This window comes from Streptomyces sp. NBC_01197, from assembly GCF_036010505.1.
GTDB lineage: Bacteria > Actinomycetota > Actinomycetes > Streptomycetales > Streptomycetaceae > Streptomyces.
The window spans coordinates 6,286,825-6,399,959 of record NZ_CP108569.1 but is presented as its reverse complement, the minus strand read 5'-3'; the positions used below and the strand labels follow the sequence as shown (position 1 = coordinate 6,399,959).

The following is a 113,135-nucleotide window of genomic DNA, read 5'->3' as shown; positions in this document are numbered from 1 at the left end:
CATGCCGACGCGCTTGCCCGCATCGGCCTTGGCCTGCGGCGGCAGCGCGCCGATCTCGCGGTTGGCGAGCGCCAGCGGCGAGGTACCGCCGGTGTGGGCCGTCTTGGCGTGCGCGAGCGCGTCGAGATCACCGGCGGCGGCGAAGGCGGCGAGCGCCTCGCTCCGCATCCGCTCGATCTCTTCCGGTTTCAGTGCCTCGACCTCAACAGGGTCGTACGACTTGTTCGGTGCCGACATCTCTTCCCGTACTTCCGATTTCTGGCTGAGGCGACCTGCTCGCCGACAGCGACGTCAAGGACGCAAACGTGCCAAAGGTCGATTCTAGAGGTCGCATGGGTCGAAGAAGCCCGCAGGTCCTCAGGCCCACCCGTCGCCCGTCGCCACCCTTGCACGACGCTTCGCGACATTTCCTATTTCAGGTAAGCCGGAGCCCCTACAGGCAGGATAAATCGGAACTCCGCCCCGCCGCCCGCCCCGCGGCCGACGGTGATCGTCCCGCCATGCGCCTCGACGATGCCCTTGACGATGTACAGGCCGAGCCCGGTACCGCCGCGCTTGCTGCCCCGCCAGAAGCGGGTGAAGACGCGGCTCATCGACTCCTCCGGGATACCGGGGCCCTCGTCGGTCACCGTGACGCCCGTCCCCTTCTCGTCGTTCTTCGCGGCGCCCGCTGCCACCTCGATGGTGACGGTTCCCTCACCGTGGCGCACCGCATTTTCCAGCAGGTTGCCGAGGATCTGGTCGATCTTGTCCGGGTCGGCCCAGAGATCGGGCAGCGGCTGCTGGATCCGGACCAGGAACCGGTCGGGGTCCTGGCCGGACGCGGTGTGGGCCTGGATGTGCCGGCGGACAGCCGCGGCGATGTCGACGGGCTGGCGGCGCAGCTCAAGCCGGCCCGAGTCGATGCGTGAGATGTCGAGGAGCTCGGCGATCAGCCGGGTGACCCGGTTGGCGTCGGCGTCGACGGTCTCCAGCATGAGCCGCTTCTGGGCGTCGGTGAACCGCTCCCATTTGGCGAGCAGGGTCGCGGTGAACCCTTTGACCGAGGTCAGCGGGGAGCGCAGTTCGTGCGCGACGGTCGCTATCAGCTCGGCGTGGCTGCGCTCGGTGCGGCGGCGCGCCTCAGTGCCGCGGAGCGAGACGACCACCCGCCGGACGGGCCCGGTGGGGTGCTCCCGTATGTACCGCGCGGAGACCAGCACCTCGCGCCCGCCGGGGAGCAGCAGATTGCGCTCGGGCTGGCCGTAGCGGATGGCGAGCCCGCCGTACGGGTCGGTCAGGGTCCACCAGCGGCGCCCCTTGAGGTCCTCCAGGGGCAGCGCCTGCTCCAGCGGGCGGCCGAGTGCGTCCGCTCGCGGTACGGCGGTGATCCGTGCGGCGGCGGTGTTGAAGCAGATGATCCGGCCGTGCTCGTCGGCGACGACCAGACCGTCGGGGAGTTCGTCGGGGTCGACCCCGGATCCGGCGGGTCCGCCGGACTCGCCGGTTCCGTTCAGCGGCGGTCCGTGTCCGTGCGATGACGCACTGCCCGATGAGACAGCCATCCCCGTATCCCACCTCTCCGAATAGCGCAGTGGGCCCCCGAACTCGTCACCCTACTAGCTGAAGGTGACGGAGCGGCACCCTCCGGAAGCGCGCTGCGCACGCGCGGACGCGTAGAGGCAGACGGCGGCGGCCGTGGCGAGATTGAGACTTTCGGCCCGGCCGTGGATGGGGACGCGGACCACGGCGTCGGCCAGAGCCCGGGTCTCCTCGGGGAGCCCCCAGGCCTCGTTGCCGAACACCCAGGCGCTCGGACCGCCCATGGTGCCCGCGTCGAGTTCGGCGTCGAGGTCGTCGTCACCCGCGCCGTCGGCGGCGAGGATCCGTACCCCGGCGGCCTTCAGCCCGGCGACGGCCCGCTCGACGGGGACGCCGACCGCGACGGGCAGATGGAAGTGCGAACCGACCGACGCGCGTACGGACTTGGGGTTGTACAGGTCGACGGAGGCGTCGGTGAGGACCACGGCGTCGGCGCCCGCGGCGTCGGCGCAGCGCAGCACCGTCCCGGCGTTTCCGGGGTCGCGGACGTGCGCGAGCACGGCCACCAGCCGGGGCCGCGCCGCGAGGATCTCATCGAAGGGCGAGTCCAGGAAGCGGCAGACTCCGACGAGGCCCTGCGGGGTGATGGTCTGGGAGAGTTCGGCGAGTACGTCGTCGCCCGCGAGATGGATCCGCGCTCCGGTGTCCCGTGCCGCGGCGACGATGGACGCGTACCGCTCGGCGGCCTCCACGGTGGTGAACAGCTCCACGAGCGTCGGCTCGCCGTCGACCCGGTGCTGCACGGCTTCGCGTACGGCCTGCGGCCCCTCGGCGATGAACCGGCGTTCCTTGGTACGGAAGTTGCGCCGCGCGAGCCGCTTGGCGGCGGTGACGCGCGGGGAGCGCGGGGAGATCAGCTCGGCGGGGGTGCCCATGGTCGGCGTTTCACCTTACTCACGTAACTCACGTACGGAACTGCGGCACGTCCGGGCTGCTGGGCACCGGGGGCCGGGTCGTTCTACGGGGGGGATGCGGGGCCCAACCGGTCTGCGGAACACAGCGGACCCGCAGGCGGCTTCCGCCTGCGGGTCCTGCCGACCGGGTTCCCGGCTGAAGTGCGTGCCTGATCAGGCAGCGGTCTTCGGCGCGTTGACGTCGCTCGGGAGCGCCTTCTGCGCGACCTCGACCAGCGCGGCGAACGCGTTGGTGTCGTTGACGGCCAGCTCGGCGAGGATCTTGCGGTCCACCTCGATGTTGGCGGCCTTCAGACCCTGGATGAGGCGGTTGTACGTCATGCCGTTCTCGCGGGCAGCGGCGTTGATGCGCTGGATCCACAGCTGACGGAAGTCGCCCTTGCGCTTCTTGCGGTCGTTGTAGTTGTAGACCAGGGAGTGGGTGACCTGCTCCTTGGCCTTGCGGTACAGGCGCGAACGCTGACCGCGGTAGCCCTTGGCCGCTTCGAGAATTGCCCGGCGCTTCTTGTGGGCGTTGACTGCCCGCTTGACGCGTGCCACTTGTTGACTCCTTGTAGCGGGGCCGTGGGTGAACTCACACGGCCCGGAAACGAATTGGTCCCGGTCCCGACTTCGCGCCCCCGGTGGTCACCGGGGGCCGCGAGGTCACTTGCCGAGAAGCTTCTTGATCTTCTTGGCGTCGGCCGGGGCCACCACGACGGTGCCGGTCAGCGAACGCGTCTTCTTGGACGACTTGTGCTCCAGCAGGTGGCGCTTGCCGGCGCGCTCACGGAGCACCTTGCCGGAGCCGGTGATCTTGAAGCGCTTGCTGGAGCCGCTGTGCGTCTTGTTCTTCGGCATCGCGCCGTACTCTCCTCGTCAGTGGCGCTCCCCCGGTGCGGGCACCGGAGACCGGGAGCGTCAGATCGTTGGTATGTGTTCCGGGCGGAACCCCGGGGCCGCCTGGCTGGTGGCCCGTCCGGTCACGCTTCGGAGGTGGTCTCGGCCGACGATTCGGCCTCTGCCTCGGCGACCTCGTCCGCGGACCCCTCGGTCGCGTAGCCCTGGCGCTCCGCCTTGCGGGCGGCCTGAGCCTCGCGCGCCTCGGCCATGGCCTCGGTCTTCTTCTTGTGCGGGCCAAGCACCATGATCATGTTTCGGCCGTCCTGCTTCGGGTTCGACTCGATGAACCCGAGGTCCTCGACATCCGAAGCGAGACGCTGCAGCAGCCGGAAACCCAGTTCGGGGCGGGACTGCTCGCGACCGCGGAACATGATCGTGATCTTGACCTTGTCGCCCTGCTTGAGGAAGCGCACGACGTGACCCTTTTTGGTGTCGTAGTCGTGCGGGTCGATCTTCGGCCGGAGCTTCATCTCCTTGATGACCGTGTGCGCCTGGTTCTTGCGCGCCTCACGGGCCTTCATGGCCGACTCGTACTTGAACTTCCCGTAATCCATGAGCTTGCACACGGGCGGACGGGCGGTCGCCGCGACCTCGACCAGGTCGAGGTCGTACTCCTGTGCCAGCTCCAGGGCCTTCGCGAGCGGGACAATGCCCACCTGCTCGCCGCTGGGTCCGACAAGTCGCACCTCGGGAACGCGAATCCGGTCGTTGATGCGGGGCTCGGCGCTGATGGATCCTCCTCGGTAGCACCACACGGCTCTCTGGCAGACAGCCGCGTAACGTCTGTTCAGACAGACCAACCGCCCCTGGAACATGAAAAACGCCCCGGACGGGACACAGGCGGGAGCTCCTCACATACCGGAGCACCGCCGCGTCTACCGCGGGGCGCACATCGGGTGGCTTCCATCGTCCGTACGGAACGATGGGCGCCGCCTGACCGGTGACCCGCCGTCCGTGAGGACAGTCAGGTGGGAGATCGGAGCCTCCACTTGTGGGCCGGGCACACACGTGTCCGGCCGGTCGTTACACAAGGTTAGCACCCCGGACCCGGTGCGGCGAACCGGTGCGCGGCAGCCTCCGCGCGGCGGCACCGGGACCACCGCATATCGTGTGCGTCATGAGCGACGCGACCCCCTCCCCCACCCCCGAAGAACCCGAAGAAGCAGCCCCCGGCTTCGACTCCATGACCCGTGACATCGCGGACGTCCCCGCGGTCGAGGTGATCACGACGGTCGCGGTGCATCTGATGAGCTCGGCCGCCGTCAACCTGGGCCTGGCCGAGGACGGCGAGAAGCACAAGGACCTGGACGAGGCCCGGAAGCTGATCCAGGCGCTGGCCGGACTGATCACGGCGAGCGCCACGGAGATCAGCTCCTTCCACGCCGCTCCGCTGCGCGACGGCCTGAAGTCGCTGCAGCTGGCCTTCCGCGAGGCTTCCGCCGTGCCCGACGAGCCGGGCCAGGGGCCCGGCGAGAAGTACACCGGGCCGGTCTACGGCTGAGTCCGGACCGCACAAGGGTGGTCCGGCCGCCGGATCACCGGCGGCCGGACCCGGCCGGGCGCTGAGTGGCGCCTCCGGACGACTCAGAGACGGGCGTCCGCGGTGGCCAGCCCCACCGGGTGCGTGAACAGGTGCGCGTAGGCCGCGAGCGCCCCGCCGATGAGCGGCGCCACGATGAAGAGCCACAGCTGGGAGAGCGCGGCGCCGCCGGCGAAGAGGGCCGGGCCGAGGCTCCGCGCCGGGTTCACCGAGGTACCGGTCAGCGGGATGCCGATCAGGTGGACCGTGGCGAGCGCCAGACCGATGGGCAGGCCGTCGAAGCCCACGACGGCCACCTTGTGGGTCACGGCCAGCACGACGAAGACGTAGACGAAGGTCAGCACCAGCTCCACCAGGAACGCGCCGCCGAGGTTGATGTGCACGGCCGAGCGGCTGTCGTATCCGTTACTGCCGAACAGACCGTCGGTCTTGATTCCCGGCACCTGCTTGGCGAGCAGGAAGAGCAGTGCGGCGCCGACGATGGCGCCGAGGAACTGCGCGATCCAGTACTCCACCGCCCTGCGCAGACCGATGCGCCCGGCCAGCAGCATGCCCAGCGTCACGGCCGGGTTGATGTGGCAGCCCGAGATCGCGCCGAGCGAGTAGGCCAGCGCCAGCATGGTGAAGCCGAATGCGAGCGCGATGCCGAAGGCACCGATGTACTCGCTGGCGAGCACCACGGATCCCACCGCGATGAACACCAGCAGCAGAGTTCCCAGGAACTCCGCGGCAATCCTCCGTGTCTCCGCCGTCTCCATAGCTCACACCTCACGAAGATTGTCGGATTTCTCCGCAATTATTCGTCGGAAGGGCCAGGACTGCCTCTCGGGGCTCCGGTGCCGAGAGTCAGCGTGCGAAGAGCGGCGGGTTCGGAGCCGGTGCCCCGGCGGGCAGCAGGGCCAGGTCGAGCCCCTGTACCAGCCGGGCCCTGAGCACCTCGTGTGCGGCCAGATCCGTGGCGACGGCGGTGGCGGCCGACTGGTCCGCACCGGACGCGAGGACCAGCGCCAGGGTGCCGTCGGCCCGGCCGGGGCCCAGGTGGGCGCGGAGCACCGCCGGGTGCGCGGCCACGACATCGCGTACCGCCTCCACCACGGCCGGATCGTCCAGCGGGTCGGCGCTGGTGCGCCCCTCCGCCAGGGCGAGCAGCGCGGCGCCCCTGAGCTCGTACGGAACCGGGCCCGCCAGATCGAGTACGAGGGTGTCGGCACGCTCATGGGCGGCGGCCCGGAGCGCCTGGTGCAGCGGTACGGCGACCGGGCGGGCCTGCGGGTCCCAGCGGGCCAGCGACGCGGTCGACGTGAAGGCCGGGAGCGCCCTGCGGTCACCGGCCTGGAGCGTCGGGACCGCCATGTCGCTGGACTTCTCGCGGCGCAGCCCGTCCTCGCCCGTCTCGGCCTCCCCCAGCATCGCGACGACCGGCACCAGCAGCCGCGCGTCCTTGAGGGCTTCGAGCACCTTCGGTTCGGCCGCCCTGTCCTGCGACCAGGCGGCGAGCGCCGCGGTCAGCCGGGGGTCGGCGGTGCCGTCGTCGTCGGAGAAGCCGGAGTCAGGAATGTTCTTGAGCGCCACGCCCCGACCCTATCCGCCGCCGGGGCGCGCCCGGCTGCCGGGCCGCCGCCGTCACAACGACCGGCGGAACCGGCTGAAACCGGCGCCTCGCGGGCTTCCTGACGGTGCCCGGCGCCACAGCAGCAGCGCGCCGGCCAGCAGCAGCACCCCCGCGCCGCCCGCGAGCGGGACGATCCAGACACCGGCCTCTCCGCCGCTCGGCTCGGCGTCGGGGCCCGGCCCGAAGTACTTCTTCCCGTACCCGGCGGCCTCCGTACGGATCTGTGCCGGGGCGAGCTTCGCCGCCGCCGCGAGCGCCGCTGCCGGGTCGACCATGCCGTATCCGCGTGAGTCGTCGCGGCCGCCCTGCGGGGCGTCCCGGGCGGTGTCCATGAGCAGCTTCTTGATCTGCGCCGGAGTGAGGCCGGGGTACTCGGCCCGCACCAGCGCGACCGCGCCCGAGACGAAGGCGGACGCCGCGCTGGTGCCCCAGCCCTCGTAGTACTTGCGGTCCGGGTCGGCGATCACGACGTCCACACCGGGGGCGCTGACGGTGGCGTACCAGCGGCGGGTGGAGAAGGAGGCGTGCGTGCCGTACCGGTCGACGGCGGTCACCGCGATCACCCCGGGGTAGGCGGCCGGGTAGGAGATGTGGTCGCCGTCCTCGCCGCCGTTGCCCGCTGACGCGACGACGACCGAGCCCTTGGAGAGTGCGTACTGAACGGCTGCGTCCTGGCCGGGCTCCGGACGGGCGGACGCGCTGTCGTCACCGAGGGAGAGATTGATGACGTCGGCGTGGTGGTCGGCCGCCCAGCGGATGCCGGTGGCCAGGGCGCCGCCCCGTGAGGCACGGGCTTTCTTGATCGCGGGGTCGCTGCCTTCGAGGATCACCCGGACCGGCAGGATGTGCGCCTCGGGTGCGACGCCCAGGATGCCGTCCGCGCGGCCGGGGCCGTGACCGTGTCCGGCGATGATGCCCGCCATCGCGGTGCCGTGCCGGGCCCAGGACCGGTCGCCGCGCTTCGCGCCGAAGCCGATCAGGTCCTTGTCGGGCAGCACCTGTCCTGCGAGATCGGGATTGGTGCTGTCGACTCCGGTGTCGAGCACGGCGACCGTGACGCCCCGGCCCTTGGTCGTCCGCCAGGCCTGCTGGGCGTGCATGGCGTCCAGTTCCCACTGCTGGGCGCGGATGGAGTCGGCGCGGGCGGGCACGGCGGGCAGCACGGTGCAGGCCGCCGCGGCCAGCACGGCCGTGAGTACGGTCGGTCCTCGGCGTCTCATCGGTGCTCCTCCGAGCGGTTCGGGGCTTCGCCGTGCGGTCGGGGCTTCGCGGTGCGGTCGGGGCTCGGGGTGCCGTTCAGGGCTGCCTGTTGATTGCGGTTCAGGGCTTCTCCGTTGCGGCGACGTTCTTGCGCAGCGCCCGCTCGACGCGCTCCTCGATGCCCTTGGCCTCGTGGCCGAGTCCCGCCTGGGCCGCGGCGGTCGTCTGCGACTCCTCCATGGCCACGCCGGCGGGCTGCGGGTCGGTGACCGTCCGCCCGTCGGCGAACCCCGAGACCGCGTACATGACCACGGGTGCGTCCGTCAGGACGCTCACCGTCCAGCTCGCCCGCTGCCGCTCGCCGAAGAAGGCGGCGGCCGTTGACTTCACCGGGTAGGTGCCGGGCATCAGATCGGTGCGCCGGTCGAGCCCCTCGGCCGCGAACCTCTTGTGCAGGGCGGCCATCGCGGCCGGCCCCGCCTCCGTGAAGACCATCCCGACCGTGGTCACGCTGCTGCTGGTGGCATCGGTGTACGTCGCGCGCACCATCCTGGCGCAGCCCACCGGCTGGAGCGCCCGCAGCAGCAGAGGGTCGAGCCGGCCCGTACACGTGCTGTCCGGTGCGACGCCCACCCTGGTCCAGGTGCGGTCGGCGCCGCCTGGGCCCGCGCCGGTGCCTTTGAGCGTCGGGGGGAAGAGGGTGTCGACGGGGGTGCTGTGCCACAGGCCGCGCGATGCGGTGTACGCGTCGCTGGGGCCGGCCGCCGCGCTGTCACCGCTGAGCATGCTCCCGGCGGCCGCGCCGCCGAGCAGTCCGAGCCCGAGGACCACACAGGCGGCGGCGCCCACGGCCCTGGCCGGATGCCGGGCCGGAACGGGCCGCAGCCGGGTGGTGGTCTCCACCGGCGTCTCCTCGGGGACCGCATGCGGCTGCGTACGGATCGCCGGGCTTTCCGCGCCCGGCCGCGGGGTGAGATCGACAGCGCCGACCGGACGGCGGCGGGTGGACGGGGGCGCCGGGGGCGCCGGGGGCCGGGGCGGGAACACGGGCGGCGCGGTGGCGGGCCGGGGCTGGGTGCCGGGCGGCCTACCGGACGCTCCGGCCGGCGAACCGGCGGACGTGCCCTGCGGTTCGGGAGAACCGGGTGATGCGGGTGATGCGGGGCGTGCAGAGGATGCCGCGTATTCAGAGGATGCTGCCGATGCCGGAGGTTCAGGTGAGTCGGCGACGGGGCGCAGCCGGGTGGTCGTCTCGGTGGGGGTCTCGGCCGGGGGCTCCGACTTGCCGGCCCGCGCGGGCGGCAGTTCCTTCGGGTGGGGCGGGAAGGACGGGAAGGGGGCACGTCGCGCCTCAGTACTCATCCGCCCCCCTGTGCGTCTGCCCGAATTCGCCTTCCTGGCTGGTCCGTCGGTCACTCTACGGGCTGGCGCGGGACCTGCGGGAACCCGGACGGTACGCACGGGGTATCTGCCCAGAACATCCCCCTACCCTCCGGTAATCATGTCTGGCAGGCTTCGGCCATGACGCCCCGTGCTGCTGACCGGACCCGGTACGACCGGGCCACCGCCGCTCTCGATGCCCCGCTGGCGATCGTCGACCTCGAAGCCTTCGACGCCAACGCCGACGACCTGGTCCGGCGGGCGGCGGGCAAGCCGGTCCGGGTGGCCAGCAAGTCCGTACGCTGCCGGGCGCTGCTGGAACGGGTGCTGGAGCGGGACGGGTTCGAGGGGCTGATGTCCTTCACGCTGGCGGAGTCGCTGTGGCTGGCGCGTTCGGGCTTCGATGACGTACTCCTCGCGTACCCGTCGGCCGACCGCGGTGGCTACGCCGAGCTGGCGGGCGACCCCAAACTCGCCGCCGCCGTGACCGTCATGGTGGACGATCCGGCCCAGCTGGAGCTGATCGACCGCGCACGCGACGGCGGCCGCGAGGAGATCAGGGTCTGCCTGGAGCTGGACACCTCGCTCCGGATGCTCGCCGGCCGGGTACGGATCGGAGCGCTCAGGTCTCCGCTGCGTGAGCCGGCCCAACTCGCCGAGCTGGCACGGTCGGTGGCGCGCCGCCCCGGGTTCCGGCTGGTGGGTCTCATGGCGTACGAAGGTCACATCGCCGGGGTGGGCGACTCGGTGGCCGGGCGGCCGCTGCGCTCACGGGCGGTGCGGCTGATGCAGTCGGCGGCCCGCAGGGAGCTGGCTGCCCGGCGGGCCGCCGTGGTGCGGGCGGTGCGGGCGGTGGCACCCGGCCTGGAGTTCGTCAACGGCGGTGGGACGGGCAGCGTCCAGCACACGGCGGCCGAGGACGCGGTGACCGAGATCGCGGCGGGTTCCGGCCTCTATGTGCCGCGGCTCTTCGACAACTACACCTCGTTCACCGGGCGTCCGGCGGCCCTCTTCGCCATGCCGGTGGTACGCAGGCCGGGCGTGGGTGTGGTGACCGTGCTCGGCGGCGGTTACCCGGCGTCGGGTGCGGCGGGCCAGGACCGGCTGCCGGTCCCCTACCTTCCGGAGGGGTTGCGCTACGACCCGCAGGAGGGCCCGGGCGAGGTCCAGACACCGCTGCTGGGCTCGCCCGCCGACGATCTGCTCATCGGCGACAAGGTGTGGTTCCGGCACGCGAAGTCGGGTGAGCTGTGTGAGCGGTTCGACGTGCTCCAGCTGGTCGAGGGCGACCGGGTGACCGGAACGGCGCCGACGTACCGCGGCGAGGGACACACCTTCCTGTAGCCCGCGGCGGCATGAAGTGGCATGACGACGTGGAGTCAGTGCCCGATGCTGCTGCCCACGCCGCCGCTGGTGGCATCGCCGATGGGGCGGATCCCGCTGGTGATGGTGTCCATTCCGTCCAGCGGCGGTCCGTCCGGCCCGGCGTCGAAGGCGAAGCGCACCACCACCATCGACTCGGAGCCGACCGACGACGGGAAGGCGACGGTCTGGACGTAACCGCCGGGCCCCGCACCGGTCCTGACCCGCCAGCGCACCAGATAGCCGGTGCGGCCCGCGACGGTCACGGACTGGGACCTGAGCCGGGTGTGCGAGGTGATGCCGTCGTAGTTGAGGTCTCCGACGAGGTCCCTGTCGTACGAGCTGTCGGCGGCGTCCATGATGTCCGCCTTGGCCACGGCCTCCGCCGAGGGGAGTCCGGTCTCGTCGGCGGTGCGTGAGGTCACCCTGCCGTGGTAGCAGAACGAGGCCGAGTCACCCGGGCACTCGTAGGAGTGGCTGGTCTGCATGGTCGTCACGTCGTCGACCGTGCTCGTCGGCTTCTCCCAGCCGTCCGGGACGGGCAGGGTGATGCCGTTCAGCTCGTCGACAAGCAGCGAGGGATCGTCGGTCGGCGGCGCGCTGGTCTTCGAGCCGTGCTCCCCTGCGGCCGTGGCCGGGCGCGAGGCGGGCACGATGGTGGCGGCCGGGGCGTGCGCCGATTTACTGTCACCGCCGCCGTTGACCACGGTGATGACCACCGTCACGGCCAGAGCGAAGGCCGCCACCGCCCCGACGGCGATCGGCACCGCGCGTGGCAGGCCGCCGGGCCCGCGCCGGACCGCGGGCACCGGCGCGGGCGGCGGACCAAAGCCGTGCGGTACGGGGTGCTTCCCCGGCTGCGGCGGACCGAAGCCCCCGGCGCCCGGCAGCGCCGGACCGGACTGCTGCGGTACGGCGTCGAGCGGGCGGGTGTGCGCGGTCCAGGCCGCGCCGTCCCACCACCGCTCGGTGGCGGCCAGGCCGGTGTCCGGGTACCAGCCGGGCGGGGTCGTGTGGGTCATCCGGTCACTCCAGGGTCAGGCGCCCAGCGCCGCGGGCCAGGCGCCGGCCCCAGCAGTCAGCACCGCGGGCTGGCGGTCGCGTCGACGTGCTCGGCAACAGCGACGACGACGATCCGGGTCTCGGGCGCCGTGGCACGCCAGCGGTGCCGCACTCCCCCGGAGAGGAACAGGCTGTCGCCGCGCTCCAGACGGTACGCCCTGCCCTCGGCCTCCACCTCGGCCGCGCCCTCGGCCACGTACAGAACCTCGTCATTGCGGTGCTGGAACTCGCGTCCCGTCTCCTGCTCGCCCGTGAACTCCATGGCGTGCAGCTGGTGGTGTCCGCGGACCAGGTCCCGGATCTGCGGCTCGGGGTCCGCGACGGCTCCGGTGGCGGCCGTCGCGCGGACGACGTCGACCGTGCGTCCCGCCTCGGACGCGGCCAGCAGTTCCACGGCCGTGGTCTCCAGCGCGTCGGCGACCCGCTGGAGCGAGCGCTCGCTCGGCCGGGCCCGCTCGTTCTCGATCTGGCTGAGGAAGGGCACCGAGAGTCCGCTGCGCGCGGAGACCTTGGCGAGGGTGAGTCCCAGCGTGCGGCGGCGCCTGCGGACGGCGGCGCCCACCCGGAACGCCTCCTTCTCGTTAGCGTCCATCGCTGGTTCCCCTCCCCTTGCCCTGTCGCCCGTCGTGTCTGCAAGCACCTTACGCAGCTTCGGGCCACGGGAGGGCCCTCCTGCCACACCCGCGTCGTACAACCTTTCCGCCGTACAGGCGCGCACCCGCCTCCGGCACCGCGCGGTCCGGCCGCCGCCAAGTGCCGGACGGCAGTGCGAAGTTGACGGCATCGGGCGGAACGCCGCGAGGGGCGGGCAACGCCGTTGGCGTTGGCCGCCCCTCGCGGGAGAGCCTTCCGCGGAAGATCCCGCGGGAGAGTGGATCAGCTGCCGACAGGCGCCAGCTTGTCCTCCAGGCCCGGGTTGGAGTCGAGCCACTTGCGAGCGGACTTCTTCTCGTTGCCCGCACCGCCGTTCTGGATCGCGACCTCCAGGGAGTTGAGCTTGTCCTCGCTGAGCTTGAAGTTCTTCAGCCAGCCGTTCAGCTCGGGCAGATCCTTGCCGAAGTCCTTGCGGGCGACGGTGTGGATGGAGTCGCTCTTGCCCCAGGCACCCTTCGGGTCCTTGAGCTTCGTCAGGTCGTACTTGCCGTAGGCCCAGTGCGGCGACCACAGCACCACGACCACCGGCTCCTTCTTCTTGATGGAGCGGGCCAGCTGCGCCAGCATCGACGACGTACTCGACGACACCACCTTGTACTCACCCTGCAGCCCATAGGCCTTCAGGACCTTCTTGTTCAGCAGCCCCATCTCACCGGCACTCGACTCAATACCGATGATCTTGCCGTTGAACTCCTTGCCCTTGCCCTTCAGATCCGCCAGGGACTTCACACCCTTGACATACGAAGGCACGGACAGCTCAAGCGACGTCGGGCCGTACCAGGAGCCGACATCGGTGAGTTGGTTCTTGTATCTGTCCCAGTACTGCTTGTGGGTCGTCGGCAGCCAGGAGTCGAACTGCACATCCTCCTGGCCCTGGGCCAGCGCGGTGTACAGCGGCCCGGGGTCGAGCTGCTTGACGTTGGGCTTGTAGCCGCGGTCCTCCAGGATGTTGTCCCAGAGGTACGTGGAGGCGATGGCCTCGTCCCACGGGAAGAAGCCCAGGTTGACGCTCTTGCCGGCGTCCTTGCCCTTCTGCGGGGCGCCCGCGCCCTTCGCGACGGGCGCGAGCTTGGAGACCATGTCCGGGTTCTTCTTCAGCCAGGCACGCACACCGTCCTGCTCATGGCCCTCGCCGGCGCTCTGGACCGAGTTCTCCAGGCTGGTCAGCTGGCCCTCGGTGAGCTTGAAGTCCTTGAGCCACTTCGCGACCGTCGGGTCCTTCTTGTCGAAGCCCTTGTGCGCGACGGTGTGGATGGAGTCGCTCTTGCCCCAGGCACCCTTCGGGTCCTTGAGCTTCGTCAGGTCGTACTTGCCGTAGGCCCAGTGCGGCGACCACAGCACCACGACCACCGGCTCCTTCTTCTTGATGGAGCGGGCCAGCTGCGCCAGCATCGACGACGTACTCGACGACACCACCTTGTACTCACCCTGCAGCCCATAGGCCTTCAGGACCTTCTTGTTCAGCAGCCCCATCTCACCGGCACTCGACTCAATACCGATGATCTTGCCGTTGAACTCCTTGCCCTTGCCCTTCAGATCCGCCAGGGACTTCACACCCTTGACATACGAAGGCACGGACAGCTCAAGCGACGTCGGGCCGTACCACGTGCCCATGTCCTCAAGTTGGGACTTGTACTTGTCCCAGTAGTCCTTGTGGGTCGTCGGCAGCCAGGAGTCGGTCTGGAAGTCGACGTCGCCACGGGCCACACCGGAGTAGAGCGGGCCGGCGTCGAGCTGCTTGACGTCGGTCGTGTAGCCGCGCTCCTCCAGCAGCTCCTTCCACAGGAACGTGGAGGCGATGCCCTCGTCCCAGGGGATGTACCCCATCTTGATCTGCTTGCCGTGTCCGACGTCCGAGCCCGCCTGCGACGAGCCGCTGCTGTCGGAGGCCGAGCCGAGGTTCATGCCGCCCGCGACGAGCCCCAGGATCACGACGCCGATCATGGCGACGGTGGTGCCCGGGCGGTAGTGCGCGAAGCTCCACTTCTGGGCCACGGAGGCCGCCTTCGCGGCGGCCCGGCGGCCGAGCGGGGAGACGCGCTGGTTGAGTGCGCCGGTCATCCGGTCCAGGTAGATGGCGAGGATGACCACGGCCACACCGCTCTCGGCGGCGAGACCGACCTGGAGCTGGGTGATGGCCGCGTAGACCTTCTCACCGAGACCGCCCGCACCGGCCATACCGCCGATGACGACCATGGAGAGCGCGAGCATGATGACCTGGTTGACACCGGCCATGATCGTCGGCAGCGCGAGGGGCAGCTGGACCCGGCGCAGGATGTTGCCCGGGGTGGTGCCGAACGCCTCGGCGGCCTCGACCAGTTCGCCGTCGACCTGCCGGATGCCGAGCTCGGTCATCCGGACGCCCGGGGGCATCGCGAAGACGATCGTGGCGATCACGCCGGGGGTCACCCCGACGCCGAAGAACATGACGCCCGGGATCAGGTAGACGAAGGCGGGCATCGTCTGCATGACGTCGAGCACCGGGCGGACCACGGCGCCGACCTTCGCCTTGCGCGCGGCCCAGATACCCAGCGGTACCGCGATCACGATCGTGATGACCGCCGCGACGATCACCAGCGACAGCGTCTGCATCCCGTCGTCCCAGAGGGAGAGGGAGTCGATCAGTGCGAAGCCGACGAAGGTCAGAACCGCCGGTACCAGTCCGCGCAGCCAGAACGCGAGGACGGCGAAGATGCCCGCCATCAGCAGCGGTTCACCGCCGCCCAGTACCGCGTCGACGCCGTTGTACATGTGCGTGAGCACGCTGTTGATGGCGTCGAAGAGCCAGCCGACGTTGTCCGTCAGCCATTTGACTATGTTTTCGACCCAGTCGCCGAAATGGAACCTAGGCACTGGCGACCGCCTTGTTCTTGGGGGCTGCGTCGCAGGCCAGCGGGGGCTCGGCGTACTCGCCGAGGAATCCTATGAGACGGGACTGCTGGACGACACCGACGATGTCGCCCTTGGTGTTCTTCACGGTCACGTCGTGCGGGACACGCGCGCTCACGCCGCACAGGTCGGCGAAGGTCGTGTCGGGGGTGACGGTCTCGCAACCGCAGGTGCCCGCGTCGGGGCGGTGGTCGTCGGTCATCATCGCCGCGGCGGTGAGGACGCGCGTGCGGTCCACGTCCTTGGTGAAGGAGGCGACGTAGTCGTTGGCCGGCGTGATGAGGATGTCCTCGGCGGTGCCGAGCTGGACTATCTCACCGTCGCGCATGACCGCGATGCTGTCGCCGAGGCGCATGGCCTCGTTGAGGTCGTGGGTGATGAAGACGATGGTCTTCTTCAGCCGCTTCTGCAGTTCGAGGAGCTGATCCTGCATATCGCGGCGGATCAGCGGGTCGAGCGCGCTGAAGGACTCGTCCATCAGCAGCAGGTCGGCGTCGGTGGCGAGCGCGCGGGCCAGGCCCACCCGCTGCTGCATACCGCCGGACAGCTCGTCGGGCCAGGAGTTCTCCCAGCCCGCGAGACCCGTCATCTCCAGGGCCTCGGCCGCCCGCTTGTCGCGCTCCGCACGGGGCACACCCTGGACCTCCAGGCCGTAGCCGGCGTTCTCCAGGACACTGCGGTGGGGGAAGAGAGCGAAGTGCTGGAAGACCATGCTGATCTTCTTCGAGCGCACCTCGCGCAGCTCGCTGTCGCTGAGGGCGGTCAGGTCCTGTCCGTCGAAGAGCACCCGGCCCGACGTCGGTTCAAGGAGGCCGTTGAGCATGCGCAGCAGCGTGGACTTGCCGGATCCGGAGAGACCCATGACCACGAAGATGTTGCCCGGCTCGACGGTGAAGGATGCGTCGATGACCGCAGCAGTCGTCCCTTCACCGCGCAGCTCATCGCGGCCGGTGCCGTTCTCGAGTTTCCGCACGGCTTCATCGGGTCGTCTGCCGAACACTTTGTACAAGCGGTCGGCTTGCAGCCTGGACACATACACCTCACGCGTTGAAACGAAAACGACCCGTCACCCCCGTGTCGACAGGTCGTGGAGCGGCACGGGATCGGTCCGCTTCACCCTCGCAATACTTGAATCTGCTACTGGTTCCGCTCCGGGGCGGCGCCTTCCCACCTTTATGCGGTCCAAACAGAAGAGTGACCCAGCTCACTCAGGGTGGCTGTCAGTGGCGTACGGCATGATCGGTATGTGACGCGACGCCTGATGCTCCTCGACACCGCTTCCCTCTACTACCGGGCCTACTTCGGGGTGCCGGACACCGTACGCGCCCCGGACGGCACCCCGGTCAACGCCGTGCGCGGGCTGCTCGACTTCATCGCCCGGCTGGTGCAGGACCACCGCCCGGACTCCCTGGTCGCCTGCTGGGACGCCGACTGGCGCCCCCAGTGGCGGGTCGACCTGATCCCCTCGTACAAGGCACACCGGGTGGCGCAGGAGACGGAACAGGGTCCCGACGAGGAGGACACCCCGGACACCCTGGCCCCGCAGGTCCCCATGATCGAGCAGGTGCTCGACGCCCTGGGTATCGCCCGGGTCGGCGTCGAGGGGTACGAGGCGGACGACGTGATCGGCACCCTCGCCGGCCGTGCCACCGGGCCAGTCGACATCGTCACCGGGGACCGCGACCTCTACCAGCTGGTGGACGACGCACGCGGCGTCAGGGTCCTCTATCCGCTGAAGGGGGTCGGAAATCTCCAGCTCACCGATGAGGCGCTGCTGCGCGAGAAGTACGGGGTGACCGGCCAGGGGTATGTGGATCTGGCGCTGCTGCGGGGCGACCCGAGCGACGGACTGCCCGGCGTCCCGGGGATCGGCGAGAAGACCGCGGCGAAGCTGCTCGACGCGTTCGGTGACCTGGCCGGGATCATGGCCGCGGTCGACGACCCGGCGTCCCGGCTCACCCCGTCGCAGCGCAGGAAGCTGAACGAGGCGCGCCCCTATGTCGCGGTGGCGCCGAAGGTGGTGCGGGTGGCTTCGGACGTACCGCTGCCGCCGTTCGACCCGGCCCTGCCCGCCGAGCCGCGCGATCCCGCCACCCTGGAACAGCAGGGCGCCCTGTGGGGCCTGGGCGGATCACTTCAGCGGCTGCTCTCCACTCTCCAGGACTGAGGTGCTAACTTAGGTGAGCCTAACCACAACGATCAGGGGAGCCGTCCGTGGCGGAAGCACCGGCCCGTAAGACACCGAAGGCCCACGAGGCGCAGGTGGTCCGTACCGAGCGGATCACCCCGCACATGGTCCGTCTGGTCCTCGCCGGTGAGGGGCTGGACGCGTTCGACGCATCGGAGTTCACCGACCACTACATCAAGGTGCTCTTCGCGCCCGAGGGCGTGAGCTACTCGGAACCGTTCGACATGGCCCGGATCCGCGAGGAGTTCCCACGCGAGCAGTGGCCGGTCACCCGGACATACACGGTGCGGTCCTGGGATCCGGCGCTGCGCGAGATGGTGGTCGACTTCGTCGTGCACGGCACCGAAGGTCTCGCCGGTCCATGGGCGGCCGCCGCGCGCCCCGGCGACACGATGCGCTTCCTCGGTCCCGGCGGCGGCTACGCCCCGGACCCAGCCGCCGACTGGCACCTGCTGGCCGGCGACGAGAGCGCGCTGCCCGCCATCGCGGCAGCGGTGGAGCGGATGCCGGCGGGCGCCGTGGTGCACGCGTTCGTGGAGGTGTCGGGCCCCGACGAGGAGCAGAAGATCGCGGCGCCGGACGGCGTCGAGGTGCGCTGGCTGCACCGCGGCACCCGCCCGGCGGGCGAGGCGCTGACCGCCGCGGTGCGGGCTCTGGACTTCCCGGCCGGTGAGGTCAGCGCCTTCGTGCACGGCGAGGCGGGCTGCGTGAAGGAGCTGCGGCGCCATCTGCGGCTGGACCGGGGAGTCCCCCGTGAGCAGCTGTCCATCTCGGGCTACTGGCGGCTGGGACAGAACGACGAGACCTGGCGCGCGGCGAAGCGCGAGTGGAACGCCCAGGTGGAGGCGGAACAGGAGCAGGCGGGCTGAGCCGCCTTCCGTACACCACCCCGCACAGCGGGAAGCCCCGGCATCGAGCGCATGCTCGATGCCGGGGCTTCCCGCTGTGCGGGGCAGCGATATTCGGGGCTGCACAGACCGCTGGTACGACCGGAACGTGCGGGTCGACAACTGGACCGCGACGACCGCGAGGACCAGCAGCGCACCCCCGCGGCTGAGCACCAGGGGCCCGGTCCGGGTCGGCCGCCATCGCCGAACGGCCCGCGAGCATGGCCCAGTTGACCGGGTTGAAGTCGGCGATGTACCGCATCCAGGACGGCATCTGGGACGCTGCCATGAAGGCGGAGGAGAGGAAGGTCAGCGGCAGCAGCAGAAACGTGTTGATACCGATGATCGACTCCCGCTGGCGCACCAGCATGCCGAGCGCATTGGAGAGCGCGCCGAAGACCGTACCGAGCAGGATCGACGCGAACACCAGCACGGCGAGTCCGCCCGCGCCGCCGGGATAGTCCGCACCGCCCAGCAGTCCGAGCAGCACGATGATCACGGACTGGACGGCGTTGGAGATGCGCGGCCTCGGCCTCGATCATGTGCAGTTTGTACGGTCCCGAACAGCGGGAACTCGGCTGCCGGGACGGCCAGCAGATCGGGCATCCAGTCGAGCGTCTCCGTACGGCCGCTGTCAGTGAGGCCGTACAGAGTGCGCTCGGGGCGGTTGCCCTGCCGCTGGACGTCGGTGACCTCCACGAAGCCGTGCTTCTCCAGGTTCTGCACGACCGTGTAGTGCCCCGGGAGGACAACCGCGATGTATCGCGGATGCCGGCGACTGCGCCCGCCACGCCTCGCCGCTCGTACTCTTGAGCCACGATGAGACGCAAGACATCCCGGCTTCCGGGTCCCCTGCCCCAGCGCGAGGGTATCGACGCGGTGCGGCTGCGGCTTCCCGTGGAGGGTGCGTGGACCACCGTCGGGGAACACCTGGCCGAGCGGCTGCCGGGCGGCGCCGCCGAGGTCGACGCCATGCTGCGGAAGGGCGCATTCGTCGGGGTGGACGGGCCGGTCCGGGCCGACACCCCTTATCTGCCGGGCGCCTCGGTCTGGTTCCACCGGGACTTCCCCGACGAGGTGCGCGTGCCGTTCCCCATCGAGGTGCGCTACCGCGACGAGCACATTGTCGTCGCCGACAAACCGCACTTCCTGGCCACCACCCCGCGGGGCAGGCACATCACCCAGACCGCGCTGGCGCGGCTCCGCAAGGAGCTCGGGCTGCCCGCGCTGAGTCCGGCCCACCGGCTGGACCGGCTGACCGCTGGGCTGGTGCTGTTCTCCGTGCGGCCCGAGGAGCGCGGGGCGTACCAGACGCTGTTCCGGGACCGGAAAGTACGCAAGGAGTACGAGGGAGTCGCCCCGTACCGGGCCGGTCTCGAACTGCCGCACGTCTCACGCAGCCGCATCGAGAAGGTGCCCGGCATCGTCGCCGCATTCGAGACGCCCGGCGAGCCGAACAGCGAGACCCGGATCGAACCTGCAGGCCGCAAGGGAGATCTCGCCCGCTACCGGCTCACCCCCGTCACCGGCCGTACGCACCAACTGCGCGTCCATATGAACGCGCTGGGCGTCCCGCTGCTGGGCGATCCGTTCTTCCCGGTGGTCACCGACCCGCCGCCGGACGACTTCCGCCGGCCGCTGCAACTCCTCGCCCGCGTACTGGAGTTCACCGACCCGGTCACCGGCGCCGAGCACCACTTCGAGAGCGGCCGTTCGCTCCTGGCCTGGACGGCGTACGACCAGTGGGCGACAGGCCGCTGAGCAGACAGGTACGGCCCCCGCAGGACCTGCTCCCGCGGGGGCCGTACGGCGCGCCGAGCGCGATCAGCCCACCGAGCTGTACGCCACCACGCCCCGCCGCACCGCGTCGACCGCCTTGCGGGCGTTGCGCGAGACCGTGCTCTTCTCGCCGGGGGCCGCCGCCGCGATCTGGCCCAGGACGTCGATGACCTGCTTGCACCAGCGGACGAAGTCACCGGCCGGCATCTCGGCCTCGCGCAGCACCTCGTCGAGGCCCCGGCCGGATGCCCACTGGTAGGCCGCCCAGGCGAACCCGAGGTCGGGTTCGCGCTGGCCCACGCCCTCCGTCTGGTTGATCTTGAAGTCCTCTTCCAGGGCGTCGAGCCTGCCCCAGATCCGGACCATCTCGCCCAGCGCGGTCTTCGCCGCACCGGCGGGGACCTTGGGCGCGACGGCGTCGTCGGCCTGGCGCGCCTCGAAGACCAGCGCCGAGGCGCACGCGGCGAGTTCGGCGGGGCTGAGGCCTTCCCAGACACCGGCGCGCAGACACTCCGACGCCAGCAGGTCCAGCTCGCCGTAGAGCCGGGCGAGGCGCTTGCCGTGCTCGGTCGACTGGTCGCCCCTGAGGTAGTCGAGCTCGGTCAGCAGGGCGTAGATCCGGTCGAAGGTGCGGGCGATGGTGTTGGTCCGCCCCTCGATCCGTCGCTCCAGCTGCCTGGTGTCGCGCTGCAGCCGGTGGTAGCGCTCGGCCCAGCGGGCGTGGTCCTCGCGCTCGTCGCAGCCGTGGCAGGGGTGCGCGCGCAGCTCGGTGCGGAGCCGGGCGATCTCCCGGTCGTCGGCTGCGGCGGCCCGCGGCTTGCGGTGCCGGTCGGGCACGATGTGTCCGGCCTTGGTGCGCAGCGCGGACGCCAGATCGCGCCTGGACTGGGGCGACTTCGCGTTGAACGACTTCGGGATCCGCATCCGGTCCAGGGCTTCGACGGGCACCGGGAAGTCGATCGAGGCGAGCCGCTTGACCTGCCGCTCGGCGGTGAGCACCAGCGGCCGGGGCCCGTCGTACTCCTCGAAGCCGCGGTGTCCGTTGGCCCGGCCGGCCGGCAGCCCCGGGTCCAGAACCAGTGCGAGCCCGGCGAACTTGCCGGTCGGCACATGGATGACGTCGCCCGGCCTGAGCCTCTCCAGGGCGTCGGCGGCGGCGGCCCGCCGCTGCACGGCCCTTTGCTTGGCCAGCTCCGTCTCGCGGTCCTTGAGGTCGCGGCGCAGCCGCGCGTACTCCTCGAAGTCCCCGAGGTGGCAGGTCATCCCCTCGCGGTAGCCGGAGATGCCCTCCTCGTTCTTCTGCACCTGCTTGGAGATCCCGACGACCGACTTGTCGGCCTGGAACTGCGCGAAGGACGTTTCGAGCAGCTCCCGCGAACGGTGCCGGCCGAACTGCTGCACCAGGTTGACGGCCATGTTGTACGAGGGCCGGAAGCTGGAGCGCAGCGGATAGGTGCGGGTCCCGGCGAGGCCCGCGAGCGCGCCGGGGTCCATGGCGCGCTGCCAGAGCACCACGGCGTGGCCCTCGATGTCGATGCCGCGCCGCCCGGCCCGGCCGGTCAGCTGGGTGTACTCGCCGGGGGTGATGTCGGCGTGCTGCTCGCCGTTCCACTTGACGAGCTTCTCCAGGACCACCGTGCGGGCGGGCATGTTGATGCCGAGCGCCAGGGTCTCCGTCGCGAACACGGCCTTCACGAGCCCTCGTACGAAGAGCTCCTCGACGACCTCCTTGAAGGTCGGCAGCATCCCGGCGTGGTGCGCGGCGATGCCCCGCTCCAGGCCTTCCAGCCACTCGTAGTACCCGAGGACGTGGAGATCCTCGCGCGGGATGGAGGCGGTGCGCTCCTCGACGATCTCGCGGACCGTGGAGCGCGCCTCCTCCGAGTTGAGCCGCAGTCCCGCGTAGAGGCACTGCTGGACCGCGGCCTCGCAGCCGGCCCTGCTGAAGATGAAGGTGATGGCGGGCAGCAGCGCCTCGGCGTCGAGCCGGGCGATGACCTCGGCCCTGCTGGGGGTCCAGATCCGGCTGCGGGAGCGCCGCTCGCGCTCGCGGTCCGCCTCGCGCACCATCTTGCCGCGGCGGCGGTCCCGCGGGTTGTACGTGCGCTGGTTCTCCTGCCGGGCCATCCGCAGCAGGTCCGGGTTGACCTCGCGCTTGGCACCGCCCCGGCCGCCGTGGTCCGTCGACTCCTCGAAGAGGTCGTACATCCGGCGCCCGGCGAGCACGTGCTGCCAGAGCGGGACGGGCCGGTGCTCGGAGACGATCACTTCGGTGTGGCCGCGTACGGTGTCCAGCCAGTCGCCGAACTCCTCGGCGTTGGACACGGTGGCGGAGAGCGACACCAGGGTCACCGAATCCGGCAGGTGGATGATCACTTCCTCCCACACGGCGCCGCGGAAGCGGTCGGAGAGGTAGTGCACCTCGTCCATCACCACATAGCCGAGCCCCAGGAGCGCCTGCGAGCCGGCGTACAGCATGTTCCGCAGGACCTCGGTGGTCATGACGACCACCGGGGCGTCGGCGTTCACGCTGTTGTCACCGGTGAGCAGGCCGACCTTGTCCGCCCCGTACCGCCTCGCCAGGTCCGCGTACTTCTGGTTGGACAGGGCCTTGATCGGGGTGGTGTAGAAGCATTTGCGGCCCTGCTCCAGGGCCAGGTGCACGGCGAACTCGCCGACGATCGTCTTGCCCGAGCCGGTGGGTGCCGCGACGAGCACACCCTTGCCCGCCTCCAGGGCCCGGCACGCCTCGATCTGGAACGGATCGAGATCGAAGTCGTACATGCCGCGGAAGGGGGCCAGCGCAGTGGCGTCCTCGACGGCGCGGATGCGGGCGGCTGCATAACGCTCAGCGGGCGAAAGGTCCTCGGTCATCTTGTCAACGAGCCTACCCGCCGCCTCCGACAGTCAGTGATCTTTATTTCAGCATTTCAACAGCCGATGACCCGGACCGCGCGCGGCACGCACTCGGCGGTCAGCGGCAGCGGGCCCAGCGGCTCACCGTCCGCGTACCCCGTGATCCCGGCGGCCCGCAGCTCGATCCTGCGCACCCGGTACGAGGTGACCGCCGGATGGCTCAGGTGGGTGCCCCGGTAGACCTTCGGGAAGACCCTGACCAGGGTGGCGCGGGAGCAGGCACCGACCACCGTGATGTCGAGGAGCCCGTCGTCCAGCTCCGCGCCGGCACAGATCTTCATGCCCCCGCCGTACGACGGTCCGTTGCCGACGGCGACGAGCGTGGCCTCGATCTCGCGCGCGGGTCCCCCGTCGAGCACCAACCGGTACGGGAGCGGCCGGAAGGCGGCCAGTTCGGCGACCATCGCCAGGTCGTACTTCAGCCGGCCCGCGGGCCGGCGCATCCGGTTGCCCCGGTCGTTGACCCGCGAGTCGAATCCGGCGGCGAGCACGCTCCCGAACCAGCGCGCCCCGGCCGGCCGGAGCCCGGTGTCGTCCGCACGGTCACCCGGATCCGCACCGTTCCCCTGACCTGCACCATCGCCCGGACCGGAACCGTCGCTCCGGACGACCCGGCCGAGGTCGATCTCCCTGATGTTCCCGCCCTTGAGGGCCGCGGCCACCGAGCGGCCCGCTGCGGCCGGATCCCGTACCGGCAGCCGGAGCCCGCGGGCGAAGTCGTTGCCGGTTCCGACGGCGACCACGCCCAGCGGGGTGCGGGTGCCCGCCACGGCCTGGAGGGCAAGGCTGATCATGCCGTCCCCGCCGACGGCTATCAGGGCGCCGGTCCCGCCCCGCACCGCCTCCCGCGCCCGGCGCAGCGCGTCGGGCGCGTCGCTGCCGAGCACCGTGCGTACGGAGAAACCTGCGTCCCGCAACGCGGAAGCGGCCGGCTGCGCGGCGTGCGCGCCCCGGCCGCGTCCTGCGGTGGGATTGACGAAGAGGGTGATCTCGCTGGTCACCCGCCGGACCCTACAAGGTCAGGTCACGTCGTCGTAACCGCCCAGACCGCTGGGCTTGGAACCGTCCGTCTCACTGCCGGCCTGCCCCGGTACCCGGGAGGCGGGCACGGTCTCGACCTCTCCTATGTCCGCCGGGGTGAGGTCGAGGTCGGATGCCTCGTCGTCGCCCGGGCCCGCTGCGGCACGCTGCGCCTTGCGGCGGTCATTCAGCAGGGCGATGACGGTGGCGAAGCCGTACAGGACCCAGATGGGCCCGGCGAGCGCCAGCATGCTCAGCGGGTCGGTGCTGGGCGTGGCGACCGCGGCGAAGACCGTGATGCCCATGATCATGCCGCGCCACCAGCCGGCCATCCGCTTGCCGGTGATGATCCCGACGAAGTTCAGCATGACGAGCAGCAGCGGCAGCTCGAAGGAGAGCCCGAAGACGACCACCATGCGGGTGATCAGGTCGAGCAGGTCGTCGAGAGGCAGCTGGTTGTCGAGATGGGCCGGGGAGAGCTGGAGAAGGACCTTCGCCATCGTGGGGAGCGTCTTGTACGCGAAGAAGCCGCCGGCCAGGAAGAGCGGGAAGCCCGCGGCAACGAAGCCGACCGTGTACTTGCGCTCGTGCTTGTGCAGGCCCGGCGCGATGAAGGCCCAGAGCTGATAGAGCCAGATCGGCGATGAGAGCACCACACCCGACATCAAGGAGACCTTGAGGGCGAGCGTGAACGGCGTGAGAAGACCGTTCAGGACGATCCGTGCGCAGGTCCCGTCCCTCTTGTGGGCGAGCTCCGAGAAACTCGTCTCGCAGCCCACCGCGTGCAGCACCGGGTTGGTGAAGAATTCAATGATGTGCCTGTAGAAGAAGGCAGCCGCGATCGTGACGACAACGATCCCCAGCAGGCCCTTGGCCAGCCGGTTGCGCAGCTCACGCAGGTGCTCAACGAGGGGCATGCGCCCCTCGGAGTCCTTCTCCTTATTGCGGGCAGACACGAGCAACCCACGTCCTCATCTGTGCGGCGGGCAGCCGCTCACCGCGGCGCCCGCTCCGGCCCGGTAGTCAGCGCTTGGTCGAGTCCGACGGCTCGGTCACGGGACGGGCGCTGGTCACGTCTCCCGGAGCTGCCTGGATCGTACGCGGGACGTCGGTCTGGGCGTTGGTGTCCTGCGGCGGGTCGGCCGGGGCGGTCTGCTGGCCTTCCGACTTCATCGCCTTGGCCTCGCTCTTGAGGATGCGGGCGGACTTGCCCAGCGAACGGGCCATGTCCGGAAGCTTCTTCGCGCCGAACAGCAGGACGATGACGACGAGGATCAGGATGATCTCGGGGGCGCCGAGCCTTCCGAACATAAGCTGTACCTTCTCACCGAGGCGGCTGGGGTGGGGCTGCCCGACCGATCGGACAGGCGTCCGGTAGTCGTGCTGGCAGCGATCGTAACCCGCGGGGGTAAACGCAGGGCAATCCCTGTGCAGACTCGCGCCGGCGGCCCGCACCTCGCTTCCGGGCCCGCGACCAGCAGCGTACCGCTCGAAACGGCCCGGCAGCAGAGCCGGGCGCCTCTATCACAAACTTTCACCGCTCCGCGCGAGCCCCGTGGCCGCGCGCTCCAGCCCGTAGGCGGCCTGGCTGATCTGCTGTGTGGCGCGCGCCACTTGGCTGCCGAGGCGCCGGGCCTCGACAAAAACCCTGATGGCGAGCACACCGAGCACGGCGATTCCGAGGAACCCCAGAACGATCGCGGTCATCGGCCAGAACATGTGAACACCCTAGACAGTGGAGTGGAGGCGGAGCGTCCGCACGCCTCCGCCGGAGAGGAGTTCGACGATCCGCTCACCGGCCGGCTTGCGCACCGACGACCCGCAGTCGGGACAGGTGAAGGAGTAGAAGGTGGTACGCCGGCTGGCGCCGATCGCCAGCCGGAGCGCGCCCGCGGCCAGTTCGAACCGGTTGCGGCAGTCCGGGCAGGCGGCCCGGAAGATGACCGGGCCCACTTGGGTGGAAAATCCGGGCATAACCGACATATACCTCAACTCCTCTACTCCTGCCCGTCATAGGCTGCGAGCGCCTCACGGGCCGCGAGCTGTGCGCTGGCCGCCAGGTCACCCGGCGAGACGATGCGCCCGTCCCGGCCGAGCCGCAGGGCGAGCCTGCGCAGCGAGGCGGGGTCGGGGGTGCGCAGGGTGATGCGCAGCCCGCCGTCGGCGAGTTCCTCCGCGCTGTCGTGGGGGTAGTACTCGGCGACCCAGCGGCCGCCCGGGCCGGTCTCGACCACGACCTCGGGGTCCTCGGCCGCGGGCTGGACGAGCCCCGCCGACAGATCGCGCAGTTCGAGCTCGGGCGGCGCGGAGGGCTCGTCGAGCAGCCGGATCGCGGCGACCCGGTCCAGCCGGAAGGTGCGCCGGGCCTCGGAGAGGTAGCACCAGGCCTCCATGTACGTATGGCCGACGGCGAAGAGCCTGATCGGGTCGACCTCGCGCTCAGTGAGCTCGTCGCGCGCCGGCGAGTAGTAGCGCAGCCAGAGCCTACGCCGCTCCGAGATGGCCCGGTCGACGTCGGCGAACACCCCGCCCTCGGACTCGAAGGTCACCGAGAGCCGGGAGCTGGCGCCCGCCACCTCGCCGGCCGCGGCCTCCAGCTTCGCGGTGGCCCGCAGCAGCGCCTGCCGGTCGCCCTCACGGAGCCCCGGCAGGGTCGCCACCGCACGCGCGGCCACCAGCAGGGCCGTGGCCTCGTCGGCGGCGAGCCGCAGCGGCGCGGCGACGTCGTCGGCGTTGTGCCACCAGATGGACTCACCGTCGGTGTCGATGTCGAGGAGGTCGCCGCCGCGGAAGCTCGTCCCGCACATGGGCAGCACGTCCAGGTCCGAGATCAGCTCGTCCTCGGTGATGCCGAAGGCCCGCGCGACATCCCCGACACGGGCGCCGGGGCGCTCACGCAGATAGGTCACCAGGGACAGCATCCGGCGGGTCTGGTCGATCGCGTTCGTAGCCACGTGCTCCTCAGTCCTTGGCCACGGCGCGCAGCCGGTCCACCACGTCGGCCCGCAGGTCCGCGGGCTCCAGCACGATCACGTCGGGGCCGAACTCCACCAGCCAGGCGTCCAGACCGTGTCCGTACGGAATCTCCAACTCGTCCCATCCGTCGCCGAGTTCCCGGACGGCGGTGGCGCGTGAGCGCAGCGGGTACCCGGCGCCCGAGCGCAGCCGGATCCGCGCGCTGCGGGTCGCCGTCTCACCCGCCCAGGTCTCCACGGTCTCGCGTACGGTCACCACGTCCGGCACGTCGGCGGTGAACGCACCGGGCCTGGCACGGACTTTGCCGGTGATACGGGAGAGCCGGAACACCCGCTCGGCGCCGCGCTCGCGGTCCCAGCCCGCGAGATACCAGTGGCCGCGCCAGCACTCCAGCGTCCAGGGTTCGACCTGACGGGCCTCGGGGCGGGCCGCGTTGGCCTTGCGGTAGTCGAAGACGACCGGGCGGCGGTCGCGGCAGGCCAGCATCAGCGGCTCGAACGCGGCCTCGTGCACCGGGATGCGCGGCTCCAGCGCGCCGTGCTGCACGGCGTACGGGTCCTCGGCCTCGGGCATTCCGGCGGCCCGGAGTTTCTGCAGGGCGCCGCTGGCGGCGCCGGCCAGCCGCGCCTGCTGCCAGACCTTGGCGGCCAGTCCGAGCGCCGCGGCCTCCTCGGCGTCGAGCGCGACCGGGGGGAGCCTGTTGCTGTCGCGGCGGGCCAGGTATCCGGCGTCCCCGTCCAGACTCTCGACCGTCTCGATGACCAGGCCGAGTTCACGCAGATCGTCCTTGTCCCGTTCGAACATCCGGTTGAACGACTCGTCCGATCCCGCTTCCAGATACGCCTCGATGGACCCCCGCAGTTCACGCTTGCTGAGGGGCCGCCTGGTTCCGAGCAGGCACAGCGCCAGATTCATGAGCCGCTCGGCCTTGGCAATCGCCATCGACGCCCTCTCTGGGGTCCGGGAGTGTCCGCCGGGGCGATTCCCCGGGAAGAACGCAGCACGAAGAACGCAGGACGTTCCACGACCGCCGACCGTACCGCTACGGCGTGCCCGGTCAAAAGCCGAGGGCCCATGCCGGCAGGCATGGACCCTCAGAAACGATCAGTTCCGGTCAGACAGCGACCAGGTCACAGACGAAGATCAGCGTCTCGCCCGGCTTGATACGGCCGCCGGCGCCCTGGTCGCCGTACGCGAGGTGCGCGGGGATGGTCAGCTGACGACGGCCGCCGACCTTCATGCCCTGGACACCCTGGTCCCAGCCGGAGATGACCTGGCCGACGCCGAGCTTGAACTCCAGCGGGGTGCCGCGGTTCCAGCTCGCGTCGAACTCCTCACCGGTGGAGAAGGCCACGCCCACGTAGTGGACCTTGACCTTGTCCCCGGCCTTGGCGACGGCGCCGTCGCCCTCCCAGATCTCCTTGATCTCCAGCTCGGCCGGCGGCTCGCCGCCCGGGAAGTCGACCTCGGGCTTCTCGATGCTCACGTAATTGCTCCTACTTCTTGGTACTGGGCAACCGGGACAGTCTTACACTGCCGCCAGAATGTCGACGACGAAGACCAGCGTCGAGTTGGCCGGCAGGGTCGCGCCCTGAGCCTTGGAGCCGTACGCCAGCGACGGCGGGATCACCAGCATGACCCGGCTGCCGACCTTCTTGCCGACGATGCCCTGGTCCCAGCCCTTGATGACCGCGCCCTCACCGATGGCCGTCTGGAACGGCGTGCCGGTCTTCCAGGACGAGTCGAACAGAGTCGCGGTGGGCTTGCCCTCGTTGGGCTTCCAGGCAGCACCGCTGTACTGCATGTAGACGGTCTGGCCCTTCTTGACGGTGGCGCCCTTGCCCTGGATCAGCTCCTTGTCGACCAGCTTCTTCGGCGGGTCGCTCTTCGGTACGGAGATGGTGGCGGGCGCTTCCTGGTCCGCCTTGATCTGCGGCAGGTCGGACGAGGTGGGGGCCTGGGTGCCCTCGACCTTCTTCGGGATCACCTTCTTGATGTCCAGCGCGAAGACCAGGGTGTCCTTGCCGGTGACACCGAGCTGCTGCTGGCCCTGGCTGCCGAAGGCCGCGCTGGGCGGAGCGACGACCAGGACCCGGCTGCCGATCTTCTGGCCGGTGACGGCGTCGGCGAAGGCCGGGATGATCGTCTTGGAACCGGCGGTGATGAGCTGCGGGGCGCCGCCCTTGTCGAACGAACTGCCGATGTCCTTGCCGCTCTTCCAGACCTTGCCGGTGAAGTCGGCCATCACCAGGTCGTTCTTCTTGACCACGGCGCCACTGCCCTCGGAGACGGTGTGGATGACGAACTTGCCGCTCGGGTCCTTCTTGGGGACCGTGATGGTCGCCTTCTTGCCCGTGCCGCCCGAGACCGTCGGCAGGGGGGACGCCGAATCGACCGGCTTGGGCACGGCCGTGGCCGCGGACTGGTCTGGCGGTGAGGACGAGTCATCCGTCTTCTTGGAGGACCCACCTCCGCAGGCGGTCAGTACCAGGGCCGGCACGATGAGCAAGGCAGCAAAACGGCGTCGCACAGTGGTCCTCGGGGTAGTGGGGGTGTCAGTGGCCGCCACTCTACGACTCCCCGTCCCCCATGTGGGCTCACGGCATGCGCGAGGGCCCCGCGCACTGACTGTGTGCGGAGCCCTCGGGCGATCGGGGTGAGGACGGTCACATCCCGGCGATCAGCTTCTCCACCCGGTCGTCGACCGACCGGAACGGGTCCTTGCAGAGCACGGTGCGCTGCGCCTGGTCGTTGAGCTTGAGATGGACCCAGTCGACGGTGAAGTCCCTGCGCTGCTCCTGGGCCCGGCGGATGAAGTCCCCGCGCAGCCGGGCCCTGGTGGTCTGCGGGGGCACCGACTTGCCCTCGAAGATCTTCAGGTCCTCACAGATGCGCGCGGCCTGTCCGCGCTTCTCCAGGAGGTAGTACAGCCCGCGCCTGCGGTGGATGTCGTGGTAGGCGAGGTCTATCTGAGCGACCCGCGGATTCGACATGGTCATGTTGTGCTTGTCCCGGTACCGCTCGATGAGCTTGTACTTCATCACCCAGTCGATCTCGGTGCCGATCCTGTCGAGGTCCTCCTCCTCGATCGCGTCGAGTGTGCGGCCCCAGAGCTCCAGGACCTGCTCGACCTGGCCCGTACGGATGCCACGGCGGTCCACGAAGTCCACGGCCTTCTCGTAGTACTCACGCTGGACTTCGAGCGCCGAGGCCTCCCGCCCGCTGGCGAGGCGCACCTTGCGCTGGCCCGTGGTGTCGTGGCTGACCTCGCGGATGGCCCTGATCGGGTTCTCCAGGGTCAGATCACGCATCACCGTGCCCGCCTCGATCATGCGCAGGACGAGGTCGGTCGCGCCGACCTTCAGCAGCATGGTCGTCTCGGACATGTTCGAGTCACCGACGATGACGTGCAGCCTGCGGTAGCGCTCGGCGTCCGCGTGCGGTTCGTCGCGGGTGTTGATGATGGGGCGGGAGCGGGTGGTCGCGGAACTGACGCCCTCCCAGATGTGCTCCGCCCGCTGGCTCACGCAGAAAACGGCTCCGCGCGGTGTCTGCAGCACTTTCCCGGCGCCGCAGAGCAATTGGCGGGTGACGAGGAAGGGGATGAGAATGTCCGCGAGCCGCGAGAACTCCCCATGGCGGGCGACGAGATAGTTCTCGTGGCAGCCGTAGGAGTTTCCCGCCGAGTCGGTGTTGTTCTTGAAGAGATAGACGTCGCCCGCGATTCCCTCCTCGTGCAGGCGGCGTTCGGCGTCGACGAGCAGGCCTTCGAGAATGCGCTCGCCCGCCTTGTCGTGTGTGACCAGTTCAGCCACGTTGTCGCATTCGGGAGTTGCGTATTCCGGATGCGATCCCACGTCGAGGTAGAGGCGGGCGCCGTTCCGCAGAAAGACGTTGCTGCTGCGGCCCCATGACACAACACGGCGGAAGAGGTAGCGCGCCACTTCGTCAGGTGACAGTCGGCGCTGTCCCCTGAATGTGCACGTGACGCCGTACTCGTTCTCCAGCCCGAAAATGCGGCGGTCCATGACTGAACATTACGCCTGATGGCCTGTCCTGAAACCGTGTTCGACGGCCCCGTTCCGATCATTTTGGGAACCGGCCACGACAGAGCCGGTACCGCCAGGAGCTGCCAGGACCCGCTGAGTGGCCAGCAGGACGAGCAACGCGGCGATCCCCCCGCCTCCCGCGGCGGCGAACCCGGCGGGCGCCCCGCCCGCCTCGACGGCCGGCCCGGCGACAGCCGTACCCAGTGCGGCGCCGACGCCGAAGGTCGTCACCAGCCAGGAGAACGCCTCGGTGACCGTGCCGCGCGGGGCGTGCCGGTCGACGACGATGAAGGCGCAGGCGATGGCGGGAGCGAGGAAGACACCGGCCACCGTCATCAGCACGGACATCGCGGTCACCCCGGGCACCAGCATCAGTGGCAGGTAGCAGAGCGCCAGCGCGCCGACGATGACGCGCAGCCGCTTCTCCGCTGCGCCCGGCCACTGCCGCGCGCCGTACAGCAGCCCGCCGATGAGCGCGCCGAGTCCGATGGCCGCCATCAGCACGCCGTACGCCGCGTCGCCGCCGTGCCCGTCGGAGTAGGCGATCGCGGCCACCGTGATCGAGCCCAGCGCCAGGCCGACGAAGAAGAAGGCCCCGAGGAGCGCGAGCAGTCCGGGCGAGCGCAGGGCGCCCAGCCAGTGGGCCTCGCGGGGCGCGGAGCGCCAGTTGCGCGAGGGCTCCGAGACGACAACGGAGAGCGCCCCGAGCACCCCGAGGGCGTTGACGGCCACCAGTGCGGTCGCCGCCGACCACAGCGAGACCGCCAGGGTGATCAGCAGCGGGCCGACCGTGAACATCACCTCCTGGGCCACCGCGTCCATCGCGTACGCGGCGTGCACCCGGTCCTCGCGTTTCAGGACGCTGGGCCACAGGGCGCGCAGCCCGCCCTCCAGGGGCGGTGTGAAGAGCCCGGCGATCAGCATCGCGGTGACGGCGAGCGGGAGCTGATCGGTGCCGACGACCGCGAAGAGCACCATGCCGAGCGCCGACACCAGCGCTGACGGCAGCATCACCGGGGGCTGTCCGTACAGGTCGACGGCGCGGCCGAGCAGCGGCTGACCGACGGCGGTGGCCAGCCCGTAGACGGCGGAGAGCGCCCCGGCGAGCGAGTAACTGCCGCCTTCGGCGCGGACGAAGAGCACCACGGCGATGGCCGCTGTCGCGTTCGGCAGCCGGCCGACGAGGGTGCCGGTGAGCAGCCGCGTCACATGTCTGGTGCCGAAGAGTTCCGCGTATCCCGCGGCCATGTCCGCCCCTTGTCTCCCGGCCCCGACCGGGGTGTTACGTATAACCTGTGGCTCATACGTACCATGTGCGCAGACCGCGAGTCCAGATGGCCGCGGTCGGGACCAGGCCGGACGGAGGCCCGAGTGGATGCCCGAGCGATGAGCCCGGAACCGGTGGTTCCGGCCCGCCCCACCAGCCACGACGTGGCCCGCGCCGCAGGTGTCTCACAGGCCACCGTCTCGCTGGTCCTCGGTGACAAGTGGCGGGGGCGGGTCTCCGAGCGCACGGCTGGGCTGGTACGCGACGCGGCCGGGCAGCTCGGCTACCGGCCGAATCTCGCCGCCCGCGATCTGCGTCTGGGCAGCACCCGGACCGTGCTGCTGGTCGTCCCCGCGCTGACCACCGAGTTCTTCGCCCGCGTCTATACGGGCGCCGCGGCGAAAGCGGCCGAGCACGGCTTCGGGGTGGTGCTCTACCCCTCCCCCGAAGGTGTGGGGCCGGCGCGGGACCCCTTCGGCTCGGCGCGGACCGCGCTGGACGGGGTGATCGCCTCGTCGATGGCTGTCGGCGCGCTCGCCGCGATCCAGGAGTCCGGCCTGCCGCTGGTCATGCTGGACAGCGACCCGGACCAGCCGGGGGCGGCGGCCCATGTGAATCTGAACATCGCGGACGGTATGCGCCAGGTGACGGGCCATCTGCTCGCGCTGGGCCACCGCAGATTCGTCCATCTCGCACCGGCGATCGACTCCTGGACCTTCGACGTCAGGGCCGCCGCCCTGCGGTCGGCTCTGCGAGGTTCGGAGGTCCGCACCGTCACCGCCCCACTGGCGGTAGATGCCGCGCGGCAGGCGGCGGAGGGCGCGCTCACCGGCCCCGGCCCCCGACCGACCGCGGTGATCTGCGACGACGACATCCTGGCCGCCGGGGCCTGCAAGGCGGCGCGGCGGCTGGGGCTGCGGGTCCCCGAGGACCTCTCCATCACCGGTTTCGACGATCTGGCGCTCGCGACCGCGATCGAACCGGAGCTGACGACGGTGGCCCTGCCCGCGGAAGACATCGGCCGGCGCGGAATGGCGGCTCTGCTCGCCGTGCTCGACGGCCGCAGGCCCGAGGGCGGCGATCTGCCGGTGGACCTTCTCGTACGCGGCTCGACGGCCCCGGCACCGGTGCGGGGCTGAGGACCGGCCCCGGGAGGCTGGTGGCCGCCGGGGCTCGCGGGTGCTGTTCTGGGTGCCGGTCCGCGGGCGCCTTGCGGAGTACACGTCCGTGCCCCGGACCGCACAGGCGGGCCGGGGCACGGACTGAACCGGACGGCAGGCGGGGCTACTCGTCCTCGTCCGAGGGCGCGTCCGTCTCGGCGGACGCGGCGTCGGCCGCGTCGAGCAGCCTGGCCAGCTGGCGGCCGACGATGCGCTTGAACTTGCGCTGCTGCGGCCGGGTACGGTCCAGCACCGCCACTTCGAGGCGCTCGGCGGGGATCTCCCGCTCGCCTCCGTTGGTGTCACGGGACAGCGCCTGCACGGCCAGCTTGAGCGCCTCGGCGAGCGTCATCCCCTCGCGGTGCTGCTGGTCCAGGAACGTGCTGATCGTCTCGGCGTTGCCGCCGACCGCGACCGAACCGTGCTCGTCCACGATCGATCCGTCGTGCGGCAGCCGGTAGATCTGGTCGCCGTCGGGCACGGACCCGACCTCGGCGACGACCAGCTCCACCTCGTACGGCTTCTCGGCCGCACTGGAGAAGATCGTGCCCAGCGTCTGCGCGTAGACATTCGCCAGCCCGCGGGCCGTCACGTCGTCGCGGTCATAGGTGTACCCCCGCAGATCCGCGTAGCGCACACCGCCGATCCGCAGATTCTCGTACTCGTTGTACTTGCCGGCGGCCGCGAAGCCGATCCGGTCATAGATCTCGCTGAACTTGTGCAGCGCACGGGACGGGTTCTCGCCGACGAAGACGATGCCGTCGGCGTACTGCAGCACGACCAGGCTGCGACCACGGGCGATGCCCTTCCGGGCGTATTCCGCCCGGTCGGCCATGGCCTGCTGAGGTGAGACATAGAACGGCGTCGACACCGGCTATCCGTCCCTTTCTGTCAGTGACGAGTGCATCGGAAGGGGCCTCAGAGCAGCTCGGCGCGCGGGCCGTCGGGCTGTTCGAGACGCCGCGCCAGGATCGAACGGGCGAGCTCGGAGCCCTCCTCATCGGTCAGCCTGCGGCAGCCCTCGTCGGTGATGACCGTGACGATCGGATAGATCCGGCGGGCCACGTCGGGCCCCCCGGTCGCCGAGTCGTCGTCGGCCGCGTCGTACAGCGCCTGTACGACCAGGGTGGTGGCCTGCTGCTCCGTCAGGTCATCGCGGTAGAGCTTCTTCATGGAGCCGCGCGCGAAGATCGAGCCGGAGCCCGTGGAGGCGTAGCCGCGCTCCTCGGAGCGGCCGCCCGTGACGTCGTAGGAGAAGATCCGGCCCTCCTCGCGGTCGACGTCGTACCCGGCGAAGAGCGGGACCACGGCGAGGCCCTGCATCGCCATGGAGAGATTGCCGCGGATCATCGTGGAGAGCCGGTTGGCCTTGCCCTCCAGGGAGAGGGTGGCCCCCTCGACCTTCTCGAAGTGCTCCAGTTCGAGCTGGAACAGCTTGACCATCTCGACGGCGAGACCGGCCGTACCCGCGATCCCGACCGCCGAGTACTCGTCGGCCGGGAAGACCTTTTCGATGTCGCGCTGAGCGATCATGTTCCCCATGGTCGCGCGCCGGTCTCCGGCGAGGACCACCCCGCCGGGGAAGGTCGCGGCGACGATGGTCGTCCCGTGCGGCGCCTCGACCGGCCCCTGGGTGGGCGGCAACGGCCGCCTGCCCGGCAGGATTTCCGGCGAGTGGTCGGACAGGAAGTCCATGAACGAGGAGGACCCCGGCGTCAGGAAAGCGGCCGGCAGACGCCCGGTGCTACGAGGGTTGGCTTCCACGCGTTTCCTTCCGGATGGGCGGCGGCCCGCCTTCTGGAGGCCGGGCCGATCTTGCGGACTTTGAACGGACCTTACCCGTGCCCGCGCCGGTCATCCGCCCCGGTGCGATCGGCTTCCGCCGGCCGCACCGGCTACGGACAACAGGAGCTACTCGCCACCCTTTTGCACAAATGACCGAACGAAGTCCTCGGCGTTCTCCTCGAGCACGTCGTCGATCTCGTCCAGAACGGAGTCGACGTCGTCCGAGAGCTTCTCCTGGCGCTCCTTGAGGTCCTCGGAGCCCTGCGCCTCAGGCGCCTGCTCCTCGGTCTCCTCGGTGGAGCGCGTCGCCTTCTGCTGCCCGCCGCCGGTGTCCTTGGTCGCCATCTACCTCACCCCGCTCGGTTCGATGTTGTTGAAGCTGAAACAGACTGGAGCTGACCGTACTGAATCGGCCCGATCCGGTCAGAAGCATGATCGGATCCGCTTGATCAGACACTACAAGCGGGGTCCGACATTGGCCCCGCACTTTCCTCAACGTCCGGGACCTACCCTGATGATTCCCACCGGCGGGGCTTTTCAGCCGCCCTGCAACACCCGGACCAGGTCCTCGGCCGTCCGGCACCGGTCCAGCAGCTCCTTGACGTGGTTGCGGGTCCCGCGCAACGGCTCCAGCGTGGGTACCCGCTGCAGCGAGTCGCGGCCCGGCAGATCGAAGATCACGGAGTCCCAGGAGGCCGCGGCGACATCGTCCGCGTACTGTTCGAGACAGCGGCCCCGGAAATAGGCCCTGGTGTCCTCCGGCGGGTTCGCAGCGGCCCGTACGACCCTGGGCTCGTCCAGCAGGCGCTTCATCTTCCCGCGGGCCACCAGACGGTTGTACAGCCCCTTCTCGGGCCGTACGTCCGCGTACTGCAGGTCCACCAGATGGAGCCTCGCCGCGTCCCAGTCGACACCGTCCCGGCGGCGGTAGCCCTCCAGGATCTCCTGCTTCGTGATCCAGTCCAGCTCGCCCGACAGGCTCATCGGGTTGTTCTCCAGCCGGTTCAGCACGTCCTCCCAGCGGCCCAGGACGTCCCTGGTCTGCTCGTCGGCGTCCACGCCGTACCGCTCTTCGACGTACTTCCGTGCCAGCTCGAAGTACTCCATCTGGAGCTGTACGGCGGTGAGCGTGCGGCCGCTGCGCAGCGTGATCAGCTGCTGGAGGCCGGGATCGTGCGAGACCTGGTGGAGGGTGCGCACCGGCTGGTCGACGGCGAGGTCCACATTGATGAACCCGTCCTCGATCATCGCGAGCACCAGCGAGGTCGTACCCAGCTTGAGGTAGGTCGAGATCTCCGAGAGGTTCGCGTCGCCGATGATCACGTGGAGGCGGCGGTACTTCTCGGCGTCCGAGTGCGGTTCGTCGCGGGTGTTGATGATCGGCCGCTTGAGGGTGGTCTCCAGGCCGACCTCGACCTCGAAGTAGTCCGCGCGCTGGCTGATCTGGAACCCGTGCTCGTGGCCGTCCTGGCCGATTCCGACGCGGCCGGCCCCGGTCACCACCTGGCGGGAGACGAAGAAGGGGGTCAGGTGGCGCACGATGTCCGAGAAGGGGGTCTCCCGCTTCATCAGGTAGTTCTCGTGCGTCCCGTACGAGGCGCCCTTGTTGTCGGTGTTGTTCTTGTACAGGTGGATCGGCTGCGCACCCGGGATCTCCGCGGCCCGTTCCGCGGCCTCCGCCATGATCCGCTCGCCCGCCTTGTCCCAGAGCACGGCGTCACGCGGATTGGTGATCTCCGGGGAGCTGTACTCCGGGTGGGCGTGGTCGACGTAGAGGCGCGCCCCGTTGGTGAGGATCACATTGGCCAGGCCGATGTCCTCGTCGGTCAGCTGGCTGGTGTCCGCGGTCTCCCGGGCGAGGTCGAAGCCTCGCGCGTCCCGCAGCGGATTCTCCTCCTCGAAGTCCCAGCGGGCGCGGCGCGCCCGGTGCATCGCCGCCGCGTAGGCGTTGACGATCTGGGACGAGGTGAGCATGGCATTGGCGTTCGGGTGGCCCGGAACAGAGATGCCGTACTCCGTCTCGATGCCCATTACCCGCCGTACGGTCATGCGGCCCTCCTTGCCCGGCAGCGCCCCTCGCGGGAACGTCGCTCAAGTACCGCTGCTTCTCCGGTGCGTGTGCGGTTGCCCTTCCCCGCACTGCGCGACTCGGTGATACCGAAGAGCGTAGAACGCCTTTGCGCCGCTGGGGAGATCATTACAGGCATTGGTGTCCTTGCGGCCGAAGGCCGGAAAACACGGCGGCTGCGGGTGCCCGCCGGGGGACCCGCAGCCGCCCTGTCTTTTACAGGTACTGACCGGTGTTCGCCACCGTGTCGATGGAGCGCCCGGTGTCCGCGCCCTGCTTTCCGGTGACAAGGGTGCGGATGAATACGATCCGCTCGCCCTTCTTGCCGGAGATACGGGCCCAGTCGTCGGGGTTGGTGGTGTTCGGCAGGTCCTCGTTCTCCTTGAACTCATCCACGCATGCCTGGAGGAGGTGGGAGACCCGCAGACCCTTCTGTCCCTGGTCGAGGAAGGCCTTGATGGCCATCTTCTTGGCCCGGTCGACGATGTTCTGGATCATCGCGCCGGAGTTGAAGTCCTTGAAGTAGAGGACTTCCTTGTCGCCGTTGGCGTACGTGACTTCGAGGAAGCGGTTCTCCTCGGACTCCGTGTACATCCGCTCCACGACGGACTGGATCATGGCGCTGACCGTGACATCGGGGTTCTCCCGGTGTTCGGCCAGGTCGTCCGTGTGCAGCGGCAGCGACGACCGCAGGTACTTGGCGAAGATGTCCTTCGCCGCCTCCGCGTCCGGGCGCTCGATCTTGATCTTGACGTCGAGGCGGCCGGGCCGCAGGATCGCCGGGTCGATCATGTCCTCGCGGTTGGACGCGCCGATGACGATGACGTTCTCCAGGCCCTCCACACCGTCGATCTCGGCGAGCAGCTGCGGGACGATGGTGTTCTCCACGTCCGAGCTGACGCCTGATCCACGGGTGCGGAAGAGGGATTCCATCTCGTCGAAGAAGACGATGACAGGGGTGCCCTCGCTCGCCTTCTCCCGGGCACGCTGGAAGACCAGGCGGATGTGCCGCTCGGTCTCACCGACGTACTTGTTGAGGAGTTCGGGGCCCTTGATGTTGAGGAAGTAGCTCTTCCCCGCTGGCCGGCCGGTGACCTCGGCGACTTTCTTGGCAAGGGAGTTGGCGACGGCCTTGGCAATGAGAGTCTTGCCGCAGCCGGGCGGGCCGTAGAGCAGGATGCCCTTCGGCGGCCGCAGTTCGTGCTCCTTGAAGAGGTCGGGGTGGAGGTACGGAAGCTCGACCGCGTCGCGGATCAGCTCGATCTGGTCGCCCAGGCCGCCGATCTTGTCGTAGTCGATGTCCGGCACCTCTTCGAGGACGAGCTCCTCGACCTCGCTCTTCGGCACCACTTCATAGACGTAACCGGACCTGGAGTCGAGCAGCAGGGCGTCGCCGGGACGGATGGTGATGTCCAGCAGCGGCTCGGCGAGCCGCACCACCCGTTCCTCGTCGGTGTGCCCGATCACCAGGGCCCGCTCGCCGTCCTCAAGGATCTCCTTGAGGGTGACGATGTCCCCGGCGCGCTCGAACTCCATGGCCTCGACCACGTTGAGTGCCTCGTTGAGCATGACTTCCTGGCCGCGCCTGAGCTCCTCGAGCTCGACGCTGGGACTCACGTTCACCCGGAGCTTGCGGCCCCCGGTGAAGATGTCGCAGGTCCCGTCCTCATTGGCCTGCAGGAAGACACCGAAGCCGGCCGGCGGCTGTGCGAGCCGGTCGACCTCCTCCTTGAGGGCCACGATCTGGTCGCGGGCCTCACGGAGTGTATTGGCGAGCCGCTCGTTCTGCGCGGACACGCCTGCCAGGTTGGTCTGCAGCTCGACGATCCGCTCTTCGAGAATCCTCGTATGACGCGGAGAGTCGGCGAGCTTGCGGCGCAGGACGGCGATTTCCTGCTCGAGATAGGCAACCTGGCCGGCGGGGTCCTCGGACCCTCGCGCGGGCCGGGTGCCGCGGTTGATGTCGTCGTCGTGGGCTGCCACGGTCCTCACCTCCTCCAAGGGGAGCTGGACGCTTCCTGACCCTACCTGGGCGGCTGGTGATTGAAACCCCTAGATCACAAAGACCGTCGGGGTGTGTCTGATCTTCACCCTTGCGTACTCCCTCACGTCTTGGGAATACCCACCCAACAACATCGGAAAGCGGCCGGTTGTATCGTCGAAGTGTTCAACACCCGTCAGGGCTGGCTTCAATTGGTTCAACCGCGCAGGAACGGCAGGAGAAATGACCGTGCAGGACGAGGCTCCCACCAGCGACGGCGCCCAGGCGCTGGAGGTCTGGATCGACCAGGATCTCTGCACCGGGGACGGCATCTGCGCCCAGTACGCGCCCGAGGTGTTCGAGCTGGACATCGACGGGCTGGCCTATGTGAAGAGCGCCGACGACGAGCTGCTCCAGGCGGTCGGCGCCACAACGCCCGTGCCGCTGCCGCTCCTCCAGGACGTGGTGGACTCGGCGAAGGAGTGCCCGGGCGACTGCATCCATGTACGCCGCGTTTCGGACAGCGTCGAGGTCTACGGGCCCGCTGCCGAGTAGGGCGCCCCGCGCGCCGCATCCTCACGTACGTCAGGTACGCGCCGTCGGCCTACGCTCACCGCCGTCATACGCTCCGCGCCTGGGAGGGCACCGAGCGTACGAACTTGCCGCCCTGCCAGCGCCACTTGACCTGCTGGTGCACGTCCGGATTCCAGCGCGGCACGTCGGGTGAGGAGTAGCCGAGGAGCGTCGCGGTCACGGCTCCGTCCCCTATCGCGAGCGCGCCCACGCTCTGCTGGTCCGCCGGGCTGACCAGTGTCGCGACGAGCCGGGGCCGGCCGTCACCGGTCCCCGGCCGGGTGAGCACGTAGATGCCGGTGGGCGGTGTGCCCGATCCGGCGTCGCAGCGCACCGCTGCCACCGTTTCGGGGCTGCCGTCCCCGTCGAGATCGCCGGATGCCTTCCTGGTGACTGTGGTGCCCGCTCCCCCGCACTCCAGCGGGAAGGTGACGGCCGCTGGATCCGGCGCGGCCACGTGCGGGCGGGCCGGTTTCCCGCCGGGCTGGGACGCCGTGGCCGGATCGGGCGCGAGGACGCCCGCCAGGGCGACGACGCCGGCCATCGCGGTGGCCGTGGCCAGCCAGTGGACCGGGCTGGTCCTGTTGTGCGCGAGGTCCGGGAGTACGAGGTCCGGGAGCGCGGAGGGCTGCACGCGAGAGGTCTCCTGTGGGGCAGTGCCGGTGGGGGTGGCCAGAATAGTGCCACACGTCACAGGGGATCGGAACGCCGGGGTCCGTAAGGTCAACGTAAAGAAGCCGCCGCGCAGTTCCCCGGTGTGCTGGGGGAACTGCGCGGCGGCGCTGGTGCGTTGTCGCTGTCAGACGGTGTCGTCGGACCCGGTCGGCTCGCTCCCGGCCGAGTCGCTCCCGGTTCCGGCCTTAGGCTGGGCGGTGCTCTTTCCGGGACCGCTGTAGTCCTCGCCGTACGCGCCCTTGGACGGCCGGCGGCGGCGCAGCGGGGCCTCCACACCGTCTGCGAGGCGGCGGGCGGTGACGAGGAAGCCGGTGTGGCCGATCATCCGGTGGTCCGGGCGGACGGCCAGCCCCTCGACGTGCCAGTTGCGGACCATGGACTCCCAGGGCTGCGGCTCGGCGAAGCAGCCGATCTCCCTGATCGACTCGACGGTGCGTGAGAGCTGGGTGGTGGTGGCCACGTAGCAGCAGAGGATGCCGCCGGGGACCAGCGCCTTGGAGACGGCGTCCAGGCACTCCCAGGGGGCGAGCATGTCCAGCACCACACGGTCGACGTCCGTGTCGGAGAGGTTGTCCTGGAGGTCACCGACGGTGAGCTGCCAGGCGGGGTGCGGCCCGCCGAAGTAGCGCTCCACGTTCTGCGTGGCGATCTCCGCGAAGTCCTCACGGCGCTCGTACGAGTGCAGCATCCCCTGCTCGCCGATGGCACGCAGCAGGAAGCTGCTGAGCGCGCCGGACCCCACACCCGCCTCGACGACCCGTGCGCCGGGGAAGATGTCCCCGAAGGCCAGGATCTGGCCCGCGTCCTTGGGGTAGACCACGGCGGCGCCGCGGGGCATGGACAGGACGAAATCGGGGAGCAGGGGGCGCAGCGCGAGGTAGGCGACGTTTCCCGTGGTACGGACAACACTGCCCTCGGGAGCACCGATCAGCTCGTCGTGCGGGAAGGAACCCTTGTGGGTGTGGAAGTTCTTCCCGGCTTCGAGCGTGAAGGTGTAGTGGCGTCCCTTGGGGTCGGTGAGCTGGACCTGGTCCCCGACTTTGAAGGGCCCACGTCGGCGGGCGGCACCGGTCGGTTCGGACATACGAGCAGACTACCGGCCTCAGGAACCGGGGCGCGCCATCGCCTGGACGAATGCCCGTTCGACATCGGCCGTGGAGAGGACTCCGTAGATCGCGCCGGTCTCCTCGACCACCAGGTACTCGGTGGCCGGACTGGCCCGCAGCTTGTCGAGGAGCGCCTCGCCCGCCAGCTCGGCCGGCACCCGCATCCCCTCGGTGAGGTCCTGGGCGAGTCCGCTGACCGCGACCCAGGGGCGCCGGTGCTCCGGCACTCCGACGATGGCCGCCTCCCGGACCAGGGCGGTCGGGTCGCCCTGGCTGTCCACGACGACCAGCGCCCGGGCACCGGCGTCGTTGGCCCTGCGCAGCGCCTCGGAGAGCGGTGTCGTCGTCTCCACGGGGACGGCGCGCCTGGTGAGCGTACGGGCGCGGAGCTCGGGGAGGTGTTCGCGGAGCCTGGCCATCCGCAGGCTGTTGCCCGCGCCGGTCCAGATGATCGCGGCGAGGATCGCGGCGAGCAGCGCGTCCATGACCGTCTCCATGCCGCCCACGTCGGCGTCGGAGCCGGTGTGGGTGAGCAGCGGGAGGCCGATCAGGACGGAGACGGCGAGCGCCCGGCCGAACCAGGCGGCGGCGATGGTGCCGCTCATCGGCTTGCCGGTGATCTTCCAGACGACCGCGCGGAGCATCCGGCCGCCGTCCAGCGGCAGCCCGGGCAGCAGGTTGAAGGCGGCCACGATGAGGTTGGAGATCATCAGGCCGGCCAGCAGCACTCCGGGGACCGTGCCGGGCTCCACGGCCTTCATCCCGAGGTAGAAGAGGCCGGCGAGGATCATCGAGAGCAGTGGTCCGACGAAGGCCAGGATGAACTCGCGGCCCGGTGTCTCGGACTCCTTCTCGATCTCCGAGACACCGCCGAAAAACTGGAGCTGGATGCGGCGCACCGGGAGGTCGAAGCGCAGTGCGGCGACGGTGTGGGCCAGTTCGTGGACCAGTACGGAGGCGTAGAAGGCGACCGCGAAGAAGAGGGAGACCAGATACCTGGCGTTGCCCAGTTCGGGGAGGATCCGGTCGAGCTGGCCGCCGAAGACCCAGGTGATGAGGGCTGCCACCAGGAACCAGCTGGGGGCGACGTACACCGGAACACCGAAGGGGCGGCCCATCAGGATGCCGCCGCCCGGCGCGTCCCGGCGCCGCGGTTTGCCGCCATCGGGCGCGGGGCCGGGCCCTGCCCCGTCCGCGCCGGGCTGCGGGCGCCCGCTGTCGCCGCTCTCGTTCACGGTATCCCTTCATGTCGTTCCGTGTCGTTCATGCTGTCCGGAATGCGTTCCGCACCACCGCCGGTCCGACACCGCTTTCCACGGTGCCCTGATCATGCAGTGCGAGGAGGTCTGCCGTCGATGGTATGCGGCTCGGTGTCAGTGGCGGGTCGTAGGGTCTGGGACATGACTACCGCCCAGCAGCCCACTTCACTCTCGCCGTCGCGGGCGAGCGACTTCATGCAGTGTCCGCTGCTGTACAGGTTCCGGGTGATCGACAAGCTGCCGGAGAAGCCCAGTCCTGCGGCGACGCGCGGCACTCTGGTGCATGCGGTGCTGGAGCGGATGTTCGACGACCCGGCGGCGGAGCGGACGGTTCCGCGTGCCCGGGGCATGGTCCCCGGCCAGTGGGACCGGCTCCTGTCGGCCAAGCCCGAGCTGGGCGAGCTTTTCGCGGACGACACCGGGGGCGAGCAGCTGGCGAAGTGGCTCGCGGAGGCCGAGTCGCTGGTCGAGCGGTGGTTCACGCTGGAGGACCCGACACAACTCGAACCGGCCGAGCGGGAGCTGTTCATCGAGACGGAGCTGGCGTCGGGGCTGCGGCTGCGCGGGATCATCGACCGGGTCGATGTGGCGCCGACCGGCGAGGTCCGGATCGTCGACTACAAGACGGGCAAGGCGCCGCGCCCGCAGTTCGCGGAGGGCGCGCTGTTCCAGATGAAGTTCTACGCGCTGGTGGTGTGGCGGCTGAAGGGGATCGTGCCGCGCCGGCTCCAGCTGGTGTACCTGGGGAGCGGCGAGGTGGTGACGTACGACCCGGTCGAGGGCGATCTGGAGCGGGTCGAGCGCAAGCTGCTGGCGCTGTGGGAGGCGATCAGGAAGGCCACGGAGAGCGGCGACTGGCAGCCGCGGCCGACGAAGCTCTGCGGCTGGTGCGACCACCAGGCGGTCTGTCCGGAATTCGGCGGCACCCCGCCGGTCTACCCGCTGGAAGTGGTGCGCAAGGCGGAAGAGGTACCCGAGGCCCGGTGAGACCGGGCGGGCTCCGCCCCGCCCTCCCCGCAGCGCCTGATCCGTCCGGGACACCCCCGGTACGCCCCGCGGCGTCCCGGCGGGCCGGTCAGGGCAGAATGGGGCCGGTCTAGCTAAGGAGTTCCCGTGGCGATCCGCGTCCTACTGGTCGACGACCAGCCGCTGCTGCGCACCGGTTTCCGGATGATTCTGGAGGCCGAGCAGGACCTCGCGGTGGTCGGTGAGGCCGGGGACGGCCTCCAGGCTCTCGACCAGGTCCGGGCGCTGCAGCCCGATGTGGTGCTGATGGACATCCGGATGCCCCGGATGGACGGGGTCGAGGCCACCCGCCAGATCACCGGCCCCGGCCGGGACGGTCCGGCGAAGGTCCTGGTGCTGACCACCTTCGACCTGGACGAGTACGTGGTGGAGGCCCTGCGGGCCGGTGCGAGCGGCTTCTTGCTCAAGGACGCGCCCGCCAATGAGCTGGTCCAGGCGATCCGGGTGGTGGCCGGGGGCGAGGCGATGCTCGCACCGAGCATCACCCGCCGGCTGCTCGACAAGTACGCGGACCATCTGCCGTCCGGCGAGGATCCCGTCCCGGACACGCTGCACACCCTGACCGAGCGCGAGGTGGAAGTGCTCAAGCTGGTCGCGCGGGGCCTGTCCAACGCCGAGATCGCCGCCGACCTGTTCGTCAGCGAGACCACGGTCAAGACGCATGTGGGCCATGTACTGACCAAGCTGGGGCTGCGCGACCGGGTCCAGGCCGCGGTCTACGCGTACGAGAGCGGTCTGGTACGCCCGGGGGCTCAGCCGTAGTTCCCGGGCCCCGCCGGTCCTCCGGCGGGGCCCGCGGCGGCTCCGGCAGGCAGGGCACCGGCCGGACGTCCGGCCGGTGCCCTGCCGTCCGCGGGTCAGCTGACGCCGCGGCCGAGCTCCCAGATCTGCAGGGCGGACGAGTTGCTCAGCGCCCACTCCGCCCCGGTCAGGTCGTCCCGGGCGGCCACATACTGCTTGCCCTGCCAGAGCGGCAGCACGGGAACGTCGTCCGCGACGATGTCCTGGATCTTCTGGAGCGGGACCACCGCCGTGGTGCGGTCCGCGGCCCGCCGGGACTCCGGGATGTACTTGTCGCGGATGGTGGGGTTCGCGTAGGGGGTGTTGAGGAAGTTGCCCTTGCTGAGGAACGGCGAGATGAAGTTGTCCGCGTCGGGGAAGTCCGGGAACCAGCCCATGCCGTAGACCGCGTAGTCGCCCTTCACCTCGTCGGGGCGGAACTGCGCCCACTTGTGGCCCTGGGTCTTCACGTCGAAGAGCCCGGAGGCGTTCAGCTGCTGCTTGAGCAGCGCGAACTCCTTCGCCGTACCGGGTCCGTAGTGGTCGCTCGTGTAATCCAGCGTCAGCCGGACCTTGCTGGTGATCCCGGCAGAGTGCAGGATCTGGGCGGCCTCGGACTTGCTCGGATCGCCGTACTTGTTGAAGAACGAATTCGTGTGTCCGCCGATTCCGGTGGGGATCAGCGAGTAGAGCGGGTCCGAGGTGGCACCGTACACCTGGCTGGCGATCTGACCGCGGTCGACGAGCGCGGCCATCGCCTGCCGGACCGCCTTGTTCTTCACCGCCGGGTCGTTCGTGTTGAAGGCCAGGTAGCGGATCTCCAGGCCGGGGCTCTCGACAAAGTTGACGTTCGGCGACGAACCGTCCGAGTACTGCTTGATCTGCTCCGGGGAGAGAGTCCGGCCCATCATGTCGATCTTGCCGGACTTCAGCGCGGCGCCCATGCCCGCGGCATCCGCGAAGGAATCGATCTCGACCTTGTCGTTCTGCAGCTTCAACGCCCCCTTGTAGTGGGGGTTCTTGGTGAAGATGGCCTTCTTCAGGCGGTCGTTGCCGACCTCCGCCTTGAAGGTGTACGGACCGGAGCCGTCGATCACGAAGCCCTTGCGCAGCTTCTTCGGCGCGTACTCCTTCTTCTCCACGATGCCCGCGGCCGGCGTGGCCAGCTTGTACGGGAAGGTGGCGTCGGGCGTCTTCAGGTGGAAGACCAGCTCATGAGAGCTCACGGCCTCGATGGTGTCGATGTTCTCCAGCAGACCGGCCGGGCCGTTCGGGTCGTCGATGTTGGTGACGCGTTCCATCGAGTACTTCACATCGGCGGCCGTGAGGGGGTCGCCGTTGGCGAACTGGAGCCCGCTGCGGAGCTTGCAGCGGTAGCTCTCGTTCTCGGTGTCCGTGAAACGGCAGTCGCTGGCGGCGTCCGGCACCGGCAGGCCGCCACCACGCGGCATCGCCATGAGCGACTGGAGAGTCGGGCGCAGGAAGTTCCAGACGCCGGTGTCATAGGTGTAGGCGGGGTCGAGAGGAGCCGGAGCCTTCTTGCCCGACTCGATGAAGTCCGTCGTACCCACGACGATGGCCTTGCCGCCGTCGCCGCCGCTGCCTGTGCCGCCGCACGCGGCGAGTACCGGAGCGAGCAGGCAAACTATCGCCGGCAGCACCAGAGTCTTGCGGTTCATTCTGGACGTTCTCCTCATCCGGCACTGGGATACAGCGATGTACAGACACTCCGCCGCTACCGCCCGATCGGGGCGGGGCGATCGGGCCGGGTACAGAGCGATCAGTCCAGTGATCCCGGCCGCTTGGTGGGCGCCGGGGGCACAGAAGTGTACGGCGAAGTTCTCGCCATGAGATTAGTGGGGAACGTCAGGAAACCTGGACCGGGGGCGACTTGGGTGGGATCCACACCATCTTCACGAATAGCGGAGCGTCAATATCCGACCACCGAAATGATTCGTACACCGCTTCACCAATCGGGACACATGGGCACGTGCGGAGCGGTGACGCGCCTATCGCAGCACGCGAATGCCTCCGTGTCGACGCTTCGTCAAGTGATGAACGTCACTCCGCACCCGCTTTTCGTAAAGCTTGAAGCCCCTCTCTTCATGCTCACGTAAATACAGGGGGATGACGGGCGCCGATTCCCTTCAGGACTAAAGCGACACGGTCAGTATCCGGCTCGGTGCATTCCGTTGACCAGTGCCCTGAGAAAGCCCAGATCGACTTCTTCCAGAGACCCGACGACTACCCGGCCGGCCGCTGCGGCGATCGGCGCCACTGAGGGCACGGCCACTACACGGCAGCCTGCGGCCTCCGCCGCCGCCACTCCGGTCGCGGTGTCCTCGATGACCGCGCAGCGCGCCGGATCGGCGTCCAGGCCCGCCGCGGCTGCGAGATAGGGCTCCGGGTGCGGTTTCGTCCGGGCCACCTCGTCGCCCGCGACCGTCAAGGTGAAGTTGTCCGGGCCGAGCGACTTGAGGACCCGGTCGATGATCCGCCGGTGCGAGGCGGAGACCAGGGCCGTGGGCACGCCGTGGGCGGCCAGCTCGGTGAGCAGCCGCAGCGCCCCGGGCATCAGCGGCACCCCGCCCGAGATCCGCTCCTCGAACCGGTCGTTGAGCAGCGTGGTCAGCTCGGGAAGGGCGATGTCCGCGCCGGTGACCTCGATGAGATAACCGGCGCTGCGGGTCATGGGCCCGCCCACCACGGTGTCGCGCCAGCGTTCGTCGAGCCGGTGGCCGAGGTCGGCGAAGACCTCCACCTCGGCGTCCCACCAGACGCCCTCGGTGTCCACCAGCGTGCCGTCCATGTCGAGCAGGACCGCCTGCAGGGCTGCGCCTTCGGCCATACGGGTGTTGAGCGCGGCGACCGTACTGGTCATACGGGGACACCTCCTGGAGGGACACGAAGGCCGGTCGCCCACCCTGCTGGGAAGGCAACCGGCCTGCACCGGACCGACCATTCTACGTCGGGACGGTCCGGCGCGCGCTGCGATGCGGCGCACCCGCGTCCGGTGGCGGACTGCCGGACTCACCGGGCGTTGAAGTACTTCGCCTCGGGGTGGTGGATCACGATCGCGTCGGTGGACTGCTCGGGGTGCAGCTGGAACTCCTCGGAGAGGTGTACGCCGATCCGCTCGGGCTGGAGCAGCTCGGCGATCTTCGCCCGGTCCTCCAGATCCGGGCAGGCACCGTAGCCGAGCGAGAAGCGCGCACCGCGGTACTTCAGCGCGAACATGTCCTGGACGTCCGAGGGGTCCTCACCCGCGTAGCCGAGCTCGGAACGGACCCTGGCGTGCCAGTACTCGGCCAGCGCTTCCGCCAACTGCACGGACAGGCCGTGCAGTTCGAGGTAGTCGCGGTAGGAGTTGGCCTCGAACAACTCGGCCGTGGCCTCGCCGATCCGCGAGCCGACGGTGACCACCTGAAGGCCGATCACATCCCGCTCACCGGACTCCTCTGGGCGGAAGAAGTCCGCCAGGCAGAGCCTGCGGCCGCGGCGCTGGCGGGGGAAGGTGAAGCGGGTCCGCTCGCTGCCGTCCTCGTTGAGGAGGATGAGGTCGTCGCCCTTGGAGACGCACGGGAAGTAACCGTAGACGACGGCCGCTTCGAGCATGTTCTTGGTGTGCAGCTGGTCCAGCCAGCCGCGCAGACGCGGTCGGCCCTCGGTCTCCAACAGCTCCTCGTAGGTGGGGCCTTCGCCCTTGCGGTCTTCCTTGAGCCCCCACTGCCCCTTGAAGAGCGCGCCTTCGTCCAGCCAGGACGCGTACTCCTTGAGCTGGATCCCCTTGACGACGCGGGTGCCCCAGAACGGCGGCTCCGGCACCGGGTTGTCGGTGGCGACGTCCGAGCGGACGGTGCCCTCGGGCTCGTCCACCTTCAGGACGGCGGCGGTGTCCCGCTTCGGCACCCGGCGCTGCTTGAGCTCGGGCAGTACGGCGCCGGGGACGCCCCGCTTGACGCCGATCAACGCGTCCATCAGGCGCAGGCCCTCGAACGCGTCGCGGGCGTAGCGGACTTCGCCCTCGTAGATCTCGTGCAGGTCCTGTTCGACGTACGCCCTGGTCAGCGCGGCGCCGCCGAGGATGACGGGGAAGTCGGCCGCCATCCTGCGCTGGTTGAGCTCCTGCAGGTTCTCCTTCATGATCACTGTGGACTTGACGAGGAGACCTGACATGCCGATGACGTCGGCCTTGTGCTCCTCGGCGGCTTCCAGGATCGCGGAGACGGGCTGTTTGATGCCGAGGTTGACGACGTTGTAGCCGTTGTTGGTCAGGATGATGTCGACGAGGTTCTTGCCGATGTCGTGGACGTCGCCGCGGACGGTGGCCAGGACGATGGTGCCCTTGCCGTCGTCGTCGGTCTTCTCCATGTGCGGCTCCAGATGGGCCACCGCGCTCTTCATGACCTCAGCCGACTGGAGCACGAACGGCAGCTGCATCTGGCCGGAGCCGAAGAGTTCGCCGACGACCTTCATCCCCTCCAGGAGCGTGTCGTTGACGATCTCCAGGGCCGGCCGGCCCTGGAGCGCTTCGTCGAGGTCGGCCTCCAGGCCGTTCTTCTCGCCGTCGATGATGCGGCGCTGCAGGCGCTCCTCCAGCGGGAGGGCCATGAGCTCTTCGGCCCTGCCCTGCTTCATGGATTTCATGTTGACGCCCTCGAAGAGCTCCATGAGCTTCTGCAGGGGGTCGTAGCCCTCGGCGCGGCGGTCGTAGATCAGGTCGAGGGCGACCTTGACCTGCTCCTCCTCCAACCGGGCGATCGGCAGGATCTTCGACGCGTGCACGATCGCCGAGTCCAGCCCTGCCTTTACGCACTCGTCGAGGAAGACGGAGTTGAGGACGACGCGGGCGGCCGGGTTGAGGCCGAAGGAGATGTTGGACAGACCCAGCGTGGTCTGGACGTCCGGGTGACGGCGCTTGAGCTCGCGGATGGCCTCGATGGTGGCGAGGCCGTCGCCCCTGGACTCCTCCTGACCGGTGCAGATGGTGAAGGTCAGGGTGTCGATGAGGATGTCCGGCTCACGGATCCCCCAGTTGCCGGTCAGGTCCTCGATCAGCCGCTCGGCGATGGCGACCTTGTGGTCGGAGGTACGGGCCTGGCCCTCCTCGTCGATGGTCAGGGCGATCAGCGCGGCGCCGTGCTCGACCGCCAGCGCCGTGACCTTGGCGAAGCGGGACTCGGGGCCGTCGCCGTCCTCGTAGTTGACCGAGTTGAGGACGGCACGGCCGCCCAGCTTCTCCAACCCGGCCCGCAGCACGGGCAGTTCGGTGGAGTCCAGCACGATCGGCAATGTGGAGGCGGTGGCGAAGCGGCCGGCCAGCTCGGTCATGTCAGCCACTCCGTCGCGGCCCACGTAGTCGACACACAGGTCGAGCATGTGCGCGCCCTCGCGGATCTGGTCGCGCGCCATCTCCACACAGTCGTCCCAGCGCGCCTCCAGCATGGCCTCACGGAACTTCTTGCTGCCGTTGGCGTTGGTGCGCTCGCCGATCGCCATGTACGCCGTGTCCTGGCGGAACGGCACGCTCTGGTACAGCGAGGCGGCGCCCGGCTCGGGGCGCGGGTCGCGGGCGGTGGGCGTGAGGGCCCGGGCCCGGTCGACGACCTGGCGCAGATGCTCGGGCGTCGTACCGCAGCAGCCGCCGATCAGGGACAGGCCGTAGTCGGTCACGAATGCTTCCTGCGCGTCCGCCAGGCCCTCGGGGTCGAGCGGGAAGTGCGCGCCGTCCTTGGTCAGCACGGGCAGGCCCGCGTTCGGCATGCACATCAGCGGCGTACGCGAGTGGCGGGCCAGATAGCGCAGGTGCTCGCTCATCTCGGCCGGGCCCGTCGAGCAGTTCAGCCCGATCAGGTCGATACCCAGGGGCTCCAGGGCGGTCAGCGCGGCGCCGATCTCGGAGCCGAGCAGCATGACGCCGGTCGTCTCGAAGGCGAGCGAGCAGATCAGCGGCACGCTGACGCCGAGGGCGTCCATCGCCCGGCGTGCGCCGATCAGGCTCGACTTGGTCTGCAGCAGGTCCTGGGTGGTCTCCACGATCAGGGCGTCCGCGCCGCCGGCGAGCAGCCCCTCGGCATTCTGCTGGTAGCCGTCCCGCAGGACGTCGTACGTGGTGTGGCCGAGCGACGGCAGCTTGGTGCCGGGGCCGATCGAGCCGAGGACCCAGCGCTGGCGGCCGTCCTTCGCGCCGAACTCGTCGGCGACCTCGCGGGCGATACGGGCGCCCGCCTCGGACAGCTCGGTGATCCGGTCGGCGATCTCGTACTCGTTCGCCGCCGAGTGGTTCGCACCGAAGGTGTTCGTCTCCACACAGTCGACGCCGACAGCGAAGTACTCCTCGTGCACCGAGCGGACGATGTCCGGCCTGGTCACGTTCAGGATCTCGTTGCAGCCCTCCAGCTGCTGGAAGTCCTCAAGAGTGGGATCCTGCGCCTGCAGCATCGTGCCCATCGCACCGTCGGCCACCACCACACGGGTGGCCAGTGCCTCTCGGAGGGCGTCAGCTCGGGTCCGGCTGTCAGCGGAAGGGGTCGGCGACGAGGCCATGGAATGTACTCCCTGGGATGCGACGGCTGTCGGCTTTGCGCCTTCCGGCAGGATGGCGCACCAGGCCAGGGTAACGGGGACGGCGCTGATCGGGGCGGGTGTTCCACGGGACGGACACCTCTGCCGGCACGGCTCCGCGGGTGGCGTCGGGTACCGCCTGGGCGCACTCCGCGTGACACTTGGTCGACATGGACCGATAGTGTTCAGCATTGCCGAACAGCGTGGAGGGTGGCCCAGCAATGGCGAAGAACATTCAGTCCCTGGAGCGGGCGGCTGCGATGCTGAGGCTGCTCGCGGGCGGCGAGCGGCGGCTCGGCCTGTCCGACATCGCCTCCTCCCTCGACCTGGCCAAAGGCACCGCCCACGGCATCCTGCGCACCCTCCAGCAGGAGGGTTTCGTGGAGCAGGACCCGGCATCCGGGCGCTACCAGCTGGGGGCCGAACTGCTGCGCCTGGGCAACAGCTATCTGGATGTCCACGAGCTGCGGGCGCGCGCCCTCGTCTGGACCGACGACCTGGCCCGCTCCAGCGGTGAGAGCGTCTATCTGGGCGTCCTGCACCAGCGGGGCGTCCTGATCGTCCACCATGTCTTCCGCCCCGACGACAGCCGGCAGGTGCTGGAGGTCGGAGCCATGCAGCCACTGCACTCCAGCGCCCTCGGCAAGGTGCTCTCGGCGTACGACCCGGTGGCGCACAGCGAGGCCCTGGAGACCGAGCGGCAGATTTTCACCCCCCGCACGATCAGCGACCCGGAGCAGTTCGAGTCGGTGCTCGACCTGACCAGGGCGCGCGGCTGGGGCGCCGACGTCGAGGAGACCTGGGAGGGCGTGGCATCGGTGGCCGCCCCCATCCATGACCGGCGCAGGATGCCGCTGGGCGCCATCGCGGTGACCGGTGCGGTCGAGCGGGTCTGTGTGGACGGGGAGCTGCGCCCGGAACTGGTGGCCGCGGTGCGCGACTGCGCCCGTTCCGTCTCGCGCGATCTGGGCGCCGGCCGCTTCTGAGCGCCGCCGCGGGCCCGTTCCCGGGCTCCTTCCCTGTCCCTGGCAGCGCCCCAGCGAGGCCCCAGCAGGGTCCCGGCCCGGCCCCGGTGGAAGTCCTCATCGAGTTTCGCGTCACAGCCTCTTGACGTTTACCGACCGCAGGACAAAACTGCCGTTCATCGGTCGGCATTGTCGAACACTTAACGGAAATACGCGTTAAGGTGTGACAGTGCCAAAGGGCCGGCAACGCCCTCACCTGAGGGCGCGGACGACCGGAGGAAACCGGTGTCCGGCTTCCCCTGGACGAAGGACAAAGGAGTCGCGGGTGTCCAGCTCCGACATCTTCATCGGCGAGACCATCGGGACCGCCGTACTCGTACTGCTCGGCGCCGGTGTGTGCGCCGCCGTAACACTCAAGCGCTCCAAGGCCAAGGACGCGGGCTGGCTGGCCATCACGTTCGGCTGGGGATTCGCCGTACTGACCGCCGCCTACATCTCCACCGGTGTCTCCGGCGCTCACCTGAACCCGGCGGTGACCATAGGCCTGGCCATCAAGGGCGACACCCCGTGGGGCGACGTGCCCCTGTACCTCGGCTCGCAGTTGCTCGGCGCCATGATCGGCGCGACGCTGGTCTGGGTGGCGTACTACGGACACTTCCAGGCCCACCTGAGGGACCCGGAGATCGCGGCGATGGACAAGGGCACCACGAAGAGCGAGCCGGGCCCCGGCCCGGTGGGCGGTGTCTTCTTCACCGCGCCCGAGATCCGCAACGTCGTGCAGAACCTGGCCACCGAGATCATCGGCACCATGGTCCTCGTCCTGGCGATCCTCACCCAGGGCCTGAGCGCGGACGGCAAGGGCCTCAGCATCATGGGCGCCCTGATCACGTCGCTGGTCGTCGTCTCCATCGGGCTCTCGCTCGGCGGTCCGACGGGTTACGCCATCAACCCGGTCCGCGACCTCGGCCCGCGTATCGTCCACTCCCTGCTGCGGCTCCCCCACAAGGGCAGCTCGGACTGGAGCTACGCGTGGATACCCGTGGCGGGCCCTCTCATAGGCGGCGCTCTCGCAGGCGGTCTGTACAACCTCGCCTTCGCGTGACCTGCCGGCACCGACGACCACCCCTTCAGAATCTCGGAGCACACCGTGACCACTGACGCTCACACCACCGGGCCGTTCATCGCGGCCATCGACCAGGGCACCACCTCCAGCCGCTGCATCGTCTTCGACCGGGACGGACGGATCGTCGCCGTCGACCAGAAGGAGCACGAGCAGATCTTCCCGAAGCCGGGCTGGGTCGAGCACGACGCCGCCGAGATCTGGACCAACGTCCAGGAGGTCGTGGCGGGCGCGGTCGAGAAGGCCGGCATCACAGCGGCCGACGTCAAGGCCATCGGCATCACCAACCAGCGCGAGACCACGCTGCTCTGGGACAAGAACACCGGTGAGCCCGTCCACAACGCCATCGTCTGGCAGGACACCCGCACCGACGCGGTCTGCCGCGAGCTCGGCCGCAACGTGGGCCAGGACCGCTTCCGCCGTGAGACCGGTCTGCCGCTGGCCTCGTACTTCGCCGGGCCGAAGATCCGCTGGCTGCTGGACAACGTCGAGGGGCTGCGCGAGCGCGCCGAGGCCGGCGACATCCTCTTCGGCACCATGGACTCCTGGGTCATCTGGAACCTGACGGGCGGGGTGAACGGCGGCGTCCACGTCACCGACGTCACCAACGCCTCCCGCACGCTGCTGATGAACCTGCACACGATGAAGTGGGATCCGAAGATCCTCGGCTCCATCGAGATCCCGGCGGCCGTGCTGCCGGAGATCCGCTCGTCCTCCGAGGTGTACGGCACGGCCGCCGGGGGCGTGCTGGCCGGTGTGCCCGTCGCCTCCGCGCTCGGCGACCAGCAGGCGGCCCTGTTCGGCCAGACCTGTTTCTCCGAGGGCGAGGCCAAGTCGACGTACGGCACCGGCACCTTCATGCTGATGAACACCGGTGGCACGCCCGTCAACTCGTACAACGGCCTGCTGACGACCGTCGGCTACCAGATCGGCGACCAGAAGCCGGTGTACGCGCTGGAGGGGTCGATCGCCGTCACGGGCTCGCTCGTCCAGTGGCTGCGCGACCAGATGGGCATGATCAAGAGTGCCGCCGAGGTCGAGACCCTGGCCTCATCGGTCGACGACAACGGCGGCGCGTACTTCGTACCGGCCTTCTCCGGTCTGTTCGCCCCGTACTGGCGTCCCGACGCGCGCGGTGTGATCGCCGGCCTGACCCGCTACGTCACCAAGGCGCACATCGCCCGTGCCGTGCTCGAAGCCACCGCCTGGCAGACGCGTGAGATCAGCGACGCCATGACCAAGGACTCCGGCGTCGAGCTGACGTCGCTCAAGGTCGACGGCGGTATGACCTCCAACAACCTGCTGATGCAGACGCTCTCCGACTTCCTGGACGCACCCGTGGTGCGCCCGATGGTGGCCGAGACGACCTGCCTCGGCGCTGCCTACGCCGCCGGTCTCGCCGTCGGCTTCTGGCCGGACACCGACGCACTGCGCGCCAACTGGCGCAGGGCCGCCGAGTGGACACCCCGGATGGACGCGGCCGTCCGTGACCGCGAGTACAAGAACTGGCTCAAGGCCGTACAGCGGACCATGGGCTGGCTCGAAGACGAGGAGTAACCAATATGACCACCCTGCAGAGCGTCCCGGCCCTCGGGACGCACCCGGCCTCCGGCTCCCTTCCGAGCCGCGCCGAGACTCGGGAGCAGCTTTCCAAGGCGACGTACGACCTCCTGGTGATCGGCGGCGGAATCCTGGGCATCTCCACCGCCTGGCACGCCGCGCAGTCCGGGCTGCGGGTGGCCCTGGTGGATGCCGGTGACTTCGCCGGCGCCACTTCGTCCGCTTCCTCCAAGCTTCTGCACGGCGGCCTCCGCTACCTCCAGACGGGGGCCGTGAAGCTGGTCGCGGAGAACCACTTCGAGCGCCGCGCCGTCTCCCGTGACGTGGCCCCGCACCTGGCCAACCCGCTGACGTTCTACCTGCCGGTGTACAAGGGCGGACCGCACGGCGCGGCCAAGCTCGGTGCGGGCGTCTTCGCCTACTCCGCGCTCTCCGCCTTCGGCGACGGTGTCGGCCACGTCATCTCCGCGGCGAAGGCGCAGCGCGATGTGCCCGAGCTGCGGACCGACAACCTCAAGGCCGTCGCGGTCTACGGCGACGACCAGATGAACGACTCCCGGATGGCCCTGATGACGGTGCGCGCCGCCGTGGAGTCAGGTGCCACCGTGCTCAACCACGCCGAGGTCACCGGGCTGCGCTTCACGAGGGGCCGGGTGACCGGCGCGGAGCTCAAGGACCGTCTCGACGGCAGCGAGTTCGGCGTCAGCGCCCGGCTCGTACTGAACGCCACCGGCCCGTGGGTCGACCACCTGCGCAAGCTGGAGGACCCGAACGCCGCGCCCTCCATCCGGCTCTCCAAGGGCGCGCACCTGGTGCTCAAGCGCACCGCGCCCTGGCGTGCCGCGCTGGCCACGCCGATCGACAAGTACCGGATCACCTTCGCCCTCCCGTGGGAGGACCAGCTGCTGCTCGGCACGACCGACGAGGAGTACGAGGGCGACCCCGCCGATGTCTCGGTCAACGAGAAGGACATCACGCAGATCCTGGACGAGGCCGCCTTCTCCGTACGGGACCAGCAGCTCTCACGTGATCTGATCACGTACTCCTTCGCCGGACTCCGGGTGCTGCCCGGCGGCCCCGGTGACACCTCGAAGGCCAAGCGCGAGACGGTCGTCACCGAGGGGCGCGGCGGGATGCTGTCGGTGGCGGGCGGCAAGTGGACGACCTTCCGGCACATCGGCCGTACGGTCATGAACAAGCTGGCCGCGCTGCCCGGCCACCCGCTCGGCGACGACATGGAGCCGATCTCGCACCTGCCGAAGAAGCAGCCGCTGCCCGGCATCGCCAACCCGCACGCGGTCGCGCACCGGCTGCTGGTGGACGGCGGGGAGCCGGGGCCGCGGATGGCGGCGGACACAGCCCGCCATCTGGCGACGCACTACGGCTCGCTCTCCTTCGACATCGCGCGGCTGGCGAACGAGGACCCGGCGCTGGCCGAGCGGGTCCACCCGGACGCCCCGGAGATATGGGCGCAGGTCGTCTACGCACGCGACCACGAGTGGGCCGAGACGGCCGACGACGTGCTGCGCCGCCGTACGACGCTGACCATCCGGGGCCTGGCCACGGACGACGTCCGGGCGAAGGTCGAGGACGTGCTCGGCGAGAAGTAGCGACTGCGCCGCGGTGAGAACGGCACAGCGGTGAGGGGCGGTCCTGACGGGCCGCCCCTCCCTCGTGTCACCCGGTTGCCCCGTCCGGCAGTCGTCTCAGGGCGAGACCTCCTCCAGCCGCCGCCCCGCCGTCTCCTCCGCGCCGACCACCGCGACGGCGGCGCCCGCCAGGGCCACCGCTCCCAGCACCACGAAGACCGGGGAGACACGGCCCCCGGCGTACACCATGCCGACGGCGATGGGGCCGAGGATCACTCCGAGCCGGTTCATCGCGCCGCCCATGCTGCTGCCCAGGGCCCGCATCCGGGTCGGGAAGAGTTCCGGTGTGTAGAGGTAGAGGCAGATGTTGGAGCCGAAGAAGAAGACCGCGGCGAGCGAGGTCCACACCAGTACCTGGACCGGGGTCCGGGCGCCGAGGTACGCGAGTACGAAGAGCATCACGGCGGCTCCGGACAGGCAGACGGTGATGACGCGCCTGCGTCCGGCGCTGTCCACGGTGAGGGCCGCGGCCAGACAGCCCGCGAGTCCCGCGCAGGCCGTGACGGTCGAGTAGAGGAGCGCGTCGGAGAGCGAGAGGCCGTAGCGGTTCTGGTAGATCGTCGGCAGCCAGGACGTGATGCCGTAGTTGACGAAGTAGCCGGTGAACCAGAGGGCGCCGATCACCAGGGTGCGGCGGCGGTAGCGGCCGGTGAACAGCCCGCGCAGACCGCTCACCCCGGCTTCCGGGACCGCTTCGGGCGCCGGGCCCGCCCGGTCGGCCGGCGGGTCGGTGACGGGTGGCAGCGGCTGCCCGGTGGCGCGCTGGACCGCGGCCTCGATCCTGGTCATCACATCGGCCGCCTCCTGGACCCTGCCGTGTTCGGCGAGCCAGCGCGGGGACTCCGGTACGGCGCGCTGCACCAGGACGCACAGCACCCCGGGCACTGCGGCCAGCACATACATCCAGCGCCAGCCGAGCAGCGGCACCACCCAGGCGGCGACCAGCGCGCCCACGGTGAGTCCGGCCGGGAAGACCAGTTCGTAGAGCAGGACGAACCGCCCCCGCCGGTGGCTGCGGGTGATCTCGGCGATGAAGGTGGCGGCCACCGGGACCTCGCCGCCGATGGCCAGTCCCTGGACGAAGCGCACTGCCATGAAGGCGCCGGGCGACTGGGTCGCGGCCAGGGCGAGGTTGGCGAGGCTGGAGACGGCCACGCACAGGGCGATGACCTTGACGCGGCCGATCCGGTCGGCGAGTCGGCCGGAGAGCACCGCACCGATCAGCATCCCGACCGAGCCGACGGTGAGCAGCCAGGTGGAGGCGGAATCGGTCAGGTGCCACTCGTGGCGCAGCTGGGGCATCGCGTACGCGATCAGCAGCTGGTCGAACGCCTCGAAGAAGGTGACGGCGCCCACGATGAGCCGGACGGTGACATGCCAGCGGCTCATCGGGAGCCGTTCGAAACGGGCGGCGACGGCCGCCCGGACCGCTCGGTCCGCTGAAGCGTCGATCGTCATATGCAGGGTCCTCCGACTCCACGGCTGAGGGGCGAGGGCGAGGCGAGAAGAACGCGGTGTCCCACGGGGGTTGTCCGCAACCCGGACTGTGAAGCGCGTTAGGCCAAAGTTTCTTAGCGCTTAAGTTGTATCGCCTGCTTACCGGACGACGTCAAGGGTCTGCACAGGTAAATCACCAAACAATTAGGGGTTGCGCCGAGATATTTAAGCCCTTAGATTTCTAGCTCTCACCCAAAGCAGCCCCCATCCAACCCGTTCAGCCAGGAGGCTCCCGTATGCCCCGGTCCCCTGCTGCCGAAGTACCCGACGAAGCGCTCGTGGCCGGCGTGTGGCGCCGCGGCGCCGGTGCCCCGGCCGAGACCGTCGACCCGGCCACCGGACAGGTGCTCGCCACCGTGCACGCCGTGACCCCGGCGGAGGTCGACGAAGCCGCCGAAGGCGCCGCCCGCGCCGCAGCCGACCCGGCCTGGCGCGCACTCCTCCCCCATCAGCGCGCCCGGCTGCTCCACCGGATCGCCGAGCTGACCGAGGGCGCGGCCGAACACCTCGCCGCGCTCCAGACCGCCGACACCGGCAAGGCCCTCACCGAGACCCGCGCCCTGGTGGCCAGCGCGGCCGGGACCTTCCGGTACACCGCCGCCGCGCTGGAGACCGCCGAGGAGGCGATCACCCCGTCGCGCGGCGACTACCTCACGATGAGCACCTTTGAGCCGATCGGCGTCGTCGGTGCGATCAACCCGTGGAACTCCCCGGTGGCCAGCGACGCGCAGAAGCTCGCACCCGCCCTCGCCGGGGGCAACGCGGTCCTGCTGAAGCCCGCCGAGTGGACCCCGCTGGTCTCGCTCGCGCTGGGCCGGCTGATCAGCCGCGCCCTCGGGGAACTCTCCCTGCCTGCCGGGCTGCTCTCGGTGCTCCCCGGGCGCGGCAGCATCGTGGGCGACGCCATCGTGCGCCATCCCCGTACCGGAAAGGTCAGCTTCACCGGCGGTACGGAAACCGGACGGACGATCGCGCACGCGGCGGCCGAGAAGCTCATGCCCGTCTCGCTGGAGCTCGGCGGCAAGTCACCGACCATCGTGCTTGCCGACGCCGACATCGAACAGGCCCTGGCCGGCGTCATGTTCGGTGTCTTCTCCTCCAGCGGGCAGTCCTGCATCGCCGGTTCGCGGCTCTTCGTGGCGCGTGAGATCTACGACGCATTCGTCGGCGAACTCGTCGAGCGCACCCGGAAACTGCGGGTCGGCCCCGGCACCGCGCCCGACACCCAGGTCGGACCGCTGGTGCACCACCGGCACCGGGACTCGGTCGCGGCCCGGGTCGACCTGGCGCGCGCCGAGGGTGCCCAGGTGCTCTGCGGCGGCTCGGTACCGCCGGGCGACGAGTACCGGGACGGCGCCTACTACCTGCCGACCGTCCTGGACGGCCTGGACAACTCCTCGCGCACCTGCCAGGAGGAGATCTTCGGACCGGTGCTCGCCGCGCTGCCGTTCGTCGACGAGGACGACCTCGTCCGGCGGGCCAACGCCTCGGTGTACGGGCTGGCCTGCGGCATCTGGACCCGTGACCACCGGGCCGCCTGGCGGATCGCCCGCCGGGTGGAGGCCGGCACCGTCTGGATCAACACCTACAAGCAGTTCAGCATCGCCACCCCCTTCGGCGGCCTCAAGGACAGCGGTCTCGGGCGGGAGAAGAGCCGCGACGGCATCCGCGCCTACCAGCGTCAGAAGTCCCTGTACTGGGGCACGTCGGACGCCCCCCTCCCCTGGTCCGCCGCGTAACCGCCGGTCGTCACAGCCCGTCTGGAGACAGTCATGCCCCAACCCCCCATCGCCCGGCTGCGGTCGCTGCGCAGCGTCGAGCTGTTCACCCCCGCTTTCACCGAGACCGCTGACTTCTACCAGGAGGTCTGGGGCCTGGAGAGCGTCGAGTCCGGCCCCGGTGCGCGCTGGCTGCGCGGCACCGGTACCGAGCACCACGTGCTGCACCTCACCCGCGCCGACCGCACCGGTCTCGGCCGGATCGCCTTCGCCGTGGCGACACCGGCCGATGTGGACGAGGCCGCCCGGCGGCTGCTCGCCCGTGGCATCACCCCGGTCGCGGGCCCGGGCCCCCTCGACCAGGTGGGCGGCGGCTACGGGCTGCGCTTCACCGACCCGGAACACCGGCTGATCGAGATAAGCGCCGAGGTCGAGGCGGTCGCACCGCGCGGCCGGGACGGCTCGGTGCCGGTCGGCGTCACCCACACCGTGCTCAACACCACCGACATCGACGCGTCCGTCGCCTTCTACCGCGACGTGCTCGGCCTGCGGGTCTCCGACTGGTCCGAGCACCAGATGGCGTTCCTGCGGTGCAACGCCGACCACCACTGCATTGCCTTCAACCAGGCTGAGTGGGCCTCGCTGAACCACGTGGCGTACGAGATGAGTTCGGTCGACCACTTCATGCGCGGGCTCGGCCGCCTGCGCCACCACGGCATCGTCCCGCAGTGGGGCCCCGGCCGGCACGGTCCGGGCGACAACACCTTCTCGTACTTCACCGACCCGTCGGGGCTCGTCTGCGAGTACACGTCGGAGGTCGCGCAGATCGTGGAGGACGCCTGGATCGCCCGGGTCTGGCGGCGGACCCCCGAACTGTCCGATCTCTGGGGCACGGCAGGACCGCCGTCGGCGGAGATCCGCGACCGGATGGCGGGCTCCCCCGACCCCGGCCCGCTCGCCGCCCCGGCCGCCCCCCGTGCCGGCGCCGACACAGCAGCCTCCGGCACCGGCACCACCGACACCGACACCGACACCGACACCGAGGAGATCCCGGTATGACCCGCAGCGTGGGACTCGTCGGCTGGGGTGCCATCGGCCGCACCGTGGGCACCGCACTCGCCGCAGGCGCCGTCGAAGGCGTCGAGCTGGTCTGTGTGGTGGACAACCGCGCGATCGGCGAAGCACCCGCCCCGCAGCTGACGTTCGACGAGGCGCTGGAGCGCTGCGATCTGATCGTGGAGGCGGCGGGCCAGGGCGTCGTACGGGAGTGGGCCGAGCGCATCCTGCGGTCCGGGACCGATCTGCTGATCGCCTCGACCGGGGCTCTCACCGACGAGGAGCTGGCCAAGCGGCTGCTGGACGCGGGTCCTGGCCGGGTGTACTTCACATCGGGCGCCGTCGGGGGCCTCGATCTGCTCCAGGCGGCCCGGGGGCTCGGACCGCTGAACGACGTACGGCTGACCACCACCAAACTGCCGTCCACGCTGGAACAGCCGTGGATGGACGAGGAGTTGCTGACCCGGATGCGGACGGCGACCGGTCCGGTCGAGGTCCTCTCGGGCACCGCGCGCGACATCCCGGTGAAATTCCCCAAGTCGACCAATGTGGCCGCTTCGGTGGCCCTCGCCGTGGGGGACCTGGACGCGGTACGGGTCCGGGTGGTCGCCGACCCGGGCGCCGACCGTACCCGTCATCTGATCGAGGCGGAGGGCCCGCAGGGGTCGTACCGCTTCGAGGTCGCGCACCTGCCGGACCCGGGCAATCCCGCCACCAGCCGGATCGTGCCGTACGCGGTGCTGCGCAGCATCGCGGCCGTCGCCGGGCGTACGGGGCAGATCCTGTGACCGCCGCACCGGCGGCCGCCCCGCATGTCACGGAGGCCGGGACCACGGGGCCGCTGCTGCTCTGCCTGCACGGCATCGGCTCCTCCTCCGCCGCCTTCGCCCCCCAGCTCGCGGAACTCTCCGCGTACGTCCGGGTGGTGGCCTGGGACGCGCCCGGCTACGCGGCATCCCCCGACCCGCAGGACCCGCTGACGCTCGACGGCTACGCGGACGCGGCGGCGGCGCTCATCGAGGAGCGCGGCGGCAGCGCCCATGTGCTGGGCGTCTCCTGGGGCGGGGTCATCGCACTGCGGCTGGCCGCCCGCCACCCCGGACTCGTCGCCTCGCTGATCGTCGCCGACTCCAGCGCCGGTTCGGGCGCCGACCCGGAGAAGGCGGCGGCGATGCGCGGACGGGCGGCGGAGCTCGCGGCCGCCGGGCCGCGTGCCTTCGCCGAGCAGCGCGGACCGCGCCTCGTCTCCGGAGCGGCGCCCGCTGACCTGGTGCGGCGGGTCGTCGACACCATGGCCGACGCCGTCCGGCTGCCCGGATACGGCTACGCGGCCGAGGCGATGGCAGCGGCCGACCTGCGTACCGATCTCACCGAGATCACCGCCCCCGCCCTGGTCATCTGCGGCGACCAGGACCAGGTCACCGGCGCCGAGGCGAGCCAGCTCATCGCGGGCTCCCTCCACAAGTCCGCCTACGTGATCGTCAAGGACGCCGGTCACCTGGCCAACCAGGAGCAGCCCCGGGCCTTCAACGCCTGGGTCCTCTCCCACCTCAGGATCACCGCACAGATCCCCGAATGACCACCCGAGCAGCAGCAACCACACCGAGAAGGAGCACGTCATGCCCGTCACCACCACCGAGTACGACAACGGCGGCGACCTCGCCGGCTACACCGACTCCCTGATCGCCACGAAGGACTCCCGCGAGCCCGACTGGGACACCCTGGCGTTCCAGGCCAAGGCCGGTGACCAGTACCGGCGCGCGCAGATCCGCTACGTCGGATCCGGCGCGACCGGCAACCACGACAGCGACAACAGGATCCTGCCGTCCGGCGGCTTCACCTTCTCCAACATGCTGCTGCCGCCCGGCGCCGAGGGCCCCGAGCACACCCACCACGACGTAGAGGAGGCCTTCTTCGTCCTGGAGGGCAAGGTCCGCGTCGGGATCCACCGCGGGGACAACGAGGTGGAGTACCGCACGCTCGGCTACCGCGACATGATCGTGGTCCCGGCCGGTGTGGCGCGTTCGCTGAAGAACGAGGGCGACGCCGACGCGCTGTTCTGCGTCGTCATCGGCACCCAGAAGCCGCAGGTCCCGACCTACCCCGAGCACTCGCCGATGCACGGCGTGACCCGCGACTGATGCGCACTGTCGTCATCACCGGCGCCGGCCGTGGCCTGGGACTGGCCATGGCCCGCCGGGCGGGCCGGGACGGCTTCCGGGCGGTGGTCGCCGAACTGGACCGGGAACGCGGCGAATCGGCGGTCCGCGAGCTGCGCGACGAGGGTCTGGACGCCCACTTCGTACGGTGCGACGTGGCGGACCCCGCGTCGGTCGACGCCCTCGCGTCGGCCGTCGCGCCGCTCGGCCCGCTGCACGGTCTCGTCAACAACGCGGCGCTCGCCAACGGCGTGGGCGGCAAGGAGTTCCAGGACATCACCGTCGAGGAGTGGGACCGGCTGATGGCCGTCAACGCCCGCTCACCCTGGCTGGTCTCCCGTGCGCTGCTGCCCCAGCTGCTTGCGCACGGCGACGGCGGGCGCATCGTCCACCTCGCGTCCGACGCCGCCCTGTACGGCTCTGTACGGCTCGCCCACTACGTCACGTCCAAGGGCGCCGTGATCGCGCTCACCCGGGCGATGGCCAGGGAACTCGGCGACCGGGGCATCACCGTGAACGCGGTGGCGCCCGGCATCACCGAGGGCGAGGCCACCGAGTCCGTACCGGCCGAGCGCCATGAGCTGTACCGCGCCAACCGGGCCATCTCACGCCCGCAGCGCCCCGACGATCTGCTGGGGCTCGTCTCGTACCTGCTGGGCGCCGAGTCCCGTTACCTCACCGGACAGGTGATCGCCGTCAACGGCGGCTTCACCATGAACTGACCATCGGAGCAACTGATATGGATCTGGGCCTCGCCGACCGCACCGTACTGGTGACCGGCGGCAGCTCGGGCGTCGGCCTGGCCACGGTCCGCGCCCTCCTCGACGAAGGCGCCAACGTCGCCACCTGCGGCCGTGACGCGGACCGGCTCGCGGCGGCCGCCGCAGGTCTCGGCGCAGGCGGCGACCGGCTGCTCACCGGTGTCTGCGACGTCCGGGACGCCGAAGCGGTCCGCCGCTTCACCGAGCGTACGGCTGAGCACTTCGGGGCGCTGGACGGGCTCGTCAACAACGCCGGCCAGTCGCGGATGAAGAACTTCGCCGAGAGCACGGCGGAGGACTGGCGGGACGAGCTGGAGCTGAAGTTCGCCGGTGTCCTCAACCCGCTGCACGCGGCGCTCGCCCTGCTGCGTGCCTCGCCGGTCGCCTCGGTCGTCAACATCAACGCGGTACTCGCCAAGCAGCCCGAACCCCGGCTCATCACCACCAGCGCCGCCCGCGCCGGGATCCTCAACCTCTCCAAGTCCCTTTCGCAGGAGCTGGCCCCGGACGGCATCCGGGTCAACTCCGTCTGTCTGGGGCTGGTCGACACCGGGCAGTGGACCCGCCGCCACGCGTCGTCCGGCACCTCACTGCCGTACGAGCGGTGGCAGGCGGAGCTGGCCGCCGACCGCGGGATCTCGCTAGGCCGGCTCGGCCGTGCCGATGAGGTCGCCTACGCGGTGGTGGCCCTGCTCTCACCCCGCGCCTCGTACATCACCGGCACCGGCATCGACGTCTGCGGCGGCGTCGGCCGCTCCATCCTCTGAGGAGACCACCATGCGTTACACCACCGGAGGCGATCTCCTCGTCGCCGTCCTGCGTGAACTCGGCATCGACACGGTCTTCGGCATCGTCAGCGTGCACAATCTGCCGCTGGTCGAGGCCGTCGACCGGGAGCTGCGCTTCGTGCCCGTGCGGCACGAGGCCACCGCTGTCAGCGCCGCCGACGCCTACGGCCGGGCGCGCGGCTCGATCGGCTGCGCGCTCACCTCCACGGGCACCGGCGCGGGCAACGCGGCCGGCTCGCTCATCGAGTCGCTCAGCTCGGGCACCGCGGTCCTGCACGTCACCGGGCAGATCGACAGCGCCTACCTGGGCAGCGGGCGCGGTTTCATCCATGAGACCAAAAACCAGCTCTCGATGCTGCGTGCGGTCTCCGCGTACGCCGCCACCGTCACATCGGCCGATGACGCGGGCCGGCTGCTGCGCGAGGCGGCCCGCGCCGCGCTGACCGCTCCGGGCGGGCCCGGCAGCGTCGAGTGGCCGGTGGATCTCCAGTACGCGGCGCAGACCGACACCGGTGCGGCGCCCGCCGATGGCCCGCACCCGGTGCCCGACGCGGCCGAACTCGCCGCCGCCGCGGCGCTGCTGGCGTCAGCGCGGCGCCCGCTGATCTGGGCGGGCGGCGGGGCGACCGGGGCCGGGCCGGAACTCACGGCGCTGCTCGCGGCGACCGGCGCGGGCCTGCTGACGTCCAACTCGGGGCGGGGAGCTGTGCCGGAGGACCACCCGGCGGTCATCGGCAACTTCGCCACCACGCCCGCGGTGCGCGCCCTGCTCGCCGACGCGGACGTACTGCTCACCATCGGCACGCACTTCAGGTCCAACGAGACCGCCGACTACACCCTCACGCTGCCGGCGGCCCACATCCAGCTCGATATCGACCCGGCCGCACCGGGCCGCGTCTACCCGGCGCGCCACGCCCTGCACGGGCGCGCGGCCGAGGTACTGGAGTCCCTGCTGCCGTACGCGCGCCGGGCGGAGCCGGACTGGACGGCGCGGGTCACGTCCGTACGCGAGGAGGTACGGGCCCTGCTGCACGATTCCATCGGCCCGCAGGCCGCGGTCTGCGACGCGCTGCGGGCGGTGCTGCCCCGCGAGGCGGTCGTCGCCCGCGATGTCACCATCGCCTCCAGCAGCTGGGGCAACCGGCTGCTCGACATGTACGACCCACGGTCCAATGTCTTCCCGCGCGGCGGCGGCATCGGACAGGGCCTCGGGATGGGCATAGGGGCGGCGCTCGCCCGGCCGGACACCCCCACCGTGGTGCTGGCCGGCGACGGCGGCCTCGCGGTCCACCTCGGCGAGCTGCTCACCCTCGCCCAGGAGCGCCCGGCCCTGACCCTTGTCGTGTTCAACGACGGCGGCTACGGCGTGCTCCGCAACATGCAGGACCGCTACAGCGAGCGGCGGTCCGGGGTCGATCTCACCACTCCCGACTTCGAGCGGCTGGCAGGCGCCTGTGGCCTCCCGTACGCCCGGATAGCCGCCGCCGAGCACGCGCACCCGGTGCTCGAACACGCGGTGGCGTCCGGCGGGCCTGTGCTCGTCGAGGTCGACCTGGCCGAACTCGGCCCGATGAAGAACCCGTTCACCCCGCCCGTCACGATCCCCACGGCGTAGGGAGGCCACCATGGACACGACCGGAGAATCCCGGCTCGAACTTCTTGTCCGCACCATGACCCTGGAGGCCGAGGGTGTCCTCTCGGTCGGTCTCGCCCACCCGGACGGCAAGCCGCTGCCGCCCTGGGAGCCCGGCGCCCATCTCGACCTGGAGGTCGGCGGGCTGACCCGGCAGTACTCGCTCTGCGGGGACCCGCACGACCTGTCCGCCTACCGCATCGGCGTACTCGACGAGCCGTCGTCGCGCGGCGGTTCACGGTATGTGCACACCAGGCTGCGCCCCGGTCAGCGGGTCACCGCCGCCGGGCCGAGGAACCACTTCGCGCTGGAGGAGGCGGAGCGCTACGTCTTCATCGCGGGCGGCATCGGCATCACCCCGATCCTGCCGATGGCCCGGGAGGCCGGGCGCCGGTCCGTTCCGTACACCCTGGTGCACGGCGGCCGGACGCGGGCGTCCATGGCGTTCGGCTCCGAGCTGGCGGCGCTCGGCGGCGGGGACGTGCTCCGGCATCCGCAGGACGAGCTGGGGCACATCGACCTGGCGGCGGCGCTGGACGGCGTGGGCCGCGGCACGCTGGTGTACTGCTGCGGGCCCGAGCCGCTGCTCAACGCCGTGGAGGCGGTCTGCCCGGCCGGGCTGCTGCGGGTGGAGCGGTTCGCCGCACCGGCCGTCAAGCCGGCCGGGGACGACACGGCCTTCGAGGTGGAGTGCCGTGCGTCCGGCGTCACGGTCGCGGTCGGCGGCGGCACCTCCGTCCTGGCGGCCGTCGAGGCCGCGGGCATCCCGGTCGGCAGCTCCTGCCGGGACGGCATCTGCGGGACCTGCGAGACCCGGGTGCTCGAAGGCACCCCGGACCACCGGGACTTCGTACTCAGCGAGACCGAGCACGCGTCGAACGCGACCATGATGATCTGCGTGTCGCGCTGTGCATCGGGACGTCTCGTACTCGACCTCTGACGGTCTCTCCGCCGCGATGGGCGGTGGGGAGACCGCGAAACCCGAGACCGTGAACCCCCAGACCGTGAAACCCGAGACCGTGAAACCCCGAAACCCTCCTGGAGGCACTGTGACCACCGACTGGCCCTACCTGGACGTACATCAGTCACGCACCCATGAGCCCACGCCCTACGAGTACCGGCTGGCCTCGGCGCTCGAAGAGGTCTTCACCCACGAGGGCCATGAACTGGCCGACGTCGTACGGGGGCTCAACGCCCGCCAGGTGCACTCCCCCGACGGCGCCCCGTGGACCGAGCAGTCCTTCCGCGACGAGATCAACCGACTGGGAGCGTGACATGACCACTCTGACCGCCGACCACATCTACGCCACCGGCCTGCGCAACCAGTGGCACCCCGTCGTGCCCTCCCGTTTCGTGGCGCCGGGCGCGATGCGCAAGGTCACCGTGCTCGGTGAGGAGTGGCTGCTGTTCCGCCGCTCCGACTCGACGCTGAGCATGCTCGCCGACCGCTGTCCGCACCGCGGCGCGCCGCTCTCGCTGGGCAAGCACCTGGGCGACCGGGTCTCCTGCTGGTACCACGGGCTTGAGATCGAGACCGACGGCACGGTCTCATCGGTGCCGGGGCTGCCCGGCTGCAACCTGGAGGGCAAGAAGCTCGTCAGGAGCCTGCCGGTGCGCGAGGTGGGCGGGGCGGTGCTCGCGTACTTCGGCGACGAGGAGCACCCCGAGCCGGCGCCGCTGACGCTGCCGGAGCCGCTCACCGACCCGGGCACCGACTCGTTCCTCTGCTACGCGGAGTGGAACGGCCCCTGGCGGTACGCGGTGGAGAACCTGCTCGACCCGATGCACGGCGCGTTCCTGCACCACGAGTCGCACACGATGTTCGACGGCGACACCACGGCCAAGTTCCGCATCCGGGAGACCGGGCGGGGCTACTTCTTCGAGAAGACCGACCAGCGTGGCGTCAACTTCGACTGGGTCGAGCTGTGCAGGACCGGCGTCGACTGGGTCGACCTGTCGATCCCCTATCCCCCGTCGGCGGGCCCCGGCGGCCCGTTCGGCATCGTCGGGATGGTCTGCCCGGTGGACGAGAACCGTACGGGTGTCTTCTTCTGGCGCTACCGCAAGGTCGAGGGCTGGCAGCGGGACAGCTGGCGCTTCCTCTACCGGACGTTGATCGAGAAGCGCCACTGGGAGGTGCTCGAACAGGACCGGGTGATGCTGGAGGCCATGCCGGCCGACGCCGACCAGCGGGAGAACCTGTACCAGCACGACCTGGGCGTGGTCAGGCTCCGCCGGATGTACCGGGCGGAGGCCGAGGCTCAGGGCGCGGCACAGGTCCCGGCCCAGGCCCCGGCACCGCGTCACTGACCGCCGGGGGTGCCCTGCGCGCCGGCCGGGCCGGGGTCCGTGTCCGAGTCGGTGATGGACCGCTCAAGACGGGAGAGCAGCCGTGCCAGCTGACGGCACTCCGCGGGGGTGAGGCCGCCGAGCATCCGGCGTTCGTTGTCGAGATGCTCGGCGAACACCTCGTCCACCTTGGCGAGCCCGGCGTCGGTGAGGCGCGAGTAGACGACACGGCGGTCGTCGGCGTCGCGTTCCCGGACGATCAGGCCGTCCTTCTCCAGCCGGTCGATCCGCAGCGTCACCCCGGCCGAAGACACCAGACCCGAGTCGGCGAGCTGGCCGGCCGTCAGCCGGTAGGGCGCACCGGCCCTGCGCAGCGCGGTCAGTACGTCGAAGCCCGCCACCGAGAGCCCGTGCCGGTCGATCGCGGTGGTGAGTCTGGTGCTGTACCGCAGAAAGGTACGGTGCAGTCTGGCGAGGACCTCCAGGGGCGCGGTGTCCAGCTCGGGACGCTCCCTCGCCCAGTCCTCCACAATGGACGCGACAGCATCCTGATGTGCCCCCGCCGCCTTCTTCCCGGCCATGCGCCGCAGCCTCCCTGTCACCGCTCACAACGTCATACAAGGATGAAACCTTAGCCCTGAAATATGTCGGCCCGCACAGGTGTCTTACGGCCCGGTCCCGCGGGTTACCCGGACCCGCGTGCGCGAGAGGCCCCGGAGGCGCCATAATCAGCAGATACATCGGATGTCTGTTGAGGCGAGGTTCCCATGGCTGTGACCGACGAGGCCATCGAGAAGATCAAGGAAATGATCGTCTCGGGCGCACTGCGGCCAGGCGACCGGCTGCCCAAGGAGAGCGAACTCGCGTCGGAGCTCGGGCTCTCGCGCAACTCGCTGCGCGAGGCGGTGCGCGCGCTCTCGCTGATCCGCATCCTGGACGTGCGGCAGGGCGACGGCACGTACGTCACCAGTCTCGATCCCCAGCTGCTGCTCGAAGCGATGAGCTTCGTCGTGGATTTCCACCGGGACGACACCGTGCTGGAGTTCCTGGCCGTACGCCGCATCCTGGAGCCGGCCGCGACAGCGATGGCCGCGCACCGGATCGGCGAGGAGGAGCTGGAGACGCTCAGCGCCCAGCTGGACGCGCTCGGCCCGCAGCCCTCCGTGGAGGAACTGGTCGCCTGCGACCTGGAGTTCCACCGGGGCATCGTGCAGAGCTCGGGGAACTCGGTGCTCTGCTCACTGCTCGACAGCCTCTCCGGGCCCACCACCCGCGCCCGGGTGTGGCGGGGGCTGACCCAGGAGGACGCGGTGAGTCGTACGCTCCACGAGCACCGCGCCATCCTGACGGCGCTCAGGGACCGGGACGCCGAAGCGGCCCGGTCCTGGGCGACGGTGCACATCGCCAGCGTCGAGCAGTGGCTGCGCTCGACCCTGTGAGTACGGGGCTCCCGGGACCAGGCCGCCATGGCCCGGTTCCGGGAGCCCCGTCCTTGGAGCGGCGTCCCGGTGACGTGTCCTGAGACCCCGCCCCGGTGACGCGTCCCGGTGGCGCGTCAGTCCTGCTCCTCACCGCTCGCGAAGCGGGAGGCGATCAGCGCGATGATGATGATCGCGCCGTTGAGGAACGTCTCCCACTGGCCCGGCACCCCGGCGAGCGTCATCACATTGACCACCAGCTGAAGGGCGAGCACACCGGTGAGCGCGCCGAAGATGGTGCCCCGGCCGCCCTTCAGCCCGATGCCGCCGATGACTGCGGCTGCCATGACCTGGAAGATCATGTCCTTGCCCTGGGCGGCGCCGACCGAACCGTAGTGGCCGGTGTAGAGGATTCCGGCGAAGGCCGCGAGCAGTCCGCCGATCGCCAGCACGATCCAGGTGACCCGGTCCACCCGGATACCGGCCGCGCGGGCCGCTTCCGGGTTGCCGCCGATCGCGTACAGCGACCGGCCGTGCCGGGTCCAGGCCAGCGCGGCGCCGCCGATGGCGAACAGCGCCAGGCAGATCCAGACCGCGGCGGGGGCGCCGAGCCAGGAGGCCCTGCCCAGGTAGCTGAACGAGGACGGGACGTCGATGATCGACTTGCCCTCGGTGATCCCGATGTGAAGCCCGCGGAGCATCATCAGCATGCCCAGCGTCGCGATGAAGCCGTTGACGCGCAGCTTGAGCATCAGGAAGCCGTTGAACGCACCGATCGCCAGCCCCGCGAGCAGGCAGAGCGGGATCGCCGTCCAGGCAGGCAGCAGCCCGAGGCCGGTGAACCGGTCGCCCGACGAGGGCAGGACCAGCCACAGCGCGATGACCGGCGCGATACCGATCGTCGACTCCAGTGACAGGTCCATCCGCCCGCAGATCAGGATGAAGGCCTGGGCCAGTACCAGCAGGCTGAGTTCGGACGACTGCTGGATGACGTTGATCAGGTTCTGGGACGTCAGGAACACCGGCGAGACGATGAATCCGATCACCATCAGCACCAGGATCACCGGCACGAGCGAGAAGTCGCTCCAGCGGACCAGCGCCAGCCTGGCGCGTACCGGGCTCACCTGCCCCTTGGTCTCCTCGGCCGCTGCCGGCCGGATCGTGTCGGTCATGCCCGCTCCCCCACACCTTCCATGGCGGCGACCAGTTCCCCGTCCGTCCACCCACTGTCGTATTCGGCGACAACCCGCCCGTGGAAGAGCGCGACCACCCGGTCGCACACCCGCAGGTCGTCGAGTTCGTCGGAGATGATCACGGCGGCGTTGCCCCCGTCGGCGACCCGCCGCACCACGCCCAGGAGCGAGTCCTTGGACTTGATGTCCACACCGGCCGTCGGCCGTACCGCCACCAGCGTGCTGGGGTTACGGGCCAGCGCGCGGGCGACCACCACCTTCTGCTGGTTGCCCCCGGAGAGCCCTGAGACCTTCTGGTCGGGTCCGGTGGTCTTGATGTCCAGCGAGGAGATCATGGTCCTCGCGAACTCCCGGGTACGGGAGGGGAGTACGGACCCCCACGGCCCCAGCTGGTCGGCGACCGTCAGGGTGGCGTTCTCCGCCACACTGCGTTCCAGGACCAGGCCCTGGCGGTGCCGGTCCTCCGGGATGTAGCCGATCCCCGCGTTCAGGGCGTGCGGCACGCTGCCCGGTCTGACCTCGCGGCCCCGGACCGAGACCCGCCCGGAAGTCGCCTTGCGCATACCGACGAGCGTCTCGCCCAGCGCGGTGTTGCCGCTGGCCGCTGCGCCCGCGATACCGAGCACCTCACCGGGGTACACCTCGATGTCCAGTGGCTCGAACTCGCCGTCGACGGCGAGCCCTTCGGTCCGCAGGACGGGCCCGGCCGCCCCGGCCCCGGCCGCCGGCTTCGCACCGGAGGCCGCGTGCCAGGCCACCGGACCTGTCGCGGACTCGCCGGTCATAGCCGCGACCAGATCGGCCTTGCCCAGTTCGGCGACGGGCGCCGTCAGGACGTGCCGCGCGTCGCGGTAGACCGTGACCGCGGTGCACAGCTCGTACACCTCCTGGAGGTGGTGCGAGATGAAGAGGAACGCCACACCCTGGCTCTGGAGGTCCCTGAGTTTGGTGAACAGGCTCTGGATCCCCCGTGCGTCGAGCTGCGCGGTGGGTTCGTCGAGAATGATCAGCCGGGCCCCGAAGGACAGCGCGCGGGCGATCTCCACGAACTGCACCTGTTCGACGGAGAGGTCCTTCGCGCGGGTGCTGGGGTCGATGTTCACCCCGTACTCGGCGAGCAGCGCCGCGGCCCGCTTGCGCAGCCCGGACCAGCTGATCCAGCGGCCGCCCGCCGCACCGCGGCCGGTGCCGAAGTTGTTCAGGAAGAGGTTCTCGGCCACGGTGAGATCGGGGACGGCCATGGACTTCTGGTAGACGCAGGCGACCTTCGACTGCCAGGCCATGGTGTCGCCGAAGGCGGGCGCGGGTTCACCGCTGAAGGTGAGCGTCCCCGCGTCCGGCCGGTGGAGCCCGGTGATGACGCTGACGAGGGTGGACTTTCCGGCGCCGTTGCGCCCGACCAGGGCGTGCGACTCACCGGGCTGGACTGTCAGGCGGACATCGTCGAGTGCGACGGTGGGACCGAAGCGCTTGACGATGCCCTGCGCATGAACCGCGGGTGCATCGGGCATCGTCAGTTCTTCTTCCCCAGCTGATTGGCCCACAGCTTCGGGTCGTTCACGTTGGCCTTGGTCACGAGCGGCGCGGGGAGCTGGTCCTCATAGCCGTTCGGGATCTTGATGATGTTGGAGTTGTGGTCGGTCGGGCCCACCTTGAACTTCTTGCCGTCGACGGCCGCCTTGGCGTAGTACAGCGCGTACTTCGCGTAGAGGTCGGCGGGCTGGGAGATGGTGGCGTCGATCTTCCCGGCCTTGATCGCGTCGAACTCCTCCGGGATGCCGTCGTTGGAGATGATCGTGATGTGGCCCTTGGTGCCGGCCGGCTTCAGCAGCTTCTTCTGCTCCAGGAGCGCGAGTGTGGGCTGCAGGAAGACACCGCCCGCCTGCATGTAGATCCCGTTGATGTCGGGATTGGCGGCCAGCGTGGACTGGAGCTTGGCCGACGCGACATCGCCCTTCCAGTCGGTGGCCAGCTCGAAGAGCTTGATCTCGGGGAAGTCCTTGGTCATGCAGGACTTGAAGGCGACGGAGCGGTCCCGGCCGTTGATCGACGACAGGTCGCCCTGGAACTCGACGACCTTGCCCTTGCCCTTCAGCTGCTTCCCCAGGTACTTGCAGGCGTTCTCGCCGTACGCACGGTTGTCGGCGCGCACCACCATGTAGACGTCGCCCTTGTCGGGGCGGGTGTCGACGCTGATGACGGGGATCTTCTTCTGGTTGAGGTTCTGCAGCGTCGAGGCGATGGCCCCGGTGTCCTGCGGCGCCATCACGACGGCCTTGGCTCCCTGGTCGCTGAACGTCTGCACGTTGGCGACGAGCTTGCCGATGTCGTTCTGCGAGTTGGTCAGCGGGAGCGCCTTGACCTCGCCGGCCGCGACGCCCTTCTTGATGTACTGCTGGTAGGAGTTCCAGAAGTCGCTGTCGCTGCGCGGCAGGTCGATGCCGACTTTCTTGTCCTGCGAACCGCTGCCGGAGTCGCGGTTGCAGCCCGCGAGCGCAGTCACGGCCAGCAGTACGGCGCAGGCCGCCGCACTCGTTGTACGCACTCTCATTGGTGTCCCGTCCTTGATAGTGGCGCTTGATGCTCTGTCGGCCGTGCGGCCCGGTGTGCTCAGTGCGTCTTGTGCGGTGCGGTCAGTGCGTCCGCTCAGGCGGGGCGCAGGCGCAGTCCCTGCATTCCGCCGTCGACCGCGAGCGCCGTCCCGGTGACGGCCGCCGCCGCCGGGCTCGCGAGGTAGAGGACGGCCGCCGCCACCTCTTCGGCGGTGACCAGCCGGCCGGTGGGCTGGCGGGCGTTGAGCGCCGCGCGCTCGGCGGCCGGGTCGTCGGCCTGGCCGAGCAGCCGCCCGACCCACGGGGTGTCCGCGGTGCCGGGGTTGACGCAGTTGACCCGGATGCCCTCCCGTACGTGGTCGGCCGCCATCGCCAGGGTCAGCGAGAGGACCGCGCCCTTGCTGGCGCTGTAGAGGGCGCGCTGCGGCAGGCCGGCGGTCGCGGCGATCGAGCAGGTGTGGGTGACGGAGACGCAGCCGGGCCGATCGGCGGCCGAACGGCGCAGATGCGGCAGCGCGTGGCGGGCCGTGCGGACCATGCCGAGGACGTTGATGTCCAGGACCCGCTGCCACTCGTCGTCGGGGTTGTCGGCGACCGTGCCGACAGCGCCGATGCCCGCGTTGGACACCACCGTGTGCAGGGCGCCGAACTCGGCCGCCGCCGCGTCGACCGCCTCCCGTACCGCGCCGTCGTCGGTGACGTCCGCCTTGAGCGCGAGGGTGCCTTGCGGCGCTCCATCGGTCTCGCGGTCGAGTACGGCGACCCGGGCGCCGCGGGCGAGCAGCTCGGTGGCGATGGCGGCTCCGATGCCGGAAGCCCCGCCGGTGACCAGGGCGCCGAGCCCTTCGAAGTCGCGTGCAGTGGTCACGAGTTGACCTCCTCGGTGGTGCGGCGGGCCAGCCAGACGGGCCCGTCGGGGTAGCGGTGTGCGGCGAGGGAAGCGGGGTGCATACGGGCGGAGAAGCCCGGCGCGCTGGGCGCGCGGTAGCGTCCGCCCTCGATCACCGCGGGGTTGGTGAAGTGTTCGTGCAGATGGTCCACGTACTCGATGACGCGGTCGTCCTGGCTGCCCGAGACGGCGACGAAGTCGAACATCGCCAGGTGCTGGACCAGTTCGCACAGCCCGACGCCGCCCGCGTGCGGGCAGACCGGGACGCCGAACTTGGCGGCGAGCAGCAGGATCGCGAGGTTCTCGTTGACCCCGGCGACCCGGGCCGCGTCGATCTGCACGAAGTCGACGGCGCCCGCCTGGAGCAGCTGCTTGAAGACGACCCGGTTGGCGACGTGCTCGCCGGTGGCGACCTTCACCGGCTGTCCGGATCTGACCGCCGCGTGGCCGAGGATGTCGTCGGGGCTGGTCGGCTCCTCGATCCAGTGCGGGTCGTACGGGGCGAGCGCGTCCATCCACCGCAGCGCGTCCGCGACGTCCCAGCGCTGGTTGGCGTCCACGGCGACCCGGATGCCGGGGCCGACGGCCGCGCGGGCCAGCTTCATTCTGCGGACGTCGTCGTCCAGGTCGGCGCCGACCTTCAGCTTGATCTGCCCGAAGCCGGCGCCGACCGCCTCCTGGGCGAGCCGCACCAGCTTCTCGTCGGAGTAACCGAGCCAGCCGGGCGACGTGGTGTACGCGGGGTAGCCGTCGGCACGCAGCAGGGCGGCCCGTCCGGCGCGGCCCGGTTCGGCGGCCCGCAGGATGGCCAGCGCCTCGTCGGGGGTGAGGGCGTCGGTCAGATAGCGGAAGTCGACCAGGGAGACGAGCTCCTCCGGTGTCATTCCGCTCAGGAACTCCCAGACCGGCTTGCCGGCGGCGGTGGCGGCCAGGTCCCAGGCGGCGTTGATGACCGCGCCCGCCGCCATGTGCATCACCCCCTTCTCGGGGCCGAGCCAGCGCAGTTGCGAGTCATGAGTGAGGTCGTGGTGCAGCTCCGCGAGCCCGGCGGCCGTGAGCGGCGCGGGCCGCCCCTCCACATAGGGCCGCAGCGCTTCGATGGCGGCGGCGATGACGTCGTTGCCGCGCCCGATGGTGAAACAGAAGCCATGTCCCGCGACACCGCCCGGCACATCGGTGCTGAGCACCACATAGGCCGCTGAGTAGTCGGGGTCCGGGTTCATGGCGTCCGAGCCGTCGAGCTGTTCCGAGGTGGGGAATCGGATGTCGTGGACCTCGAACCCCGTGACGGTCGGACTCATCCACACTCCCTTGGTAAGAACCGTTAAGAACATCGGACCTTTAATTTGTCATCCGATGTATAGCCCCGCACATGCCATACCGTCCAGGGGTGGGACGAAATTTGCCGGTACAGCTCGGATGAATCGGTTCGATATGGGCAGACTGTCGGAACGGCTCGTCCAGCTGCCGTGACGCACGCCAGGCTGCCGCCGGGCTGCACAGAGGGGCGTGCAGAACGGCTGCGTCGGGGCACCCGGGAAGCCGTAAGGTTGGTGCGTTAGAGAAGAACTTCGGAGGGAGGCACTGGGTGATCGAGCTCGAGGGGGTTCCCGAGCTGATCGACCCGGTCATGGTGGCCGCGTTCGAGGGCTGGAACGACGCCGGCGACGCAGCCTCCACCGCGGTCGCCCATCTGGACCGGGAGTGGAAGGGCGAGGTGTTCGCGGCGCTCGACGCCGAGGACTACTACGACTTCCAGGTCAACCGGCCCACGGTGTGGCTGGACGGCGGGGTACGCAAGGTCACTTGGCCGACGACCCGGCTCTCCGTGATCCGGGTGACCGGCGACAAGCCCCGCGACCTGGTACTGGTCCGGGGGATCGAACCGTCCATGCGCTGGCGCTCGTTCTGCAACGAGATCCTGGGCTTCGCCCATGAGCTGGGCGTCGAGATGGTGGTGATCCTGGGCGCGCTGCTCGGCGACACCCCGCACACCAGGCCGGTGCCGGTCAGCGGAGTCACGTCGGACGCGGATCTGGCCAGGACGATGGACCTGGAGGAAACCCGGTACGAGGGTCCGACCGGCATCGTCGGCATCCTCCAGGAGGCGTGCACCCACGCCGGGGTGCCCGCGGTGAGCCTGTGGGCCGCCGTCCCGCACTATGTGTCGCAGCCGCCCAACCCGAAGGCGACGCTCGCCCTGCTGAACCGGCTGGAAGACCTGATCGATCTGCGGATCCCGCTGGGCGAACTGCCCGAGGACGCCCGGGCCTGGCAGGTCGGCGTGGACCAACTGGCCGCGGAGGACAGCGAGGTGGCGGAGTACGTCCAGACGCTGGAGGAGGCACGCGACACCGCGGAGCTCCCCGAGGCGTCCGGCGAGGCCATCGCGCGGGAGTTCGAGCGGTATCTGCGCCGCCGCGACGGCGGTCCAGGCCCGGGCCAGGCAGGCGGCGGACACGCCACGGACGGCGGCGAGGGCAGCAACTACCGGCGGGACAGCTCAGGCCCCGCCAGCCGCTCCAGGCCCCCGAAACCGCAGCGGCCCGACCCGGGCAACGAACCCGGGAACGACAAGCCGACGGATGACGAGGACGGCCCGGAGGACTCCCCCGAGGAGTGACCGGGGCCGTCCTGCCCGGCACGGCGCCCGGCGCTGTCCGGCACTGCGCCCGGCGGAACGAAATCGCCCCCGGACTCCGCTGTGGAGTCCGGGGGCTGTTGCTGCCCGGGGCCGTGGAACCCGAGGGCGGCAGGGAAAGAGCGGGCGCCCTTACAGGGCCACTCCGAGCAGGGCGTCAGCGGCGCGCGACACCAGGCCGGGCGCGCCCTCGTCCGTACCGCCGCCGGACTCCTGAAGAGCCGCCCAGCGATCGACCGCGCGCAGCGCGGCGGGCGCGTCGAGGTCGTCGGCGAGCGCCTGCCTGATCTCCTCGATCAGGGCGTCGGCGGACGGTCCGTCGGGCCGGGAGACAGCGGCGCGCCAGCGGCCGAGCCGCTCCACGGCCTCCTGGAGGACCTCGTCCGTCCAGTCCCAGTCCGAGCGGTAGTGGTGGGCCAGCAGGGCGAGCCGGATCGCGGCCGGGTCCACACCGTCGTGGCGCAGCTTCGACACGAAGACCAGGTTGCCCTTGGACTTGGACATCTTCTCGCCGTCCAGGCCGACCATGCCGGCGTGCACATAAGCCTGGGCGAACGGGTGCTCGCCGGTCAGCACCTGGGCGTGCGAGGCGCCCATCTCGTGGTGCGGGAAGGCGAGGTCGGAACCGCCGCCCTGGACGTCGAAGCCCATCCCGAGGTGGTCGAGGGCGATGGCCACGCACTCGATGTGCCAGCCCGGCCTGCCGGGGCCCAGGGAGGCGCCGTCCCAGCTCGGCTCGCCCTCGCGGGCACCCAGCCAGAGCATCGGGTCGAGCGGGTTCTTCTTGCCGGGCCGCTCGGGGTCGCCGCCGCGCTCGGCGGAGAGCAGCCGCATCGCCTCCGCGTCCAGGTTCGACACCTCGCCGAAGTGCGGGTCGCTCTCCACGGAGAAGTAGATGTCGTTGTCGAGTTCGTAGGCGGCACCGCAGTCCCGCAGCCGCTCGACGAGCGGCACGATGCCCGGTATGGCCTCGACCGCTCCGATGAAGTGCTTCGGCGGGAGCATCCGCAGCGCGGTCATGTCCTCGCGGAAGAGTGCCGTCTCGCGCTCCGCGAGCTCGGTCCAGTTCTCACCGTCGCGCAGGGCCCGCTCCAGCAGCGGATCGTCCACGTCGGTCACGTTCTGGACGTAGTGGACCTGCCTCTTGGTGTCGAGCCACACGCGCTGAACGAGGTCGAACGCGTTGTAGGTCGCCGCATGACCGATGTGCGTCGCGTCGTACGGCGTGATGCCGCAGACGTAGATGCGGGCGACGGGACCGGGGTCGAGGGTGACTCGTCCGCCGGTCGCGGTGGAGTGGATCTCAAGGTCGGCGCCCTTGCCGGGCAGGGCGGGAACCTCAGAAGCGGGCCAGGCATACATGTACACGAGCGTAACCGGACGTGAGTTCCGATAACGAACCGGAGTGCCCACGTTGGCCGAATCGGCACTCTTGCGCGGACGGGGCACCCGCGTGATACCGGCCTGCGTGATCCGGTACTGCCGGGCCCGCGACCGGATCCGTACCCCCTACACCGGCGGCCAGGGGATCGCCGGCCAGTCACCGCTCGGTACGGGGTGCCGGCCGGCCTCCCGCAGCGCCCCCACGCGCCCCCGCAGCGCCTCCAGCTCCGTGCCGGTGATGAGCCCCGCCAGCCGGTCGGTGAGCCCCGTACCGGGCGCCAGCTCCACTGTGAGCTTGTCCAGTACCGCGGCCGTCTCGGGCGTCAGCGGTTCACCCGCCCACCCCCACAACAGCGTCCGGAGCTTGTCGTCGGCGTTGAAGGTGACCCCGTGGTCGATGCCGTAGAGCCGCCCCTCGTCGGTCGGCAGCAGATGACCGCCCTTGCGGTCGCCGTTGTTGATCACCGCGTCGAGGACCGAGAGCCGCCGCAGCCGCTCGTCGTCCGCGTGCACCAGCAGCGCCGTCCTGCCCTCGCCCACTTCGGCGAAGCCGATGGCCTTCCAGCCGTCGCCGGGCTCGTCCTCCTCGACGAGACCCAGCAGCGACGGCTCGGCGGCGGACTCGATCCACAGCTGGCACATGCCCTCGCCGTACGGCCCGTCACGCAGCACCGTCGGCGGGACGAACCCCCACCCCGTCGCCTCGGAAACCTCGTACGCCGCCACCTCGCGCTGGGCGAGCGTCCCGTCGGGGAAGTCCCACAGCGGCCGTTCACCGGCGACCGGCTTGTACACGCAGGCCGCTTCCCGGCCCTCGAACGCGACCGAGCAGTACAGCACCGCGTTGGATGCCTCGCGCACCCGTCCGCGTACCGTCAGCTCCCCCTCCAGGAGGAGCCGGGTGCCCGTCAGGCCCCCCTGCGGTATCCGTTCTGGCGCGGGCATACGTGTCCCTCCGGGTCGAGCGGCAGGCTGCACAGGGGGCACGGCGGCCGTCCCGCGTTCACGACGTCGAGCGCGCGCTTGGCGAAGGCCCTGGCCTGCGCGCCGGTCAGCCGTACGCGGAGCATCGGCGGGCCGTTCTCGTCGTCCTGGAGGAGCCGTTCCTCGGCTTCCGCGAGATCTTCGTCGGTGTCCGCGTCCAGCTCGACGAGGGCCTGAGCCTCGATGATCATGCGCTGTTCGTCGCCGTCCCAGGCCAGCGCCATCGTGCCGACCCGGAACTCCTCCTCGACCGGGGCGTCCAGCGGGGCGGTGTCACCGGCGTCGGACGGGGCGACCGCGGGCACCGGCGAGTTGCCCCCGGTCCTGCGCACCACTTCGTCGAGCAGTTCGTCGATGCGCTCGGCGAGCGCGGCCACCTGGGTCTTCTCCAGCGCCACACTGGTGGTGCGGGGCCCGGACGACGCCTGCAGGAAGAACGTACGGCGCCCAGGCAGCCCGACCGTACCGGCAACGAAGCGGTCCGGCGGGTCGTAGAAGTACACCTGACGGGACACGTCCTGATCTCCATGGGTTCGGCTGCGGGGTGGTCCGGTTTACGGCCCGCCCACCCTACTGCGCGGATCGATCACGGCGCGCCCGCGCCACCACCGACTGCCGCGTCCGATCCCGGAGCGCTCTCGCGGGGCGCCAGCGAGCCGAACTCGCCGGTGTCACCGAGCCGCAGGACGAAGGGCCGTACCGGGGTGTAGCGGATGGCCGTAAGGGAACACGGGTCGACGTGGATCCGCTGGAAGAGGTCGAGATGCATACCGAGGGCGTCGGCGATCACCGACTTGATGATGTCGCCGTGCGAACACATCGCGTACACCGCGTTGTCGCCGTGCCCCTCGTCGATCCGGGCGTTCCAGTCCCGTACCGCGTCGACGGCGCGGGCCTGCATCGCGCGCATCGACTCGCCCCCGGGGAACGCGGCGGCCGACGGGTGCTGCTGCACGGTCTTCATCAGCGGTTCGTCGGCGAGTTCGGCGAGCTTGCGCCCCGACCAGTCGCCGTAGTCGCACTCGCTGATCCGGTCCTCGGTGTGGAGCGTCAACTCGGGCCTGGCGGCCAGCAGCGGCGCGACGGTCTCGCGGCAGCGCTGCAGCGGGCTGGTGACGACGGCCGTGAGGGGCAGCCCGGCCAGCCGGTCCGGCAGCGAGGCCGCCTGGGCAGCGCCCCGCTCGTCGAGGGAGACGCCCGGCGTCCGGCCCGCGAGCACTCCGGAGGTGTTGGCGGTGGAGCGTCCGTGCCGTACAAGAATCAGCGTGGCCATGACGGCCAGCCTAGAGCCTTTGGTTCGGATCGGTCCGGGCCCGCCGGGTCCGGCCTGATCCGGGCGGAAGTCCCCGGGGCTCACCGGCGGGCCGGTGGCACCCGGCGCGGCGCGGCTGCGGCACCCCGCGCGTGCGCGGGCGGCCCGGCCAGGGAAGAATGCGCGCCGTGATTGTCGATTGCGCCATCTACCGGGACGGACGCCGCGTGGAGGGGCCGCCGGACTTCTCCGACGCCCTCGCCGAAGCACGCGCGGACGGGAACGCCTTTCTCTGGGTCGGGCTGCACGAGCCGACGCAGGAAGAATTCGACCTGGTCAGCAGCGAGTTCAAGCTGCACCAGCTGGCGGTGGAGGACGCCCTGCGGGCCCACCAGCGGCCCAAGCTGGAGGTCTACGACGCGACGCTCTTCATGGTGCTGAAGCCGGTGATGTACGACGCGGACAGCGACACGGTGACCACCGACGAGCTGATGGTCTTCCTCGGCGACTCCTTCGTGGTGACGGTGCGGCACGGTACGGGCGCCCCGCTCGCCGCCGTGCGCAAGCGGCTGGAGCAGGAGCACGATGTGCTCAAGCACGGCCCCACGGCCATCATGTACGCGGTGAGCGACACCGTCGTCGACCACTACATCGACGTGGCGGCCGAGCTCCAGAACGACCTGGAGGAGCTGGAGGCCGAGGTCTTCGCGCCCAACGGCGGCGATTCGAAGAACGTCGCGTCGCGGATCTACACCTTCAAGCGGCAGGTGCTCGAATTCCGCCGTGCCAGCGGGCCGCTGGCGGCTCCCATGGCCCGGCTCGCGGGGGCGGGGGTGCCGTTCGTGCACGACCACTCACAGCCGTTCTTCCGGGATGTGGGCGACCATCTGACCCGCGCCAACGAGCAGGTGGACGGACTGGACCGGCTGCTGTCCGACATCCTCTCCGCGCATCTGGCGCAGATGGGTGTCCGGCAGAACGACGACATGCGCAAGATCTCGGCATGGGCGGCGATGGCGGCGGTGCCGACCATGGTCGCCGGTATCTACGGCATGAACTTCCAGCACATGCCCGAACTGAAGTGGACCTGGGCCTATCCGGCGGTGATCGCGCTGATGGCCGCGGTCGTCTTCGCCCTGCACCGGCAGTTCAAACGGCGCGGCTGGCTCTGAGGCGGGACGGGCCGGCTCCGGTGGCCGCCGCGGCGGGGCGGGGACAGGTTCAGGCGAACTCCGCCGCGTGGGGCGCGGCCGGTCCGCCGAGCGCGTCGCGCCGCTCGGGCATGGCCAGCCTCACCGACCGGCGCCAGCCGCCCGCCCGCTCGTACCCGTACAGCCCCTGGACGCCCGCGGCCAGCACCGCCGACTTGGCTCTCGGCCAGCCGAGGATGGCGCCCATCCGCTCCATCACCGCCAGGCCCACCTCCCGGTAGACGCGGATCTCCTCCAGCGCGCTCTCCCGCAGGACGGAGTGGATGGTACGGGCGTGGCCCTGTGCGGCCAGGCGCAGCAGTTCCTCGTGGCAGTAGGCGAGATGGTTGTCCTCGTCCCGGCAGATCATGCGCACCGCCCGGCCGATGTCCGGCTGGTCGCCGAGGTACCGCACCAGGGTGTTCATCTGCTCCGAAGCGCGCTGCTCCGTGACCCTGCTGTGCGCGAGGTAGACGACGATCTCCCGCTCGGTCAGCCGCTCGCTGCCGCGCAGTCTGCGGTGGCTCAGGCCGATGCCCCGGCGTTCGAGCAGCATCGTGTAGTCGGCCGCCTCGGGCACCTCCACCAGGTCGAGCCCGCGCTTCTTGAGCAGGGCGCGGAAGATCCGGCCGTGCTTGTCCTCGTCGGCACCGTGCCGGGCGATCTTCGGGGCGAGGGCGCTCATGCTCTCCGGGGCGAGCGCGGAGATCCGGCCGTTCTCCCAGCCGCCCTGGGACTCCCCGCCGGCCGCGATGGAGCAGAAGAGGCGGAAGGCGTCGTCGCTGTCGACGATCTCCTGGAAAATGCTCCGCGCCGAAAGCATCACTGTCACCTCCATGCCGACATCTGACGGTATGAGTCAAATGCGATATCGGTTGACCGGCAATGCGTACCCCTGCGCGGTTCGGCCGAAAGGCGGAACGCCCGCCCACGGCCCGGAGGCGTAACCGAGGGGCCTCCGAGGCGTTGTTCAGCATGACGGCCGTGGCGGGGAAGACCCCCGAGCCCCCACCACGGCCGCAGACCTCTCCCCGGCATCCCGGGGCGCTGTGTGTGACCCGGCTACGCGAGCCCGGCCCGCTCCAGCGCCTCCGTACCGGCCCGCAGTCCGGCCACCCGCTCGTCGAGCGTGAACCCGGCGGGGGCCAGCGTCAGCGTGGTGACCCCCGCCGCGGCGTAGGCCTGCATCCGGTCGGCGATCCGATCCACGGACCCGAGCAGCGTCGTCCGGTCGATCAGCTCGTGCGGTACGGCGGCGGCGGCACCGTCCCTGTCGCCGCCCAGGTACTTCTCCTGGATCTCGGCGGCCTCCTTCTCGTACCCCATGCGCTGCGCGAGCCTGTTGTAGAAGTTCTGCTTGCGGCTGCCCATGCCGCCGACGTACAGGGCGGTGTAGGGCCGGAACGTGTCGGCCAGCGCGTGCACGTCGTCGCCCACCGCGAGCGGCAGGGTCGGGCAGACGTCGAAGCCCTCCATCGTGAGCCCGGCCTTCTCCCGGCCGGCGCGCAGCGGAGAGATCGCAGTGGACTCCAGGTGCTCGGCCGAGGGGAAGATCAGCAGCGCGCCGTCGGCGATCTCACCGGTCTGCTCCAGGTTCTTGGGGCCGATCGCCGCGATGTAGAGCGGGATGTGCTCGCGCTGCGGGTGCACAGTGAGCTTGATGGGCTTGCCGGGGCCGCCGGGCAGCGGCAGCGTCCAGTGCTCGCCCTCGTACGAGAGGCGCTCGCGCGACATCGCCTTGCGGACGATCTCCACGTACTCACGGGTGCGCGAGAGCGGTTTGTCGAACTTGACGCCGTACCAGCCCTCGGAGACCTGCGGCCCCGAGACGCCGAGGCCGAGCCGGAAACGGCCGCCGGAGAGCGAATCGAGGGTGGCCGCGGTCATCGCCGTCATCGCGGGGGCCCTGGCGGGAATCTGGAAGATCGCGGAGCCCACGTCGATCCGCTCGGTCCTGGCGGCGACCCAGGAGAGCACGGTCGGCCCGTCCGAGCCGTACGCCTCGGCCGCCCAGCAGACGTCATAGCCGAGCCGGTCGGCCTCCTGAGCCACGGCGAGGTTGTCGCCGTCCATCCCGGCGCCCCAGTAGCCGAGGTTGATTCCGAGCCGCATGACCGCTCCCTTACCAATGAGTAACGTCCCTGTTCCGGGGGACTCTAGCGCGCGTCGGCGGCATCCGTCAGGGGGTGGTTGTCCACAGGCCTCCACCGGGCGGCCCCGTGCCCAGTACTGTCAGCGCCCATGGAGCAGAGGCATCTCGGCCGCACGGGCCTGCGCGTATCCCGGATCGGACTCGGCACCCTCACCTGGGGGCGGAGTACCGACGAGCATGAGGCCGCCGACCTGTTGAAGGCGTTCTGGGAGGCCGGCGGCACCCTCGTCGACACGGCCGATGTGTACGGCGACGGGGACGCCGAGTATCTGCTCGGGCAGCTCTGCGAACGGCTGATACCCCGCCGCGATCTCGTCATCGCCACCAAGGCGGGCAGCGTGCCCGACCCCTACCGCCGGTTCGACGGCTCGCGCGGGCATCTGCTGGCGGCTCTCGACGCGTCGCTGGAGCGACTGGGGACCGACTACGTGGATCTGTGGCAGGTGCACGCCTTCGACCCTGAGACCCCGCTGGACGAGACGCTCCAGGCGCTGGACATCGCGGTCGCCAGCGGGCGGGCGCGGTATGCGGGGCTGTCCAACTTCTCCGGCTGGCAGCTGGCCAAGGCCGCCACCTGGCAGCTCGCGGCGCCGGGGGTAAGGACCCGCGTCGCCAGTACGCAGATGGAGTACTCGCTGCTCCAGCGCGGGGTGGAGCGGGAGGTGCTGCCGGCGGCGGTGGACCTGGGTGTGGGACTGCTGCCGTCGTCGCCGCTGGGGCGCGGGGTGCTCACCGGCAAGTACCGGCATGCGACTCCGATGGACTCGCGCGGCGCATCGGAGCAGCTGGCGCCCTTCGTCGCGCCCTATCTGGACGACGCCGCGAGCAGGATCGTCGACGCGGTCGCCACGGCGGCCGACGGGCTCGCGACCACACCGCTGGAGGTCGCGCTGGCCTGGGTCCGCGACCGGCCCGGGGTGGTCGCCCCGATCATCGGCGCGCGCAACGCGCAGCAGCTCGCGGCGGCATTGTCAGTGGAGACGCTTAGTCTTCCTGAGGAGATCTGCCGGGCGCTCGACGATGTGTCGGAGCCCGTTCACCGTTACCCCGACCAGGACTGGACCGAGCTGTGAGTACGGATCCCCTCGACACCGAGGCCAGCACCGAGGCCGCGGCCGCTCCCGGCGCCGGAGCGGCGCCGGAGGCCGAAGCCCCACCGGAGACGGAATCGGACACGGCGCCCGACACCGCGACTGCGACCGGGACCGAGGCCGGGACTGACGCTGAGGCGGGGGCAGCGGCCGGGGAAGCGGGAGAGGCGGCGGAGGGCGCCGGGGCGGCCGGGGCACCCGCCCTGTCGGAGGCCGAGGCCGAACTGGCGGCCCAGCGCGAACTGCGGGCCCGAATCGAGCAGCGCAAGGCCGAGAAGGACGGGCCGATCCAGGCCGGCACGAAGCTGAGTGGCCGGGCCGCCGATCTGCTCGCCGCGGTCCGGGCGGTGGAGGGCGGCGAGAAACCGTCCGCGCACTTCCCTCCCCCGGCACCCGAGCCGCGCCGCCCCGCGCCCGCCCCGCAGGCGGAGCCCCGCCCCGTAGTCCGTCCGGCCGCCGCTCCCGCCGGCGCGGCGCCGGAGAGCGTGTCGTCCGTGCGGGCCGTGCTGGCCGCGGGCGGCGCCCCCGAGTCACTGGCCGTACGGACCGCCGAGACGCTCGGCGAGCAGGCGGCCGACTCCCTGCGCGATGACCCCTGGCAGTTGCTCTCGGTTCCCGGGGTCCGGCCGGAGCAGGCGGACGGCTTCGCCCGTGCGCTGCTCGGCGCGGAGTGCGGACCCGCCGACGAGCGGCGGGCTGCCGCGCTGGTGAGCTGGCTCCTTGAGCGGGCCGCGCTCCAGGGGCACACCGCGCTGGAGTCGGACACGGTCCGCGCGGCGCTCGCGGAGCGGTCCGTGCCGGACCCCGACGGGGCGCTGCAGAGCGCTGTCGCGGACGGCGCCGTGCTGGTCTTCCAGGACGCGCTGGACACGCCCCCCGGGGGGCCCGCCGCACAGGAAGCCCCACAGGACGACGACGGCTCGGGGAGCGAGGACGGAGCGGCGCCGGGGCCCGTGCGGGTCCTGCTGGGTCTCGACCGGTACGCGCTCGCGGAGGAGAGTCTGGCGGACGGGCTGGCCCGGCTGGTGAACGCGGGCTCCATCCCTCCCGGCGGCGGACAGGCCGACTGGGAGCAGGCAGCGGCGGACGCCCCGTCCCCGTCGGCCGCCGAACTGATCCGGACCGTGGCGCGGAACGGCCTGGTCGCCCACACCGGCGGCGAGGCCGCCCGCGACGAACCGGCCGCGGTGGTCACGGCGGCGCGCGCGCTGGGCCTGCGGGCGTACGCGGCCGCGCACACCCCCGACGGGAAGCGGCGGCTGGCCGCCGCCCTGGACGATCCGGCGGCGGCCGTCACCGTCTCCGGGCTGCTGACCGGTTCGGAGGGGCCGGGACGGGACGGCGAGGGCGCTCTGGCGCTCGATCTGCTGGCCGTCGTGGACGCCCCTCAGCTGGATGTCGAGAGCGCCGCCATGCTGGTCGAGTCGCTGGCCGACGGGGTGCGCCTGGTCCTCAGCGGGGACCCCGGGGTGCTCGGTTCCGCCGGCGCCGGGCAGGTCTTCACCGATGTCCTCGCAGCGCGCGCCTGCCCGCAACTGGCCTCCCGCACCCCCGATCCCGGCCCCATCGGCGAGCTGGTCTCGGGGATCGGGATCGGCGAGCTGAACCAGGTGGCGGCGCCCGGCAAGGAAGTCGTGATCGTCCCCGTCCGGGACCCCGGTGAGGCGGTGCACCGCACCGTGCAGCTCGTCGCCGACTCGGTACCCCGGGCCATCGGCGTGCCGGTGTCCGACACCCAGGTCATCACCCCGGGGCATGGCGGCCCCGCCGGTACCCGCGCGCTCAACGCGGCGCTGAAGGAGCGTCTCAACCCGGGCCCCGGCCGCTTCGGCGGTTTCGATCCGGGTGACCGGGCCGCCTACATCCCGGCGCCCGGCAGGACCCTGCCCGGCACGGTCGTGTCGGCCGACGGCGACGGCCTGCGTCTGGATTGCGCAGGCACGCCCGTCACCGTACCGAAGGACCGGGTGGAGGCATCGGTGCGGCACGGCTGGGCGCTCACCGCACACCAGGCTGCCGGACTGCGGTGGCCCGCGGTGGTCGTGGTGCTGCCCGGCGACGCGGCGGGCGGGCTGAGCAGGCCGTGGGTCTACACCGCGTTCGGCCGCGGCGAACGGCATCTCTCGGTGGTGCACGGAGTCGACCAGGCGCTGCCGCACGCGGTGGCCGAAGTCCCCGCACAGCCACGCACCACCCGGCTGCGAACCCTGCTGCGGCCGGCAGCGGACTAGTGCCTTGCCCCTGCCGCGGCACTAGCACCCGCGGTTGGCGGCCGGCGGCCGGGACAGGAGCCCCGGCCGCCGACGTACCGCAGACCCGGAGGTCTCAGACCCGGATCAGACCCGCTCGTCCTCCGGGTCCCCGTACGCGGGGGATTCGTCAGCGTCGTCGTCGGCGCCGTCTTCGTCATCCTCATCGCCATCGAGCAGTTCCTCGTCGTCGAAGACGGAACTGACGTCGAACCGGCACACGATCTGCTGCGGGTCCGCCTGGTCGAACGGGGTGCTCAGCCACTCCCCCGGCTCGGACAGGTCCTCCGCCGCCGTGACCCAGAGCGTGGAGTCGCCCTCCTCAAGGCCGAACTCCTTGTGCCGCGAGGCGATCTCGTCGGGTTCGTACTCACCGAACAGCACCCCCAGAGCCGCGTGCACACTGTTGCCCACGACGGCCCCCACGCCCGGCCCGCCGTCCGCCTCCGGGTCGAGATCCACGATGCGCTGCGCCTGCCCGAGCAGCCGCTGCGGCTGGGCCACCGCGTAGTCGCGCCGAATGAGCACCGTGAGCGCGTGCGGGTCGTCGGGGCCCGCGTACGGCGGCAGCGCTTCGTCCGCAGCGGGAATCTCGAAGGGGGTGACCTCGTCGTACCGGTCGTAGAGCCTCTCGTCGTACACCTCGGCGGCCGCGGCGAGCGCGTTGAACGCGTCGTAAACGGCCGGGTCGTCCTCTCCCGTACGGGCTTCGACCGCGGCGAGGTGACGGTCCAGCGCGGCTTTGACCGCCTCGGCGGCGGCGCGTACCTCGGCAGCCGTGGGCTGCGCAGCATCAGACATAGGGCAGACGCTATCCGTACCGGGCCTCTGCCCGCACAATAGATGCGATGCCGGAATACGAATTTGTCGACGTGTACGTACCGCGCGGGGTCTCCCGCAAGGATGCGACACGCCTGCTCACCGACCATGCCGAGTACGGACACTGGGAGTTGGACCGACTGAGTCTGCACCGGGACGGCAGCCGCAGAGTGCGGCTGCGCCGGCGCATCATTCGCCAAGTGCGCGCCACATGGTGAAGAGGGAGCGGGCCCCGCGACTGCGGGACCCGCCCCCTTCCATGCGTACACATAGGGCTCAGCGGCCCGTTACGCGGCTGCCCGGGACCGCCTGTACAGGATGATCCCCCCGAGCATCATTCCGGCACTCGCCGGAATGATCAGCCCGAGCGGGGCAGAACCGGTGTGCGCGAGCTGCTCGGTGCCCTTGGGCGCCGGGACTGTCTGCGTGACCGGGGCGTGCGGCGCCGCGGGCTTCGGAGTGCGCGGCGTGTGAGCGCGCGGCGTTCCCGGGTGCTCCGGGTGCCCCGGCTGACCGGGGTGGACCGGGTGGTGCGGGACGTGGACCGGCGGCGGGACGCTCTCGTCGTTGGCGCAGTTGTTGCCGAAGACCGGATTGAGCAGGCCGACGACATCGACGCTGTTGCCGCAGGCGTTCACGGGTACGTCGAGCGGGAGCTTCACGTTGTTGCCGGAGAGAACGCCGGGCGAGCCACTCGTGGAACCCTCTGCCGTCGCTCCGCCGCCGCTGTGGCTGCCGGTGCCGCTGTTGTGGCTGCCGCCGTTGTTGCCGGGGGCGCGGTGGTCGCCGCTGCCCTGGCCCTCGTGACCGCTGCCGGTGTGGGACGTTCCGGATCCGGACGGCCCGTTGCCGCACCTGTTGCCGAATGCGGGGTTGAGCAGCCCGACCACATCAACGGTGTTGCCACAGACGTTCACCGGTACGTGCACCGGTGCCTGGACCGAATTGCCGGAGAGCACTCCGGGCGAATTCGCCGCGGTTCCGTCAGCCGACGAGTCCGCGTACGCGTAGCCACCGCTCAGGGCGAGCACTCCGCCCGCGGCCGCAACGGTGATCAGGCCTTTCTTCGTGACCTGGCGCATAGGTTCGTTTCCTGCCTTCTACCTTCCGGAAATGCCCGCGGACGTCGTTGCCCTTGGGCCGAATGCCTCTCCGGCCCCGGAGCGCATGGCGCGCGCTCCGGGGCCGGCGGGGCTCCGACCCTCGCGGGTCGGAGGCACAACGTCAGACGTTGGCGCAGGTGTTGCCGAAGGCGGGGTTGAGCAGCCCGATCACGGAGACCGTGTTGCCGCACACGTTCACCGGGATGTGAACGGGCACCTGAACAACGTTGCCCGAGATCACGCCGGGAGAGTGCACAGCGGCACCCTGGGCGCCCGAGTCGGCGACGGCCATGCCCGCACCCGCGAGCACGAGACCACCGGTGACTGCCGCAGCGGCGACGACCTTCTTGATCATTAGTTCCTCCTAGTCGGCAAATGCGGTCCAGACCGCGGACCGCACCACCTGTAACGAGGAGAACCCTGCGGGGCTACGAACCAATGGCCCCATTCACTCTTTCCGGTCGCATACGCACGTACAGCCGATTAATTGGAATGTCGTTTCAGCACTTGTCCGGTCAGCACTTACGCGGTCAGCACTTGTCCAGGAAGCGGTCGAGTACCCGTACGCCGAACTTCAGGCCGTCGACCGGAACCCGCTCGTCGACCCCGTGGAACATCCCGGCGAAGTCCAGCTCGGGCGGCAGCTTCAGCGGCGCGAAGCCGAAGCAGCGGATCCCCAGGTCGTCGAACGACTTGGCGTCCGTACCGCCCGAGAGCATGTACGGCACCGCCCGCGCGATCGGGTCCTCGGCCTTCAGCGCCACCTGCATGGCGTCGACCAGGTCCCCGTCGAAGCCCGTCTCAAGCGCCTTGTCGCCGTGCACGTCCTCGCGCCTGACCCGGGGGCCGAGGAGCTGGTCGAGGTCGGTCAGGAACTCCTCCTCGTAGCCGGGCAGGAAGCGGCCGTCGACATGGGCCGTCGCCTGTCCGGGGATGACGTTCACCTTGTACCCGGCGCCGAGCATGGTGGGCGCGGCCGAGTTGCGCAGTGTCGCGCCGACCATCTTCGCGATGCCGCCGAGCTTGGCGAGGGTCGCCTCCATGTCCTCGGGGTCCAGCGGCGTGCCGAGCGCGTCGGACAGCTCGTCGAGGAAGGACCGCACGGTCTTGGTGACCCTCACCGGCCACTGGTGGCGCCCGAGGCGTCCCACCGCCTCGCAGAGCTCGGTGATGGCGTTGTCGGTGTTGGTCATGGAGCCGTGGCCGGCGGTGCCGTCCACGGTGAGGCGCATCCAGTGCATGCCCTTCTGCGCCGTCTCCACGAGATACAGCCGCAGATTCTCGTTGACGCTGAACGAGAAGCCGCCGACCTCGCCGATCGCCTCCGTGACGCCCTCGAAGAGGTCCGGGTGGTTGTCCACGAGGTGGCGCGCGCCGTAGGTGCCGCCCGCCTCCTCGTCGGCCAGGAAGGCGAGGACGATGTCGCGCGGGGGCTTACGGCCGGTGCGCAGCCTGTCCCGTACGACCGCAAGGGTCATCGCGTCCATGTCCTTCATGTCGACCGCGCCGCGGCCCCAGACGCAGTCGTCCACGATCTCCCCGGCGAAGGGGTGGTGCGTCCAGTCGTCCGCGTTCGCCGGGACGACGTCGGTGTGACCGTGGATGAGGAGCGCGGGCCTGGACCGGTCCTCCCCCTCGATCCGGGCCACCGTGGACGCGCGCCCCGGGTGGGACTCGAAGATCTGCGGTTCGAGACCGACCTCGGCGAGCTTCTCCGCCACGTACTCGGCGGCCGCCCGCTCACCCGGCCCCGAGTGGTCGCCGTAGTTGCTGGTGTCGATCCGGATCAGATCACGACAGAGGTCCACGACCTCGTCCTCACCGGAGACGACCCGTTCCGTGCCTGTCCTGCTGGGCTCGCTCACGCTGTTTCCTCCCGCTGTCGCTGCTGGTGGTCCCCTGCCCCATACTCGCCCTCGCCACCCCCGGGACCCAAGCGCGGGGACCGGTCGTCATACGCGGTTCACAGACTCCGGCGCGTGATCGAGCACCTCCCAATGTTTGCTATGGTTTTCCACGTCGGAACGGCCCAGCGCCGCGAGACAGACACCTTGTCCGGGTGGCGGAATGGCAGACGCGCTAGCTTGAGGTGCTAGTGCCCTTTATCGGGCGTGGGGGTTCAAGTCCCCCCTCGGACACCAGCTGAGACCCCTGTTCTTCAGGGGTCTTCTGCGTTTCCGGGCAGTGGCGTGACCACCGAGCGGCTGGGGCGAGGTGCGGCAGATGCGCCGGTCGGGCAGATGGCGCTCGAAGACCAGGCGGCCCTGGTGGATGTACAGGACATAGCCACCCGCGCTGGTGCCGCTGGCCACAATGACTCCGTGGGCCCTGCGGCGCGGGCGCGCTGACACGGCTACGTACTCTTCGAGCCACACATCGGATGTTGCAGCGCTCGGCGAGCCTCTCCCAGGGGGAAACCCGCCCAGAACGTTGACACACCCCCGTAGACATCGTACGTTTCCGTCGCTTCCTGAGGTGCCGTCATGGCACACCACGTCGAAGGGACCGGTAGATGACCCATGCCCCGGAACAACCCGCTCCGTCGCGTCGAAGCGTCCTGGGGGCAGCGGGCGGAACCCTCGCCGCGGGCATCGCGCTCGGTGGGTTCCGTCCCTTCACCGCTGCCGCCGCCGTGCCGCGCCAGGGAGCTCACGGAGCCCGTCCCGTACCGGAATCGGCCGCGACCGAGCTGTGTTACCCGGCGCCCGCGAGCGAGAGCCTGATCATCCAGCAGGGGCTCCCGATCGGCAACGGCCGCATGGGGGCCCTGCTGACCGGCGACCCCGCGCACGACGTGCTCTATCTCACCGATGCCACCCTGTGGACCGGCGGCCTCAACGACAGCCTCCAGAGCGACGGCCAGTTCCCTTACGGAGCGGACGACTTCGGCAGCTTCACACTGCTCGCGAAGGCGTCGGTCGACCTCCCTGGCCATGAGCTGTCCGCCGTGACGGGCTACCGCCGCACCCTCGACCTCAGCAATGGGCTCAGCACGGTCACCTACCGGCTGGGCGGGGTGACCTACCGCCGCGAGGTGTACGCCAGCCACCCCGACGAGGTCGTCGTCGTACACCTCACCCAGAGCGGCGGCGGCACCTGCACCGGCTCCGTCTCGCTCGCCGGATGGCACGGTGAGACCGCCTCGGCGGACGGCGCCACCCGTACCACCTCGTTCACGGGCGCGTTCCCCAACGGGCTGACGTACGCGGCGGCGGCCGGTGTCACCAGCAGAACCGGCACTGTGGCCGTCAAGGGCGCCGAGGTCACCTTCGCCGGGTGCTCCGAGGTACTGGTGGTCATAGCCGGCGGTACGAACTACGCGCAGGACCCCGCGACCGGCTACCGGAACCCCGGCGCGGACCCGCACGCCATCGCGGCCGACCGACTGCGTGCCGCGGCCAAGGCGGGCGGCTCCGCACTGCTCAGCACCCATCTCGCCGACTACCAGCCGCTGTACGACCGGATGACGGTCGAGCTCGGGACGTCGACCGACGCGCAGCGCTCACTCGACACCTGGTCCCGGCTCACCGCGCTCGGCGCGGCCGGCGCGCCCCCGGACCCCGAACTGGAAGCCGCGTACCTCCAGTTCGGCCGTTATCTGATGATCAGCGGTTCGCGCGACAGTGTGCCGCTCAACCTCCAGGGCCTGTGGATCGACCGCACGGACCCGGACTGGATGGGCGACTACCACACGGACATCAACGTCCAGATGAACTACTGGCTGGCCGACCGGGCCGGTCTCTCCGACTGCTTCGGCGCCTTCCTGGACTACTGCCTCGCCCAGGTGCCGTCCTGGACCCGTACCACCGCCAAGCGGTTCAACGACCCGCGCAACGGTTTCCGCAACTCCAGCGGGAAAGTAGCGGGCTGGACGACCGCCATCTCCACGAACGTCCACGGCGGGATGGGCTGGTGGTGGCACCCGGCCGGGAACGCCTGGCTGTGCAACTCGCTCTGGCAGCACTACGAGTACACCCAGGACCGCACCGAGCTGAAGAAGATCTACCCGCTGCTGAAGGGCGCCTGCGAGTTCTGGGAGGCGCGGCTCGTCACCACGACCGTCACCGACCCGGCCACCGGCACGTCCCGGCAGGTCCTGATCGACGACAGCGACTGGTCGCCCGAGCAGGGGCCGACCGACGCCAAGGGCATCACCTACGCGCAGGAACTCGTGTGGGACCTCTTCGCCTCGTACCGCACTGCGGCCGCCCTGCTCGCCAGGGACACCGGATACGCGAGGACCATCGCCGGACTCCAGTCCCGTCTCTACCTGCCGCAGGTCAGTCCGGAGACCGGCTGGCTGGAGGAGTGGATGACGCCGGAGAACCTGGGCGAGACCACACACCGGCATCTGTCACCGCTGATCGGTCTCTTCCCGGGCGACCGGATCACCCCGGAGGGCAGCCCGGCCGAGCTGGTCACCGGCGCGCGCAATCTGCTCACTGCGCGCGGGATGTCGAGCTTCGGCTGGGGCTGCGCCTGGCGCGCGGCGAGCTGGGCACGGCTCAAGAACGCCGACAAGGCGTACCAGCTGGTCCGTACGGTCATGGCGCCGTCCACCGGTGCTGGCAACGGCACCTCGCAGAACCTCTTCGACATGTACGACCTGGGGTCGCGGGCCACCCTGCAGATCGACGCGAACTTCGGTACCCCGACCGCGATGATCGAGATGCTGGTCTACTCCCGGCCGGGCGTGATCGAGCTGCTTCCGGCGCTGCCCGGCGCCTGGGCGGCGGCGGGCCGGATCACGGGCGTCGGCGCGCGCGGCGGTGTCACCGTCGATCTGGAGTGGCGCGCCGGGAAGGTCACCGGCGCGGTGCTGCGCTCGGCGGTGAGCACGACGACCGAGGTGCGGGCCGGGGACTGGCACCGGACGGTGCGGCTGAGGCCGGGCCGGGCGGTCACGCTCCGGCCGTAGCGGTCAGGAACACATGGCCCAGGAGGGCGGTGCGGGGATCCGCGGCGCCCTCCCGGCGGACAACGCTATGCCCACTCCGGTACTTCGCCCATGAGCTGGCACACCATGAGGTAGAGCGGGATCGGCGGGGTGTAGGGCACGGAGTCCTGCGGCCAGTGGAGCAACCGGGGGCGGGCCGTCGGCACATAGGCGCCGGGGGCGTAGCGCACCCGGTCCGGCCAGGCGAGCTCGTGGTCGGATCCGGCGGGGACGATCCACCACCACCAGTCGTCGTCCACGAAGACGCAGCCGGGCTTGGGCAGTCTGGCCAGCAGCCGGAAGCCGTGGTGTTCGGGCACACCCACCGCATCGCAGCCGAGCGGCGTGGAGAGAGCAGGGACGCGCGCGAGCGCATTCCTCAGCACGGCCGCCCCGCGTGGCGCTCCAGCTCCGCCCAGACCAGCCGTCCGGGCCCGTGCGTCGCTTCGCGGACGCCCCAGGCACTGCTGACGGCGTCGACGAGCAGCAGTCCGCGGCCGTGCTCCCCCTGCGGGGAACGGCAGAGCTGCGGGCCTACGGCCGCGTGCCCCTGGTCCTGTATCGCTATGCGCAACTGGCCCCTGTCGTCCCGCAGTTCACAGGCGATGTGGTCGCCTGCCGTATGGACGACCGCGTTGGTGAACAGTTCCGAGACGATCAGCAGCGCGGTGTCGCAGACGTCTTCCGAGAAGTCCCAGCAAGTGAGCCGGTTCCGGGTCAGGCGGCGTGCGCGGGCCACGGAATCGGTGCGTGCCGGTAATTCGAACGCGTACCGCCGTACGTCGCCGCCGGGACACTGATCGATGAGCTGGGGGATGAGCGCGGTGCCTGGAGCCACAGCCGAAATCCTCACGGTGGGGGTACCGCGACTGCCACACCATCCCCCATGGGTATGCGCCAGTCGCGTGAACTGGTTCACGCGTCTACTGTCCTCCGTAACCGACACCTTGGCAAGAGGCACTTTGCAAAGTTCAGAGTGGCGTTTCACGGATGGGGCGGGCATGGCAGACTGCTCGACAACTGCCCAAGTGGAGGTCTCAGTTGAGTGAGCCGCGGTCCGCCCCGACCGTTGGCCAGGTCGTGCTCGGCAAGCGTCTGCAAGAACTGCGCGAGCGAGCCGGCCTGAGTCGCGAACAGGCTGCCAAGGTGCTCAGGGTCGCCCAGGCCACCATCCGCCGGATGGAGACCGCCGAGGTGGCGCTGAAGATCCCCTATGTGCAGTTACTGCTGAAGGCGTACGGGATCAACGAGGCCGAGACCGACGCCTTCGTCGAACTCACCGAGGAGGCCAACCAGCCCGGCTGGTGGCAGCGGTTCCACGGGATCCTGCCCGACTGGTTCAGCATGTACGTCAGCCTGGAGGGTGCTGCCTCGCTCATCAGGCAGTACGAGCCGCACTTCGTGCCCGGCGTGCTGCAGACCGAGGAGTACGCGCGCGCGATCATGATGAGCGGCGCCGTCGGCGAGACCAGTCCCGAGGACATCGAGCGGCACGTCGCGCTGCGGATGGAGCGGCAGTCACTGCTGACGCGGCCCGACGCGCCGACGCTGTGGGTCGTGATGGACGAGACGGTACTGCGGCGGCACGCGGGCGGCCGCGACGTCATGCGCGGCCAGATCGACCGGCTCCTGAGAGCCGCCGACCTGCCGCATGTCACGCTGCAGATCGCGGAGTTCTCCAGCGGTCACCACCCGGGGACCTACGGGCCCTTCGTCCTCTTCCGTTTCGCGATGCCCGAACTGCCCGACATGGTCTACAGCGAGTACCTGACTGGCGCCGTCTATCTGGACGCACGCCCCGAGGTTGCCGCCCACCTCGAAGTCATGGACCGCATGGCGGCTCAGGCCGCAACTGCACAACGCACGAAGGAGATCCTCAAGGATTTCCGCAAGGAGCTGTAAATGGATCGCATATACAACGGCATGCCTGCCGCGGACCTCGGCGCCGAGGGCTGGCACAAGCCGTGGAGCGGCGGCAACGGCGGCAACTGCATCGAGGCCATGAAGCTGGCCGACGGCAGGGTCGCCGTACGCCAGTCCGCAGACCCTGACGGCCCCGCACTCATTTACTCCACCGGCGAGATCGCCGCTTTCATCCAGGGGGCGAAGTCCGGCCAGGCGGACTTCCTCCTCACCTGACCAGCACCGTTCCCGTAGCCCGCTGTCCGTGCGTCGTTGTCACCGCGTCGTCGTCATCGCCGTCCTTGCCGGCCTGCCAACTGGAGCGTCCCATGACCGGATCAGATCCCGCGCACATCCAGATCGACACCAGTAAGCCGCATCCCGCCCGGATGTACGACTGGTTCCTGGGCGGAAAGGACAACTATCCAGTCGACCAGCAGATGGCCGAGCAGCTGCTCGCCCTCGACTCGCGGGGCCGGGAGATGGCGCGGGTCAACCGGGCGTTCATGCACCGCGCGACCCGCTGTCTGGCGGGGAGCGGCATCCGCCAGTTCCTGGACGTCGGCACGGGTATACCGACCGAACCCAATCTGCACCAGATCGCCCAGGGGGCGGCGCCGGACTCCCGGGTCGTCTACTGCGACAACGACCCGATCGTGCTGGCGCACGCCGCGGCGCTGCTGCGCTCGACTCCCGAGGGCGCGACCGATTACATCCAGGCGGACGCGCGGGAGCCCTCCACCATCCTGGAGGCGGCGGGGAAGCTCCTGGACTTCGGCCGGCCGGTCGCGCTCTCGCTGGTGGCCCTGCTGCACTTCGTCGCCGACGAGGACGCGTACGAGCTGGTGAACCGGCTGATGGAGCCGCTGGCGCCGGGCAGTTGCCTCGTCCTCTCCCATGTCACCGGGGATTTCGACCCGGAGGGGTCGGCGAAGGCCATCGAGATGTACCGGGCCCGCGGTCTGACCCTGCGGCCGCGTTCACGCACCGAGACCGCCCGGTTCTTCGAGGGCTTCGAACTCCTCGCCCCAGAGGTCTCGCTGGCCGCCGAGTGGCGGCCCGAGCTCGGTGAGCGGGTGCCGGTCACCGGTGACGAGCCGATCCCCGGCTGGGTGGGCGTCGCCCGCAAGCACTGAGGCCGTGGGGTGCTCCGACCGGTTTCCCTTCCGGAGGGAGCACCCGCGGCGGTTCAGCCGTCCTGCGCCTGCCACTCCGGCAGGCCTGGCGCCTCGGCGCCGATCGTGGTGGAGTCGCCGTGGCCGGTACGGACCACGGTCTCCGGGTCCAGGGTCAGCAGCCGGTCCCGGATGGACGCCACGATCGTCGGGTGGTCCGAGAACGACCGGCCGGTCGCGCCGGGGCCGCCCTGGAACAGCGTGTCGCCGGTGAAGACCGTGGCCAGACCGGGAGCGTACAGACAGACAGCGCCCGGCGCATGACCCGGTGTGTGCAGCACCGTCAGCGCGGTCCCCGCCACCGTCAGGGTCTGCCCGTCCCTCAGCTCACCGTCAGGGAGGCAGCCGGGGTGGGTCATCCGCCACAGCGGCAGATCGTCCGGGTGCAGCAGGACGGGTGCCCCGGTCGCCGCGGCCAGGGCGGGCGCCGCGTCGATGTGGTCGTTGTGCGCGTGCGTGCAGACGATGGCGCGCAGCGTACGGCCACCGAGGGCGGCCCCGATCGCGTCGGCGTCATGGGCGGCGTCGATGACGATCGCCTCGCTGTCGTCGCCGACGATCCAGACGTTGTTGTCGACGTCCCAGCTGCCGCCGTCGAGCGAGAACGTGCCGGAGGTGACGAGATGGTCGATACGGGCCGCCATCAGAACTCCACCACCGAGCGCAGCACATCGCCGTCGTGCATCCGCTCGAAGGCCTTCTCGACCTCGTCGAGCCCGATCGTCTCGGTGACGAACGCGGCGAGGTCGATCCGCCCCTGCTGGTGCAGATCGATGAGCATCGGGAAGTCGCGTGAGGGCAGGCAGTCCCCGTACCAGGAGGACTTGAGCGCCCCGCCTCGGCCGAAGACGTCGAGGAGCGGGAGTTCCAGCTGCATCTCCGGCGTCGGGACGCCCACCAGGACGACCGTGCCCGCCAGGTCGCGGGCGTAGAAGGCCTGTTTGTACGTCTCGGGACGGCCGACCGCCTCGATCACCACATCGGCGCCGAAGCCGCCGGTGAGCTCACGGATCGCCTCGACCGGGTCCGAAGTACGCGAGTTGACGGTGTGGGTGGCGCCCATCCGCCGCGCGGTGCTGAGCTTCTTGTCGTCGATATCGACCGCGATGATCTTCGCGGCCCCGGCGAGCCTGGCCCCGACGACGGCTGCGTCACCGACGCCGCCGCAGCCGATGACCGCCACCGAGTCACCGCGGCCGACCTGACCGGTGTTGATGGCCGCGCCGATCCCCGCCATCACTCCGCAGCCGAGCAGACCGGCGACGGCCGGGGAGACGGCGGGGTCGACCTTGGTGCACTGGCCTGAGGCGACCAGGGTCTTCTCGGCGAAGGCACCGATGCCCAGCGCCGGGGAGAGCTCCGTCCGGTCGGTCAGAGTCATCTTCTGCTTCGCGTTGTGCGTGTCGAAGCAGTACTGCGGCCTGCCGCGCAGACAGGCCCGGCACTGGCCGCACACAGCACGCCAGTTGAGGATCACGAAGTCGCCGGGGGCGACATCGGTGACACCCGCGCCGACCGACTCCACAGTGCCGGCGGCCTCATGGCCGAGCAGGAACGGGAAGTCGTCGTTGATCCCGCCCTGCTTGTAGTGGAGGTCCGTGTGGCAGACCCCGCAGGCCTGGATCCGCACGACGGCCTCGCCGGGCCCCGGGTCCGGGACCAGGATCGTCTCCACGCGGACGGGTTGGTTCCTGCCGGGGGCCACGACCCCTTGAACCTGCTGCGTCATGCCGTCAACAGCCTTCCTGTAACCGAGCCGGTGTGGGGGCTCAGTCTTCCAGGCCCTGTCAGTCCTCCAGGACCTGACGCTCGGCGGCGATGGACGCGACCCGGCCGCGCACCACGAACCAGCCGCCGACGAGCGCGGCGGCGATCAGCGGCAGGCACTCCACGGTGGTGCGGCCCACTCCCCCGCCCCACCACATCAGGAACGCGACGGCCGCCAGGAAGCAGAGGGTGACGATCTGGGTGTACGGCGCCCACGGCAGCCGGTAGGAGGGACGGGTGACCCTGCCCTCCTTCGACCGCTGCCAGAAGAGCAGCGAGCAGAGCATGACCATGCCCCAGGTGCCGAGGATGCCGATGGAGGCGAAGTTGAGGACGATCTCGAAGGCCTTGCCGGGGACCAGGTAGTTGAGCACGACGCCCAGCACCCCGAAGGCCGCGGTGAGCAGGATGCCCCCGTAGGGCACCTGCCCCTTGTTCATCCGGCCGGTGAAGCGCGGGGCGGACCCGGCGAGCGCCATCGAGCGCAGGATGCGTCCGGTGGAGTACAGACCGGAGTTGAGGCTGGAGAGCGCGGCGGTCAGGACGACCAGGTTCATCACGCCGGCCGCGCCGGGGACGCCGACCTTCGACAGCACGGTGACGAAGGGGCTCTCGCCGTCGGAGTACGCGGTGTACGGGAGGAGCAGGGCGAGCAGCACCACGGAACCGACGTAGAAGATACCGACCCGCCACATGATCGAGTTGATCGCCTTGGGAATGATCTTCGCGGGGTTCTTGGTCTCGCCCGCCGCCACACCGCACAGCTCGACGGAGGCGTAGGCGAAGACGACGCCCTGGATGACCAGCAGCATGGGCATCACGCCCTTGGGGAAGAAGCCCCCGTTGGCGCTGATGGTGCTGATTCCTGGAGTGTGCCCGGCGACCGAGTGCTGCGTGACCACCAAATAGATGCCGATGCACATGAAGGCCACCAGTGCGGTGACCTTGATGATCGAGAACCAGAACTCGGTCTCGCCGAAGTACTTCACCGAGATGAGGTTGGCGGCGAGGACGACGGCCAGGGCGACGAGCGCGCAGACCCACTGCGGGACCGAGCTGAACATCGACCAGAAGTGGGCGTAGGTGGCGGCGGCCGTGATGTCGGCGACGGCGGTGGTCGACCAGTTGAGGAAGTACAGCCAGCCCGCCGTGTAGGCGCCCTTCTCGCCCATGAACTCACGCGCGTAGCTGACGAAGGCACCGGACGAGGGGCGGTACAGGACGAGTTCGCCCAGGGCCCGTACGACGAAGAAAGCGAAGACTCCGCAGACGGCGTAGGCGATGGCGAGTGAGGGGCCCGCACCTGCCATCCGGCCGCCGGCGCCGAGGAAGAGGCCGGTACCGATGGCCCCACCGATGGCGATCATGTTGATGTGGCGGGACTTCAGGTCTTTGCTGTAGCCCTCGTCACCGGCATCGACGTGCGGTGAGGGTTCTGCCGCAATGAGGGTGCGGTTGCTCATGGGGTGCGTCGCCTTACGTGGGGGAGGTGGCGGCCGATCAAGGCGTCAGCGTAAAGGGGACACGTCGGGCACGAGAACGAAATGAAATCTATGTCACAAAAAATTTGGAACTGCACCGGTCACGGTGCCAGGACATCGAGCTCCTTCAGGGCGCCGACCGCGATCTCTCTGGTCAGCTCCTCGGCCCGGTCCGCATTGCCTTCCCGTATGGCCTCCGCCACCTGCACATGCAAGGTCACGGCGGCCGGGTCGGGGTCGTCGAACATCACCTGGTGCTCCGTACGCCCGGCGAGCACCTCGGCGACCACATCGCCGAGCCGGGCGAACATCTCGTTCCCCGAGCCGCGCAGGACGAGGCGGTGGAAGGCGATGTCGTGCACCAGGTACGCGGCCAGTTGGTGGCCGCGGGACGTCGCGACCATGCCGAGCGCCTGCTCGGTGAGGGCGGCGCACTGCTCGGCGGTGGCGTGCCGGGCCGCGAGCCCGGCGGCCACCGGCTCCACGGAGTACCGCAGGACGGTCAGTGAGCGGAGCTGCCTCGACCGGTCGGCGCCGGCCAGCCGCCACCGGATCACCTGCGGATCGTAGACATTCCACTCCTCGGTGGGGCGCACGGTCACGCCGACCCGGCGCCGCGACTCCACCAGGTGCATCGACTCCAGGACGCGGACGGCCTCGCGGATCACGGTGCGGGACACGTCGAAGCGCTGGGCCAGCTCGTCGGTGCGCAGCACACTGCCCGGCGGGTACTCCCCCGAGGTGATCGAGGGACCGAGGTTTTCCAGCACGTGGGCGTGGAGCCCCGGGCCCTGAGTGGTCATGGCATCACCCTACGGGGCATCCGCCGGAGCTATTACGTATGACTTTTAGGTCACAGACTCTTGAATAAGTCGTACCTAATGGGTTTCAGTAGCGCGACGGATCCAGTCTGAGCCCCGTCGAAGTCATGTCGAAGAAGACAGCGAGGCACCACCGATGACCACCCCCCGAGTCGTAGTCCTGATGGGCGTGGCAGGGACCAGCAAGACCACGATCGGTCCGCTGCTCTCCGCCGCACTGGGCGTCCCGTACGCCGAGGGGGACGACTTCCATCCCGCGGCGAACATCGCCAAGATGTCGGCCGGGACGCCCCTTGAGGACGCCGACCGGTGGCCCTGGCTGGACGCGATCGGCCGGTGGGCGCACGAGCGTGCCGACCGGGGTGGGGTCGTCAGCTGTTCCGCGCTCAAGCGCTCCTACCGCGACCGGCTGCGGGCCGAGGCGCCCGGCGTCGTCTTCCTGCACCTGACAGGCGACCGGGAGCTGATCGAGAAGCGGATGGCGGAGCGCAAGGGGCACTTCATGCCCACCGCGCTCCTCGACTCGCAGTTCGCCGCGCTCCAGCCGCTGGGCGGGGACGAGGCGGGCGCCGCCGTCGACATCTCGGGAACCCCCGAGGAGATCACCGGACGGGCCGTGGCCGCACTGCGCGGCATTGGCGAGTAGCACCACCGTCACGCCTTACCGCACACCGCTCACCGCCTGACGAACCACTTCCTCACGAACCGAAGGAATCCACCGTGTCCAGTCTCAGTGTCGAGATGCTGGCAGCGGACGTAGCGCCGATATCGTCGGCCGGCCATGCCCAGCTGGGGATCGCCGTCCTCGCGGGCATCGCCGTCATCGTCCTGCTCATCACGAAGACCAAGCTCCACGCGTTCCTGTCGCTGACCATCGGATCGCTCGTCCTGGGAGCGGTCGCGGGTGCTCCGCTCGACAAGGTCATCACCAGTTTCACCACGGGCCTCGGTTCCACCACCGCGAGCGTGGGTGTCCTGATCGCGCTCGGCGCCATACTCGGCAAGCTCCTCGCGGACTCCGGCGGCGCCGACCAGATCGTCGACACCATCCTCGCGAAGGCGAGCCGGCGCGGTATGCCGTGGGCGATGGTGCTGATCGCGGCGATCGTAGGACTGCCGCTCTTCTTCGAGATCGGCATCGTGCTGCTGATCCCGGTGGTCCTGCTGGTCGCCAAGCGCGGCAACTTCTCGCTGATGCGGATCGGTATCCCGGCGCTGGCCGGCCTGTCCGTGATGCACGGACTGATTCCGCCGCACCCCGGTCCGCTGGTGGCCATCGCCGCCGTGCACGCCAACCTCGGTGTGACGCTCGCGCTGGGTGTCCTGGTGGCCATTCCGACCGTGATCATCGCCGGTCCCGTCTTCTCCCGGTACGCGGCCCGCTGGGTGGACATCCAGGCACCCGACCGGATGGTCCCGCAGCGCCCGTCGGAGGACCTGGAGAAGCGGCCCGGTTTCGGTGCCACCGTGGCGACCGTGCTACTGCCCGTCGTGCTGATGCTGGCCAAGGCGCTCGTCGACATCGTGATCGACAACCCCACGGACACGCTCCAGCGCGCGTTCGACGTCATCGGCTCACCCCTGATCGCCCTGCTGGCCGCGGTGATCGTCGCCATGTTCACGCTGGGCCGGGCCGCCGGATTCAGCAAGGGCCGGATGTCGGCGACGGTCGAGAAGTCGCTCGCCCCGATCGCGAGTGTGCTGCTGATCGTCGGCGCCGGCGGCGGCTTCAAGCAGACCCTGATCGACTCCGGTGTGGGTCAGATGGTGCTGGACCTCTCCAAGGACTGGTCGATCCCGGCGCTGCTGCTGGCCTGGCTGATCGCCGTGGTGATGCGCCTGGCGACCGGCTCCGCCACGGTGGCGACGGTCTCCGCCGCCGGTCTGGTCGCGCCGCTCGCCGCGGACATGTCGACCGCGCACGTGGCACTGCTGGTGCTCGCCGTCGGCGCGGGCTCGCTCTTCTTCAGCCATGTGAACGACGCGGGGTTCTGGCTGGTGAAGGAGTACTTCGGGATGGACGTCGGCCAGACGATCAAGACCTGGTCGGTGATGGAGACCATCATCTCGGTAGTCTCGATGATCTTCATCCTGCTGCTCTCGCTGGTCCTCTAGTGCCTCGGCAGGCAGCGTTTGCCCGTCAAGGAGCGGCGCCAGCTGCGGACCCAGGCGTACAGCCCGCCGCCCGTACGGGAGAAGGACACATCTCATGGCACATCCACTGTTCGAGATCGGTGGCCGTACGGCGCTGGTCACCGGGGCCAGCCGCGGCATCGGGCACGCGCTCGCCCGCGGTCTGCTGGAGGCGGGCTGCACCGTCGTCATCAACGGGCGGGACGAGGGCCGGCTGAAGGCGGCCGCCGCCGGACTCGCCGACGCCGGGGGCACGGTACTCACCGCCCCCTTCGACGTCACCGACGGACCATCGGTCGCAGCCGGGATCGCCGCGGCCGAGGAGCAGGCGGGCCCGCTGGACATCCTGGTCAACAACGCCGGGATGCAACTGCGGGCCCCGCTGCTCGACTTCGCCGACGACGACTGGCACCGGATCGTCGGCACCAACCTCACCAGCGCCTTCCTGGTGGGCCGCGAGGCCGCCCGGCGGATGGTTCCCCGCGGCCACGGGAAGATCATCAACATCTGTTCGCTGCAGAGCGAGGTGGTGCGCCCCGGTATCGCCCCGTACGCGGCCACCAAAGGTGCCCTGAAGATGCTCACCAAGGGCATGTGCGCCGACTGGGGGCAGTACGGCATCCAGGTCAACGGCCTGGGCCCCGGCTACATCGAGACCGAGCTGACCCGGCCGCTGGTGGAGGACGACGAGTTCAGTTCCTGGGTGCGCGGCCGTACCCCGGCCGGGCGCTGGGGGCGCACCGACGACCTGGTGGGCGGCGTGCTCTATCTCGCCTCACCGGCCGCGGACTTCGTGAGCGGCCAGATCCTGTACGTCGACGGCGGAATGACGAGTGTGCTGTGATGCGCGGCTGCGTGATCCACGGAGTGGACGACCTGCGGGTCGACGAGCTGCCCGAGCCGGTGGCCGGACCCGGCGAGGCCGTCGTCGCGGTGCGGTACGGCGGGGTGTGCGGCTCGGATCTGCACTACTGGCGGCACGGCGGGGTCGGTGACTTCCTGCTGCGCGAGCCGATGGTGCTGGGCCACGAGGTCGTCGGCACCGTGGTCGCGTACGGCGAGGGGGCGGAAGGTCCCGCGCCCGGCACCCCGGTGGCCGTGCACCCGGCGACGCCGTGCGGCGGCTGCCCGGAATGCCTGGACGGGCGGGCCAACGTCTGCCGGGACACCCGCTATCTGGGCAGCGCGGCCCGTACCCCGCACGTGCAGGGCGGGTTCGCGGCCCGGATCGCGGTGCCGGCCGGCCAGCTGAGGGCGCTCCCGGCGGGCCTCGGCCTGCGCAGGGCCGCACTGGCCGAACCGCTGTCGGTCGCGCTGCACGCGGTGCGCAGGGCCGGTCCCGTCGAGGGCAGGCACGTCCTGGTCACGGGCGCGGGGCCGATCGGCTCCCTGGTGGTGGCCGCGCTGCGGGCCGCGGGCGCCGAGGCGGTCACGGTCACCGATCTGCTGCCGAAGGCGCTGGAGTTCGCGGCCGCCGCGGGTGCGACGACGCTCGTGGCGGTCGGTGACCCGGACGGTCCCGGCCTGGCGCACGAGGTCGACACCGCGATCGAGGCGTCCGGGTCGGCAGCCGGTCTGGACACATGTCTGCGGTCGGTGCGGCGGGGCGGGGCCGTCGTACAGCTGGGGATGCTGCCATCGGGGATGAGCCCGTTCGCCGGGAATCTGGTGGTGAGCCGGGAGATCGAGCTGCGCGGGGCACTCCGCTTCGACGTGGAGTTCGACGGGGCGATCGAGCTGCTGGCCCGGGAGGACTCCTTCGACGCGCTGGTCAGTGCGGTGGTGCCGGCGGAGCGGGCCGCGGAGGCGTTCGCTCTCGCGGCTGACCGGTCGCAGTCCTGCAAGGTGCTGCTGGGCTTCGGCGGCTGACGGCCGCACGGCCCAGGGCCGGGTCCGCGAGGCCGCCTCCGTCCACCCGTGAGGCCGAGGCTTCGCGGACCCGGCGCCTCACTCCTCGTCCAGCCACAGCGGGTGCTCCCGCCGCGCCCATCCGCGCCCGACCCGGCCGGTCCGCATCCCCCGCCGGGCCTCCGGGTCGCCGAGCGCCATCCCGATGTGCCCGGCGATCACGATGCCGACGGCCAGCGCCAGCCAGTCGTGGATGAAGGTGGCGCTCGTCCGCCAGACCAGCGGCGCCAGATGCGTGAACCACATCAGCAGCCCGGTGCCGAGCATCACCAGCGCGGCGCCGGCGATCCACCCGGCGTAGATCTTCTGCCCGCCGTTGAACTTGCCCGCCCTGCGCGGTGATCCGTCCCTGCGCAGCGCCGACCGCAGCCAGGCGCGGTCGTACGGCGCGAAGCGGTTGAGGCGGCCCAGGTCCGCCCGCAGCGCCCGCGAGCCGAGGCCGAGCAGGACCGGCACCGGCAGCAGCAGCCCGGACCACTCGTGGACGGTCACGACCAGATAGCGGCGGCCGACCAGCTCCGCGAGCTGCGGGATGTACAGGCAGCCTGCCGACGCGATGCACACCAGCATCAGGGCCGACGTCGTCCGGTGCGCCCACCGCACCGGGCGGGTGAAGCGGCGCAGCTCAGACCGTGGGGTGGTCGTCGCGTCCGTTGGACTTGCCGACCCAGGCGTCGATGTCATAGCCGCGCTCCTCCCAGTAACCGCGTCGCACGTCACGGGTGACGGTGATCCCCGACAGCCATTTCGCCGACTTGTAGAAGTACATGGGCGCGACATAGAGGCGGACGGGTCCGCCGTGGTTGTGGCTCACCGGCTGGTCCTGCATACGCAGCGCCACCAGGACGTCCGCACGGCGCGCCTGGTCCAGGGTGAGGCTCTCGCTGTACGCGCCGTCGAAGCAGGTGAAGCGGACCGCACCGGCCCCGGGCCGGACGCCCGCCGCGTCGAGCAGCCGGGAGAGTCGGACACCTTCGAAGGGGGTGCCGGGCACCCGCCAGCCGGTGACGCACTGCACATCGCGCACCAGCCTGGTCTGCGGGAGCCTGCGCAGTGAGCCGAGGGTGTACGAGGCGGGCCGCTCGACCATGCCGTCCACGGTGAGCCGGTAGTTCCCGGCGTCCTTGTGGGGCACCGACGAGGTGACCGAGTAGTAGCGGAATCCGCCGCCGTTGGGCAGCAGACCGGTCAGGCCGGTGGGGTCCTTGCCCGAGACGGCCCCCAGCGCCGTGTCGACCCCGCGCTGGATGTAGGGCGCGGTGACAAGACCCGCCGCGCCCAGGCCGAGCATCCCGAGGACGAGACGGCGGCCGACAGGCGTGCCGTTCTGGTCCGATGGTTCTGGTTTCACCCAATGGTTCGAACACCCGCGGCCGCCAGAAGCCAGCGACCGCGGGTGCCCGTCAGAGTTCCGTCATATGTCCGCGGCGGCTCCGGCCCGCGCCTCGGCGGCCTTGTCGAGCTGGAACGCCTCGTTGCCCAGCCCGATCCTGGCGTGCACCTCGGGCCTGCCCGAGCGCAGCACCAGTCCGTAGACCAGACCGCCGAGCAGCGCGAGGCCGATGATCCCGGGCAGCAGCCAGCTCAGCACGGACCCGGGGCCCGCGCCGACCAGCACGTCGAAGTCCTTGACCGTCATGAAGGCGATGGTGAGCAGGGCGAGGCAGGCGAGGCCCGACGCGGTCAGCCGCCAGATCTGCGCACGGCCCGCCCCGCGCTGCACGAAGAAGGCGATCACCGCGACCGAGGCGGCGGCCATCAGCAGGATGATGCCGAGGGCGCCGATGTTCCCCATCCAGGTGAAGAGGTGCAGGACGGGCGCGGTCGGGTCGCCGTGCGGCTTGCTGTCGGTCACCGCGAAGGCGATGACGACGACGAAGGAGACCACGGTCTGCAGCAGCGATCCGGTGCCCGGTGCGCCGCTGGACCTGTTGGTGCGGCCGAAGGCAGCGGGCAGCAGCCCCTCGCGGCCCATCGCGAAGGCGTAGCGGGCGACCACGTTGTGGAAGCTGAGCATCGCGGCGAACATGCCGGTGACGAAGAGGACGTGGAGCACATCGGTGAAGGACTTGCCCAGTACGCCCTCGCTGAGGCCGAAGAGCAGTCCCGGGCCGAGTTTGGCCGCCTGGGCGCTGATCGCCGACGGCCCGGCGGCCACGGTCAGCGCCCAGGAGCTGATGGCGAAGAACAGCGCGACGAAGCCGACGGCGAGGAACATCACCCGGCGGACGACCACCTGCGGCCTGCTGGTCTCCTCGGCGTACACGGGGGCCTGTTCGAAGCCGACGAACGCGGCGATGCAGAAGCAGAGCGCGGTGCCGAAGCCCGCACCGGTGAGGGTGCCGGGGTTGAAGGCGTGCAGCGAGAGCCCTTCCCTGGCGGGGCTCGCGACCGAAGCGATGTCGAAGATCACCACGAGGGCGCACTCGATGAGCAGCAGCACCCCGAGGACCTTCGCGTTGAGGTCGATCTTCAGCCAGGACAGCACCCCGACGACCGCGACGGCCAACAACGCCGGTATCCACCAGGCCAGTTCGGTGCTCAGATAGGTGTCGAAGAGGCCGGAGACCTCGAAGCCGAAGATGCCGTAGATGCCGACCTGCATGGCGCTGTAGGCGACCAGCGCGACGAAGGAGGCGCCGGCCCCGGCGGTGGAGCCGAGGCCGCGGGCGATGTACGCGTAGAAGGCCCCGGCGTTGTGGACATGCCGGCTCATCTCCGCGTAACCGACGCTGAACAGCGCCAGGACGACCGCGAGGATGACGTAGAGGATCGGCTGTCCCACGATCCCCATCAGGCCGAAGATCGTAGGCATGACACCCGCGACGACCATCAGGGGAGCGCTGGCCGCGAGCACGGAGAGCAGCAGCCCCGCCGTCCCCAGACGGCCGGCGCGCAGCGCCTGGTCCTGGCCCTTGAACGTGCTGATCTTGTTGATCTCGCTCGTGCTCGAACTGCCCGGCGGCATGGCGGGTCGGTCCCTTCGGTGAGGAGGTTAGACGGAGCCGAGCGCGGCACCGCGCGCGGCGCTGAACGCCTGGTACGGGTCCCGGTCGGGGTACGCCCAGGGGGCTGACGTGAAGTGCTCTCCAATGCGGTGGAACAGTGCGGCGGCCTCAGCGGGCCGGCCCTCGCAGAACTTCGCGTGGGCCAGGAAGTTGAGGTCGACGCGGTTGCGCGGGTGGTCCTCGCGCTCCCACTCCAGCCACCAGTCGAAGGCGGCCTTCATCACCTGGCGGGCCCGCCGGCCCGTCCAGTGCGCGGAGCGTGCGGGATCGTCCGGTTCGCTGCCCGCGACGGCGAGCACCCGGTAGCGCTCCGCGTGGGCCACCACCGGCAGCACCGCGAGCGGCGAGTCGGCGGGCGCCTGTTCGGCCGCCCAGGCCGCGAAGTCGTACACCTCGTGAAGCGGGTCCTGGCCGGTTCCCGGATGGCGCTCGGCGAGCCGCGCCGCCATCAGATGGTGGGCGTGGTGGTGCTCGGGGTGGCGGGAGCGCACCTCGTCGAAGAGGCGGCTGACCTCCTCCTCGGTGCCGCGGCTGCGGGCCAGGATCAGCAGACCGAGCCAGGGCGTCGGGTCCGACGGTGCCAGGCGGGCAGCGGCCCGGCATGCCTCGCGGGCCGCGTCTTCCTCATCCTTGGCGGCCTTGCCCGCCCTGCCCACCTTGTCCGCCCTGCCACCCTTGCCGTCCTTGCCGCGCAGCGACCGCATCACCATGGCGCAGGCCAGCAGGGCGGCGGCGTCCGCGCTCTCCGGCTCGGCGAGCAGCCAGTCCTCCGCCCAGGCCGCCGATCCCGGCCCCTCGGCGAGTACGACGAGACGGTGGCCCCGGCGGTCCCAGTCGTCGGCGGTCGCGGTGAGCAGTGAACTGGCTCTGCCCCAGCGGCCCTGGGCCAACTGGGTTCGCACTTCTGTGAGTTCGACGTCGTCGAGGGCCGGGTCGGCGAGGTGGCCGGCCCGTCTTCTGGAGCGGCCGAGGAGTGGGGGCATCCGCGGGTTCCTCAGGGCGCCGGGGGCAATGATCACGCCCAGCAAACCGGTACTGATGGCTCCACGTCAAGGCCGCACAGACGCCACACCCTCCTCAACTCCCTTTGCGCGGCCATGCTTTACCCGGGTGCGTACGCTGGTGACATGACCGGCCCCGAACCCCTCAAGCCCCTGTTGCTCGCCTTTCCCGGCCCGCTCCGTGATCAGCTCGTGGACGCCGTGCTGCGCGGGGAGAAGGTCTCGACCAGCGGACTGCTCGCCGAGTACGAGGCGGAGCAGGAGGAACTGCCTCCCGTGGGCGAGCGCTCCGCGCTGATCGACTCGGACGGCCGCGAGGTCGCGGTGGTCGAGGTGACCGAGGTACGGCTGCTGCGGCTGGGTGACGTCGGCCTCCAGCACGCTCTGGACGAGGGCGAGGGTTATACGTCGGTCGCCGAGTGGCGCGCGGGGCACGAGCGGTTCTGGCACGGGGACGAGATGCGGGAGGCGCTGCGGGACCCGGAGTTCACCGTGGACGACGACACGGTGATCGTGGCCGAGAGGTTCCGGGTGGTGGAAAGGCTGTAGCAGCGTGGCGCGCCGGGCCGCACCCGCTGCCCGCCCACCGCAGCGCTCTCTGCCCCTCTGCCTGGCTCACGGCGCCGCAAGCCCCGCCGACCGGGCTACCCCACCGCCCGGGCCGCTGCCCGCCCGGCGACCCGCCCCGAGTAGATGCAGCCGCCCAGGAACGTGCCTTCCAGCGATCGGTAGCCGTGCACCCCGCCACCGCCGAACCCGGCCGCCTCCCCCGCCGCGTACAGACCGGGTACGGGCGCGCCCCTGTCCGTACCGCCGGCCGGCTCCGCCAGGACCCGGGACGACAGGTCCGTCTCCAGACCGCCCAGCGACTTGCGCGTCAGGATGTGCAGTTTCACCGCGATCAGCGGACCCGCCGCGGGGTCCAGGATGCGGTGCGGAGCGGCCGTACGGATGAGTTTGTCGCCCAGATACTTCCGGGCGCCGCGGACCGCCATCACCTGGAGGTCCTTGGTGAAGGGGTTGCTGATCTCCCGGTCGCGGGCGACGATCTCCCGGCGCAGCCCGGCCTCGTCGATCAGCGGCTGCCCGGTGAGCTTGTTCATCCCCCGCACCAGTGACGCCAGGCCCCTCTCGACGACGAAGTCCGCGCCGTTGTCCATGAACGCCTTCACCGGCGGGGGTACGTCGGCCCGCGCCCGTCCAATGACGTCGCGGACGGACTTCCCGGTCAGGTCCGGGTTCTGTTCTGAGCCCGAGAGGGCGAACTCCTTGCCGATGATGCGCTGGTCGAGGACGAACCAGGTGTAGTCGTGGCCCGACTTCATGATGTGGTCGAGCGTGCCCAGCGTGTCGAAGCCGGGGAAGAGCGGCACCGGCAGGCGTTTGCCGCGTGCGTCGAACCAGAGCGACGAGGGCCCCGGCAGGATGCGGATGCCGTGCTTCGCCCAGATCGGGTTCCAGTTCTGGATGCCCTCGGTGTAGTGCCACATCCGGTCCCGGTTGATCTGGCTGCCGCCCGCGGCCTCCGTGATGCCCAGCATCAGTCCGTCCACATGGGCGGGTACCCCCGACAGCATGTGCGCGGGCGGGGTGCCGAGCCGCTCGGGCCACTGGGCCCGTACGAGGTCGTGGTTGCCGCCGATCCCGCCGGAGGTGACGATGACCGCTTGCGCCCGGTAGGTGAACTCGCCGGTGACCGCGCGGCTGCTGGCGGTGCCCCGCTCGGCCCCGCTCGCCTCCAGCACCTCACCGGTCACCGTGTCAACGGCGCCGGCGCTGCGGGCGAGGCCGGTGACCCGGTGGCGGAACCTGAGCTGCACCAGGCCGCGCGCCACGCCCTCCCGCACCCGGCCTTCGAAGGGCGCGACGACACCGGGTCCGGTCCCCCAGGTGATGTGGAAGCGCGGTACGGAGTTGCCGTGGCCGGTCGCGTCGTACCCGCCGCGCTCCGCCCAGCCGACGACCGGGAAGAACCGCATCCCCTGGGCGTGCAGCCAGGCCCGCTTCTCGCCCGACGCGAAGTCCACGTACGCCTCGGCCCACTGCCGCGGCCAGTGGTCCTCCGGCCGGTCGAAACCGGCGGTGCCCAGCCAGTCCTGCATCGCCAGCTCGCGGCTGTCCTTGATGCGGAAGCGCCGCTGTTCGGGCGAGTCGACGAAGAAGAGACCGCCGAAGGACCAGTGGGCCTGCCCGCCCGCCGACTGCTCGGGCTCCTGGTCGAGGAGGATCACCTTCTTCCCCGCGTCCACCAGCTCGGCGGTGGCCACCAGACCGGCCAGCCCGGCCCCGATCACGATCACGTCAGCGTCGTCCGCCATGAGCCCCATCCCTGCCAGGTTACTTGTGGGTCACATCTTCAGTTCGTCCCGAAGCTGCGTCAACCGTCCCGTTCGGGGCACTCAACGGGTACAGGTGCACTCCCAGGCGCTATCGTCGCCAGGACCCCGCCCCTTCTGGCCGGTCTTGAGGTTGATCACGTGTCGGTACTCGTCGTCGCGCTCTCGGTGGCCGCGGCCTGCTGCCTCGGCTTCGGTTTCGTGCTACAGCAGAGAGCGGCCCGGCACGCCCCGATGAAGGACTTCCTCTCCTTCCGGCTGCTGCTGGACCTGGTGCGGGTGCCACTCTGGCTGGGCGGCATCGCGCTGATGGTCTGCGGCATGGTGCTGGGGGCCCTGGCGCTCGGACACGGCGAGATCTCGCTGGTCGAACCGCTGCTCGCGACGAACCTGCTCTTCGCCATGGCACTCTCCCGGCACCAGACAGGTCAGCCGCTGGGACGGCAGGGCTGGGGCGGTCTCGCACTGCTGGCGGGCGGAGTCGCGGCCTTCATCCTGGCGGGCCAGCCGAAGGCAGGTGCCGCATCGGTGAACGAGCTGCGGCACTGGCTGATCATCGGCGTGGTGGCCGGTACCGCGATGCTCCTGGCGGTCTGCGCCAAACGGACCCGGCTGACCGTGGGGCCCGCGCTCCTCGCACTCGGCGCGGGTCTGCTGTACGGGCTCCAGGATGCACTGACCCGGGTCAGCGGCCAGCATCTGGAGCACGGCGGCTGGCCGGCGCTGGTGACGGGCTGGGAGCCGTACGCCGTGATCGTGCTGGGGGTGACCGGCCTGGTCCTGGTGCAGAGCGCCTTCGAGGCCGCGCCGCTGCGCAGTTCGCTGCCCGCGCTCACCGCGGCGCAGCCGCTCGCTGGCATCGCGTGCGGCGTGGGTTTCCTCGGCGACCAGCTGCGTACCGACACCGGGGCCCTGGCCTGGGAGGCGGCGGGGCTCGCGGCGATCGTCGTGGGGATCGTCCTGCTGGGGCGGCATCCGGCGATGCCCTCCGGTTCCACGCGGACGCCGCGCGAGAAGATGGCCGCATGACGGCCGCGAACCCCGTACCCCCCGAGCCCCCCGCCTCCCCCGCCTGCCCCGCCTGCCCCGCCGACGAGATCCTCGATGTGGTCGACGCGTCCGACCGGGTGACCGGGCAGGCCCCGCGGGGCGAGGTGTACGCGAAGGGGCTGCGGCACCGCTGTGTCTTCGTCCTCACCCGGGACGCCGACGACCGCATCTTCGTCCACCGGCGCACACCGGTGAAGCTGGTCTTCCCCTCGCTGTACGACATGTTCGTCGGCGGGGTGGTCGGCGCGGGCGAGTCCTACGACGCGGCGGCGCTGCGGGAGGCCGAGGAGGAGCTGGGCGTGTCGGGGCTGCCCGCGCCCGTACCGCTCTTCAAGTTCCTGTACGAGGGCGCCGGGCAGGGCTGGTGGTCC

The 113,135-nt window shown here is 70.4% G+C and carries 106 protein-coding genes, 1 tRNA gene and 2 pseudogenes (2 of these 109 only partly in view); 42 read left to right on the top strand and 67 right to left on the bottom strand.

The features are described from left to right. The 6 genes from pheS to infC all read right to left on the bottom strand — a co-directional run. On the bottom strand, positions 1 to 237 hold the 5' portion of the coding sequence (gene pheS / locus OG452_RS29425; RefSeq protein ID WP_164266676.1) for a phenylalanine--tRNA ligase subunit alpha. It extends 891 nt beyond the left edge of the window; only the first 237 of its 1,128 coding nucleotides appear in the window; its start codon is at positions 235 to 237; its stop codon lies beyond the left edge, outside the window. 173 nt (positions 238 to 410) lie between these two features. Beyond that, positions 411 to 1,544, bottom strand: coding sequence for a sensor histidine kinase (locus OG452_RS29420; RefSeq protein WP_327298582.1), 1,134 nt, complete (start codon positions 1,542 to 1,544; stop codon positions 411 to 413). Between the two features lie 54 nt (positions 1,545 to 1,598). Then, on the bottom strand, positions 1,599 to 2,456 hold the full coding sequence (locus tag OG452_RS29415; RefSeq protein WP_327298581.1) for a TrmH family RNA methyltransferase: 858 nt from the start codon (positions 2,454 to 2,456) through the stop codon (positions 1,599 to 1,601). Positions 2,457 to 2,648: 192 nt separating this feature from the next. Next, the gene (gene rplT / locus OG452_RS29410) at positions 2,649 to 3,035 is read right to left on the bottom strand and encodes a 50S ribosomal protein L20 (protein WP_266858771.1); all 387 of its coding nucleotides are present in this window, start codon (positions 3,033 to 3,035) and stop codon (positions 2,649 to 2,651) included. 105 nt (positions 3,036 to 3,140) lie between these two features. Further along, on the bottom strand, positions 3,141 to 3,335 hold the full coding sequence (rpmI, locus tag OG452_RS29405; RefSeq protein WP_164266672.1) for a 50S ribosomal protein L35: 195 nt from the start codon (positions 3,333 to 3,335) through the stop codon (positions 3,141 to 3,143). A gap of 122 nt (positions 3,336 to 3,457) precedes the next feature. After that, positions 3,458 to 4,132 carry a translation initiation factor IF-3 gene (gene infC / locus OG452_RS29400; protein WP_327298580.1) on the bottom strand — a complete coding sequence of 225 codons (675 nt, stop codon included), beginning with the start codon at positions 4,130 to 4,132 and terminating at the stop codon, positions 3,458 to 3,460. Between the two features lie 362 nt (positions 4,133 to 4,494). On the opposite strand from infC, the gene OG452_RS29395 reads away from it, so the two are divergent. Next, positions 4,495 to 4,878: a DUF1844 domain-containing protein gene (locus OG452_RS29395; RefSeq protein WP_327298579.1), complete on the top strand. Its 384-nt coding sequence runs from the start codon at positions 4,495 to 4,497 to the stop codon at positions 4,876 to 4,878. Between the two features lie 83 nt (positions 4,879 to 4,961). Here OG452_RS29395 and OG452_RS29390 read toward each other — a convergent pair whose 3' ends face one another. The 4 genes from OG452_RS29390 to OG452_RS29375 form a co-directional block, all read right to left on the bottom strand. Continuing rightward, entirely contained in the window at positions 4,962 to 5,675 is a 714-nt protein-coding gene (locus OG452_RS29390; protein WP_327298578.1) for an MIP family channel protein, read from the bottom strand. A gap of 88 nt (positions 5,676 to 5,763) precedes the next feature. Further along, positions 5,764 to 6,489, bottom strand: a complete 726-nt coding sequence (locus tag OG452_RS29385; protein WP_327298577.1) for an SseB family protein — start codon at positions 6,487 to 6,489, stop codon at positions 5,764 to 5,766. Positions 6,490 to 6,540: 51 nt separating this feature from the next. After that, positions 6,541 to 7,749, bottom strand: coding sequence for a type VII secretion-associated serine protease mycosin (gene mycP / locus OG452_RS29380; protein ID WP_327298576.1), 1,209 nt, complete (start codon positions 7,747 to 7,749; stop codon positions 6,541 to 6,543). A gap of 100 nt (positions 7,750 to 7,849) precedes the next feature. Beyond that, positions 7,850 to 8,632 carry a hypothetical protein gene (locus OG452_RS29375; protein ID WP_327298575.1) on the bottom strand — a complete coding sequence of 261 codons (783 nt, stop codon included), beginning with the start codon at positions 8,630 to 8,632 and terminating at the stop codon, positions 7,850 to 7,852. A 618-nt stretch (positions 8,633 to 9,250) separates the two neighbouring features. Between OG452_RS29375 and OG452_RS29370 the strand changes: the two genes are divergently transcribed. Beyond that, positions 9,251 to 10,453 (top strand): amino acid deaminase/aldolase, encoded by a 1,203-nt coding sequence (locus OG452_RS29370; RefSeq protein ID WP_327298574.1) that lies wholly within the window; start codon positions 9,251 to 9,253, stop codon positions 10,451 to 10,453. 35 nt (positions 10,454 to 10,488) lie between these two features. Here OG452_RS29370 and OG452_RS29365 read toward each other — a convergent pair whose 3' ends face one another. From OG452_RS29365 to OG452_RS29350, 4 genes are all read right to left on the bottom strand, one after another. Continuing rightward, a complete protein-coding gene (locus tag OG452_RS29365; protein WP_327298573.1) occupies positions 10,489 to 11,493 on the bottom strand; it encodes a DUF2510 domain-containing protein in 1,005 nt (334 codons plus the stop codon). A gap of 56 nt (positions 11,494 to 11,549) precedes the next feature. Continuing rightward, on the bottom strand, positions 11,550 to 12,125 hold the full coding sequence (locus OG452_RS29360; protein WP_327298572.1) for a cupin domain-containing protein: 576 nt from the start codon (positions 12,123 to 12,125) through the stop codon (positions 11,550 to 11,552). A 284-nt stretch (positions 12,126 to 12,409) separates the two neighbouring features. Next, positions 12,410 to 15,040: an ABC transporter permease/substrate binding protein gene (locus tag OG452_RS29355; RefSeq protein WP_327298571.1), complete on the bottom strand. Its 2,631-nt coding sequence runs from the start codon at positions 15,038 to 15,040 to the stop codon at positions 12,410 to 12,412. Beyond that, a complete protein-coding gene (locus tag OG452_RS29350) occupies positions 15,033 to 16,109 on the bottom strand; it encodes a quaternary amine ABC transporter ATP-binding protein (RefSeq protein WP_327298570.1) in 1,077 nt (358 codons plus the stop codon). The genes OG452_RS29355 and OG452_RS29350 overlap by 8 nt, the downstream gene beginning before the upstream one ends. A gap of 228 nt (positions 16,110 to 16,337) precedes the next feature. Between OG452_RS29350 and OG452_RS29345 the strand changes: the two genes are divergently transcribed. Further along, complete coding sequence (locus OG452_RS29345) at positions 16,338 to 17,243, top strand: 5'-3' exonuclease (protein WP_327299823.1); 906 nt, start codon at positions 16,338 to 16,340, stop codon at positions 17,241 to 17,243. Between the two features lie 47 nt (positions 17,244 to 17,290). After that, positions 17,291 to 18,133, top strand: coding sequence for a siderophore-interacting protein (locus OG452_RS29340; protein ID WP_327298569.1), 843 nt, complete (start codon positions 17,291 to 17,293; stop codon positions 18,131 to 18,133). Between the two features lie 102 nt (positions 18,134 to 18,235). Here the strand turns inward: OG452_RS29340 and OG452_RS29335 are convergent. Together OG452_RS29335 and OG452_RS29330 are read right to left on the bottom strand one after the other, a co-directional pair. Further along, a pseudogene (locus OG452_RS29335) lies at positions 18,236 to 18,662 on the bottom strand (ABC transporter permease); the annotation flags it as partial. 44 nt (positions 18,663 to 18,706) lie between these two features. Beyond that, a pseudogene (locus OG452_RS29330) lies at positions 18,707 to 18,886 on the bottom strand (helix-turn-helix transcriptional regulator); the annotation flags it as partial. 84 nt (positions 18,887 to 18,970) lie between these two features. Here OG452_RS29330 and OG452_RS29325 point away from each other — a divergent pair. Beyond that, positions 18,971 to 19,912: an RluA family pseudouridine synthase gene (locus OG452_RS29325; RefSeq protein WP_327298568.1), complete on the top strand. Its 942-nt coding sequence runs from the start codon at positions 18,971 to 18,973 to the stop codon at positions 19,910 to 19,912. A 63-nt stretch (positions 19,913 to 19,975) separates the two neighbouring features. Here the strand turns inward: OG452_RS29325 and OG452_RS29320 are convergent, their stop codons facing one another. From OG452_RS29320 to OG452_RS29265, 12 genes are all read right to left on the bottom strand, one after another. Continuing rightward, on the bottom strand, positions 19,976 to 22,804 hold the full coding sequence (locus OG452_RS29320) for a DEAD/DEAH box helicase (protein WP_327298567.1): 2,829 nt from the start codon (positions 22,802 to 22,804) through the stop codon (positions 19,976 to 19,978). A gap of 56 nt (positions 22,805 to 22,860) precedes the next feature. Next, positions 22,861 to 23,847, bottom strand: coding sequence for a diacylglycerol kinase family protein (locus OG452_RS29315; protein ID WP_327298566.1), 987 nt, complete (start codon positions 23,845 to 23,847; stop codon positions 22,861 to 22,863). 18 nt (positions 23,848 to 23,865) lie between these two features. Next, complete coding sequence (tatC, locus tag OG452_RS29310; protein ID WP_327298565.1) at positions 23,866 to 24,828, bottom strand: twin-arginine translocase subunit TatC; 963 nt, start codon at positions 24,826 to 24,828, stop codon at positions 23,866 to 23,868. Between the two features lie 61 nt (positions 24,829 to 24,889). Further along, a complete protein-coding gene (gene tatA / locus OG452_RS29305; RefSeq protein ID WP_327298564.1) occupies positions 24,890 to 25,177 on the bottom strand; it encodes a Sec-independent protein translocase subunit TatA in 288 nt (95 codons plus the stop codon). Between the two features lie 213 nt (positions 25,178 to 25,390). After that, positions 25,391 to 25,585, bottom strand: coding sequence for a hypothetical protein (locus tag OG452_RS29300; RefSeq protein WP_327298563.1), 195 nt, complete (start codon positions 25,583 to 25,585; stop codon positions 25,391 to 25,393). 9 nt (positions 25,586 to 25,594) lie between these two features. Beyond that, a complete protein-coding gene (locus tag OG452_RS29295; RefSeq protein WP_327298562.1) occupies positions 25,595 to 25,849 on the bottom strand; it encodes a hypothetical protein in 255 nt (84 codons plus the stop codon). Positions 25,850 to 25,863: 14 nt separating this feature from the next. Continuing rightward, positions 25,864 to 26,820, bottom strand: coding sequence for a helix-turn-helix transcriptional regulator (locus tag OG452_RS29290; protein ID WP_327298561.1), 957 nt, complete (start codon positions 26,818 to 26,820; stop codon positions 25,864 to 25,866). Between the two features lie 7 nt (positions 26,821 to 26,827). Further along, positions 26,828 to 27,784 carry a helix-turn-helix transcriptional regulator gene (locus OG452_RS29285; RefSeq protein ID WP_327298560.1) on the bottom strand — a complete coding sequence of 319 codons (957 nt, stop codon included), beginning with the start codon at positions 27,782 to 27,784 and terminating at the stop codon, positions 26,828 to 26,830. Between the two features lie 172 nt (positions 27,785 to 27,956). Continuing rightward, entirely contained in the window at positions 27,957 to 28,328 is a 372-nt protein-coding gene (locus OG452_RS29280) for an FKBP-type peptidyl-prolyl cis-trans isomerase (RefSeq protein ID WP_327298559.1), read from the bottom strand. A 42-nt stretch (positions 28,329 to 28,370) separates the two neighbouring features. Continuing rightward, positions 28,371 to 29,372, bottom strand: coding sequence for an FKBP-type peptidyl-prolyl cis-trans isomerase (locus tag OG452_RS29275; protein ID WP_327298558.1), 1,002 nt, complete (start codon positions 29,370 to 29,372; stop codon positions 28,371 to 28,373). 136 nt (positions 29,373 to 29,508) lie between these two features. Continuing rightward, positions 29,509 to 30,870: a Pup--protein ligase gene (gene pafA / locus OG452_RS29270; RefSeq protein WP_266858713.1), complete on the bottom strand. Its 1,362-nt coding sequence runs from the start codon at positions 30,868 to 30,870 to the stop codon at positions 29,509 to 29,511. A 9-nt stretch (positions 30,871 to 30,879) separates the two neighbouring features. Further along, positions 30,880 to 32,139: an MFS transporter gene (locus OG452_RS29265; RefSeq protein ID WP_327298557.1), complete on the bottom strand. Its 1,260-nt coding sequence runs from the start codon at positions 32,137 to 32,139 to the stop codon at positions 30,880 to 30,882. Between the two features lie 138 nt (positions 32,140 to 32,277). Between OG452_RS29265 and OG452_RS29260 the strand changes: the two genes are divergently transcribed. Further along, positions 32,278 to 33,297, top strand: a complete 1,020-nt coding sequence (locus OG452_RS29260) for a LacI family DNA-binding transcriptional regulator (RefSeq protein WP_327298556.1) — start codon at positions 32,278 to 32,280, stop codon at positions 33,295 to 33,297. 145 nt (positions 33,298 to 33,442) lie between these two features. Here OG452_RS29260 and prcA read toward each other — a convergent pair whose 3' ends face one another. The 5 genes from prcA to arc all read right to left on the bottom strand — a co-directional run bounded on the left by prcA (position 33,443) and on the right by arc (position 39,154). Further along, positions 33,443 to 34,189, bottom strand: coding sequence for a proteasome subunit alpha (prcA, locus tag OG452_RS29255; protein ID WP_327298555.1), 747 nt, complete (start codon positions 34,187 to 34,189; stop codon positions 33,443 to 33,445). A 47-nt stretch (positions 34,190 to 34,236) separates the two neighbouring features. Then, a complete protein-coding gene (prcB, locus tag OG452_RS29250; RefSeq protein WP_266858704.1) occupies positions 34,237 to 35,082 on the bottom strand; it encodes a proteasome subunit beta in 846 nt (281 codons plus the stop codon). 147 nt (positions 35,083 to 35,229) lie between these two features. Beyond that, positions 35,230 to 35,448 carry a ubiquitin-like protein Pup gene (locus OG452_RS29245; protein WP_164263898.1) on the bottom strand — a complete coding sequence of 73 codons (219 nt, stop codon included), beginning with the start codon at positions 35,446 to 35,448 and terminating at the stop codon, positions 35,230 to 35,232. A gap of 192 nt (positions 35,449 to 35,640) precedes the next feature. Continuing rightward, positions 35,641 to 37,152, bottom strand: coding sequence for a depupylase/deamidase Dop (gene dop, locus OG452_RS29240; protein WP_327298554.1), 1,512 nt, complete (start codon positions 37,150 to 37,152; stop codon positions 35,641 to 35,643). Between the two features lie 235 nt (positions 37,153 to 37,387). Then, on the bottom strand, positions 37,388 to 39,154 hold the full coding sequence (gene arc, locus OG452_RS29235) for a proteasome ATPase (RefSeq protein ID WP_327298553.1): 1,767 nt from the start codon (positions 39,152 to 39,154) through the stop codon (positions 37,388 to 37,390). 241 nt (positions 39,155 to 39,395) lie between these two features. Here arc and OG452_RS29230 point away from each other — a divergent pair, with 241 nt between their 5' ends. Further along, the gene (locus OG452_RS29230; protein WP_266858698.1) at positions 39,396 to 39,707 is read left to right on the top strand and encodes a ferredoxin; all 312 of its coding nucleotides are present in this window, start codon (positions 39,396 to 39,398) and stop codon (positions 39,705 to 39,707) included. A 64-nt stretch (positions 39,708 to 39,771) separates the two neighbouring features. Here the strand turns inward: OG452_RS29230 and OG452_RS29225 are convergent, their stop codons facing one another. The 3 genes from OG452_RS29225 to OG452_RS29215 form a co-directional block, all read right to left on the bottom strand. Beyond that, complete coding sequence (locus tag OG452_RS29225; RefSeq protein WP_327298552.1) at positions 39,772 to 40,359, bottom strand: hypothetical protein; 588 nt, start codon at positions 40,357 to 40,359, stop codon at positions 39,772 to 39,774. Between the two features lie 165 nt (positions 40,360 to 40,524). Further along, positions 40,525 to 41,484, bottom strand: a complete 960-nt coding sequence (locus OG452_RS29220; protein WP_327298551.1) for a tRNA (adenine-N1)-methyltransferase — start codon at positions 41,482 to 41,484, stop codon at positions 40,525 to 40,527. 18 nt (positions 41,485 to 41,502) lie between these two features. Then, entirely contained in the window at positions 41,503 to 42,741 is a 1,239-nt protein-coding gene (locus OG452_RS29215) for a site-2 protease family protein (protein ID WP_327298550.1), read from the bottom strand. 165 nt (positions 42,742 to 42,906) lie between these two features. Between OG452_RS29215 and OG452_RS29210 the strand changes: the two genes are divergently transcribed. Then, positions 42,907 to 43,752: a RecB family exonuclease gene (locus OG452_RS29210; RefSeq protein WP_327298549.1), complete on the top strand. Its 846-nt coding sequence runs from the start codon at positions 42,907 to 42,909 to the stop codon at positions 43,750 to 43,752. Positions 43,753 to 43,878: 126 nt separating this feature from the next. After that, the gene (locus tag OG452_RS29205; RefSeq protein WP_327298548.1) at positions 43,879 to 44,553 is read left to right on the top strand and encodes a response regulator transcription factor; all 675 of its coding nucleotides are present in this window, start codon (positions 43,879 to 43,881) and stop codon (positions 44,551 to 44,553) included. Between the two features lie 95 nt (positions 44,554 to 44,648). Here the strand turns inward: OG452_RS29205 and OG452_RS29200 are convergent, their stop codons facing one another. From OG452_RS29200 to metH, 3 genes are all read right to left on the bottom strand, one after another. Beyond that, complete coding sequence (locus OG452_RS29200; protein WP_327298547.1) at positions 44,649 to 46,250, bottom strand: ABC transporter substrate-binding protein; 1,602 nt, start codon at positions 46,248 to 46,250, stop codon at positions 44,649 to 44,651. 488 nt (positions 46,251 to 46,738) lie between these two features. Beyond that, positions 46,739 to 47,452: an HAD family hydrolase gene (locus OG452_RS29195; RefSeq protein ID WP_327298546.1), complete on the bottom strand. Its 714-nt coding sequence runs from the start codon at positions 47,450 to 47,452 to the stop codon at positions 46,739 to 46,741. Between the two features lie 149 nt (positions 47,453 to 47,601). Beyond that, entirely contained in the window at positions 47,602 to 51,117 is a 3,516-nt protein-coding gene (gene metH / locus OG452_RS29190; protein WP_327298545.1) for a methionine synthase, read from the bottom strand. A gap of 239 nt (positions 51,118 to 51,356) precedes the next feature. On the opposite strand from metH, the gene OG452_RS29185 reads away from it, so the two are divergent. The 4 genes from OG452_RS29185 (at position 51,357) to OG452_RS29170 (ending at position 56,390) form a co-directional block, all read left to right on the top strand. Beyond that, a complete protein-coding gene (locus OG452_RS29185; protein ID WP_327298544.1) occupies positions 51,357 to 52,121 on the top strand; it encodes an IclR family transcriptional regulator in 765 nt (254 codons plus the stop codon). A 304-nt stretch (positions 52,122 to 52,425) separates the two neighbouring features. After that, positions 52,426 to 53,202, top strand: coding sequence for an MIP/aquaporin family protein (locus tag OG452_RS29180; protein WP_327298543.1), 777 nt, complete (start codon positions 52,426 to 52,428; stop codon positions 53,200 to 53,202). 45 nt (positions 53,203 to 53,247) lie between these two features. Further along, positions 53,248 to 54,777 carry a glycerol kinase GlpK gene (gene glpK, locus OG452_RS29175; RefSeq protein ID WP_327298542.1) on the top strand — a complete coding sequence of 510 codons (1,530 nt, stop codon included), beginning with the start codon at positions 53,248 to 53,250 and terminating at the stop codon, positions 54,775 to 54,777. Between the two features lie 5 nt (positions 54,778 to 54,782). Continuing rightward, entirely contained in the window at positions 54,783 to 56,390 is a 1,608-nt protein-coding gene (locus OG452_RS29170) for a glycerol-3-phosphate dehydrogenase/oxidase (RefSeq protein ID WP_327298541.1), read from the top strand. Between the two features lie 96 nt (positions 56,391 to 56,486). Here the strand turns inward: OG452_RS29170 and OG452_RS29165 are convergent, their stop codons facing one another. Further along, on the bottom strand, positions 56,487 to 57,887 hold the full coding sequence (locus tag OG452_RS29165; protein ID WP_327298540.1) for an MFS transporter: 1,401 nt from the start codon (positions 57,885 to 57,887) through the stop codon (positions 56,487 to 56,489). Positions 57,888 to 58,162: 275 nt separating this feature from the next. On the opposite strand from OG452_RS29165, the gene OG452_RS29160 reads away from it, so the two are divergent. From OG452_RS29160 to OG452_RS29110, 11 genes are all read left to right on the top strand, one after another. Continuing rightward, positions 58,163 to 59,665, top strand: a complete 1,503-nt coding sequence (locus OG452_RS29160; RefSeq protein ID WP_327298539.1) for an aldehyde dehydrogenase family protein — start codon at positions 58,163 to 58,165, stop codon at positions 59,663 to 59,665. Between the two features lie 33 nt (positions 59,666 to 59,698). After that, positions 59,699 to 60,703, top strand: coding sequence for a VOC family protein (locus OG452_RS29155; protein ID WP_327298538.1), 1,005 nt, complete (start codon positions 59,699 to 59,701; stop codon positions 60,701 to 60,703). Next, positions 60,700 to 61,488, top strand: coding sequence for an aspartate dehydrogenase domain-containing protein (locus tag OG452_RS29150; RefSeq protein WP_327298537.1), 789 nt, complete (start codon positions 60,700 to 60,702; stop codon positions 61,486 to 61,488). Before OG452_RS29155 ends, OG452_RS29150 begins: the two co-directional genes overlap by 4 nt. Then, the gene (locus tag OG452_RS29145; RefSeq protein WP_327298536.1) at positions 61,485 to 62,279 is read left to right on the top strand and encodes an alpha/beta fold hydrolase; all 795 of its coding nucleotides are present in this window, start codon (positions 61,485 to 61,487) and stop codon (positions 62,277 to 62,279) included. The genes OG452_RS29150 and OG452_RS29145 overlap by 4 nt, the downstream gene beginning before the upstream one ends. 40 nt (positions 62,280 to 62,319) lie before the next feature. After that, positions 62,320 to 62,841, top strand: coding sequence for a cupin domain-containing protein (locus OG452_RS29140; RefSeq protein WP_327298535.1), 522 nt, complete (start codon positions 62,320 to 62,322; stop codon positions 62,839 to 62,841). Continuing rightward, entirely contained in the window at positions 62,841 to 63,581 is a 741-nt protein-coding gene (locus OG452_RS29135; RefSeq protein ID WP_327298534.1) for an SDR family oxidoreductase, read from the top strand. Before OG452_RS29140 ends, OG452_RS29135 begins: the two co-directional genes overlap by 1 nt. Positions 63,582 to 63,598: 17 nt before the next feature. After that, complete coding sequence (locus tag OG452_RS29130; protein ID WP_327298533.1) at positions 63,599 to 64,387, top strand: SDR family oxidoreductase; 789 nt, start codon at positions 63,599 to 63,601, stop codon at positions 64,385 to 64,387. 10 nt (positions 64,388 to 64,397) lie between these two features. Next, the gene (locus tag OG452_RS29125; protein WP_327298532.1) at positions 64,398 to 66,023 is read left to right on the top strand and encodes a thiamine pyrophosphate-binding protein; all 1,626 of its coding nucleotides are present in this window, start codon (positions 64,398 to 64,400) and stop codon (positions 66,021 to 66,023) included. Positions 66,024 to 66,033: 10 nt separating this feature from the next. Next, complete coding sequence (locus tag OG452_RS29120) at positions 66,034 to 66,981, top strand: PDR/VanB family oxidoreductase (RefSeq protein WP_327298531.1); 948 nt, start codon at positions 66,034 to 66,036, stop codon at positions 66,979 to 66,981. 109 nt (positions 66,982 to 67,090) lie between these two features. Beyond that, entirely contained in the window at positions 67,091 to 67,315 is a 225-nt protein-coding gene (locus OG452_RS29115; protein ID WP_266858651.1) for a recombinase-like helix-turn-helix domain-containing protein, read from the top strand. Position 67,316: 1 nt separating this feature from the next. Continuing rightward, on the top strand, positions 67,317 to 68,351 hold the full coding sequence (locus OG452_RS29110; RefSeq protein ID WP_327298530.1) for an aromatic ring-hydroxylating dioxygenase subunit alpha: 1,035 nt from the start codon (positions 67,317 to 67,319) through the stop codon (positions 68,349 to 68,351). Here the strand turns inward: OG452_RS29110 and OG452_RS29105 are convergent. After that, positions 68,345 to 68,911, bottom strand: coding sequence for a MarR family winged helix-turn-helix transcriptional regulator (locus tag OG452_RS29105; protein ID WP_327298529.1), 567 nt, complete (start codon positions 68,909 to 68,911; stop codon positions 68,345 to 68,347). The genes OG452_RS29110 and OG452_RS29105 overlap by 7 nt on opposite strands. Before the next feature lie 186 nt (positions 68,912 to 69,097). Here OG452_RS29105 and OG452_RS29100 point away from each other — a divergent pair, with 186 nt between their 5' ends. After that, positions 69,098 to 69,769, top strand: a complete 672-nt coding sequence (locus OG452_RS29100) for a FadR/GntR family transcriptional regulator (protein ID WP_327298528.1) — start codon at positions 69,098 to 69,100, stop codon at positions 69,767 to 69,769. Positions 69,770 to 69,885: 116 nt separating this feature from the next. Here the strand turns inward: OG452_RS29100 and OG452_RS29095 are convergent, their stop codons facing one another. The 5 genes from OG452_RS29095 to OG452_RS29075 form a co-directional block, all read right to left on the bottom strand. Continuing rightward, positions 69,886 to 70,920, bottom strand: coding sequence for an ABC transporter permease (locus OG452_RS29095; RefSeq protein ID WP_327298527.1), 1,035 nt, complete (start codon positions 70,918 to 70,920; stop codon positions 69,886 to 69,888). Continuing rightward, positions 70,917 to 72,452, bottom strand: coding sequence for a sugar ABC transporter ATP-binding protein (locus OG452_RS29090; protein WP_327298526.1), 1,536 nt, complete (start codon positions 72,450 to 72,452; stop codon positions 70,917 to 70,919). Before OG452_RS29090 ends, OG452_RS29095 begins: the two co-directional genes overlap by 4 nt. Positions 72,453 to 72,454: 2 nt before the next feature. Beyond that, on the bottom strand, positions 72,455 to 73,492 hold the full coding sequence (locus OG452_RS29085) for a sugar ABC transporter substrate-binding protein (RefSeq protein ID WP_327298525.1): 1,038 nt from the start codon (positions 73,490 to 73,492) through the stop codon (positions 72,455 to 72,457). Between the two features lie 95 nt (positions 73,493 to 73,587). After that, positions 73,588 to 74,361, bottom strand: coding sequence for an SDR family NAD(P)-dependent oxidoreductase (locus OG452_RS29080; protein ID WP_327298524.1), 774 nt, complete (start codon positions 74,359 to 74,361; stop codon positions 73,588 to 73,590). Then, a complete protein-coding gene (locus tag OG452_RS29075) occupies positions 74,358 to 75,683 on the bottom strand; it encodes an enolase C-terminal domain-like protein (RefSeq protein WP_327298523.1) in 1,326 nt (441 codons plus the stop codon). The genes OG452_RS29080 and OG452_RS29075 overlap by 4 nt, the downstream gene beginning before the upstream one ends. 287 nt (positions 75,684 to 75,970) lie before the next feature. On the opposite strand from OG452_RS29075, the gene OG452_RS29070 reads away from it, so the two are divergent. Beyond that, positions 75,971 to 77,005, top strand: a complete 1,035-nt coding sequence (locus OG452_RS29070; RefSeq protein WP_327298522.1) for a PAC2 family protein — start codon at positions 75,971 to 75,973, stop codon at positions 77,003 to 77,005. Positions 77,006 to 77,155: 150 nt separating this feature from the next. Here OG452_RS29070 and mshC read toward each other — a convergent pair whose 3' ends face one another. The 4 genes from mshC to OG452_RS29050 all read right to left on the bottom strand — a co-directional run bounded on the left by mshC (position 77,156) and on the right by OG452_RS29050 (position 80,663). After that, positions 77,156 to 78,385, bottom strand: a complete 1,230-nt coding sequence (gene mshC, locus OG452_RS29065) for a cysteine--1-D-myo-inosityl 2-amino-2-deoxy-alpha-D-glucopyranoside ligase (RefSeq protein ID WP_327298521.1) — start codon at positions 78,383 to 78,385, stop codon at positions 77,156 to 77,158. A 147-nt stretch (positions 78,386 to 78,532) separates the two neighbouring features. Then, the gene (locus OG452_RS29060) at positions 78,533 to 79,351 is read right to left on the bottom strand and encodes an SCO1664 family protein (protein WP_327298520.1); all 819 of its coding nucleotides are present in this window, start codon (positions 79,349 to 79,351) and stop codon (positions 78,533 to 78,535) included. Continuing rightward, positions 79,315 to 79,905, bottom strand: a complete 591-nt coding sequence (locus OG452_RS29055; RefSeq protein WP_266858628.1) for a DUF3090 domain-containing protein — start codon at positions 79,903 to 79,905, stop codon at positions 79,315 to 79,317. The genes OG452_RS29060 and OG452_RS29055 overlap by 37 nt, the downstream gene beginning before the upstream one ends. A 71-nt stretch (positions 79,906 to 79,976) precedes the next feature. After that, positions 79,977 to 80,663: a histidine phosphatase family protein gene (locus OG452_RS29050; protein WP_327298519.1), complete on the bottom strand. Its 687-nt coding sequence runs from the start codon at positions 80,661 to 80,663 to the stop codon at positions 79,977 to 79,979. Positions 80,664 to 80,821: 158 nt separating this feature from the next. On the opposite strand from OG452_RS29050, the gene corA reads away from it, so the two are divergent. Then, entirely contained in the window at positions 80,822 to 81,814 is a 993-nt protein-coding gene (gene corA / locus OG452_RS29045; protein ID WP_327298518.1) for a magnesium/cobalt transporter CorA, read from the top strand. Between the two features lie 49 nt (positions 81,815 to 81,863). Here the strand turns inward: corA and OG452_RS29040 are convergent, their stop codons facing one another. Both OG452_RS29040 and OG452_RS29035 read right to left on the bottom strand, forming a co-directional pair. Continuing rightward, complete coding sequence (locus OG452_RS29040; RefSeq protein WP_327299822.1) at positions 81,864 to 82,655, bottom strand: ferritin-like domain-containing protein; 792 nt, start codon at positions 82,653 to 82,655, stop codon at positions 81,864 to 81,866. A gap of 239 nt (positions 82,656 to 82,894) precedes the next feature. After that, a complete protein-coding gene (locus OG452_RS29035; RefSeq protein ID WP_327298517.1) occupies positions 82,895 to 83,944 on the bottom strand; it encodes an LLM class F420-dependent oxidoreductase in 1,050 nt (349 codons plus the stop codon). A gap of 129 nt (positions 83,945 to 84,073) precedes the next feature. On the opposite strand from OG452_RS29035, the gene OG452_RS29030 reads away from it, so the two are divergent. Together OG452_RS29030 and OG452_RS29025 are read left to right on the top strand one after the other, a co-directional pair. After that, positions 84,074 to 85,057 (top strand): aldo/keto reductase, encoded by a 984-nt coding sequence (locus OG452_RS29030; protein ID WP_327298516.1) that lies wholly within the window; start codon positions 84,074 to 84,076, stop codon positions 85,055 to 85,057. Then, positions 85,054 to 87,306: an ATP-dependent RecD-like DNA helicase gene (locus OG452_RS29025; RefSeq protein ID WP_327298515.1), complete on the top strand. Its 2,253-nt coding sequence runs from the start codon at positions 85,054 to 85,056 to the stop codon at positions 87,304 to 87,306. Before OG452_RS29030 ends, OG452_RS29025 begins: the two co-directional genes overlap by 4 nt. A 105-nt stretch (positions 87,307 to 87,411) precedes the next feature. Here OG452_RS29025 and OG452_RS29020 read toward each other — a convergent pair whose 3' ends face one another. Next, positions 87,412 to 88,125 carry a hypothetical protein gene (locus tag OG452_RS29020; RefSeq protein ID WP_327298514.1) on the bottom strand — a complete coding sequence of 238 codons (714 nt, stop codon included), beginning with the start codon at positions 88,123 to 88,125 and terminating at the stop codon, positions 87,412 to 87,414. A 47-nt stretch (positions 88,126 to 88,172) separates the two neighbouring features. Between OG452_RS29020 and OG452_RS29015 the strand changes: the two genes are divergently transcribed. Further along, complete coding sequence (locus tag OG452_RS29015; RefSeq protein ID WP_030907692.1) at positions 88,173 to 88,361, top strand: DUF5703 family protein; 189 nt, start codon at positions 88,173 to 88,175, stop codon at positions 88,359 to 88,361. A 69-nt stretch (positions 88,362 to 88,430) separates the two neighbouring features. On the opposite strand, the gene OG452_RS29010 is transcribed toward OG452_RS29015, so the two are convergent. The 3 genes from OG452_RS29010 to OG452_RS29000 form a co-directional block, all read right to left on the bottom strand. Continuing rightward, positions 88,431 to 89,225: a chaplin gene (locus tag OG452_RS29010; RefSeq protein ID WP_327298513.1), complete on the bottom strand. Its 795-nt coding sequence runs from the start codon at positions 89,223 to 89,225 to the stop codon at positions 88,431 to 88,433. A 142-nt stretch (positions 89,226 to 89,367) separates the two neighbouring features. Continuing rightward, positions 89,368 to 89,601, bottom strand: coding sequence for a chaplin ChpH (chpH, locus tag OG452_RS29005; RefSeq protein ID WP_266858612.1), 234 nt, complete (start codon positions 89,599 to 89,601; stop codon positions 89,368 to 89,370). A gap of 175 nt (positions 89,602 to 89,776) precedes the next feature. Next, positions 89,777 to 91,111: a M20/M25/M40 family metallo-hydrolase gene (locus OG452_RS29000; protein WP_327298512.1), complete on the bottom strand. Its 1,335-nt coding sequence runs from the start codon at positions 91,109 to 91,111 to the stop codon at positions 89,777 to 89,779. 188 nt (positions 91,112 to 91,299) lie between these two features. Here OG452_RS29000 and OG452_RS28995 point away from each other — a divergent pair. Together OG452_RS28995 and OG452_RS28990 are read left to right on the top strand one after the other, a co-directional pair. Beyond that, positions 91,300 to 91,387 (top strand) — tRNA-Leu (locus OG452_RS28995). Between the two features lie 371 nt (positions 91,388 to 91,758). Beyond that, on the top strand, positions 91,759 to 94,164 hold the full coding sequence (locus tag OG452_RS28990; protein ID WP_327298511.1) for a glycosyl hydrolase family 95 catalytic domain-containing protein: 2,406 nt from the start codon (positions 91,759 to 91,761) through the stop codon (positions 94,162 to 94,164). A 65-nt stretch (positions 94,165 to 94,229) separates the two neighbouring features. On the opposite strand, the gene OG452_RS28985 is transcribed toward OG452_RS28990, so the two are convergent. Continuing rightward, positions 94,230 to 94,601, bottom strand: coding sequence for a hypothetical protein (locus OG452_RS28985; RefSeq protein ID WP_405565280.1), 372 nt, complete (start codon positions 94,599 to 94,601; stop codon positions 94,230 to 94,232). Further along, positions 94,562 to 95,020: an ATP-binding protein gene (locus tag OG452_RS28980; RefSeq protein WP_327298509.1), complete on the bottom strand. Its 459-nt coding sequence runs from the start codon at positions 95,018 to 95,020 to the stop codon at positions 94,562 to 94,564. The genes OG452_RS28985 and OG452_RS28980 overlap by 40 nt, the downstream gene beginning before the upstream one ends. 203 nt (positions 95,021 to 95,223) lie before the next feature. On the opposite strand from OG452_RS28980, the gene OG452_RS28975 reads away from it, so the two are divergent. The 3 genes from OG452_RS28975 to OG452_RS28965 all read left to right on the top strand — a co-directional run bounded on the left by OG452_RS28975 (position 95,224) and on the right by OG452_RS28965 (position 97,220). Beyond that, complete coding sequence (locus tag OG452_RS28975; RefSeq protein ID WP_327298508.1) at positions 95,224 to 96,084, top strand: helix-turn-helix domain-containing protein; 861 nt, start codon at positions 95,224 to 95,226, stop codon at positions 96,082 to 96,084. After that, entirely contained in the window at positions 96,085 to 96,321 is a 237-nt protein-coding gene (locus tag OG452_RS28970; RefSeq protein ID WP_266858602.1) for a DUF397 domain-containing protein, read from the top strand. It abuts the gene before it with no gap. A gap of 92 nt (positions 96,322 to 96,413) precedes the next feature. Next, positions 96,414 to 97,220 (top strand): SAM-dependent methyltransferase, encoded by an 807-nt coding sequence (locus OG452_RS28965; RefSeq protein ID WP_327298507.1) that lies wholly within the window; start codon positions 96,414 to 96,416, stop codon positions 97,218 to 97,220. Positions 97,221 to 97,273: 53 nt separating this feature from the next. Here the strand turns inward: OG452_RS28965 and OG452_RS28960 are convergent, their stop codons facing one another. From OG452_RS28960 to OG452_RS28945, 4 genes are all read right to left on the bottom strand, one after another. After that, positions 97,274 to 97,903 carry an MBL fold metallo-hydrolase gene (locus OG452_RS28960; RefSeq protein ID WP_327298506.1) on the bottom strand — a complete coding sequence of 210 codons (630 nt, stop codon included), beginning with the start codon at positions 97,901 to 97,903 and terminating at the stop codon, positions 97,274 to 97,276. Then, positions 97,903 to 98,988, bottom strand: coding sequence for an S-(hydroxymethyl)mycothiol dehydrogenase (locus OG452_RS28955; RefSeq protein ID WP_327298505.1), 1,086 nt, complete (start codon positions 98,986 to 98,988; stop codon positions 97,903 to 97,905). Before OG452_RS28955 ends, OG452_RS28960 begins: the two co-directional genes overlap by 1 nt. A gap of 58 nt (positions 98,989 to 99,046) precedes the next feature. Further along, entirely contained in the window at positions 99,047 to 100,489 is a 1,443-nt protein-coding gene (locus OG452_RS28950) for an amino acid permease (RefSeq protein WP_327298504.1), read from the bottom strand. 119 nt (positions 100,490 to 100,608) lie between these two features. Then, positions 100,609 to 101,310 carry a FadR/GntR family transcriptional regulator gene (locus OG452_RS28945; protein ID WP_327298503.1) on the bottom strand — a complete coding sequence of 234 codons (702 nt, stop codon included), beginning with the start codon at positions 101,308 to 101,310 and terminating at the stop codon, positions 100,609 to 100,611. A gap of 154 nt (positions 101,311 to 101,464) precedes the next feature. On the opposite strand from OG452_RS28945, the gene OG452_RS28940 reads away from it, so the two are divergent. The 4 genes from OG452_RS28940 to OG452_RS28925 all read left to right on the top strand — a co-directional run bounded on the left by OG452_RS28940 (position 101,465) and on the right by OG452_RS28925 (position 105,330). Next, entirely contained in the window at positions 101,465 to 101,974 is a 510-nt protein-coding gene (locus OG452_RS28940; RefSeq protein ID WP_327298502.1) for a gluconokinase, read from the top strand. A 74-nt stretch (positions 101,975 to 102,048) separates the two neighbouring features. Further along, positions 102,049 to 103,443, top strand: coding sequence for a GntP family permease (locus tag OG452_RS28935; protein ID WP_327298501.1), 1,395 nt, complete (start codon positions 102,049 to 102,051; stop codon positions 103,441 to 103,443). Between the two features lie 94 nt (positions 103,444 to 103,537). Further along, positions 103,538 to 104,305 carry an SDR family oxidoreductase gene (locus OG452_RS28930; protein ID WP_327298500.1) on the top strand — a complete coding sequence of 256 codons (768 nt, stop codon included), beginning with the start codon at positions 103,538 to 103,540 and terminating at the stop codon, positions 104,303 to 104,305. Beyond that, entirely contained in the window at positions 104,305 to 105,330 is a 1,026-nt protein-coding gene (locus OG452_RS28925; protein ID WP_327298499.1) for an L-idonate 5-dehydrogenase, read from the top strand. Before OG452_RS28930 ends, OG452_RS28925 begins: the two co-directional genes overlap by 1 nt. Before the next feature lie 78 nt (positions 105,331 to 105,408). On the opposite strand, the gene OG452_RS28920 is transcribed toward OG452_RS28925, so the two are convergent. From OG452_RS28920 to OG452_RS28905, 4 genes are all read right to left on the bottom strand, one after another. Next, positions 105,409 to 106,053: a cytochrome b/b6 domain-containing protein gene (locus OG452_RS28920; RefSeq protein WP_327298498.1), complete on the bottom strand. Its 645-nt coding sequence runs from the start codon at positions 106,051 to 106,053 to the stop codon at positions 105,409 to 105,411. Further along, a complete protein-coding gene (locus tag OG452_RS28915; RefSeq protein WP_327299821.1) occupies positions 105,995 to 106,660 on the bottom strand; it encodes a molybdopterin-dependent oxidoreductase in 666 nt (221 codons plus the stop codon). The genes OG452_RS28920 and OG452_RS28915 overlap by 59 nt, the downstream gene beginning before the upstream one ends. A gap of 123 nt (positions 106,661 to 106,783) precedes the next feature. Next, positions 106,784 to 108,337, bottom strand: coding sequence for an APC family permease (locus tag OG452_RS28910; protein WP_327298497.1), 1,554 nt, complete (start codon positions 108,335 to 108,337; stop codon positions 106,784 to 106,786). 27 nt (positions 108,338 to 108,364) lie between these two features. Continuing rightward, positions 108,365 to 109,360, bottom strand: a complete 996-nt coding sequence (locus tag OG452_RS28905) for a hypothetical protein (RefSeq protein WP_327298496.1) — start codon at positions 109,358 to 109,360, stop codon at positions 108,365 to 108,367. A 144-nt stretch (positions 109,361 to 109,504) separates the two neighbouring features. Between OG452_RS28905 and OG452_RS28900 the strand changes: the two genes are divergently transcribed. Further along, on the top strand, positions 109,505 to 109,927 hold the full coding sequence (locus tag OG452_RS28900; RefSeq protein ID WP_327298495.1) for an ASCH domain-containing protein: 423 nt from the start codon (positions 109,505 to 109,507) through the stop codon (positions 109,925 to 109,927). A 95-nt stretch (positions 109,928 to 110,022) separates the two neighbouring features. On the opposite strand, the gene OG452_RS28895 is transcribed toward OG452_RS28900, so the two are convergent. Continuing rightward, entirely contained in the window at positions 110,023 to 111,696 is a 1,674-nt protein-coding gene (locus tag OG452_RS28895; protein WP_327298494.1) for an FAD-binding dehydrogenase, read from the bottom strand. A 159-nt stretch (positions 111,697 to 111,855) separates the two neighbouring features. Here OG452_RS28895 and OG452_RS28890 point away from each other — a divergent pair, with 159 nt between their 5' ends. After that, positions 111,856 to 112,743 (top strand): DMT family transporter, encoded by an 888-nt coding sequence (locus OG452_RS28890; protein WP_327298493.1) that lies wholly within the window; start codon positions 111,856 to 111,858, stop codon positions 112,741 to 112,743. Then, on the top strand, positions 112,740 to 113,135 hold the 5' portion of the coding sequence (locus tag OG452_RS28885; RefSeq protein WP_327298492.1) for an NUDIX domain-containing protein. It continues 168 nt past the right edge of the window; 396 of the gene's 564 nt are visible here — the first part of the coding sequence; it begins with the start codon at positions 112,740 to 112,742; its stop codon lies off the right edge, out of view. The genes OG452_RS28890 and OG452_RS28885 overlap by 4 nt, the downstream gene beginning before the upstream one ends.

Coding starts and splice junctions, on each gene's coding strand:
- OG452_RS29420 (WP_327298582.1), bottom strand. CDS start 1,544: ATGGCTGTCTCATCGGGCAGTGCGTCATCGCACGGACACGGACCGCCG.
- OG452_RS29415 (WP_327298581.1), bottom strand. CDS start 2,456: ATGGGCACCCCCGCCGAGCTGATCTCCCCGCGCTCCCCGCGCGTCACC.
- rpmI (WP_164266672.1), bottom strand. CDS start 3,335: ATGCCGAAGAACAAGACGCACAGCGGCTCCAGCAAGCGCTTCAAGATC.
- OG452_RS29395 (WP_327298579.1), top strand. CDS start 4,495: ATGAGCGACGCGACCCCCTCCCCCACCCCCGAAGAACCCGAAGAAGCA.
- OG452_RS29390 (WP_327298578.1), bottom strand. CDS start 5,675: ATGGAGACGGCGGAGACACGGAGGATTGCCGCGGAGTTCCTGGGAACT.
- mycP (WP_327298576.1), bottom strand. CDS start 7,749: ATGAGACGCCGAGGACCGACCGTACTCACGGCCGTGCTGGCCGCGGCG.
- OG452_RS29370 (WP_327298574.1), top strand. CDS start 9,251: ATGACGCCCCGTGCTGCTGACCGGACCCGGTACGACCGGGCCACCGCC.
- OG452_RS29365 (WP_327298573.1), bottom strand. CDS start 11,493: ATGACCCACACGACCCCGCCCGGCTGGTACCCGGACACCGGCCTGGCC.
- OG452_RS29360 (WP_327298572.1), bottom strand. CDS start 12,125: ATGGACGCTAACGAGAAGGAGGCGTTCCGGGTGGGCGCCGCCGTCCGC.
- OG452_RS29345 (WP_327299823.1), top strand. CDS start 16,338: ATGCTCCTCGACACCGCTTCCCTCTACTACCGGGCCTACTTCGGGGTG.
- OG452_RS29325 (WP_327298568.1), top strand. CDS start 18,971: ATGAGACGCAAGACATCCCGGCTTCCGGGTCCCCTGCCCCAGCGCGAG.
- OG452_RS29320 (WP_327298567.1), bottom strand. CDS start 22,804: ATGACCGAGGACCTTTCGCCCGCTGAGCGTTATGCAGCCGCCCGCATC.
- tatA (WP_327298564.1), bottom strand. CDS start 25,177: ATGTTCGGAAGGCTCGGCGCCCCCGAGATCATCCTGATCCTCGTCGTC.
- OG452_RS29300 (WP_327298563.1), bottom strand. CDS start 25,585: ATGTTCTGGCCGATGACCGCGATCGTTCTGGGGTTCCTCGGAATCGCC.
- OG452_RS29295 (WP_327298562.1), bottom strand. CDS start 25,849: ATGTCGGTTATGCCCGGATTTTCCACCCAAGTGGGCCCGGTCATCTTC.
- OG452_RS29285 (WP_327298560.1), bottom strand. CDS start 27,784: ATGGCGATTGCCAAGGCCGAGCGGCTCATGAATCTGGCGCTGTGCCTG.
- pafA (WP_266858713.1), bottom strand. CDS start 30,870: ATGGACCGCCGCATTTTCGGGCTGGAGAACGAGTACGGCGTCACGTGC.
- OG452_RS29265 (WP_327298557.1), bottom strand. CDS start 32,139: ATGGCCGCGGGATACGCGGAACTCTTCGGCACCAGACATGTGACGCGG.
- OG452_RS29260 (WP_327298556.1), top strand. CDS start 32,278: ATGAGCCCGGAACCGGTGGTTCCGGCCCGCCCCACCAGCCACGACGTG.
- OG452_RS29245 (WP_164263898.1), bottom strand. CDS start 35,448: ATGGCGACCAAGGACACCGGCGGCGGGCAGCAGAAGGCGACGCGCTCC.
- dop (WP_327298554.1), bottom strand. CDS start 37,152: ATGACCGTACGGCGGGTAATGGGCATCGAGACGGAGTACGGCATCTCT.
- OG452_RS29230 (WP_266858698.1), top strand. CDS start 39,396: ATGACCGTGCAGGACGAGGCTCCCACCAGCGACGGCGCCCAGGCGCTG.
- OG452_RS29220 (WP_327298551.1), bottom strand. CDS start 41,484: ATGTCCGAACCGACCGGTGCCGCCCGCCGACGTGGGCCCTTCAAAGTC.
- OG452_RS29210 (WP_327298549.1), top strand. CDS start 42,907: ATGACTACCGCCCAGCAGCCCACTTCACTCTCGCCGTCGCGGGCGAGC.
- OG452_RS29200 (WP_327298547.1), bottom strand. CDS start 46,250: ATGAACCGCAAGACTCTGGTGCTGCCGGCGATAGTTTGCCTGCTCGCT.
- OG452_RS29195 (WP_327298546.1), bottom strand. CDS start 47,452: ATGACCAGTACGGTCGCCGCGCTCAACACCCGTATGGCCGAAGGCGCA.
- metH (WP_327298545.1), bottom strand. CDS start 51,117: ATGGCCTCGTCGCCGACCCCTTCCGCTGACAGCCGGACCCGAGCTGAC.
- OG452_RS29185 (WP_327298544.1), top strand. CDS start 51,357: ATGGCGAAGAACATTCAGTCCCTGGAGCGGGCGGCTGCGATGCTGAGG.
- OG452_RS29170 (WP_327298541.1), top strand. CDS start 54,783: ATGACCACCCTGCAGAGCGTCCCGGCCCTCGGGACGCACCCGGCCTCC.
- OG452_RS29165 (WP_327298540.1), bottom strand. CDS start 57,887: ATGACGATCGACGCTTCAGCGGACCGAGCGGTCCGGGCGGCCGTCGCC.
- OG452_RS29160 (WP_327298539.1), top strand. CDS start 58,163: ATGCCCCGGTCCCCTGCTGCCGAAGTACCCGACGAAGCGCTCGTGGCC.
- OG452_RS29155 (WP_327298538.1), top strand. CDS start 59,699: ATGCCCCAACCCCCCATCGCCCGGCTGCGGTCGCTGCGCAGCGTCGAG.
- OG452_RS29150 (WP_327298537.1), top strand. CDS start 60,700: ATGACCCGCAGCGTGGGACTCGTCGGCTGGGGTGCCATCGGCCGCACC.
- OG452_RS29140 (WP_327298535.1), top strand. CDS start 62,320: ATGCCCGTCACCACCACCGAGTACGACAACGGCGGCGACCTCGCCGGC.
- OG452_RS29135 (WP_327298534.1), top strand. CDS start 62,841: ATGCGCACTGTCGTCATCACCGGCGCCGGCCGTGGCCTGGGACTGGCC.
- OG452_RS29130 (WP_327298533.1), top strand. CDS start 63,599: ATGGATCTGGGCCTCGCCGACCGCACCGTACTGGTGACCGGCGGCAGC.
- OG452_RS29125 (WP_327298532.1), top strand. CDS start 64,398: ATGCGTTACACCACCGGAGGCGATCTCCTCGTCGCCGTCCTGCGTGAA.
- OG452_RS29120 (WP_327298531.1), top strand. CDS start 66,034: ATGGACACGACCGGAGAATCCCGGCTCGAACTTCTTGTCCGCACCATG.
- OG452_RS29110 (WP_327298530.1), top strand. CDS start 67,317: ATGACCACTCTGACCGCCGACCACATCTACGCCACCGGCCTGCGCAAC.
- OG452_RS29105 (WP_327298529.1), bottom strand. CDS start 68,911: ATGGCCGGGAAGAAGGCGGCGGGGGCACATCAGGATGCTGTCGCGTCC.
- OG452_RS29100 (WP_327298528.1), top strand. CDS start 69,098: ATGGCTGTGACCGACGAGGCCATCGAGAAGATCAAGGAAATGATCGTC.
- OG452_RS29095 (WP_327298527.1), bottom strand. CDS start 70,920: ATGACCGACACGATCCGGCCGGCAGCGGCCGAGGAGACCAAGGGGCAG.
- OG452_RS29090 (WP_327298526.1), bottom strand. CDS start 72,452: ATGCCCGATGCACCCGCGGTTCATGCGCAGGGCATCGTCAAGCGCTTC.
- OG452_RS29085 (WP_327298525.1), bottom strand. CDS start 73,492: ATGAGAGTGCGTACAACGAGTGCGGCGGCCTGCGCCGTACTGCTGGCC.
- OG452_RS29075 (WP_327298523.1), bottom strand. CDS start 75,683: ATGAGTCCGACCGTCACGGGGTTCGAGGTCCACGACATCCGATTCCCC.
- mshC (WP_327298521.1), bottom strand. CDS start 78,385: ATGTATGCCTGGCCCGCTTCTGAGGTTCCCGCCCTGCCCGGCAAGGGC.
- OG452_RS29060 (WP_327298520.1), bottom strand. CDS start 79,351: ATGCCCGCGCCAGAACGGATACCGCAGGGGGGCCTGACGGGCACCCGG.
- OG452_RS29050 (WP_327298519.1), bottom strand. CDS start 80,663: ATGGCCACGCTGATTCTTGTACGGCACGGACGCTCCACCGCCAACACC.
- corA (WP_327298518.1), top strand. CDS start 80,822: ATGCGCGCCGTGATTGTCGATTGCGCCATCTACCGGGACGGACGCCGC.
- OG452_RS29040 (WP_327299822.1), bottom strand. CDS start 82,655: ATGCTTTCGGCGCGGAGCATTTTCCAGGAGATCGTCGACAGCGACGAC.
- OG452_RS29035 (WP_327298517.1), bottom strand. CDS start 83,944: ATGCGGCTCGGAATCAACCTCGGCTACTGGGGCGCCGGGATGGACGGC.
- OG452_RS29030 (WP_327298516.1), top strand. CDS start 84,074: ATGGAGCAGAGGCATCTCGGCCGCACGGGCCTGCGCGTATCCCGGATC.
- OG452_RS29020 (WP_327298514.1), bottom strand. CDS start 88,125: ATGTCTGATGCTGCGCAGCCCACGGCTGCCGAGGTACGCGCCGCCGCC.
- OG452_RS29015 (WP_030907692.1), top strand. CDS start 88,173: ATGCCGGAATACGAATTTGTCGACGTGTACGTACCGCGCGGGGTCTCC.
- OG452_RS29010 (WP_327298513.1), bottom strand. CDS start 89,225: ATGCGCCAGGTCACGAAGAAAGGCCTGATCACCGTTGCGGCCGCGGGC.
- chpH (WP_266858612.1), bottom strand. CDS start 89,601: ATGATCAAGAAGGTCGTCGCCGCTGCGGCAGTCACCGGTGGTCTCGTG.
- OG452_RS28990 (WP_327298511.1), top strand. CDS start 91,759: ATGACCCATGCCCCGGAACAACCCGCTCCGTCGCGTCGAAGCGTCCTG.
- OG452_RS28970 (WP_266858602.1), top strand. CDS start 96,085: ATGGATCGCATATACAACGGCATGCCTGCCGCGGACCTCGGCGCCGAG.
- OG452_RS28965 (WP_327298507.1), top strand. CDS start 96,414: ATGACCGGATCAGATCCCGCGCACATCCAGATCGACACCAGTAAGCCG.
- OG452_RS28960 (WP_327298506.1), bottom strand. CDS start 97,903: ATGGCGGCCCGTATCGACCATCTCGTCACCTCCGGCACGTTCTCGCTC.
- OG452_RS28955 (WP_327298505.1), bottom strand. CDS start 98,988: ATGACGCAGCAGGTTCAAGGGGTCGTGGCCCCCGGCAGGAACCAACCC.
- OG452_RS28950 (WP_327298504.1), bottom strand. CDS start 100,489: ATGAGCAACCGCACCCTCATTGCGGCAGAACCCTCACCGCACGTCGAT.
- OG452_RS28945 (WP_327298503.1), bottom strand. CDS start 101,310: ATGACCACTCAGGGCCCGGGGCTCCACGCCCACGTGCTGGAAAACCTC.
- OG452_RS28940 (WP_327298502.1), top strand. CDS start 101,465: ATGACCACCCCCCGAGTCGTAGTCCTGATGGGCGTGGCAGGGACCAGC.
- OG452_RS28930 (WP_327298500.1), top strand. CDS start 103,538: ATGGCACATCCACTGTTCGAGATCGGTGGCCGTACGGCGCTGGTCACC.
- OG452_RS28925 (WP_327298499.1), top strand. CDS start 104,305: ATGCGCGGCTGCGTGATCCACGGAGTGGACGACCTGCGGGTCGACGAG.
- OG452_RS28920 (WP_327298498.1), bottom strand. CDS start 106,053: ATGACATCGACGCCTGGGTCGGCAAGTCCAACGGACGCGACGACCACC.
- OG452_RS28915 (WP_327299821.1), bottom strand. CDS start 106,660: ATGCTCGGCCTGGGCGCGGCGGGTCTTGTCACCGCGCCCTACATCCAG.
- OG452_RS28910 (WP_327298497.1), bottom strand. CDS start 108,337: ATGCCGCCGGGCAGTTCGAGCACGAGCGAGATCAACAAGATCAGCACG.
- OG452_RS28905 (WP_327298496.1), bottom strand. CDS start 109,360: ATGCCCCCACTCCTCGGCCGCTCCAGAAGACGGGCCGGCCACCTCGCC.
- OG452_RS28900 (WP_327298495.1), top strand. CDS start 109,505: ATGACCGGCCCCGAACCCCTCAAGCCCCTGTTGCTCGCCTTTCCCGGC.
- OG452_RS28895 (WP_327298494.1), bottom strand. CDS start 111,696: ATGGCGGACGACGCTGACGTGATCGTGATCGGGGCCGGGCTGGCCGGT.